Annotated in this window: 109 protein-coding genes and 1 pseudogene (2 of these 110 running past the window's edge); 56 read left to right on the forward strand and 54 right to left on the reverse strand. The window is 61.9% G+C overall.

All coding sequences use genetic code 11. The features are described from left to right. The 4 genes in view from FF80_RS00270 to FF80_RS00285 are tightly spaced (at most 55 nt apart) and all read left to right on the forward strand, a layout consistent with a single transcriptional unit that may run on beyond the window. A protein-coding gene (locus FF80_RS00270) for an XRE family transcriptional regulator (protein WP_052153011.1) crosses the window boundary here: on the forward strand, window positions 1–159 show its 3' portion. The gene continues 1461 nt to the left of window position 1, outside the view; only the last 159 of its 1620 coding nucleotides appear in the window; the start codon falls outside the window, past its left edge; it ends in the stop codon at window positions 157–159. A gap of 55 nt (window positions 160–214) precedes the next feature. Continuing rightward, entirely contained in the window at window positions 215–598 is a 384-nt protein-coding gene (locus FF80_RS00275) for a response regulator (protein ID WP_035096659.1), read from the forward strand. Next, complete coding sequence (locus FF80_RS00280; protein WP_035096660.1) at window positions 582–809, forward strand: hypothetical protein; 228 nt, start codon at window positions 582–584, stop codon at window positions 807–809. Before FF80_RS00275 ends, FF80_RS00280 begins: the two co-directional genes overlap by 17 nt. Beyond that, window positions 809–3505, forward strand: a complete 2697-nt coding sequence (locus FF80_RS00285) for a sensor histidine kinase (protein ID WP_035096661.1) — start codon at window positions 809–811, stop codon at window positions 3503–3505. The genes FF80_RS00280 and FF80_RS00285 overlap by 1 nt, the downstream gene beginning before the upstream one ends. A gap of 3 nt (window positions 3506–3508) precedes the next feature. Here the strand turns inward: FF80_RS00285 and FF80_RS00290 are convergent, their stop codons facing one another. After that, window positions 3509–4309, reverse strand: a complete 801-nt coding sequence (locus FF80_RS00290) for an ion channel (RefSeq protein ID WP_035096664.1) — start codon at window positions 4307–4309, stop codon at window positions 3509–3511. A gap of 99 nt (window positions 4310–4408) precedes the next feature. Here FF80_RS00290 and FF80_RS00295 point away from each other — a divergent pair, with 99 nt between their 5' ends. Next, the gene (locus FF80_RS00295) at window positions 4409–4909 is read left to right on the forward strand and encodes a DUF1993 domain-containing protein (protein WP_035096666.1); all 501 of its coding nucleotides are present in this window, start codon (window positions 4409–4411) and stop codon (window positions 4907–4909) included. Window positions 4910–4915: 6 nt separating this feature from the next. Here the strand turns inward: FF80_RS00295 and FF80_RS20745 are convergent, their stop codons facing one another. Further along, window positions 4916–5716: a FecR domain-containing protein gene (locus tag FF80_RS20745; RefSeq protein ID WP_052153012.1), complete on the reverse strand. Its 801-nt coding sequence runs from the start codon at window positions 5714–5716 to the stop codon at window positions 4916–4918. A gap of 176 nt (window positions 5717–5892) precedes the next feature. Between FF80_RS20745 and FF80_RS00305 the strand changes: the two genes are divergently transcribed. The 3 genes from FF80_RS00305 (at window position 5893) to FF80_RS00315 (ending at window position 8658) form a co-directional block, all read left to right on the forward strand. Beyond that, window positions 5893–6636, forward strand: a complete 744-nt coding sequence (locus FF80_RS00305) for a glycosyltransferase family 2 protein (protein WP_035096669.1) — start codon at window positions 5893–5895, stop codon at window positions 6634–6636. Window positions 6637–6742: 106 nt separating this feature from the next. Next, window positions 6743–8389, forward strand: a complete 1647-nt coding sequence (locus FF80_RS00310; RefSeq protein ID WP_035096671.1) for a flagellar hook-length control protein FliK — start codon at window positions 6743–6745, stop codon at window positions 8387–8389. Then, window positions 8386–8658 carry an EscU/YscU/HrcU family type III secretion system export apparatus switch protein gene (locus FF80_RS00315; protein WP_035096672.1) on the forward strand — a complete coding sequence of 91 codons (273 nt, stop codon included), beginning with the start codon at window positions 8386–8388 and terminating at the stop codon, window positions 8656–8658. Before FF80_RS00310 ends, FF80_RS00315 begins: the two co-directional genes overlap by 4 nt. Window positions 8659–8711: 53 nt before the next feature. On the opposite strand, the gene FF80_RS21530 is transcribed toward FF80_RS00315, so the two are convergent. Next, entirely contained in the window at window positions 8712–9113 is a 402-nt protein-coding gene (locus FF80_RS21530; RefSeq protein ID WP_152558211.1) for a hypothetical protein, read from the reverse strand. Window positions 9114–9315: 202 nt separating this feature from the next. Between FF80_RS21530 and FF80_RS00325 the strand changes: the two genes are divergently transcribed. Next, entirely contained in the window at window positions 9316–9867 is a 552-nt protein-coding gene (locus FF80_RS00325) for a DUF2076 family protein (RefSeq protein WP_244445666.1), read from the forward strand. A gap of 24 nt (window positions 9868–9891) precedes the next feature. Here FF80_RS00325 and FF80_RS00330 read toward each other — a convergent pair. Beyond that, window positions 9892–10350 (reverse strand): annotated as a pseudogene (locus FF80_RS00330) (cell wall hydrolase); the annotation flags it as partial. 101 nt (window positions 10351–10451) lie between these two features. Continuing rightward, entirely contained in the window at window positions 10452–10784 is a 333-nt protein-coding gene (locus FF80_RS00335; RefSeq protein ID WP_035096675.1) for a hypothetical protein, read from the reverse strand. Between the two features lie 156 nt (window positions 10785–10940). On the opposite strand from FF80_RS00335, the gene FF80_RS00340 reads away from it, so the two are divergent. After that, window positions 10941–11270, forward strand: coding sequence for a hypothetical protein (locus FF80_RS00340; RefSeq protein WP_035096679.1), 330 nt, complete (start codon window positions 10941–10943; stop codon window positions 11268–11270). Here FF80_RS00340 and FF80_RS00345 read toward each other — a convergent pair. Then, entirely contained in the window at window positions 11267–11866 is a 600-nt protein-coding gene (locus tag FF80_RS00345; RefSeq protein ID WP_035096680.1) for a 5'-methylthioadenosine/S-adenosylhomocysteine nucleosidase, read from the reverse strand. The genes FF80_RS00340 and FF80_RS00345 overlap by 4 nt on opposite strands. Before the next feature lie 128 nt (window positions 11867–11994). Between FF80_RS00345 and FF80_RS00350 the strand changes: the two genes are divergently transcribed. Further along, entirely contained in the window at window positions 11995–12267 is a 273-nt protein-coding gene (locus tag FF80_RS00350; RefSeq protein WP_152558212.1) for a hypothetical protein, read from the forward strand. A gap of 16 nt (window positions 12268–12283) precedes the next feature. Here FF80_RS00350 and FF80_RS00355 read toward each other — a convergent pair whose 3' ends face one another. The 6 genes from FF80_RS00355 to FF80_RS00380 are packed head-to-tail and all read right to left on the reverse strand — an operon-like array spanning window position 12284 to window position 17864. After that, window positions 12284–13096 (reverse strand): inositol monophosphatase family protein, encoded by an 813-nt coding sequence (locus FF80_RS00355; RefSeq protein ID WP_035097013.1) that lies wholly within the window; start codon window positions 13094–13096, stop codon window positions 12284–12286. A gap of 28 nt (window positions 13097–13124) precedes the next feature. Then, the gene (locus FF80_RS00360; RefSeq protein ID WP_035096682.1) at window positions 13125–13961 is read right to left on the reverse strand and encodes a glycerophosphodiester phosphodiesterase family protein; all 837 of its coding nucleotides are present in this window, start codon (window positions 13959–13961) and stop codon (window positions 13125–13127) included. A 1-nt stretch (window position 13962) separates the two neighbouring features. Continuing rightward, the gene (locus FF80_RS00365; protein WP_035096683.1) at window positions 13963–15000 is read right to left on the reverse strand and encodes an ABC transporter ATP-binding protein; all 1038 of its coding nucleotides are present in this window, start codon (window positions 14998–15000) and stop codon (window positions 13963–13965) included. 8 nt (window positions 15001–15008) lie between these two features. Next, window positions 15009–15833 carry an ABC transporter permease subunit gene (locus FF80_RS00370; protein WP_035096684.1) on the reverse strand — a complete coding sequence of 275 codons (825 nt, stop codon included), beginning with the start codon at window positions 15831–15833 and terminating at the stop codon, window positions 15009–15011. Between the two features lies 1 nt (window position 15834). Next, window positions 15835–16716, reverse strand: coding sequence for a sugar ABC transporter permease (locus FF80_RS00375; RefSeq protein ID WP_244445676.1), 882 nt, complete (start codon window positions 16714–16716; stop codon window positions 15835–15837). After that, window positions 16716–17864 (reverse strand): extracellular solute-binding protein, encoded by a 1149-nt coding sequence (locus tag FF80_RS00380; protein ID WP_035096686.1) that lies wholly within the window; start codon window positions 17862–17864, stop codon window positions 16716–16718. The genes FF80_RS00375 and FF80_RS00380 overlap by 1 nt, the downstream gene beginning before the upstream one ends. Window positions 17865–18420: 556 nt before the next feature. On the opposite strand from FF80_RS00380, the gene FF80_RS00385 reads away from it, so the two are divergent. The 13 genes from FF80_RS00385 (at window position 18421) to FF80_RS00445 (ending at window position 30831) form a co-directional block, all read left to right on the forward strand. Next, window positions 18421–18711, forward strand: a complete 291-nt coding sequence (locus tag FF80_RS00385) for a PilZ domain-containing protein (protein ID WP_052153013.1) — start codon at window positions 18421–18423, stop codon at window positions 18709–18711. A 179-nt stretch (window positions 18712–18890) separates the two neighbouring features. Then, window positions 18891–19661, forward strand: a complete 771-nt coding sequence (gene rpsB, locus FF80_RS00390) for a 30S ribosomal protein S2 (RefSeq protein WP_035096688.1) — start codon at window positions 18891–18893, stop codon at window positions 19659–19661. Window positions 19662–19731: 70 nt separating this feature from the next. Continuing rightward, complete coding sequence (gene tsf, locus FF80_RS00395) at window positions 19732–20658, forward strand: translation elongation factor Ts (protein WP_035096689.1); 927 nt, start codon at window positions 19732–19734, stop codon at window positions 20656–20658. A 199-nt stretch (window positions 20659–20857) separates the two neighbouring features. Next, window positions 20858–21577 carry a UMP kinase gene (pyrH, locus tag FF80_RS00400; RefSeq protein ID WP_035096691.1) on the forward strand — a complete coding sequence of 240 codons (720 nt, stop codon included), beginning with the start codon at window positions 20858–20860 and terminating at the stop codon, window positions 21575–21577. An 18-nt stretch (window positions 21578–21595) separates the two neighbouring features. Beyond that, window positions 21596–22156 (forward strand): ribosome recycling factor, encoded by a 561-nt coding sequence (gene frr, locus FF80_RS00405; RefSeq protein WP_035096693.1) that lies wholly within the window; start codon window positions 21596–21598, stop codon window positions 22154–22156. 31 nt (window positions 22157–22187) lie between these two features. Further along, complete coding sequence (locus tag FF80_RS00410) at window positions 22188–22949, forward strand: isoprenyl transferase (RefSeq protein ID WP_035096695.1); 762 nt, start codon at window positions 22188–22190, stop codon at window positions 22947–22949. Next, window positions 22946–23806: a phosphatidate cytidylyltransferase gene (locus FF80_RS00415; RefSeq protein ID WP_052153014.1), complete on the forward strand. Its 861-nt coding sequence runs from the start codon at window positions 22946–22948 to the stop codon at window positions 23804–23806. The genes FF80_RS00410 and FF80_RS00415 overlap by 4 nt, the downstream gene beginning before the upstream one ends. Before the next feature lie 40 nt (window positions 23807–23846). Beyond that, a complete protein-coding gene (gene rseP / locus FF80_RS00420) occupies window positions 23847–24983 on the forward strand; it encodes an RIP metalloprotease RseP (RefSeq protein WP_035096697.1) in 1137 nt (378 codons plus the stop codon). A gap of 184 nt (window positions 24984–25167) precedes the next feature. After that, window positions 25168–27294 carry an outer membrane protein assembly factor BamA gene (bamA, locus tag FF80_RS00425; protein WP_160172771.1) on the forward strand — a complete coding sequence of 709 codons (2127 nt, stop codon included), beginning with the start codon at window positions 25168–25170 and terminating at the stop codon, window positions 27292–27294. Window positions 27295–27366: 72 nt separating this feature from the next. Next, window positions 27367–28392, forward strand: a complete 1026-nt coding sequence (gene lpxD / locus FF80_RS00430) for a UDP-3-O-(3-hydroxymyristoyl)glucosamine N-acyltransferase (protein ID WP_035096698.1) — start codon at window positions 27367–27369, stop codon at window positions 28390–28392. Beyond that, window positions 28389–28865, forward strand: coding sequence for a 3-hydroxyacyl-ACP dehydratase FabZ (gene fabZ, locus FF80_RS00435; protein WP_035096700.1), 477 nt, complete (start codon window positions 28389–28391; stop codon window positions 28863–28865). Before lpxD ends, fabZ begins: the two co-directional genes overlap by 4 nt. Then, the gene (lpxA, locus tag FF80_RS00440; protein WP_035096701.1) at window positions 28862–29671 is read left to right on the forward strand and encodes an acyl-ACP--UDP-N-acetylglucosamine O-acyltransferase; all 810 of its coding nucleotides are present in this window, start codon (window positions 28862–28864) and stop codon (window positions 29669–29671) included. Before fabZ ends, lpxA begins: the two co-directional genes overlap by 4 nt. Window positions 29672–29691: 20 nt before the next feature. Continuing rightward, window positions 29692–30831: a hypothetical protein gene (locus FF80_RS00445; protein ID WP_035096702.1), complete on the forward strand. Its 1140-nt coding sequence runs from the start codon at window positions 29692–29694 to the stop codon at window positions 30829–30831. Between the two features lie 75 nt (window positions 30832–30906). Here the strand turns inward: FF80_RS00445 and gltA are convergent, their stop codons facing one another. Further along, complete coding sequence (gene gltA, locus FF80_RS00450; protein ID WP_035096704.1) at window positions 30907–32196, reverse strand: citrate synthase; 1290 nt, start codon at window positions 32194–32196, stop codon at window positions 30907–30909. Between the two features lie 148 nt (window positions 32197–32344). Next, the gene (gltX, locus tag FF80_RS00455; RefSeq protein WP_035096705.1) at window positions 32345–33763 is read right to left on the reverse strand and encodes a glutamate--tRNA ligase; all 1419 of its coding nucleotides are present in this window, start codon (window positions 33761–33763) and stop codon (window positions 32345–32347) included. A 268-nt stretch (window positions 33764–34031) separates the two neighbouring features. Here gltX and FF80_RS00460 point away from each other — a divergent pair, with 268 nt between their 5' ends. Then, complete coding sequence (locus FF80_RS00460) at window positions 34032–35990, forward strand: ComEC/Rec2 family competence protein (protein WP_035096707.1); 1959 nt, start codon at window positions 34032–34034, stop codon at window positions 35988–35990. Here the strand turns inward: FF80_RS00460 and FF80_RS00465 are convergent. From FF80_RS00465 to FF80_RS00480, 4 genes are read right to left on the reverse strand one after another with little or no spacing between them, the layout of a single operon-like run. Continuing rightward, window positions 35959–37917, reverse strand: a complete 1959-nt coding sequence (locus FF80_RS00465; RefSeq protein WP_035096710.1) for a beta-galactosidase — start codon at window positions 37915–37917, stop codon at window positions 35959–35961. The two genes, FF80_RS00460 and FF80_RS00465, sit on opposite strands and share 32 nt — an antisense overlap. 9 nt (window positions 37918–37926) lie before the next feature. Then, window positions 37927–38805, reverse strand: coding sequence for an SMP-30/gluconolactonase/LRE family protein (locus FF80_RS00470; RefSeq protein WP_035096711.1), 879 nt, complete (start codon window positions 38803–38805; stop codon window positions 37927–37929). After that, window positions 38802–39413 carry a 2-dehydro-3-deoxy-6-phosphogalactonate aldolase gene (locus FF80_RS00475; protein ID WP_035096712.1) on the reverse strand — a complete coding sequence of 204 codons (612 nt, stop codon included), beginning with the start codon at window positions 39411–39413 and terminating at the stop codon, window positions 38802–38804. The genes FF80_RS00470 and FF80_RS00475 overlap by 4 nt, the downstream gene beginning before the upstream one ends. A 13-nt stretch (window positions 39414–39426) precedes the next feature. Next, window positions 39427–40347, reverse strand: coding sequence for a 2-dehydro-3-deoxygalactonokinase (locus tag FF80_RS00480; RefSeq protein WP_035096715.1), 921 nt, complete (start codon window positions 40345–40347; stop codon window positions 39427–39429). 301 nt (window positions 40348–40648) lie between these two features. On the opposite strand from FF80_RS00480, the gene FF80_RS00485 reads away from it, so the two are divergent. Next, the gene (locus FF80_RS00485; protein ID WP_035096717.1) at window positions 40649–42445 is read left to right on the forward strand and encodes an IlvD/Edd family dehydratase; all 1797 of its coding nucleotides are present in this window, start codon (window positions 40649–40651) and stop codon (window positions 42443–42445) included. 199 nt (window positions 42446–42644) lie between these two features. On the opposite strand, the gene lexA is transcribed toward FF80_RS00485, so the two are convergent. From lexA to FF80_RS00525, 8 genes are all read right to left on the reverse strand, one after another. After that, window positions 42645–43358, reverse strand: a complete 714-nt coding sequence (gene lexA, locus FF80_RS00490) for a transcriptional repressor LexA (protein WP_035096718.1) — start codon at window positions 43356–43358, stop codon at window positions 42645–42647. A gap of 108 nt (window positions 43359–43466) precedes the next feature. Further along, window positions 43467–44669: a gephyrin-like molybdotransferase Glp gene (gene glp / locus FF80_RS00495; protein WP_035096719.1), complete on the reverse strand. Its 1203-nt coding sequence runs from the start codon at window positions 44667–44669 to the stop codon at window positions 43467–43469. Continuing rightward, window positions 44666–45148, reverse strand: a complete 483-nt coding sequence (gene moaC / locus FF80_RS00500) for a cyclic pyranopterin monophosphate synthase MoaC (RefSeq protein WP_035096720.1) — start codon at window positions 45146–45148, stop codon at window positions 44666–44668. The genes glp and moaC overlap by 4 nt, the downstream gene beginning before the upstream one ends. Next, a complete protein-coding gene (trpC, locus tag FF80_RS00505; RefSeq protein WP_035096721.1) occupies window positions 45148–45960 on the reverse strand; it encodes an indole-3-glycerol phosphate synthase TrpC in 813 nt (270 codons plus the stop codon). Before trpC ends, moaC begins: the two co-directional genes overlap by 1 nt. Further along, complete coding sequence (gene trpD, locus FF80_RS00510; protein ID WP_035096722.1) at window positions 45957–46979, reverse strand: anthranilate phosphoribosyltransferase; 1023 nt, start codon at window positions 46977–46979, stop codon at window positions 45957–45959. Before trpD ends, trpC begins: the two co-directional genes overlap by 4 nt. Then, entirely contained in the window at window positions 46976–47575 is a 600-nt protein-coding gene (locus FF80_RS00515; protein WP_035096723.1) for an aminodeoxychorismate/anthranilate synthase component II, read from the reverse strand. The genes trpD and FF80_RS00515 overlap by 4 nt, the downstream gene beginning before the upstream one ends. 153 nt (window positions 47576–47728) lie before the next feature. After that, window positions 47729–49237 (reverse strand): anthranilate synthase component I, encoded by a 1509-nt coding sequence (gene trpE, locus FF80_RS00520; RefSeq protein ID WP_035096724.1) that lies wholly within the window; start codon window positions 49235–49237, stop codon window positions 47729–47731. 31 nt (window positions 49238–49268) lie between these two features. After that, window positions 49269–51143, reverse strand: coding sequence for a peptidylprolyl isomerase (locus FF80_RS00525; protein WP_035096725.1), 1875 nt, complete (start codon window positions 51141–51143; stop codon window positions 49269–49271). Window positions 51144–51265: 122 nt separating this feature from the next. Between FF80_RS00525 and tpiA the strand changes: the two genes are divergently transcribed. From tpiA to FF80_RS00545, 4 genes are all read left to right on the forward strand, one after another. After that, window positions 51266–52021, forward strand: coding sequence for a triose-phosphate isomerase (gene tpiA, locus FF80_RS00530; protein WP_035096727.1), 756 nt, complete (start codon window positions 51266–51268; stop codon window positions 52019–52021). 110 nt (window positions 52022–52131) lie between these two features. Beyond that, entirely contained in the window at window positions 52132–52650 is a 519-nt protein-coding gene (gene secG, locus FF80_RS00535) for a preprotein translocase subunit SecG (protein ID WP_035096729.1), read from the forward strand. A gap of 111 nt (window positions 52651–52761) precedes the next feature. Next, window positions 52762–54390, forward strand: coding sequence for a CTP synthase (locus tag FF80_RS00540; protein ID WP_035096731.1), 1629 nt, complete (start codon window positions 52762–52764; stop codon window positions 54388–54390). An 8-nt stretch (window positions 54391–54398) separates the two neighbouring features. Then, complete coding sequence (locus FF80_RS00545) at window positions 54399–54581, forward strand: DUF4169 family protein (RefSeq protein ID WP_035096734.1); 183 nt, start codon at window positions 54399–54401, stop codon at window positions 54579–54581. A 4-nt stretch (window positions 54582–54585) separates the two neighbouring features. Here the strand turns inward: FF80_RS00545 and FF80_RS00550 are convergent, their stop codons facing one another. The 9 genes from FF80_RS00550 to FF80_RS20750 all read right to left on the reverse strand — a co-directional run bounded on the left by FF80_RS00550 (window position 54586) and on the right by FF80_RS20750 (window position 65066). Then, a complete protein-coding gene (locus FF80_RS00550; RefSeq protein WP_035096735.1) occupies window positions 54586–55590 on the reverse strand; it encodes a serine hydrolase in 1005 nt (334 codons plus the stop codon). 183 nt (window positions 55591–55773) lie between these two features. After that, window positions 55774–56565: a DUF1684 domain-containing protein gene (locus FF80_RS00555; protein ID WP_035096736.1), complete on the reverse strand. Its 792-nt coding sequence runs from the start codon at window positions 56563–56565 to the stop codon at window positions 55774–55776. An 11-nt stretch (window positions 56566–56576) separates the two neighbouring features. Beyond that, window positions 56577–57323: an ATP-binding cassette domain-containing protein gene (locus FF80_RS00560; RefSeq protein ID WP_035096737.1), complete on the reverse strand. Its 747-nt coding sequence runs from the start codon at window positions 57321–57323 to the stop codon at window positions 56577–56579. Beyond that, complete coding sequence (locus FF80_RS00565; RefSeq protein ID WP_035096739.1) at window positions 57320–58129, reverse strand: ABC transporter ATP-binding protein; 810 nt, start codon at window positions 58127–58129, stop codon at window positions 57320–57322. Before FF80_RS00565 ends, FF80_RS00560 begins: the two co-directional genes overlap by 4 nt. Next, entirely contained in the window at window positions 58126–58974 is an 849-nt protein-coding gene (locus FF80_RS00570; protein WP_035096740.1) for an ABC transporter permease, read from the reverse strand. The genes FF80_RS00565 and FF80_RS00570 overlap by 4 nt, the downstream gene beginning before the upstream one ends. After that, complete coding sequence (locus FF80_RS00575) at window positions 58971–60011, reverse strand: ABC transporter permease (RefSeq protein WP_081917110.1); 1041 nt, start codon at window positions 60009–60011, stop codon at window positions 58971–58973. The genes FF80_RS00570 and FF80_RS00575 overlap by 4 nt, the downstream gene beginning before the upstream one ends. A 148-nt stretch (window positions 60012–60159) precedes the next feature. Continuing rightward, complete coding sequence (locus tag FF80_RS00580; RefSeq protein WP_035096742.1) at window positions 60160–61653, reverse strand: ABC transporter substrate-binding protein; 1494 nt, start codon at window positions 61651–61653, stop codon at window positions 60160–60162. Window positions 61654–61863: 210 nt separating this feature from the next. Continuing rightward, window positions 61864–63216, reverse strand: coding sequence for a sigma-54 dependent transcriptional regulator (locus tag FF80_RS00585; RefSeq protein ID WP_035096744.1), 1353 nt, complete (start codon window positions 63214–63216; stop codon window positions 61864–61866). Beyond that, window positions 63213–65066: an ATP-binding protein gene (locus FF80_RS20750; protein WP_052153016.1), complete on the reverse strand. Its 1854-nt coding sequence runs from the start codon at window positions 65064–65066 to the stop codon at window positions 63213–63215. Before FF80_RS20750 ends, FF80_RS00585 begins: the two co-directional genes overlap by 4 nt. Window positions 65067–65274: 208 nt before the next feature. Between FF80_RS20750 and FF80_RS00595 the strand changes: the two genes are divergently transcribed. The 3 genes from FF80_RS00595 (at window position 65275) to FF80_RS00605 (ending at window position 68301) form a co-directional block, all read left to right on the forward strand. Then, window positions 65275–66255, forward strand: coding sequence for a tripartite tricarboxylate transporter substrate-binding protein (locus tag FF80_RS00595; protein WP_152558213.1), 981 nt, complete (start codon window positions 65275–65277; stop codon window positions 66253–66255). 68 nt (window positions 66256–66323) lie between these two features. Beyond that, a complete protein-coding gene (locus FF80_RS00600) occupies window positions 66324–66785 on the forward strand; it encodes a tripartite tricarboxylate transporter TctB family protein (RefSeq protein WP_035096748.1) in 462 nt (153 codons plus the stop codon). A gap of 10 nt (window positions 66786–66795) precedes the next feature. Continuing rightward, on the forward strand, window positions 66796–68301 hold the full coding sequence (locus tag FF80_RS00605; RefSeq protein ID WP_035096749.1) for a tripartite tricarboxylate transporter permease: 1506 nt from the start codon (window positions 66796–66798) through the stop codon (window positions 68299–68301). A 47-nt stretch (window positions 68302–68348) separates the two neighbouring features. Here FF80_RS00605 and zigA read toward each other — a convergent pair whose 3' ends face one another. Continuing rightward, window positions 68349–69539: a zinc metallochaperone GTPase ZigA gene (zigA, locus tag FF80_RS00610; protein ID WP_035096750.1), complete on the reverse strand. Its 1191-nt coding sequence runs from the start codon at window positions 69537–69539 to the stop codon at window positions 68349–68351. Window positions 69540–69578: 39 nt separating this feature from the next. Between zigA and FF80_RS21775 the strand changes: the two genes are divergently transcribed. The 5 genes from FF80_RS21775 (at window position 69579) to aqpZ (ending at window position 74474) form a co-directional block, all read left to right on the forward strand. Then, window positions 69579–69734 carry a hypothetical protein gene (locus FF80_RS21775; protein WP_160172772.1) on the forward strand — a complete coding sequence of 52 codons (156 nt, stop codon included), beginning with the start codon at window positions 69579–69581 and terminating at the stop codon, window positions 69732–69734. Window positions 69735–69860: 126 nt separating this feature from the next. Beyond that, the gene (locus tag FF80_RS00615) at window positions 69861–71156 is read left to right on the forward strand and encodes an MFS transporter (RefSeq protein ID WP_035097022.1); all 1296 of its coding nucleotides are present in this window, start codon (window positions 69861–69863) and stop codon (window positions 71154–71156) included. A 214-nt stretch (window positions 71157–71370) separates the two neighbouring features. Further along, entirely contained in the window at window positions 71371–72648 is a 1278-nt protein-coding gene (gene eno / locus FF80_RS00620) for a phosphopyruvate hydratase (protein WP_035096751.1), read from the forward strand. Between the two features lie 13 nt (window positions 72649–72661). After that, window positions 72662–73606 (forward strand): NAD(P)-dependent alcohol dehydrogenase, encoded by a 945-nt coding sequence (locus FF80_RS00625; protein ID WP_035096753.1) that lies wholly within the window; start codon window positions 72662–72664, stop codon window positions 73604–73606. A gap of 175 nt (window positions 73607–73781) precedes the next feature. Beyond that, the gene (gene aqpZ, locus FF80_RS00630; RefSeq protein ID WP_035096755.1) at window positions 73782–74474 is read left to right on the forward strand and encodes an aquaporin Z; all 693 of its coding nucleotides are present in this window, start codon (window positions 73782–73784) and stop codon (window positions 74472–74474) included. Window positions 74475–74608: 134 nt separating this feature from the next. Here the strand turns inward: aqpZ and FF80_RS00635 are convergent, their stop codons facing one another. Together FF80_RS00635 and FF80_RS00640 are read right to left on the reverse strand one after the other, a co-directional pair. After that, on the reverse strand, window positions 74609–76084 hold the full coding sequence (locus FF80_RS00635; RefSeq protein WP_035096757.1) for an AMP nucleosidase: 1476 nt from the start codon (window positions 76082–76084) through the stop codon (window positions 74609–74611). Window positions 76085–76418: 334 nt separating this feature from the next. Beyond that, entirely contained in the window at window positions 76419–76889 is a 471-nt protein-coding gene (locus FF80_RS00640; protein WP_152558214.1) for a hypothetical protein, read from the reverse strand. 186 nt (window positions 76890–77075) lie between these two features. Between FF80_RS00640 and FF80_RS00645 the strand changes: the two genes are divergently transcribed. Further along, window positions 77076–77978, forward strand: coding sequence for a bifunctional methylenetetrahydrofolate dehydrogenase/methenyltetrahydrofolate cyclohydrolase (locus FF80_RS00645; protein WP_035096759.1), 903 nt, complete (start codon window positions 77076–77078; stop codon window positions 77976–77978). Continuing rightward, window positions 77975–78526, forward strand: a complete 552-nt coding sequence (locus FF80_RS00650; RefSeq protein ID WP_035096761.1) for a DUF1643 domain-containing protein — start codon at window positions 77975–77977, stop codon at window positions 78524–78526. The genes FF80_RS00645 and FF80_RS00650 overlap by 4 nt, the downstream gene beginning before the upstream one ends. A 312-nt stretch (window positions 78527–78838) precedes the next feature. Here the strand turns inward: FF80_RS00650 and FF80_RS00655 are convergent, their stop codons facing one another. Beyond that, window positions 78839–79183, reverse strand: a complete 345-nt coding sequence (locus FF80_RS00655; protein ID WP_035096762.1) for a hypothetical protein — start codon at window positions 79181–79183, stop codon at window positions 78839–78841. A 4-nt stretch (window positions 79184–79187) separates the two neighbouring features. Beyond that, a complete protein-coding gene (gene metH / locus FF80_RS00660) occupies window positions 79188–82940 on the reverse strand; it encodes a methionine synthase (RefSeq protein ID WP_244445668.1) in 3753 nt (1250 codons plus the stop codon). Window positions 82941–83199: 259 nt separating this feature from the next. Here metH and FF80_RS20755 point away from each other — a divergent pair, with 259 nt between their 5' ends. From FF80_RS20755 to FF80_RS00695, 7 genes are all read left to right on the forward strand, one after another. Beyond that, window positions 83200–84225: a septal ring lytic transglycosylase RlpA family protein gene (locus FF80_RS20755; protein ID WP_052153018.1), complete on the forward strand. Its 1026-nt coding sequence runs from the start codon at window positions 83200–83202 to the stop codon at window positions 84223–84225. 71 nt (window positions 84226–84296) lie between these two features. Continuing rightward, window positions 84297–85442, forward strand: a complete 1146-nt coding sequence (locus tag FF80_RS00670) for a D-alanyl-D-alanine carboxypeptidase family protein (protein ID WP_244445669.1) — start codon at window positions 84297–84299, stop codon at window positions 85440–85442. A 21-nt stretch (window positions 85443–85463) separates the two neighbouring features. Next, window positions 85464–86150: a dTMP kinase gene (tmk, locus tag FF80_RS00675; RefSeq protein ID WP_035096767.1), complete on the forward strand. Its 687-nt coding sequence runs from the start codon at window positions 85464–85466 to the stop codon at window positions 86148–86150. Next, entirely contained in the window at window positions 86147–87175 is a 1029-nt protein-coding gene (locus tag FF80_RS00680; RefSeq protein WP_052153019.1) for an AAA family ATPase, read from the forward strand. Before tmk ends, FF80_RS00680 begins: the two co-directional genes overlap by 4 nt. Next, the gene (gene metG / locus FF80_RS00685; protein ID WP_035096768.1) at window positions 87172–88722 is read left to right on the forward strand and encodes a methionine--tRNA ligase; all 1551 of its coding nucleotides are present in this window, start codon (window positions 87172–87174) and stop codon (window positions 88720–88722) included. The genes FF80_RS00680 and metG overlap by 4 nt, the downstream gene beginning before the upstream one ends. A 2-nt stretch (window positions 88723–88724) precedes the next feature. Then, window positions 88725–89507 carry a TatD family hydrolase gene (locus FF80_RS00690; protein WP_035096769.1) on the forward strand — a complete coding sequence of 261 codons (783 nt, stop codon included), beginning with the start codon at window positions 88725–88727 and terminating at the stop codon, window positions 89505–89507. Beyond that, window positions 89508–90344, forward strand: coding sequence for an MBL fold metallo-hydrolase (locus FF80_RS00695; RefSeq protein WP_035096770.1), 837 nt, complete (start codon window positions 89508–89510; stop codon window positions 90342–90344). Window positions 90345–90462: 118 nt separating this feature from the next. On the opposite strand, the gene FF80_RS00700 is transcribed toward FF80_RS00695, so the two are convergent. After that, window positions 90463–91254, reverse strand: coding sequence for a creatininase family protein (locus FF80_RS00700; RefSeq protein WP_035096772.1), 792 nt, complete (start codon window positions 91252–91254; stop codon window positions 90463–90465). Between the two features lie 10 nt (window positions 91255–91264). Next, window positions 91265–91654, reverse strand: coding sequence for a Rid family hydrolase (locus FF80_RS00705; protein ID WP_035096774.1), 390 nt, complete (start codon window positions 91652–91654; stop codon window positions 91265–91267). 211 nt (window positions 91655–91865) lie between these two features. Between FF80_RS00705 and FF80_RS00710 the strand changes: the two genes are divergently transcribed. The 7 genes from FF80_RS00710 (at window position 91866) to mazG (ending at window position 98793) form a co-directional block, all read left to right on the forward strand. Continuing rightward, the gene (locus FF80_RS00710; protein WP_035097027.1) at window positions 91866–92876 is read left to right on the forward strand and encodes an ABC transporter substrate-binding protein; all 1011 of its coding nucleotides are present in this window, start codon (window positions 91866–91868) and stop codon (window positions 92874–92876) included. Window positions 92877–93009: 133 nt separating this feature from the next. Continuing rightward, window positions 93010–93774 (forward strand): ABC transporter ATP-binding protein, encoded by a 765-nt coding sequence (locus FF80_RS00715; protein WP_081917118.1) that lies wholly within the window; start codon window positions 93010–93012, stop codon window positions 93772–93774. Further along, the gene (locus FF80_RS00720; RefSeq protein ID WP_081917120.1) at window positions 93771–94634 is read left to right on the forward strand and encodes an ABC transporter permease; all 864 of its coding nucleotides are present in this window, start codon (window positions 93771–93773) and stop codon (window positions 94632–94634) included. Before FF80_RS00715 ends, FF80_RS00720 begins: the two co-directional genes overlap by 4 nt. A gap of 3 nt (window positions 94635–94637) precedes the next feature. Continuing rightward, window positions 94638–95957, forward strand: a complete 1320-nt coding sequence (locus FF80_RS00725; RefSeq protein WP_035096777.1) for a cytosine deaminase — start codon at window positions 94638–94640, stop codon at window positions 95955–95957. Then, on the forward strand, window positions 95954–97354 hold the full coding sequence (locus FF80_RS00730) for an FAD-binding oxidoreductase (protein ID WP_052153020.1): 1401 nt from the start codon (window positions 95954–95956) through the stop codon (window positions 97352–97354). The genes FF80_RS00725 and FF80_RS00730 overlap by 4 nt, the downstream gene beginning before the upstream one ends. Next, a complete protein-coding gene (locus FF80_RS00735; RefSeq protein ID WP_035096779.1) occupies window positions 97354–97950 on the forward strand; it encodes an NAD(P)H-dependent oxidoreductase in 597 nt (198 codons plus the stop codon). Before FF80_RS00730 ends, FF80_RS00735 begins: the two co-directional genes overlap by 1 nt. Before the next feature lie 33 nt (window positions 97951–97983). Next, window positions 97984–98793 carry a nucleoside triphosphate pyrophosphohydrolase gene (mazG, locus tag FF80_RS00740; RefSeq protein ID WP_035096781.1) on the forward strand — a complete coding sequence of 270 codons (810 nt, stop codon included), beginning with the start codon at window positions 97984–97986 and terminating at the stop codon, window positions 98791–98793. A gap of 3 nt (window positions 98794–98796) precedes the next feature. On the opposite strand, the gene hflX is transcribed toward mazG, so the two are convergent. The 7 genes from hflX to dusB all read right to left on the reverse strand — a co-directional run bounded on the left by hflX (window position 98797) and on the right by dusB (window position 108058). Further along, window positions 98797–100176, reverse strand: coding sequence for a GTPase HflX (gene hflX / locus FF80_RS00745; RefSeq protein ID WP_035096783.1), 1380 nt, complete (start codon window positions 100174–100176; stop codon window positions 98797–98799). Between the two features lie 9 nt (window positions 100177–100185). After that, window positions 100186–100434 carry an RNA chaperone Hfq gene (gene hfq / locus FF80_RS00750; protein ID WP_035096785.1) on the reverse strand — a complete coding sequence of 83 codons (249 nt, stop codon included), beginning with the start codon at window positions 100432–100434 and terminating at the stop codon, window positions 100186–100188. Between the two features lie 179 nt (window positions 100435–100613). After that, window positions 100614–101996 (reverse strand): sigma-54 dependent transcriptional regulator, encoded by a 1383-nt coding sequence (locus FF80_RS00755; protein WP_035096787.1) that lies wholly within the window; start codon window positions 101994–101996, stop codon window positions 100614–100616. Further along, window positions 101996–104329, reverse strand: coding sequence for a HAMP domain-containing histidine kinase (locus FF80_RS00760; RefSeq protein ID WP_052153021.1), 2334 nt, complete (start codon window positions 104327–104329; stop codon window positions 101996–101998). Before FF80_RS00760 ends, FF80_RS00755 begins: the two co-directional genes overlap by 1 nt. Before the next feature lie 152 nt (window positions 104330–104481). Next, window positions 104482–105927, reverse strand: coding sequence for a nitrogen regulation protein NR(I) (gene ntrC, locus FF80_RS00765; protein WP_035096789.1), 1446 nt, complete (start codon window positions 105925–105927; stop codon window positions 104482–104484). Beyond that, the gene (locus FF80_RS00770) at window positions 105924–107060 is read right to left on the reverse strand and encodes an ATP-binding protein (RefSeq protein WP_052153051.1); all 1137 of its coding nucleotides are present in this window, start codon (window positions 107058–107060) and stop codon (window positions 105924–105926) included. Before FF80_RS00770 ends, ntrC begins: the two co-directional genes overlap by 4 nt. Then, window positions 107057–108058, reverse strand: a complete 1002-nt coding sequence (gene dusB / locus FF80_RS00775) for a tRNA dihydrouridine synthase DusB (RefSeq protein ID WP_081917122.1) — start codon at window positions 108056–108058, stop codon at window positions 107057–107059. The genes FF80_RS00770 and dusB overlap by 4 nt, the downstream gene beginning before the upstream one ends. Before the next feature lie 179 nt (window positions 108059–108237). Between dusB and FF80_RS00780 the strand changes: the two genes are divergently transcribed. After that, window positions 108238–109428 (forward strand): bifunctional 2-C-methyl-D-erythritol 4-phosphate cytidylyltransferase/2-C-methyl-D-erythritol 2,4-cyclodiphosphate synthase, encoded by a 1191-nt coding sequence (locus tag FF80_RS00780; protein WP_035096791.1) that lies wholly within the window; start codon window positions 108238–108240, stop codon window positions 109426–109428. Next, entirely contained in the window at window positions 109428–109928 is a 501-nt protein-coding gene (locus FF80_RS00785; RefSeq protein ID WP_052153022.1) for a CinA family protein, read from the forward strand. The genes FF80_RS00780 and FF80_RS00785 overlap by 1 nt, the downstream gene beginning before the upstream one ends. On the opposite strand, the gene FF80_RS00790 is transcribed toward FF80_RS00785, so the two are convergent. The 5 genes from FF80_RS00790 to lpdA all read right to left on the reverse strand — a co-directional run. Next, window positions 109925–110368, reverse strand: a complete 444-nt coding sequence (locus FF80_RS00790) for a type II toxin-antitoxin system RatA family toxin (RefSeq protein WP_052153023.1) — start codon at window positions 110366–110368, stop codon at window positions 109925–109927. The genes FF80_RS00785 and FF80_RS00790 overlap by 4 nt on opposite strands. Beyond that, window positions 110368–111321: a lipoyl synthase gene (gene lipA / locus FF80_RS00795; RefSeq protein ID WP_035096793.1), complete on the reverse strand. Its 954-nt coding sequence runs from the start codon at window positions 111319–111321 to the stop codon at window positions 110368–110370. The genes FF80_RS00790 and lipA overlap by 1 nt, the downstream gene beginning before the upstream one ends. A gap of 235 nt (window positions 111322–111556) precedes the next feature. After that, a complete protein-coding gene (locus FF80_RS00800) occupies window positions 111557–111814 on the reverse strand; it encodes a GlsB/YeaQ/YmgE family stress response membrane protein (RefSeq protein WP_035096794.1) in 258 nt (85 codons plus the stop codon). Then, window positions 111811–112851, reverse strand: coding sequence for a Gfo/Idh/MocA family oxidoreductase (locus tag FF80_RS00805; RefSeq protein ID WP_035096795.1), 1041 nt, complete (start codon window positions 112849–112851; stop codon window positions 111811–111813). The genes FF80_RS00800 and FF80_RS00805 overlap by 4 nt, the downstream gene beginning before the upstream one ends. Before the next feature lie 90 nt (window positions 112852–112941). Next, window positions 112942–113307, reverse strand: the 3' portion of a protein-coding gene (gene lpdA, locus FF80_RS00810; RefSeq protein WP_035096796.1) for a dihydrolipoyl dehydrogenase. 1074 nt of this gene lie beyond the right edge of the window; only the last 366 of its 1440 coding nucleotides appear in the window; its start codon lies beyond the right edge, outside the window; its stop codon occupies window positions 112942–112944.

Genomic DNA, 113307 nt, shown 5'->3' on the forward strand with positions numbered 1-113307 from the left:
GACACATCCTCGGACGTGCCGGTAGGGCCAAGCTGCCGGCTGTGCACGCGGCGCGACTGCCCGAGCCGCCAGGAAGAGGCGCTTTCGCCCACTGGGACGAATGGAGAAATCCGCGCCCCGCTGTTGCCCGCTGGTTTTCAGCTTGGCGATTCCGCATGATTGCGCTTTAGTGTCGCGATCTGCGGAGGGGAGACTGCGGATATGAGGGGGAATTTTGGCGATCGACATACTTATTGCCGAGGACGAGCCGAGCATTCTTGAATCGCTCGATTTCATTCTTCGGCGAGCTGGCTGGACCATCAGCTCGGTCACTGACGGCGCAGCGGTGCTTGAAGGCGTACGCCGGCTGCAACCGCGTGTACTGGTGCTTGATGTGATGCTGCCCAAGCGCAGTGGCTTCGACGTACTCAAGACCATCCGCGCCAGCGCTGATACGCGGCTATTGCCAGTGCTGATCCTGACGGCCAAAGGCCAGCAGCAGGATAAGCGCATTGCCGAGGAGCTGGGGGCCAACGAATTCGTCACCAAGCCCTATGCCAATGCCGACGTTGTTGGGGCCGTGCGGCGCCTGCTGGGCGATCATGGCCGAGCGCCGTAAGCTCGAAGCCGCCATGCTGGCGCTGACGGTGTTCGGCACACTGCTGATCGTGCCGCCCTTGGCGTATATTTTCAGCCAGCCGATCAGCCATTTCGGCGTGCCGCAGGTCGTCATTTATCTCTTTGCCTGGTGGGCGTTGATCATTACCGCTACCGTACTACTGACCCATTGGATGCCGCGCGATAGCGCCGATAATGGGGAGAGCGAATAATGCTCTCGGCCGATTTCGTGATCGCCACGGCCGTCGCCTATGTGGGCCTGCTGTTCGTGCTGGCCTATTTTGGCGATCGGCGGGCGCGCGAGCGGAAGAAGTCATTCCTGCATTCCCCTGCGGTCTATACGCTCTCGATATCGGTCTATTGCACCAGCTGGACCTTCTATGGCGCGGTCGGCAATGCAGCGCGCAGCGGCCTCGAATTCCTGACCATTTATCTGGGTCCCACCATCGTCTTTGTCGGCTGGTATTTGGTGCTGCGGCGCCTCGTGCGTATCAGCCATCTCCAGCGCATCACCTCCGTCGCCGATCTGCTGTCCTCCCGTTTCGGCAAGTCGAGCCGTTTGGCCGTGCTGGTCACCTGCATCGCGGTGATCGGCATTGCCCCTTATATAGCGCTACAGCTCAAGGCGGTGACCTCATCGATCCAGGCCGTCGCCGGCGCCTCCGAGTTCGGGCAGGGGAGCCTTGCCGGCATTGATGATGTGGGCCTGGCGCTTGGTGTCGCAGCGGCCATGGCGCTGTTCACCATTCTGTTCGGCACGCGACATGTCGACGCCAAGGAGCAGCATCACGGGGTGGTGGCTGCCATCGCCTTCGAGGCGGTGGTGAAGCTGGCGGCGCTCGTGGCCGTCGGCGTGTTCGTGGTGTTCATCGGCGGCGGTTTCGAGGCGATTTTTCGCAATGCCGCGGCGCGTGGTTTCACCCTCGACGTCGAAAACACCTTCGATGACCGCTGGCTGACCACGCTGGGTCTCTCCATTGCGGCCATCGTCTGCCTGCCGCGCCAGTTCCAGGTGACGGTGGTCGAAAATTCCGACGAAGACCATCTCCGCGTCGCCGGTTGGGCCTTTCCCGCTTATATGATGCTGATGAGCATCTTCATCCTGCCCATAGCGCTTTATGGGCTGACAACGATGCCAGCCGGCGCCAATCCCGATATGTTCGCGCTGACCCTGCCCATGGCGGCCGGTCAGAGTGGGCTGGCGCTGTTCGCCTTCATTGGCGGCTTTTCGTCGGCCACCTCCATGATCATCCTGGAGTCCATCGCACTCTCGATCATGGTCTCCAACCACATCGTCATGCCCCTCGTGCTGCGGTTCACGCCCAGCGGGCGGGACGGGCAGGGGGTCAGCCACCTGCTGCTGGTGGCGCGGCGGTTTTCCATCGTACTCATCCTCTCGCTTGGGTTTTTCTATTTCTTCTTCACCCGCGATTCCAACGCGTTGGCCCCAATCGGCCTCATCTCCTTCACCGCCATTGCGCAATTTTTCCCCGCCGTTCTGGCCGCTCTGTTCTGGCGTGATGCCTCGCTCAAGGCGGCAACGGCCGCGATTGCGGCGGGCTTCGTCATCTGGGTGTGGAGCAGCTTCCTGCCCTCGTTCGAATCCGTCTCGCCACAAGTAGCCGAATTGTTACGCGATGGCCCTTGGGGCATTTCCTGGCTGCGGCCCGAGGCAATGTTCGGGTTGGACGGCCTAGACCCGCTCGCCCACGCGGCGTTCTGGAGCCTTTCGATCAACACGTTCACCCTGATTGTCGGGTCGTTGCTGACCAGCCAATCCACACTCGAACGCATCCAGGCCAATGTGTTTGTCGACGTGTTCCGCCGCGGCAATATCGCGCCACGCAATTTCATGCGCGGTGTGGCGACCGCCAACGACCTCTATTTCGTCGCCGAGCGTGTATTGGGTGAACGCCGTGCTGCGGCGCTATTCGAAACTGCGGCGCGCGAAAGCGGCGTGTCCCCCGCCATGCTCAATCCATCGCCCGAATTTATCGGGCGGCTCGAGCGCGAACTGGCCGGCTCGATTGGGGCGGCATCGGCCCATGTCATGCTGTCGAAGGTAGTTGCCGGCGCCGAGGTGTCGCTGGAAGAGGTCATGCAGATGGCCGACGAAACCCAGCAGGTCATCGAATATTCCCAGCAATTGGAGAAAACCTCGGCTGAGCTGCGTTCCACCGCCCAGCAGCTCGAAGATGCCAACGCCCAGCTCCGCGTACTCGATAGTCAGAAGGACGACTTTTTGAGCCAGGTGAGCCACGAAGTGCGCACGCCGATGACCTCGATCCGTTCGTTCTCGGAAATCCTGCTCGACCAGGGTGAACTGGACGAGCAGCAGCGGCACCGGTTCGTGTCGACGATCCACCAGGAAAGCCTGCGCTTGACCCGGCTGCTCGACGAAATCCTCGATCTGAATGCACTGGAACGCGGGGAGCGGACTTGGGAAAACGTGCCCACCGATGCCGAGGCCGCGTTGGAACGGGCGCTGTCGGTTTGCGACGCGCTCCTGCGCCAGCGCGGCATGCGCGTGGAGTTCGGCAGCCGGGCACGGGCTGGCATGGTGGATGGCGACGGCGACCGGCTATGCCAGGTGTTCATCAACATCATTTCCAACGCCGTGAAATATAACGATGCGGAAGAGCCGTTGTTACGGGTGAGTTCCTCCGTCCGCGCCGGTTTCTATGGGGTGGAAATCGCCGACAATGGCCCGGGTATTGGCAAGGCCGAGCGCAGTCTGATCTTTGAAAAATTCTCGCGCGGCCAGCACGGCTCGGCCGATCAGAGCGGGGCTGGGCTGGGGTTGGCCATCAGCCGGCAGATCGTGGCGCGCATGAATGGCTCGCTGGACCTGGTCGCCGGGCCGCTGCCCGGCGCCTGTTTCCGGGTGCGGCTGGCCGTTTTGCGCTAGAACCTAGTCGTGACCGTGATCGGGAATGTTGAGGACGTGACCGCAGGCCTTGCAATGCACGGCGTCCGGATCGTGCTTTTGCAACCCGCATTGCGGGCAGGGGAAATGCACCTTGTAGGGGCGGAAGATCGACTGGGCCAGCCGCACGAACAGCGATATGCCGATGATCATGATGATGATCGAGGCCAGTTTGCCCCATGTTCCGGGCAGGGTGATATCGCCAAATCCAGTCGTGGTGACGGTGGCCACGGTGAAATAGAGCGCGTCAACGTAGCCAGCGATGCCGGAATCCTCGTTGGCGAAGGCGGTGTAGACAAAACCGGTCACCACGAACAGGAAAACCAGCAGGTTGATCACCGCCTGCACGGTGGGCTGATAGGCATCCAGCCCGCGCTTGCGTAGTGGCCGCCAAAACGAACTGGACCGCGTCAGCGTCCATAGCCGCATGATCCGCAGAAAGCCCAGATTGACCAACCAGGTTGGCGCCAGCAGCGTCAGCAGGATGAAAATATCGATGATCACCGGAAACTGCCGCATCCAGCGCAGCACATCGGTTGAGGCCAGTGCACGGGCGATCAGGTCGGCGGCCAGCAGGGCCGCGATCGAATAGTCGATCCACAGGAACGAGGCATTGTCACGCAGCAGCGGGGTGAGAATGAAAAAGACGATGATGACCAGATCGACAATCAGCGCTGCTGCCTGGAAGCGTTGCGCGGTGGGCGATTGACCATGATAGAGCAGGCGCAGGGTTGACCGCAGCCGGGCAAAGCGGCTCTGTGGAGCCTCGTCGGTCGTCTTGCTCATGCTTCCTCAAACCACCACAAGGAGACGCTACTTGTCACGCCAAACCAGCTGGTGCACAAGTGTCTTCCCATTCGGGAACAGACAATCAGGATAAGTTCGATGACCATCTCGATGTACGGCATGACAGTGCCGTTCTTCCAGCGCATGCTGACCAATCTGCTGGCAATCATGGACAAGGCTGACGCCTATGCGGCCGAGCGCAATTTCGACACTGGCGTGCTCGTCGCCTCGCGCCTGGCCCCCGATATGCTGCCGTTCCGCAGCCAGTTGCAGATTGCCACCGACCACGCCAAGGGCTGTGTATCGCGCCTCTCCGGCCAGCCGGTTCCGTCTTGGGCCGATGATGAAATCACGTTCGACGAACTGCGCGCCCGCCTGCGCAAGACCCTCGACCTGCTCGCCACGATCAAGCCCGAAGACCTCGAAGGCTCCGACACGCGTCCGGTGACGCTCAAGCTCCGCGCCGGCGATGTCACCCTGTCCGGGGAGGATTATGTCGTGCAGCGGGCGCTGCCCAACTTCTTCTTCCACGTCACCACGGCCTACGCCATTCTCCGCCACAACGGCGTCCCCGTCGGCAAAAGCGATTATCTCGGCTGATCGCTATCAGGGAACGGTACGCGAATTCTGACCGCCCGGTGCCGTAGGGGTGCCGGGCGTGTTCGGCCTGTCATCGTCGGGCATGTCAGGCCAGCCGCCCAGGCTATTGATCGACTCGGCCCCGCTGGTGCCGAGTTCCTGGCACCGGCCAGCGCCGCTGACGCGGAAGTCGGGCAGTAATTGCCGCTGCAACCGCGAATAGCCGAACCCGGCGACCACCTGCGGCCGCCGGCTGTCCTGCATGGACAGTCGCGCAGCCCCGCTGGAATTTGCATAACCCACGGCGCAGCGTTCGGCCAATTGGGCACATTCACCCGCACCGCGGCACAGCTGCAGCGCACCCTCGTAGAGCATGGCGAGGGTCTGCTGCCTGGTAACGATCAAATCGAACGCGGTGCCGCGTACGGCGATGGCCGCGGCAGGTGTTTCGATCGAATAGGCCGATTTCGGGCTATTGCCCGAAATGAAGCGAAAACTGCCACCCAACGCATTGATCGCCAGCTTCCTGGCCGTATTTGGTCCTGAAAGCAGATAGGTCTCGATCAGTAGCGAACTGCCGGGACCAACGACCAGCCTGGTTGCATCGGCAAAAAAGATCTGCACCTGGCCAGAACCGCCGGTGACGATCAATTCCCCCACCGACACATCGCTACCGACTTCCAGAATCCGATCGTTTGAACTGACGCGGGCTACTGCGTCGGGCCTGACTCCCACCGCCGTGCCTTCGCCAGCCGCATTGGCCGCTGGAGCGACAATCAGGGCAAAGCCCAAAGCAAGGAAGGTTTGCAGTATTCGGCGGATGATCATTGCGCGATCTTTCGGACTATCCTGAGCCAGGTAAGTAAATCGGCGCCGCACACCGCCTCTTGATAGCAGACATTTCTTCGCCGGGAAATGTGCCAGACCTGCGCACTGGTACGGAAAACATTGCCGTGGCCCGCTGCAAACGCTATTGGCAGATTCCGCGACAACACGAGGCATCCATGAAACTGGCATTCGTCATCCCGGCGTATAATGAAGAAGCGCTGATCGGCAAATGCCTGCAATCCGTGGTCGATGAGGTGGCGCGCTCGGGCGCCGACGCCGACATCGTGGTCGTCGACAATGCCTCCACCGACCGCACTGGCGAGATCGCCCGCAGTTTTGCTGGCGTGCGCGTGGTCGATGAGCCCCAAAAGGGGCTGGTCAATGCCCGTGACGCCGGCTTTGCCGCTACCGAGGGATTTGATCTCATCGCCAATATCGACAGCGACACCGTGGTGCCCCCAGGCTGGCTCGATACGGTGATGTCGGAATTCGCCAGGGATCCCGAGCTGGTCTGCCTCAGCGGTCCCTATGTTTATTACGACATGAGCCGCTTCAATCGGTTTCTGGTGACCATGTTCTACGGCCTTACCTATCTGATCTATGTGTTCAACCGCTTCATCCTGCGGGTCGGCTCGGTGGTGCAGGGCGGCAATTTCGTGTTCAAGCGCGCGGCCTGGGAACAGGTCGGCGGCTATGACCGCTCGATCGAATTCTTCGGCGAAGATACCGACGTGGCCGTACGCCTCTCCAAGGTCGGCAGCGTCAAATGGACCTTTGCCCTCAAGATGAAAACTTCGGGCCGCCGTTTGGAACAGGAAGGCGTGTTCCGCACCGCGGGCACCTATACGCTCAACTTCTTCTGGGTGACCTTCCGCGGCAAGCCGGCGACCAAGAGCTATACCGATATCCGACCGAACTAGGCCGTCGGCTCTCGCTAATGCCTGCCGCCATTTTAATGCGGCTTTGCGATTTGCTCTGCTAGGCTAGCGCACTAGCCGCATGGGGCGGCGGAGGCGCGGGCGTTCCATGCCGATTTCCTCGCAATTTCCAACGCTGGTCGCCGCCGCGCGCAGCAATGCGCTTGAGGCTCTGGCCTTGCAGCCGGGGCAAGTCGTCGCGGCCAAGGTCTTGGGCCCCGCGCCCAATGGCGGCACGCAGGTGCAAATCGGCGACCAGACGCTCAACCTGGTGTTGCCGGTTCCCACCAAGACGGGCATGGTCCTGCATTTGGAAGTTCAGGGCAGCGGCAGCCAGTTGCGGCTTGCCCTGCAGCCACAAAACCTGCCTGTTCAGCCAGGCGCCGTGCCCGCTGCGCCGTTGCCGGTTCAGATCAGCATTTCGCTGCCGGCCATAGCCATGCCGGATACGCTTGTGCCGGCCACGGCATTGCCAACGACGCCTGCCGGATCAGTGCCAACAGGGCCAGTGGCTGCAGCCCCAATCCCCAACGCAGCCCTGTCGGGTTCAACGCCGCAAGCGGCGCCCGCACCGGCATCTGTGTTGCCGCAGGGCCCGGTCCCGCCCGCATCTGCCCCAATAGCGGCGCTCCAGCAGGCCTCAGTGGTGGCGCAACCCCAAGGCCAGGTCCAGCCGGCATCGGTGTTTCCGGCAAATGTAGCCACCAAGTTACCGGTCTCGCCCCCAACGCGGCAGCAGGCGCCGGCCGTCCCAGCGGCGCTCGCAGTCCCAGTCACTGCCAAGCCTACGCCGCAACTCACCGCCTTGCCGCTGGTGGCCAACACACCAATTCCCGCCGCCGGGCAACAGCAGGCTTCGACCACGCCGCAGGCAGCATTGGCGCAGATGGTGCAGACTTCCGCCCAACGGCAAGGCAGCGTGGCCGCGCTCACCGCGGCCGTGGCCGCAATCGCCGGAAAAGTTGCGCTGCCGGAGCCTGTTGCGCGGGCGGCGCAACAGGTATTGGCCGGGCGGCTGCCTCTGAATGGGCAGCTTGACGGCGCGGCTCTGCAAAAGGCTGTGCTCGGCTCCGGGATATTTCAGGAGACTGCACTGGCCGCTGGCCGAATGCCGGCCCAACCGGACATGAAATCGGCGCTGTTGACCTTGCGGCAAACGCTGACCAATTGGCTCGGGCAACAGGCAGGGCCGATCGCGGCCGCAACGATGGCGCCGCCGGTTCGCGGTGGTGTATTGCGCGCCCGCTCGGCGCACGAGTCCCCCGGCATCGACTCGGCTATAACGCCGGAAGACGCCGGCAAAATACTGCTGGAGCGCACCGATTCCGCTCTGTCCCGCATCCGCCTCCATCAGCATGCATCATTGCCTGATCCCGGTGGCAAACCGGGCGGGGACTGGAGCCTCGATCTGCCCGTGCTGATCGGCAATCACCAAACGCTCCTGCAAATGCAGATTCGTCGCGATGGAAAAAGTGGCGCCGAACAGGACGACGAGCGCGGCTGGCAGATGCGGTTCGCCCTCAATCTGCCGGCGCTTGGCGAATTGGGGGCGCAGGTTTCACTGCGGGGCCAAGCCACCGGCGTCATGCTCTGGGCAAGTGAGCCGGAAACCGCCGCCATGCTGGAAAGCGAATTGCCGGAACTGCGCGGCGCCCTTGCGGCCACCGGCCTGCAACTCGGCGCCATCGTGGTGCGCCGGGGCGAGCCCTCAGCCGCGCCCATGCCATCCGGTCACTTTCTGGATGCCCAGACATGAGCGAGGATATCAAGCCCCGCGCCCTGGCTGTCGCGCTGCAATATGAGAAGGGCACGAGCGATGCCCCGCGCGTCATCGCCAAGGGCAGGGGATTGGTTGCCGAGCGCATTATCGCGATGGCCGAAGAGCACGGCGTGGTGATCGAAGCCAATCCCATGCTCGCCGAAGCCCTGAGCGGGGTCGAACTCGACGAAACCATCCCGATCGAACTCTACGAATCGATTGCCGTGGTGATCGGCTATGTTTTGCGCCTCAGCACAAAGAAATAGCCCCGCAATCCAATGGATTGCGGGGCCGAAGGCTCAGATCGGAAACGGCGCTGTTACTGAACGCCGAGCATCTGCTTGGTGGCCTGCTCGGCCATGTCAGCGGCCTGCTTGATCTGCTCTTCGGACAGGCCCTGGGCCCTGCCGGCGTCTTCAGCAGCCTTACGGGCCGCGGCGATCGTTTCGGTCTTCTGTTCGTCAGTCATGCTGGCAGCCTGCGCCTGTACGGCCTGCATGGCCTGCTCAGGCGTCATCGTGGCTGCGCCGGCAGCGGGAGCGGCGGGCGCTGCTGCGGGAGTTGCGGCCGGTGCAGCAGCCGGCTCTGCCGGAGCCGGAGTGGCAGCAGGCGCCGTGGTCTCGGTCGTGGCGGCAGGCGCGGCAGGGGTCTGCGGATCGCTGCATGCGGCCAGCGCAAACATGGAAAGAGCGGCCATCGGCAGCAGGATTTTTGAATTCATCGACAATCTCCCATAAATTTTATAATGTTAGGTCTATAGATCACCGCTTCGTTACCGCACGAAGCTGGACGAAATTCGGTCAACTTTGCGGCATCTTCGCGGCAGCTTGAATTCTTTGCATAGATCGTAGTTTTCGCCCGGTTGCAACGCGGTGTGAGGTTTCCCATGTCCTTGTTACGACGAGATGTCAGGGAGCCCGACAATGCTGAATCCGCAGGAACGCGACGCCATAGACGACCTGTTCGACCGAATCGAAACCGCGGCCCGCAAAAGCCCGCCGCGTGAGGCCGAGGCGGAGGCCTTGATTCAGCAACGGCTGCGCGATTATCCGCCGTCCCCCTACTACATGGCGCAGACCATCCTGGTTCAGGAACAGGCCCTCCGCGCAGCGCGCGAGCGCATTGAGCAACTGGAAGCCCAACAGCAACCCAGCGGCGGATTTCTCGGCGGCCTGTTTGGCGGCGATGAACCGGCCCGGCCCACAAGGCGTACCCGCGGCCCCTGGGATCAGGGCGGCGACAGGGATGTTGGTCGCGGGCAGGGTGGTGGCTTTCTGGCCGGCGCAGCGCAGACAGCGCTAGGTGTCACGGGCGGGCTGCTGCTCGGCTCGGCGATTGCCGGCATGCTGGGTGGCCAGGCCAATGCATCCGAATATCAAGCGGATCAGCCTCTGGAACCGGCGCCGGAAGAAACCGACGCCGGTGATACCGATTTCGGCGGCGGCGACGACTTCGATTTGGGCGGCGATTTCTAAGCTAAGCCACGGCGCCAGCTAGTATTTCTCGTAGAACTCGTTGCCCCCCGCTTCGAGTACGTAATGCATATTGTTGTAGGGGAAGCGCAGGCCAGCCGTGTGGAAATGCTGCGCATTCTGCACGCCTGGGTGCCGCGCGCCGCGCAGCACCTGGTCGGCCACCTGTGAGGCCAGCACAGCGCCGCTGTCGGTCATCTTCTTGGTGAGTACGCCTTGGGCGAATTGGTTTTTCTGCCCCACCACGCCGCAGACCGATTTGGGATAACGAGCATCCTGCAGGCGGTTCATCACCACCGTGCCCACTGCCAACATGCCCTCCGAGCTTGAGCGGTTCGACTCGAAATACATTGCGCGCATCAGGCATTCCTTCTCGCTGAGCTGGGCCATGCCGAAATTGAGGCCGAGAAAGCTGCAGCCGCCCAGACTGGAGGCGACGACAGCCAAGGCGGCGACGCGCAAGAGCGCCTTCGACGAAAAGTGCATGGGTCATCTCCGGTCTGTTGCAACGGTGCAAGTTTGACCGAAAATGACTCTGTACGATTAAGGAAACGGTGACCAGCACGGTTAGCAAAACGCTAACGCAACTAATCGCGCCGGAGAATGAGCGCCGAGAGCAGGGCAATCGTGCCAAGGGCGATGATCAGCGGCACCGGGTGGTCCCGCGCTGCGCGGCTCGCAACGCCCGCCTGGCGGCTGACCTGCTTGGCAACGGCCGCGCCCTGGTGGCGCACTTCATTGGCCAATGCGACTGCATTATGCTGCACGTCATGCATCCGGTGCCCGCCATAATCGCCAATTGCGTCGGCTACGGTGGAGATTTCCTTGCGCAGGGCGGCGATCTGGTGGAGGAGGTTGTCGGAGATGTCGTCGCCAGCCTCTTCAATCTGTTTGATAGCCCGTCGTGCTGAAGTTGCCATAAAGACGCTCCATGGTTTCCGTTGTCCTCGGTCAACTCTGCCTTGCGCCATTGGTTCCGATGGCCGGGAAAATGGGCCGAATTGACGCGCGGGGCTTGGAACATTCAGATTGAGCCACCAATTATTGTTCAACGCCAAGCCCACAAGGGATAGCCCATGCGCAGCAAGAGCCACGCCCGTCTCAATCGCCAGTTCGATAAGATACAACGCCGTGCGCCCGGATTTGCCGCCGGTTGGCTGGAACGCGTCCGTCGCCCTGAAGCCCGCTGGATTCGTATCCCGCTGGGCTTCCTGCTGGTGCTGGGCGGCATATTCAGCTTCTTGCCCGTCCTGGGCCTCTGGATGCTGCCGCTAGGGCTGCTGCTGCTCGCGCTCGATCTCGTATTCCTGCAGGGCCCAGTCAACCACGCCATCGTCCGCGGCACCCGCAAATGGTCCACTTGGCGGCGCGCTCGGCGCGACAAGAAGAGCCAAGCCGGCAACTAGGCATTCTGGCTGTATGCTGCCTCTATCAGATCGACCGCGGCGGCCAGTTTCTCATCGATAATGTGCAGATAGCGCGTCCAGTCGGCCAGGTGGTTCAATTCTGCCACCCCGTCCGAAATACCCCGCAATGCCAGCAAAGGCACGCCAAAGCTCTGGCAGGCCCGTAGGATGGCATAGGTTTCCATGTCCACCATGTCGGCCTCGATAGCGTCATAGGCGGGGCCAGATACAACATTGGCGCCGGTCGAGAGACTCGCACCCTTCAGGCCCGCAACAAGCGGCAGCAAGGGCAAGACCGGTGGCAGATCGAGTAGCGGCGTCTGACCCTTAGCAAAACCCAGCGCCGAAGCATCCATGTCGCGATAGCTTACCGAATGGGCTTGGTACACTTCGCATTGCTCAAGCGTGCGCGAGCCCGCAGATCCCAGAGAAACGACCAAAGCAGGCAGGCTATCGGCGGCTTTTGCCTCCGCGAGCGCCCGTGTCACCGCGATTGCGGCTTCGACCGGACCAATCCCCGTCATCAACGGCGAGATGCGTTGGCGCAGGTGAGGACCGTATTCAGCGGGAGCCGCCATGACGTAAAGAATCGACATGGCGCCAAGTTAGCACGTGGACTGCACCATCAGAATTGGCGTTACCGCTTCGGTAACGCAGGCATGACAAAGTGATGACACTCGTGGCGGCGATCATGCCGTGCCTTGCTTGTATTGAGTTTATTGAAGTGCGTTTCGCAGTCGTCCAGAACAGCAGCGAACTTGTCTCCGTTCAAGATGTGGAGGCCGAAGCCAGGCGCCGCCTGCGCTACCTCAAGCTCGATCAGTGGCGCACGCGCGAATTCATTACGGGGCGGCCCATGCCCGAAGTCATCCAGCATCTGGCCCAGCAGATCGATCTGGCCTCACGCGCCATTTCGCGCATGTCGCCGATCCCGGCCGACTTTTACGACGACGTCTATTGGCCCCGCATGTGGGAAGTCGAATTCAGCCCGACATAGGCGGCCGCTATACTGGCTAGTCAGCCGGGTCCTTGCGCGGCGCGTCCTTGAGCTTGCCGATCAGATAGGCATGCGTCGCCTTGTTGGCGACGATGACGCAGCCGGTCTTTTCGTAGAATTCCGGCCCGCGCCCCCACCAATCGGTAACAATGCCGCCGGCTTCCTGCACCAGCAGCACGCCGACTGCCCAATCGACCAAGCCCGATTCCTCGTAATAGCCCGTCAGCCGGCCCAGCGCGACATAGGCGCAGGAATTGGCGGAGCTACCAACAATACGCACCGAGCCGATCGGATCGCGGATCTGTTCGAGCCGCTGATAGAAGCCGGGGAAGGTGAACATGCGCGACGTCGCAAGGCCCGTTCCAACATTCATCAGGCCGATATCGCTCTGCTCGCTGACCTTGAGCGGCTCGCCATTCATGAAGGCGCCCGCTCCCTTGATCGCGGTGAACATCTCATCGGACACCGGATTGTAGAGCGCGCCGCAGACCGTCTCATTGCCGCGCCGCAGGGCAATCGAGATGGTGTAATGCATGCCATTGATGAAATTGGTCGTGCCATCGATGGGGTCGACCAGCCAGCGATATTCGGGGTCCGTGCCTGTCACCGGGGCGAATTCCTCGCCGGTAAAGCTCCAGTTCGGGTAGCGCTCGAACAGGAATTTGCGGATGAGCTTTTCGGATTCCATGTCGGCTTCGGAGACAAAGTCCGCTGGTCCCTTGATGCCGATTTCGAGGTCGCGGAAGCGCTTGAAATAACCCAGCGTCAAGGCGCCTGCCTCGCGGGCAATGGCGACCATATCGGCGAGCACGGCATCGTAGGACTGCATATCTATCTCCAGGCCGCTGCGGGCCATATTATCCTGCAACAAGGGCCGCAAGGCCCTCGGGATCGTCCGTGGTGATCTGATCCACCTTCAGCGCGAGCAGCCGCTCGACCGCAACGCGGGAATCCGCATTTGCTGCCTTGATCGTATAGGCGTCGATACGGCGGCCACGCGCATGGAAGGCCGCGACAATGTCGAAGCCCAGATGGTCCGCTTCAAGCACGAGGGGGTAGGCGAGATAGATCATCTCGGCATTTGGCGAAGCGGCGATCGCATCCGCCACAAAGCCCACGAAATCGCGCGAAACGGCGAGGCGTTCCAGCGCGCCGTCATGGCAGGGATCATAGCCGATCCGCAGCCCATCCACCCCATCGCTCAGCAACTGCACCGAGGCAGCATCGCCGGATGACAGGATCATGTGCCGGGCGACGGGGGCGATGCTATCCTTGAAGGTCGTGATGGCGCGTTCGTCCAGCGCCAGCGCATCTTCCTTATAGTCCAGCTGCAGCAACGCATCGGAATGGGCGCCACTCTCGGCCAGCAGCGCCGCCAGATCTTCCAGCAACATCACGGGCTGATCGAGTGGCTGGCCGTCTTCGTCGCGCAGGAAGAGTGACCGCAGCTGCGCGGCGCTCAGTTCGGCCACCTTGCCAGTGCCGGTGGTTTCCCGCTCGACGCTCAGATCATGCAGCACGGCATAGCCGCGGTCGGCATGGATAACGAGATCGACCTCGACACTGGCGCCCAGCCGCATGCCTTCGAGAATGCGCTCACCGGTGAAGGCCGGATCGCCGGCCCGGCGGCGGCCGCGATGCCACTTGAGCCAGGTCTTGTGGCCGTTGCGAACGATAGTGATTGGGTCGGTCATATCAGCTTTTGTGGATGAGGGCATGGTCACGGTAAGCGGCGATGGCGCGGGGTGTCAGCGCGACCGATTGGCCGGTCTTGAACATGTCGGGATGAGCCACGGAAGCCTTGAGGCGCGTCGCATCCGGCAGTTCCAGATCGACCAGCCCATGGGTGCCATAATCTGTCACCCGATGCACCTTGGCCTGGCCGTTCTCGCTGACGGCCGCTAGGTCCAACGCTTCGGGACGAATCGCCAGGATCGCCGGGCCATCGGCCACCGGGAGCGGGAAACTGAAGCCGGCGCGATTGAACACGCCATTAGCAACGGTCCCTTCCAACAGGTTCATCGTGCCGATAAAGCCCGCCACAAACGGCGTCCGCGGTTCGCGATAGACCACGTCCGGTCGATCGGCCTGCTCGATCTTGCCGTCACGCATCACCACGACACGGTCGGCCATGGAGAGCGCTTCGTCCTGCCCATGCGTCACGAACAGCGTCGTGATCTTGAGGCGCTGCTGGATATCGCGCACTTCCTCGCGCAGCCGCTCGCGCAGATGCTGGTCAAGGCTGGCAAAGGGTTCATCGAGTAGCAGAATTTTGGGCTCAAGCACCAGTGAACGGGCCAGCGCCACGCGCTGCTGCTGGCCGCCGGAAAGCTGGGTTACATGGCGCGTACCGTAACCGCCAAGCCCGACCAGCTCCAACACGCCTTCCACCCGGCGCTTGATCTCATCGGCCGGCAGACGGCGTAGCTTGAGGCCGAAAGCGAGATTCTTGAACACATTCATATGGGTCCACAGCGCATGGCTCTGGAACACCATGCCGGTTGGGCGCTTTTCGGCGGGCAGGTGGGTAATGTCCTCGCCATCGATAGTGATCAGCCCGCTGCTGGGTTCCTCGAAGCCGCCCACCATGCGGAGCAGGGTCGATTTGCCCGAGCCGGACGGGCCGAGCAGGCAGACCAGTTCACCATCCGCTACCTCGAGCGAGAAGTTGTCGACCGCCACAGTGCCGCCGGGGAAGACTTTGGAAACATTGGAGATATTAAGAACGGACATGATCGATCCTAGCCGCCGAAGCCGCGGGCGAAGGCGCCGCCGCCGATGACCCGGCGGGCAAACATGAGGGCAATGAACGAGGGCACCCACAGAATAAGCGAGAGCACCGCGCCATACTGCACCACCATCTGGTTGTTGATGAACGAGATCATCAGCACCGGCATGGTGCGGATGCCGGGCGCCCCGATGAGCCAGGCGCCCTCGGTCTCGTAGAAGGTGCCGACAAAGCTCAGCAGCACGGCCGCGGCAATGGTCGGCCCAGCCTGGGGCAGGGTTATCGACCAGAATACCCTCAGCGGGCTGGCGCCCACATCGCGCGCGGCCTCCTCCATGCGCCGGTCGACGCCCTGGAAGGCCGCCACCGGGATCCAGATCATGAACAGCAGCGTACCCACCAATTGGATCAGCACTACGCCCCAGAAGGTGCCGATGAGGTTGAGCTGCAGGAAGATCGCCGCGATGGCGATCAGCAGGCCGAATTTGGGAAAGGCATGCCCGGCCAGGAATGAGAAGAACAGGATGCTCCGCCCCGGAAAGCTCAGTCGCGCAAAGGCATAGGCCGCCGGCAGGCAGATCGCGGCCGACAGCAGCGTCACCACCGTGGACAGTTGCAGGCTCAGCGTCAGCGCTGACCACACGTCGGACCGGTTGAGCGTCGCCCCCCAGAAGCGCAGGCCGAATTGCTGCGGGATCACATTGGGATAGCGCCACACTTCGGTGAATGCCCAGGTGGCGACCACCAGGAGCGGCAGGATGATGGCGGCCGACAACAGGATGGCAAAGGCAATGCCCAGCCAGTCGATGCGCAGACGCGGTTGGGCAAGTGTCGTCATGTCACTTCCCCTGGTTGTGCGCGACCGAGCGCACGTAGAATAGTCCGAACACGATGCAGAATCCGAATGTGATCACCGCTTGGGTGATGGCATTGAGCGGGTCGTTCACCTCGCGGAAGGTGCGTTGCATGAACGGTCCCATCATTTCCGGCGATGCCGGCCCCAACAGGTAAGGCAGGGTGAAGGCCGAGAAAATGCCCAGAACGGCAAAGGACAGTGCCACCAGCACCGAATTGGAGATGCGGGGCAGGATGATATGCCAGAGTACTTGCAGCTTGTTGGCGCCCACGTCGCGCGCCGCCTCGATCGCCTGATTGGCAACATTGCCCAAGCCCGACAGCAGGATCAGCACCGTCAGCGGAATATTGTCCCACACCAGCCCGATCACCGGGCCCCATGGCGTAAGATAAGGCGTGCGGATCTTGGGCAGGCCCACCGAATTGAGCAGGATGTCCACCATGCCATTGGGTCCCAGCACGCGGATAAACGCGTAGCTCAGGATGATCGAGGGCACGAACATCGGAAAGATTGCCATGGCCTGCACGTAATCGGGCAGGCGTCCCTTGCTGAATCGGAGATAGAGCGAGATGGGCAGGCAGATGAGCAGCAACAGGGCGGCGCAGGTGATCGTCGTCCACAGTGTCACGCTCAGATTATCGAGGCTGTAGCGGTCAGAAAAGAAGAAGACGTAGCTGGAAAGGTTGAAGCCCACCGTCCCGTTGGCGTCCGGGCGCCACACGGTGCGCAGGATAGCGCTGATGATGGGCCAGATGACGAGCCAGGCGACAAGAAAGACCGGAACAGCCACGAGCAGGAGGCCAATCGGCCTCCTGCGTGCAGTGGTATCGATCAGCGGACGTGGGGCCGCATCGGTTGCGTCAATCACGAGGCGCGATCGACGTTCGGAGCCACGTTGCGGTACCAGCCATCATTGATGGCGGCGTCCCACGCCCCACCCGGGAAGGTCGGGATGGTGAGCGGAACGATATCGGCAAAGCGCTCGCGCAGTTCCGCCGACACATAATCCCAGGACACGCCGGGGAAGCCGCCGAGCTCGGTCAGGATGGCGCCCTGTATTTCCTCGCTGAGGATGAAATCGGCCAGCTTGAGGGCGGCATCGCGGTTGGTGCCGTTCTCGATCACGATGGAGCGGGTGAAGCCGCCGGCCAGCGCCAGGTCGGTGAGCTGCACGAGGCCGGTTTCAGCCGGCAGCACGCCCTGGTCGATGGCCTGCAGCACCTGATCGGACCACACCGGAGCCATGGTCACCACGCCCTGTGCCAGGAGCTGGATGGACTGGGTATTGCCCGAGGAGTAGGCGCCGCCATCATAGAGCGACGGAGCGATGTCCGAGAGCAGTGCCCAGGCCTTGGTCAGGGCCTCGTTGCCGAACTCTTCGGTATAGTTGTCGACCGTGAACGCCGCCGGGTCGAGCCCATTGGCCTGGTGGATGGCGCGGCGCACGAAATTGCCACCCGAACCGCCCTTGTCGGGACGGTTATAGACGAACTGGCCGGGATTGGCCTTGATCCATGCGACGAGATCGTCCCAGGTCTTGGGCGCATCGGCCGCCGCCAGCTTGGCGCTATCATAGGCCAGCAGCACCTGCGAGCCGCGGTAGGGCAGGCTGTAATCGCTCTGGATGGCCAGCGGATTGACCTTTGAATAGTTCGAGAGCCCGGCTTCCTTGATATTGGTGTAGACGCCGGCCTCGATGGCACCCGACGGCAGCAGCGCATCGCCGGATTCGAAGAAATCGGCCTGCGGATCAGTATTGGTCTGCTTGGCCGCTATGGCGCGTTCGCCGATGGCAATGACGCCGGCGCCGTCACCGGCATCGACGAGATTGAGGGTGATCCCAGGATTGGCTGCCTCGAAGGCGGGCTTCACCGTATTGGTCCAGAAATCGAGAATATTGCTGTCCGAGCTGGTGTACCAGTCGATCGTGCCCTCGGCACCGAACGACATACGGGGCAGCATAAGGGCGCCGGCAGCAGTACCGGCAGCGAGCATGAAATCACGCCGTTTCATTTGTTGTCTCCCAAAGTCCGTTTTCGAACGGATGTTCCACTCGGCGGTTGTTCCGCCCGCAGATTTCATCGGTCTTGTGCCAATGCTGGAAGCAAGACTAACTATTCATTGCGAGCGTGTGCAAGTGGAAACCCGCTACCGGACACAGCGTCTCGGCGGTCGCGTTGTAATCATAAGTTTGCGACGGTCTTGTAACAGCCTTCTGCTAGGCGCCTTGCAATTCCGCCGCGGCGTGACGCGAGCCTTTGCACACGTGCGCGACTTTGCGGCAAAACGGGCGATGTTGAGACGCTTTATGCCTTGCATTCTTCGAACGCCTCATCCGTATCGCAGTCACAATGAAATGAATGTTCCGCTCTGTGAATAACTTCTGCGGCTCATGCCTCCTTGCTGCTTGCCGTAATAGGTGTGCCGGCCCATCCGGTCCCCATCACGCCAAATTTCGTCGCTCGGTCTCCTCACGGGCAGCCTTGCCGGATAGCTAAAAACGCGATGAAATGTGTAATTCGATGGTGACCCAACACCGTTAGAACACAGGTTCAACCGGGCAAAGGTCATGACACCCACTTCCAAGATCGAGCGTCGCAAGGTGCCGCGGCAAGCCGCCAAGGTGGAGACCACATTGGTGCACGAGGACGGCATTGTCCGCAAAACCGGCACTATCAGGAATATCTCGCCGGAGGGGGCCAAGCTGTCTTTCGCCTCGACCGAAGATATCCCGGATGCCGCCTATATCCTGATCCCCGATCGCCACCAGATCGAACCTTATCGCGTGGTCTGGCGCAGCGAAGACGAAGTGGGACTGGCCTTTACCGCCGTCGAGCCCGCCAAACCAAGCAAGCCCTGATCGCGGTAACGCTTGCCTTCTTGGGCCGCTTCACCTATATCGCCCCTGCGTTTGACTGCGTGTCAGCGCGATTTCACACACGAGACAGGCTTTTCGGGAAACCGAAGAACCATCCGGTGGCGGGAGACCGTCGCAAATGTTTCGTGGAGGCATCAACCGGTAAACAAGGAGCAGCCATCATGGCACTGCCCGATTTTTCTATGCGTCAACTGCTCGAAGCAGGCGTTCACTTCGGTCACCAGAAGCATCGCTGGAACCCGAAAATGGAGCGTTATATTTTCGGCGTTCGCAACGACATCCACATTCTCGACCTGAGCCAGACTGTGCCGGCCCTGAGCCGCGCACTGCAGCTGATCAGCGACACCGTCGCTGACGGTGGCCGCGTGCTGTTCGTTGGCACCAAGCGTCAGGCCGCCCCCCTGGTGGCCGATGCCGCCAAGCAGTCGGCTCAGTACTATGTCAACTCGCGCTGGCTCGGCGGCACGCTGACCAACTGGCAGACCATTTCGAACTCGATCTCGCGCCTGCGCGAACTCGAGTCGCTGAGCGAAGATGAACTCGCGCTCCGCACCAAGAAGGAACGCCTGATGATGAGCCGCGAGCAGGAACGCCTTGAGCGTGACCTGGGCGGTATCAAGGACATGGGCAACCTGCCGTCCTTGCTGTTCGTCATCGACACCAACAAGGAAGCCAACGCGATTAAGGAAGCCCGTCGTCTGGGTATCCCGGTCGTGGCTATCGTGGACACCAATTGCGATCCCGACACTGTCGATTACCCGATCCCGGGCAATGATGACGCGTCGCGCGCTCTCGAGCTCTATGTGTCGCTGGTCTCCAAGGCTGCGATTGACGGCATCGGCCGTTCGTCCTCGGCTCTCGGCGCGGATCTGGGTGCTTCCGAGCGCGCTCCGGCCGAAGACCTGCCGACCGACGAAGCAAGTGTCAACTAAGTCGGCTAAATCCGATTTCGTTTTGATCTGAAATATGCGGCCCCGCGAGGGGCCGCCAAGAGGTGTACCCATGGAAATCACAGCAGCACTGGTTAAGCAGCTCCGTGACGCGACCGGCGTCGGCATGATGGACTGCAAGAAGGCCCTGGCCGAGACCAATGGCGACATGGAAGCAGCAGTCGATTGGCTGCGCACGCGCGGCCTGGCCAAGGCTGCCAAGAAGGCTGACCGCGTTGCCGCCGAAGGCCTGGTTGGCGTTGCCACCAACGGCACCACCGCGGCTGCCGTCGAAGTCAATTCCGAGACCGACTTCGTGGCGCTCAACCAGCAGTTCCAGTCGATCGTGAGCAATGTTGCCAAGCTGGCACTCGACGCCGATGGCGACGTGGTCAAGCTCGGCGAAATGCCGTTCCCCGGTTCGGGCCACTCGGTTTCGGCCGAACTGACCGAAGCCATCGCCAAGATCGGCGAGAACATGAACCTGCGCCGCACGCAGACCGTTTCGGTCACCGATGGCGTGGTGGAAAGCTATGTGCATAACGCGGTCAAGCCGGGCCTCGGCAAGATCGCCATCCTGGTGGCTCTCGAGTCGACTGGTGACAAGGCTGCCCTGTCGAGCCTCGGCAAGCAGCTCGCCATGCACATTGCCGCTGCCCAGCCGCAGGCGATTGCCCCCGAAGAACTGGACCAGGACGTGGTCGCTCGCGAGCGCGCCATCATTCTTGAGCAGGTCAAGGAATCGGGCAAGTCCGCCGAGATCGCCGAAAAGATGGTCGAAGGCCGCATGCGCAAGTATTTCGAGGAAGTCACTCTGCTCTCGCAGGTGTTCGTCGTCGATGGCGAGACCAAGGTCGCGGACGTGCTCAAGAATGCCGAGAAAGAAGTCGGCGCTCCGATCAAGCTGACCAAGTTCGTGCGTTTCGCACTGGGCGAGGGCATCGAGAAGGTCGAGACCGACTTTGCTGCCGAAGTCGCCGCCACTGCCGGCGTCAAGTAAGCCAATTGCGGATGGGCCCTCGGGCCCGTCCGCTGCTCTCCGTCTGGCCATGATTTGGCCGGGGATTGAGCGCAGAAACCTCAACTAGCTACAATTTGCACAGGTTCGGTGCTTCCCCTTGGCAGCGCGATTGCCTAGTGTCGCGCGGGTGCCGCCGGATTCGGTGCCCCAAAACAATTTTTCTTGAAGGGGTTCGCCGATGGCGCCTGCCTATAAACGCATTCTGCTCAAGGTCTCGGGCGAAGCGCTGGCGGGGGACAATTCCTTCGGTATAGAACCACCCTTTTTGCAGGCCATCGCCAAGCAGATCGCCGATGTCGCCAATACGGGCGTCCAGATCGGTGTCGTGGTCGGCGGCGGCAATATTTTCCGCGGCATGGCCGGCGCTGCTGATGGCACCGATCGCGTTACAGCGGACCTGATGGGCATGCTGGGCACCATGATCAACGCGCTGGCGCTGTCTAACGCAATCTCCCGTCAAGGTGTTAAATCCAAGGCGTTCAGCGCCGTGACCATGCCCAATGTGGCCGATACTTTTACCGCTCGCGCCGCCAAATTGGCGCTGGAAGACGGTTTTGTGGTAGTGTTGGGTGGTGGCATCGGCAATCCGTTCTTTACGACCGATACGGCGTCCACGCTGCGCGCCATCGAGCTTGAATGCGATGTCGTGCTCAAGGGCACCAAGGTCGACGGGGTCTATTCAGCAGACCCGATGAAAAATCCCGATGCGCTTCGCTATGACACGGTCAGCTATGACGAAGTCATCGGGAAAAACCTCAAGGTCATGGATACTGCCGCATTCGCGCTTGCCCGCGACAATTCCATGCCGATAATCGTATACGCGCTCGACGATCCGGGTGGGCTGACCGGCGTGCTTGCCGGCAAGACCCGCAGCACCCTGGTCAGCGCGTCGAACTAGACGAGAAGGACTTTAGCCATGGCCGCCAGCTACGACCTGAGCGAACTCAAAAATCGCATGCAGAAATCCATCACTTCGCTGCGCGAGGAGTTGGCAGGACTGCGGACGGGCCGCGCCAGCGCGAGCCTGCTGGAACCCGTAACGGTGGAAGCCTATGGTTCGCGCATGCCGCTGAATCAGGTGGCTACTGTAACAGTGCCGGAGCCGCGCATGCTCAGCGTGCAGGTCTGGGATCGCTCAATGGCCAATGCCGTCGAAAAGGCGATCCGCGACAGTGGCCTGGGGCTCAACCCGATGGGGGAGGGGCAGATTATCCGCGTGCCGCTGCCCGAACTCAATGAAGAGCGCCGGCGCGACCTGACCAAGGTTGCCCACAATTATGCCGAGCAGGCCCGTGTGGCGGTGCGCCATATCCGCCGCGATGGTATGGATATTCTCAAAAAGGCCGAGAAAGACGGCGATATGAGCCAGGATGATGCCCGCGTACAGGCCGACCTGGTGCAGAAGGCGACCGATGCGGCCGTGGCCGAAATCGATAGTGTCGTCGCCGCCAAGGAACAGGAAATCATGCAGGTCTAAGCTGCCCACCCACTGCGCCAGGAGAGCGTGGATGTCCATCGACCCCGCCAGCATTGCCGAACTCGCTCCGCCTGCGTCGCTGCGCATTCCGGCGCATATTGGCGTGATCATGGACGGCAATGGCCGCTGGGCGAAAGCGCGCGGCAAGCGCCGCACCGAGGGACATATCGAGGGCGTCAAGGCGCTGCGAAACCTTGTCGAACTGTGCATCAACTACGGCGTGGCAAACCTCACCGTGTTCAGCTTTTCATCGGAAAACTGGACGCGGCCAAAGGATGAAATTGTCTTCATCTTCAATCTATTGCGCCGGTTTGTTGCGTCAGATTTGCAACGGCTGATCCGCAATAATGTGCAGGTGCGAATCATCGGTTCGCGCGACGGGCTCGAGCCTTCGCTCATTCGGCTGATCGATGATGTCGAGGCCAAGACGGCGGCCAATACCGGCCTCGTGCTGATCGTCGCCTTCAACTATGGCGGCAAGGCCGAAATCGTCGATGCGACCCGGAGAATCGCTGCTGAGGTGGCCGCCGGCCGGCTCGCTCCATCGGACATTACCGAGGCCACGATCGAGGCTGCGCTCTATACGACGGGTATTCCGCATCCTGACGTGATCGTCCGCACCAGCGGCGAGCAGCGTATTTCCAATTTCCTGCTCTGGCAGGCCGCATATTCGGAATTCGTCTTCGTGGATGAGTACTGGCCCGATTTCGATGAGGCCACATTCCTTCGCGTGCTGGAGATTTTCTCCCAGCGTGTCAGGCGGTTCGGCGGTATCGAGGCGGCATCACCTTGACCAATCCAGGCGATTTCTCGTCAGAACCGTCTGCCAATCGCCGCCGCTTGTGGTCCGATCTCGGGCCGCGTCTCGCATCCGCCGCCGTCCTGATCGCCTTGACGGCCACGGCTCTCTATCTGGGCGGCTACGTGTTTTCAGCCGTGGTTGGCGGGGTATTTGGCGGCGTCTATCGCGAATGGGAAACCATGGTATCGCGGGCGCCATTGACGCCCGGCGGCATGGCGCTGATCGGACTTGTAGTGCTGTCCGGCGTGATTTTCCCGCTGTTCGGGCCACTTGGCAGCATGGCAGTCATCGCCGTGGCCTGCGTGATCGCGCTGGCAATGCGCGGCGAGGGGATCTGGTGGCGCGTGCTGGGATTGGTGATTTTCGGTGCCATCATCATCGCCGCGCTGATGATGCGGGGCACGACGATCCACGGCGTCTGGGCCGGCCTTTATCTCGGCACGGTGGTTTGGATGACTGATTCTGCAGCCTTTTTTACTGGAAGGCAGATCGGCGGGGAAAAGCTGGCGCCCGATATTTCGCCCTCCAAAACCTGGTCGGGCGCGCTTGGCGGGCTGGCGCTGGGTACCGGGGCAGGGCTGCTGCTGTGGGTCGTGTTCACGGATTCACCCTGGTGGATCGGCCTCACGCTCTCGGCCTCGATCAGCGTTTTGGGGCAGTTGGGTGATCTGGGCGAGAGCGCAATCAAACGTCATTTCCGCATCAAGGATAGCGGCGATATTATTCCGGGTCATGGCGGCCTGATGGACCGGCTCGATAGCCTCACATTTGGCGTCTTGCTGGTTTTGATCGTGGGCGGCCTGCATGGCGGCTTTGACGCCGTGGCCCAGGGCCTGCTCTACTGGTGATGACCCGGCCGCTGTTTTGGCCGGATCGATAAGGAACGATATGTTCGACTTCGCCTTCTGGTTGCTTTCCTACGTCATTCCGTTCCTGGCGGTACTCACTGTCATCGTGTTCGTGCACGAGATGGGGCATTATCTGGTGGCGCGCTGGAATGGCGTGGCGATCCAGACCTTTTCCATCGGGTTCGGCCGGGAATTGATCGGCTGGGACGACAAGTACGGCACGCGCTGGCGGATTTCTGCAATTCCGCTCGGCGGTTATGTACGGTTCGTTGGGGACATGAACGCGGCCAGCGTGCCGGATGCCGAGGCGCTGGCCAACTTTGATCCCGCACTCGCGCCGCAGCTTTTCGCCAACAAGAATGTCTGGCAGCGCATCGCAGTGGTCGCTGCGGGCCCCATCGCCAACGTCATCCTCACCTTTGTCATCCTCTATGCCCTGCTGCTCGGCTATGGCCGCTACACCATCCCCCCGGTGATCGGGGAGGTAGTGGCGGCCTCCGTTGCCGAGGCGGCTGGCCTCGAGGCCGGGGATACCGTGGTGTCCGTCGATGGCTATGTCGTGCGCGGCTTCGACGATTTCCAGCGCTTCATCGCCACGGCGCCACAGCGGCCGGTCAGCATCGTCATCGAGCGTGGCGGCACGGACCAGACCATCGAGCTCACACCCGAGGCCGTCGAGGTGCAGGATCGGTTCGGCAATAACCAGCGGATTGGCCGCATCGGGGTGAGTCGGAACGTCGATCAGGCCGATGTAAGCCTCTATCGCCCCGGTCCAATCGAGGCGATTGGCATGACGGTGGAGGAAATCCGCTTCATCGTGCAGCGCACCGGCGCCTTCCTAGGCGATTTTTTCGTAGGACGGGGCGATGTCGAACAATTGGGCGGACCGGTCAAGGTCGCCAAGGTTTCCGGGGAAGTGGCGACGCTGGGCATCATCGCGCTGGTCAATCTGACAGCCTTGTTGTCGCTTAATATCGGAATCTTCAACCTTTTACCCGTACCTATGCTCGACGGCGGGCACTTATTGTACTATCTCGTCGAAGCCGTGCGAGGGCGTCCGCTCAGCATGAAAGTTCAGGAAATAGGGTTCCGTTTCGGGTTTGCCCTGGTCTTGGCTCTCATGGTGTTCACGCTCTTTAACGACACCCTGTTTGCCTATCTGAGAACTCTGGGTTAGCCTCTGGTTAACCTTGGTTCGCAAGGTGTTGCAGGAATACAAGGGCACCAATCATTTGCTAACCGCGTCGGGGCTTCCGCCTTGCCGTTGGTTAAAAAGACGGTAAAACGGTGCAATGGAGTTTGCTTGGGGGAGCGCTGTGCATGGCGAGCCCTTGGGCCTGGTCGCAGAAGGCAATAAAAATATGATCCACCCCACCAAGCTGATGCGCGGCGCTTTCTTGGCGCTGGCAATCCTGGGCGCTGCCCCCCTGGCAGGTTCCGGTGTTCCGCTTCTTGGCGTTGTCTCTGCTCACGCCCAGCAACAACAGCTTGTTGGTTCGGTCTTGTTCGAGGGAAACCGTCGTTTCTCCGACAAGCAGCTGCTCACCATGGTGGACATGTCCACGTCGGGCATCTTCTCCCAGCAGCGCCTCGCAGCCGATACTGAAAGCATCCGCCAGGCCTATGATCGCGATGGCTTCCGCGGCGTGTCTGTCACGGCTCGCACCGAAGTTATTCCGGATGGCCGTGTTCGCGTGACCTTCGTGGTCAACGAAGGCGATCGCGCCGGCATCGCGGCAATTAATTTCACCGGGAACAATGCGTTCAATTCCGGTAATCTCAAGGGCGCTATGCTCACCAAGGAAACCGGCTTCCTGAGCTGGCTTTTCAAGGATGACAGCTATGACGAGCAAAAGCTCGCTGTCGACCGCGAGCGCATCCGCCTCTATTACGCCAATCGCGGCTATCCTGACACGCAGGTGACTTCGGTCGGCGAGTTCGATGCCTCGCGCAATGCCTACTTCATCAACTTCACCATCAATGAAGGCCAGAAGTACACCTTTGGCAATGTCGGTATCGAGACCAGCATTGATGGCCTCAACACCAATGCACTGACCGGTTCGGTCGATACCCGTGAGGGTGGTGGCTACTCGGTGAGCGACCTGCAGAAGACCATCGAGGACATGTCCTATGAGGCCACGTCGCAGGGCTATGCCTTTGCTGACGTCCGTGCCCGTCTTGACCGCGATGTCACCAATAGCCGCTTCAACGTCACCTATCTGGTGGACGAGGGTGCCCGCATCTATGTCGAGCGCATCAACATCACCGGCAATACCAAGACCCGCGACTTCGTGATCCGTCGCGAACTGGAATTCGGTGAAGGCGACCCCTTCAACCGTTCCATGGTGATCCGTGGCCGCAAGAACATCGAAGCGCTCGGCTTCTTCTCCGCCGTGCAGCTGTCGACCGCGCCTGGCTCTGCCGCCGACAAGGTCGTGCTGAACATTGCCGTGACCGAACAGTCGACGGGCGAATATGGCGCGACGGCCGGTTACTCGACCTCGGAAGGCATTCTGGGCGAAATCTCGCTGACCGAACGCAACTTCCTGGGCCGTGGCCAATATCTGCGTGCCGCAATCGGTGCGTCGGAATCGGGTCGTACCTTCGACTTCTCGTTCACCGAGCCCCGCTTCATGGGCCTCAAGGTTGCGGCAGGCGTCGATGCCTATCACCGCATCACCGATGAGTCGTCGCGCAACTATTATGGTGTCCAGGCAACTGGTGGTCAGTTGCGTGCCAGCATGCCGATCATGGGCGACCTGTCGGCTACGGTATTCGCTGGTGCCGAGCGCAAGCTCATTACCGACACCGATGGCACCTATACGTCGCTGCTGCTCAATGATGGCGATGAGTTCTACAAGGCATTCGTTGGCTACACGCTGACCTGGAATAGCCTTGACGACACCAAGAAGCCGACGACCGGTCTCTATGCGACCTTTACCCAGCAATATATCGGCTGGGACCATAACCTGCTCAAGAGCGAAGCTCGTGCCCGCTATTTCATTCCTCTGCTTGACGATAGCGGCATCGTTGCCAGCGTCAGGGGCCAGGCCGGCGTGATCAATGACTTCAGCGGCGATGGCGTCAATGTCGTGGAAGCCTTCTTGCCGGGTTCGCAGTTGATCCGTGGCTTTGAAAGCCGTGGCCTGGGTCCGCGTATCGTGGGTGACCAATATCTGGGCGCGACCATGTATGCTGGCCTCTCTGCGGAAATCCAGTTCCCGATCCCGGTTCTGCCGGAGACCTATGGCCTGTCGGGTGCAATCTGGGCTGACGCTGCCTGGATCGATGACGGCACTCTGCCGAACACGAATGGCAATGCGGTTGATCCTGACAGCATTGACTCGCCATGGCGGACTTCGATCGGCGCCTCGCTGATCTGGGACTCGCCGTTCGGCCCGCTGCGTGGCGACTTCGCCCACGTGCTGAACAAGTCGACCGACGACCGCACCCAGTTGTTCCAGCTGACCCTGCAGACTCTGCTGTAGGCTAAAGTGCAGTGACTCAGTTATTGAGCCGCGGGGCGGTAGCGCCGCGGCTCAATTGTTTTAAGTGATATCATGGTCGATACCCGATTTCATCGTTTCGCCGGAACGGCCACGCTTGGCGCGATCCTGACTGCGCTGGGCCGCAGTGAATTGCTGCCCTCCCAGCAGGCCGACCCGACAATATCGGGTGTTGCCGAGCTGGATCTTGCTGCTCCCGGCGATCTCGCGCTGGCCGCCCACGCCAGCTACACCGAGGCCCTCCGCAAAACGTCGGCGGGCGCTGTCATCGTATTGCCGGCACTGCGCGATGCCGTTCCAGCTGGCAGCGTGGCGGTTGTCACCGATAAGCCGCATCACCTGTTCGCCGATATTCTCGATCAGCTCTACCCATCCAACACCCGCTCCATCATTGCGGCCGGCCGGGACGATCTTGGCGCACCGGTCTTTGAGCGCGATGTGACGCTGGGCACCAACGTGGTGATTGGCGCCGGTGTCGAAATCGGCCGCGGCACGATCATCGGTGCCAACACAGTTATCGGCGCTGGGGTGACCATCGGGCGCAATTGCATCATCGCGGCCAATTGCACCATCGATTGCGCCCATATCGGCAATGACGTCGTCATCCAGTCCGGTGTGCGCATCGGCACCGAAGGGTTTGGCTGGCTGGACTTCGGCATCAGCAACCGCAAGCTGCCGCAGCTGGGCCGCGTCCTGGTTCAGGATCGCGTCGAAGTGGGCGCCAATTCCACCATTGATCGGGGCGCGCTGGGCGACACCATGGTCGGTGAAGGCACCAAGATCGATAATCTGGTCCAGATCGGTCATAACTGCAGGATTGGCCGCAATTGCATCATTGCGGCGATGAGCGGCCTAGCCGGATCTACCATTATCGGCGATGGCGTCCTGATGGCCGGCGGCGCAGGTACCTCCGGCCATCTGACGATTGGGTCAGGCTCGGTAATCCATGGCCGGGCAGCCGTCACCAAGGATTGGCCCGCAGGGTCCAAACTTGCCGGAGCTCCGGCGCAGGATATAAGAGATTTCTGGCGCGAGATCGCCACAATGCGCAAACTGACAAAAGGGGACAAGCGGGGATGACCGACAGCGCGATAGAGGGTACTGAACTGGCGGCGATGGATATCGCCGAAATCCTCAGGAGCCTGCCTCACCGCTACCCGTTCCTGATGATCGACAAGATTGTCAAGATCGATGGCGATGAGACAGCCGTGGGCATCAAGAACGTGACCTTCAATGAGCCCATCTTTCAGGGTCATTTTCCCGAGAATCCGATTTTTCCCGGTGTGCTGATTATCGAGGGCATGGCGCAGACGGCCGGCGCGATTGTGATCAAGCACGATTCCGGTGGCGGCAAGAAAAACATCGTCCTGATGCTGGGCGTCGACAAGGCCAAATTCCGCAAGCCGGCCGGTCCCGGCGACGTCATCGAATTCCATATCGCCAAGATCCAGCGGCGGCGTAATGTCGGGCGCTACCAAGCCAAGGCCATCGTCGAAGGCACCGTTATCGCGGAGGCGGAGATCACAGCCATGATCATCGAGGCGACATCGTGAGCGATGCCGCAATTCACCCGACGGCAATCGTCGGGCAGCACGCGCGCATCGGCAAAGGCGTCAAGATCGGCCCCTATTGCATTGTGGGGGACAAGGTCATTCTGCACGACGATGTGGAACTGGTGTCCCACGTCGTCATCGACGGCAATACCGAGGTCGGTGCGGGGACGCGGATATTTCCGTTTGCCTCGGTCGGACTTGAGCCGCAGGACCGCAAGTATCACGGCGAGAATTCTCGCCTGGTGATCGGGGAGCGTTGCGTCATCCGGGAATCGGCAACCCTTAATCCAGGCACTGACGGGGGCGGCATGCTGACCAAGATCGGCAATGATTGCCTGATCATGGCCAGTGCCCATGTCGCGCATGATGCCATCATCGGCAACAATGTCATCATGGCCAATTACGTCGGCATTGCCGGGCATTGCCAGGTCGGTGACAATGTCATCTTCGGCGGCAATTGTGTCGTGCACCAGTTCACCCGCGTTGGCGCGCACGCCTTTATCGGCGCCCATTCCATGGTCGATGGCGACGTGATCCCCTATGGCATGGCGGTGGGCAATCGCGCCGTGCTGACCGGGCTCAATCTCGTCGGGCTCAAGCGGCGCAAGTTCGATCGTGAAGCGATCCACAAGCTGCGAGCGGCCTATCGCATGATTTTCGCCAGCGAAGGCACATTGCGCGAGCGCGTTGAGGATGCGGCCGAACTGTTCAAGGGCAATGCCTTGGTACAGGACGTCGTGGCGTTCATCGCCGCAGCGTCGGATCGCCCGATCCTGTTGCCGCGCAACGGCCCCACGCTCGATTAGCGCCAGCAGCGGAGCGCCGCATGACATTGCCCATGGCCAGGCCGCTCAAGCTGTTCGTGCTGGCCGGCGAACCGTCCGGCGACAGGATTGCCGCCGACCTGGTCCGCCGCCTGCGCGAGCGAGTGGCGCTGGAGCTTCGTGGCGTCGGCGGCGATGAGCTGATCGGGCAGGGGCTGCGCTCGCTGTTTCCGATGAGCAACCTGTCGGTCATGGGCGTCACCGATGTGCTGCTGCGCCTGCCGCTGCTATTGTGGCGGATCGAGCAGACAGCGCGAATGATCCGGTCGAGCCAGCCCGACATCGTCGTGCTATTCGACGCTCAGGATTTCTCCGCCCTGCTGGCGCGGCGGTTGCGCGCCATGGGGCATAGTGGGCCGATCCTGCTTTATGTAGCGCCCTCGGTTTGGGCACGCTCGCCCGGGCGGGCGGCCAAGCTCACGCCGCTATTCAATGAAGTGCTGGCCGTGTTGCCCTTCGAGCCAGAGGTAATGGCCCGGCTGGGTGGACCACCAACGGCCTATGTCGGCCATCCGGCCTTGCGCGAGCGGCTGCAGCAGCGCGACGCCGTGGAATCGGGCCCACTGATCTTGTTGCCAGGTAGCCGGGATGGCGAATTGCGACGGCATTTGCCGCTATTCCGACAGGTTGCCGCGAAGGTGGCAGATCATCCGGCGGTGACCCGCTTCGTTATACCGACCCTGCCGGTCCTGGCGGAACGCTTGCGCCGAGAGGTCGCGGATTGGCCGGTGCCGGTCACGGTGATTGCCGAGCGCTCCGAGCGAGCGGCGCTGTACCAGCAGGCGGTGCTAGCATTGGCCGTGTCCGGCACGGCAACGCTGGAATTGGCGCTGGCGGGCGTGCCGATGGTCATCAGCTACGTCATGGATGGGCACCAGGCCCGGGTCTACGAGAAAATCGGCAGGCCCATGGTCGGCCTGCCCAATATCGTGCTCAAGCGAGCGGCGGCGCCAGAACTGGTTTTGTCGCAACCGGATGCCACGGTGTTGCGCGGGGCGGTACGCAAACTGCTCGACGACAAGGCCGCCCGCCAGGCCCAGATTGCCGCGTTTGGCGAACTGTCTGACCTGATGGAGCATGGCGAGCCCGAATCCCCGCGACAGGACCCGGCAGATCGGGTCCTTGCCTGGTGGCGGGTTTAGCACTCAACTCCACTGATGAAAACGGCCCCATCCTTGACCAAGGATGGGGCCGCCGGCTTGTAGGGAGCTGATGCCTCAGCGCGTCGCGATGGGCTCGAACTCGCGCGCTGGCGAGCCGTTATAGAGCTGGCGTGGGCGGCCGATTTTCTTCTGCGGGTCGCCGATCATTTCCTTCCACTGCGAAATCCAGCCGACAGTGCGCGCGACGGCGAACAGCACGGTGAACATCGAGGTGGGGAAGCCGATGGCATCCAGGATCACGCCCGAATAGAAATCGACGTTCGGGTAGAGCTTGCGGTCGATGAAGTAGGGGTCCTCAAGCGCGATTTTTTCGAGTTCCTGGGCAACCTGCAGCGTCGGGTTATTGTGCACGCCCAGAATGTCGAGCACTTCCTTGGCCGTGGCCTGCATCACCGTAGCGCGCGGATCGAAGTTCTTATACACGCGGTGGCCAAAACCCATCAGGCGGAACGGGTCGTTCTTGTCCTTGGCGCGGGCGATGAATTCGGGGATCCGATCGACGGTGCCGATTTCGCGCAGCATGTTGAGTGCGGCTTCATTGGCGCCACCATGCGCCGGGCCCCACAGGCAGGCAACGCCGGCCGCGATACAGGCGAAGGGGTTGGCGTCGGACGAGCCGGAGAGGCGCACCGTCGAGGTCGAGGCGTTCTGCTCGTGATCGGCATGGAGCGTGAAGATCAGGTCCATGGCGCGGGCAATGCGGGGATCGACCTTGTATTCCTCGGCCGGCACGGCAAAGCACATATGCAGGAAATTGGCCGCGTAATCGAGATCGTTGCGCGGATAGACGAAGGGCTGACCAACCGAATATTTGTAGGCCATGGCAGCGATCGTAGGCATCTTGGCGATCATGCGGATCGAGGCGATCTCGCGCTGACGCGGATCGTTGATGTCGGTGGAGTCGTGGTAGAAAGCGGCCATGGCGCCGACCACGCCGGTCATGACAGCCATCGGGTGAGCGTCACGGCGGAAGCCACGGAAGAAATAGTGCATCTGTTCATGCACCATGGTGTGGCGGGTCACCAGCTCGTCAAATTCGGCCATCTGGGCCTTGCTGGGCAGCTCCCCATAGAGCAGCAGGTAGCAGACTTCGAGGTAATTGCTCTCGGCGGCAAGCTGGTCGATCGGATAGCCGCGATAGAGCAATTCGCCCTTGTCGCCATCGATATAGGTGATCGCGCTGTCACAAGCCGCGGTCGAAGTGAAGCCGGGATCGTAGGTGAACAGCCCGGTCTTGGCGTACAAAGATCGGATGTCGATCACTTCAGGCCCGACAGATCCGGCCAGTACCGGAAATTCGTAGGTCTGGTCCCCGATGACGAGTTTGGCGACTTTATCGGTCATTCAGCTCTCCTCGTTGGCCGCGCGCCCGAAGGGAAGGAATTTCGGTTGGGCTGGGCCGGCAAATCTGCGTAGCAGCATGCGGGAGAGGTATCAGTTTTCGCCCCCGCGATGCAATCGATAGGTAAGCAGCGCTTACCCTCCTCGCGCTCTAGTGAGCGGCGGTCTGGTCGGCCAGGCGGGCCATGCTTTCCTCGCGCCCGATCAACACCATGACCTCGAAAATGCCCGGCGACACGGTACGGCCGGTGAGGGCGGCGCGCAGCGGCTGGGCGAGCTTGCCCAGCTTGAGGCCCTTGGTTTCCGCCAGCGCACGCATGGCCGCGTCAATGGCCGGAACGCTCCACTCGTTGAGGCCGCGCAGGGTTTCCTCCATATCGGCCAGAACGCCACGGGCATCGGGGGTCAACAGAGCCGATGCTGCTGCGTCGATAGCAAGCGGACGTGACGCATAGATGAACTGGGCAAGATCGATCAGCTCGAGAATGGTCTTGGCGCGGGGCTGCAGCTCGGGCAGGGCGGCCAGCGCCGTTGCCCTGTTGGCGACGAGGCCTTCGAGATCGGCCAGTCGGCCAACTTCCTCGGCGGTCGCGATCATGATGTCGTAGAGGTAATCCGGCTTGGCCTCGCGAATATAGTGGCCGTTAATGCTCTCGAGCTTGACGAAGTCGAAACGGGCCGCGCCCTTGTTCAGGCCCTCGAGGCTGAACCATTCCACCATCTGCTCGGTGGAGAAAATCTCGTCGTCGTCGTGGCTCCAGCCCAGCCGGGCGAGATAATTACGCAGCGCTTCGGGCAGATAGCCCATCTGGCGATAGGCCTCGACGCCTAAAGCGCCGTGGCGCTTGGAGAGCTTGGCGCCATCAGGACCATGGATCAGTGGGATGTGCGACATCTCCGGCACTGTCCAGCCCATGGCATTGTAGATGACGATCTGGCGGGCGGCATTGGTTAGGTGGTCGTCGCCACGGATGATGTGAGTGACGCCCATATCGTGATCGTCCACCACCACGGCGTGCATATAGGTCGGCGTGCCGTCGGAGCGCAGGATGATGAAATCGTCCAGGTTCTCGGTCTTGAACACGACCTTGCCCTGGACGTGATCGTCGACGGCGATCTCGCCGGTGAGCGGGGCCTTGATGCGGATGACGGGTTCGACGCCGGACGGCGCCTCCTTGGGATCGCGGTCGCGCCAATAGCCATTGTAGCGCGGCGGCTTGCCGGCAGCGCGCGCTTCTTCGCGCATCTGGTCGAGCTCGGCGGGCGAGCAATAGCAATAATAAGCATGGCCCATTTTCACCAGCTCATGCGCCACTTCGGCGTGGCGGGCAGCCCGGCCAAACTGGCTGATTGGCTCGCCTTCCCAGGTGAGCCCAAGCCAGGTCAGGCCATCGATCAACGCCACGACGGCGGCTTCGGTGGAACGTTCGCGGTCGGTGTCTTCGATGCGCAGGAGCATCTTGCCGCCGGTCTTGCGGGCATAGGCCCAATTGAACAGCGCCGTGCGGGCACCGCCAATATGTAGATAGCCGGTGGGCGAAGGAGCGAAGCGGGTGACAACCTGAGACATGGCGACCGGAAAGTTTGGACGAATTTGCGAGCCGTGTGTACCATAGAGGGGCACGAGCGCAAGGGCGGGGGCTAGGCGGGTGCTGGGGGCAGAAACACTTGAGCCGAGAACCGCGCCGGAGCGGGCTCGCATACGGCCGAATCCAGTTCCAGCAAAACGACAGGTATGGCCGCTAACTAAAGACAGAAGCGGCGTTTTTGCCTCTCTTCACCATGGGCTATCTACTGCCGTCGTAACGCGGCGGCTATTTGTACTGCTGCCCTTCGCCATGGTTTTCGGACTAGCGGCTTATGCGCAACTGCCGTTTGAACCGCTGCCGCAGGCTCTGATTGGCGTCGCTTTGGTTCTTGTCGCCGCACTGGCCATGGCCTGGCGGTTCCGGGCCTTGCCCGTGGTCGCATTGCTCGGCGCGTTCTGGGCCGGGCTCTGCCTGCTGCCGATTCACAGCGCATTGTTCGGCACCCAGATGCTGGCATTTCCGGCCTATGGTGAGTTTGAGGCGCGGGTCGATGAGATCATCTCGGCCAATGCGGAGGAGCGCCGGATTGTCGTGTCCGGGCTGGTGCCGATGGGGACGACGCAGCCGGTGGCAATCGCCAAAGCGCGGTTGCTTGTGCCCGCCGCGCCTGCACTGGAACTCGGCGACATCATATCGGGCCGGTTCCGGCTAGCGCCCGTGCCGGGGCCGGTTTTGCCGGGCGGCTATGATGGGCAGTTCCACTCGTATTTTTCCGGCATCGGCGCCTATGGCTCAGTAATCGGTGATTTTGCGCTGGTAACGCGGGCCAGCGGGTTTGATGTGAACCGGATGATCGAGAGCCTGCGCTTCAGCATCGGGGGGCGGATCGATGCGGTACTCGACGGCGACACCGCAGCGATAGGCCGGGCCATGGTGATGGGCGATCAGAGTGCGCTGAGCGACCAAACCCGGGATATCCTGGCTGAGTCGGGGCTGGCGCATATCTATTCGATTTCGGGGCTGCATCTGTCGATCGTGGCGGGCGGGGTGTTCTGGCTGTTGCGGTTGGGGCTAGCCTCGGTGCCGGCTTTAGGCACGCGGCTGCCGGTCAAGAAACTGGCTGCCATTGGCGGCTTGGTGGCGGCGGCGGGTTATCTGATGCTGGCGGGCGGACCGGCCAATGTGCCGGCTCTGCGCTCGACCATCATGCTGGCGCTGATCTTTGGCGCGGTGCTGGCCGGGCGGCGGGCGCTGACCATGCGCAATGTGGCGTTTGCGGCGCTGGCGATCATCCTGATCGATCCGGCCAGCGTGTTCCGGCCCAGTTTTCAGCTGTCTTTCGCCGCCGTGGTCGGACTGATCGGATATTTCGAGCTACCCCGCCGGCCGGTAAAGGGGCAGAGCGGCTGGCTGCTGCGCATGGGCAGCACGGTCTGGGTGACGGCGATGACCAGCTTCATTGCCGGCCTGGCGACGCTGCTATTCTCGGCCTACCACTTCCAGCAGACGGCGCCGCTGGGGGTGGTCGGCAATGTGCTGGTGCTGCCGGTGGTGAGCCTTGTCATCATGCCATTTGCCGTGATCTCGGTCTTGCTGATGCCCTTCGGCATCGAGGGCGCGGCGGTATCCGTCATGGGGTGGGGAATTGACCGCATGGTCGATGGGGGCGTGCTGGTAGCCGGATGGAGCGAGGGGCTGACCGGTAACCCCCTGCTTACGCCTGTCGCCCTCCTGATTGGAATTGCCGCGCTGGCCTGGTTTGCCTTTGTCGGCAATTGGTGGCGGATGCTGGGGCCGGTGGTCGCGCTGCCGCTGATCTTGCTGCTGGGCCTCGATCAGCGTCCCGATATTCTGGTGGCAGACACGACGCAGGCCATTGCGTTACGCGGTGCGGAGGGCGTGGGACTGGTGACCGGCCGCGCAGGCAGCTTTGCCGTGGACGTCTGGAGCCAGCACTATCGGGAAGAGATCGCGCAGGAACTGCCGGAAGCACGGTGCGACAGCATTGCTTGCGTGGCGACAATGCCGGAATTCTCAATCGCCGTGATCAAGAGTGCTGCAGCTTTTGCCGAGGATTGCTCGCTGCATGATCTGGTGATCAGCCGCATCAGGGTGCCGGCGACCTGTACCGCGGCGCAATATATCGATGCGGCGTCGCTGCGGACGGGCGGAGTGCATTGGCTGCGCTGGGATGAAACGGCGGGGCGGTTCGATATCCGCACCGCCGTTCCCAATATCACGAGACCTTGGCGAGTCGCGCCACGGTGACACCTGCGGCCGGCATTTCAGCAACGCCAAGCACGTAGCCGGATTCGTCAGCAGCTGGATTTAGGGTAGCGGCGCCGGAGCCGTAGTTCACATAGATGCGGAAGCCGTCGCGGACGCGGGAGCGAACGCCGGCAGGCAGCAGCAGCGTGGGCAGATCGGCTTCGTCAATCAGATAGTCGATGATGCGTTGGGTAAGCGCCTTGGTACCGCTGGCCGCCAGATAATGCAGCTTGCCCTGGGCGATCAGTACCGGCCAGCCATCGGCATCCTCGATTTCCACTTCCGCGCGCGTCTCGATGCGTTCGCGCCAATGTCGCACAGCACCGCCGCCGCCGCGCACTTCCACATCAAGGGTCGGATCGAGGCTGTCGATGCGCAGCACCTTGGCGTCGAGCAGATTGCTCGGCAGGTCGGGCGCCAGAGCGGGTGGGATGGCGAAGTTCTGTGTCTTGGAGCCGGAGCGCGGTCCAAGCAGCAGGTGACCGTCGAAGTCGGCAATGGCTTCGCGCAGGGCGTCATTCCAGGCAAAGAGCGCGGGAATGGCGACGATGTCATAGCCGGCAAAGCTCTTGGTGCTGGGCGGCAGGATATCGATATCGACGCCATGCTTGCGGAAGGCGGCATAAACGGCGCGGACATGGGCGCCGTGGGAAAAGCCCTTGGCCTGGGGCTGGATCTGCCAGGCCCATTCGCTCTGATAGTCGAAAACGATGGCGACGCGGCCTTTGGCGGCCGTTCCGGCAATGCCGGTCTGGCGTAGTTCCTGGGCGACCTGGCTGGCTTCATGATAGGCGGGCGCCGGTTCGCTATCGGGCCGCAACAGGCCGGCATGCATCTGCTCCTGCGCAAACGGGGCCTGCCTCCAGCGGAAATAGGAGACAACTTCAGCGCCATGTGCAAAGGCTTCCCAGGCCCAGAGGCGGGCCATGCCGGGGAGCGGATCGGGATTGAAATTGGCCCAGTTCACCGGACCGGGCTGCTGTTCCATGATCCACATGCGGCCATGGCCGACGGCACGATAGAGATCGTGGTGGAAAGCCTGATAATCGGGTTCGCCCTGGCGCATGTAATGGCGCTTGACGTCCTCCGGCTCGTCGCTCTGGGCAAGGTGGCCGAGCGGATAGGCATCCCAGCTGGCGACGTCGAGCGTTTCGGCCACGTCGTAATGGTCGAATTCGGTGTAGCGGCCCATGAAATTGTGGATGACCGGCAAGTCGGGGCGCTTGGCCTTGAGGATATCGTACTGCACCTTGTTGAAGGCAGCGACCTGGTCAGAGGCGTAGCGGCGGAAATCGAGATCGTGGGCGGGCGCGGCTTCGGCGACCAACAGGTTGGGGAGTTCGATCTGGTCGAAGCGATTATATTCCATGGACCAGAAGACATTGCCCCAGGCTTCGTTCAACGCCTCGATCGCGCCGTAGCGGGCCTCGAGCCAGATGCGGAAACCGGCGAGGGCGGCGGGCGAATAGGAATAGGTCGTGCCATGGCAGCCATATTCGTTGTCGGTCTGCCAGCCGCCAAGCGCCGGGTGATTGCCGACGGCATCGGCGAGAAGCTGGGTGATGCGGGCGGCTTCCTCGCGGTAGCCGAGATGCGAGAAATCGTAATGGCGGCGTGAGCCGAAACCCTTTTTGCGGCCATTGGCATCGACGGCGAGCATGTCGGGATGCTTATCGACCATCCAGCGCGGGGGCGTGGCGGTGGGCGTGCCGAAGACAACCTTGAGGCCGTGGCGTCCGAGCACGTCCATGGCCCGGATGATCCAATCAAAGCGCAGATCGCCCGAGGCCGGCTCGAGCCTCGACCAGGCGAATTCGCCGATGCGGACGAATTTGATGCCGACCTCGGCCATGCGGGCGGCGTCGCGGTCCCACCAGTCTTCGGGCCAGTGTTCAGGGTAATAGCAAACGCCTAGGGCAGGGGTCATTTTCTGGCTCTAAAGGGCAATTGGAGTTTCAGGAAGGCCGGCGACATCGACGGCAATGGCAAACAGGCCGCCGGCAACTTTCTCGGCGGCAAGCTGTTCGGCGCTGAGATTCTTGTTGGCCGTGGTGATGAACAGCGTTTTCAGATCGGGGCCGCCGAAAGCAGGGCAGGTGACCTGGCTGACGGGGACCTCGATGACCCGGTCCACCGAGCCGTCGGGCGCGTGGCGGACGACGCAGGAGCCACCCCAGCGGGCGTTCCACAGATAGCCCTCGCTATCGACCACCGCACCATCAGGATAGCCGCGATGATCCGAGACGTCGGCAAACAGGGTCCATTCGCCAGTCGGCAAGCCGGTCGCCGGATCGGTGGGGCATTGCATGATCTTTTTGGTCGGCGTGTCGGACCAATAGGCGATACTGCCGTCAGGTGAAAAGCAGGTGGCATTGGGAATCTTGATCCCGGATTTGAGCGTTGTCAGGGCGCCATTGCGATAGTGATAGACCGCGCCGATCGGGGATTCCGCTTCGCCCTTGGCCATCGTACCGATCCAGAACGCTCCGGAGGGATGTACGCGGCTGTCATTGGTGCGGGTCAGCGCGTTATCGGCCTCGATCTCGTTGATGCGGTTCATGCCGCCGGTGGCCAGATCGAACTGTTTGAGGCCGGTTTCGGTGGCCAGCACCAGCGTGTGGTCATCGACAATGGCCGCGGCAGCCACGATCTCGTTGAACAGCCAACTGTCGGCGATTTCACCTGCGGAGGTAACGGCAAACAATGTCTGCTCGTTGATGTCGAAGAAGAAGAGCTGTTGGCGACCGGGATGCCAGATGGGGCCTTCGCCCAGAGCGCATTGGCTGTCGAGCAGGAGTTTAGCCGTCTGCGTCATTGGGCCAGGCCCTTGTCATAGGCGGCGACGGCGATGGCGGCGCGTTCGGCGACCTGCGCCACGTCCATGCCGGGCTTGTAGATATAGGTGCCCAGGCCAAAGCCGGTGCAGCCGGCAGCGAAGAACTCGCTGAAATTGTCGGGATTGGCTCCACCAACCGCATAGACCGGCATTTCCGGCGGCAGTACAGCCTTGATCGCCTTGATGCCCTTGGCGCCCAGCACTTCGGCAGGAAAGAATTTGAGCCCGGTGGCGCCCGCCTTGATGGCGCGGAAGGCTTCGGTGGGGGTGAACACGCCGGGATAGGAGAGCATCTGGATGCGGACCGTCTCTTCGATCACAGCCTTATTGGTGTTGGGCGAAACGATGAACGTGCCTCCCGCATCGGCCACGGCCCAGACCTGCTTCTTGGTGAGCACGGTGCCCGCGCCAATGGCCGCCTTGTCGCCCAGGGCGTTGGAGGCCAGCGCAATGCTGGTCAGCGCATCGGGGGAATTGAGCGGCACCTCGATCATGGTGATCCCGGCGGCGACCAGCGCCTCGCAGACGGCAACGGTTTCGGGCGGTGTGATGCCGCGCAGGATGGCGATGATGTGACGGTGATTCATGGGATAACTCCGGTCAGGCGATGGTACTGCGGGCCGCCTTGAGGCCTGCCAGTACCACATCTGTAGCGTCGATTGGGATGCCGGTGGCGCCGGTTTTGGCCAGCACATCGGCATAAAGCGCGCAAAGTGCGGCCGAGCCGATCAATGGCACAGGTTCGGCACCGATCAGATGACGATTGCTGCCGACCTCTGTGCCGATCAATAGGCCGGACAGGAAGCCGGCACACCAATCGGGCGCGCGACCGGAGAGAAGCGAGCCGGCGCGCACCTGAAACAATTGGCCGAGCAATTCCTGCGGGCGCTCAAGGCCTGCCTCCGCGCCCGCGGCAAAGCCTGCAGCGCGGCCGGGGCCATCGAGACTGCCATTGAGGGAATGGCGCAGCACCGAATGGGTACTGAGGATTTCGAACAATTCGCCGGTCATGGCGGTGGCGAAACGATCAATGCGAGTGCCGTTGAGCTGGGCCCATTTGGAATGCGTGCCGGGCATGCAGACAACGCCGGTATAGCCGGGCCGCAACGAGGCCAGGCCCAGCAACTGGGTTTCTTCACCCCGCATCACATTGTCGGCGCCGTTCTTCTGGCAGACGCCGGGCAGAATCGAGACCGCGAAGCGGCCATTGGGCATGGCGGGCTGCACGGCGCCGGCCAGCAAATGGCGCAGATCGGTGGGGGCCTCGAGATAGGGCGCTTCGAGCCATCCCTGGCGAGCGCCAGCCATGCCGCAGACCAGCACATCAATAGCGCCGCCGCGTGTGCTGGCGACCCCATCAAGCAACTCGCTCAGCGCGGCGGGGTAGTCCTCGCGCGTCAGCTTGCCCATGCCCTTGGGGGAATTACGCGAAAATGTCACCGCGCCATCGGTGGCAATGCCCCAGGCGCGCAAGTTCGAGGTGCCCCAATCGACGGCGACCCAATCCACGATGTCAGTCAAAGTCACTCCCCCTGGGCCGCTTGCCTTATCCCGGCGGGGCGACCCTAATCGTAGAGCGCCGGTGGAGCCAGCAAGAATCTGCGGCTTCTGGCGCGACAGAACAAGGGCCCAAGTCCCATGTCTTCGTCTCCTCATTTGGTAAGCGAGCAGACGCGTTTTGGAACATTGCACAGCGCTTTTTTGCGCGCCTCTAAAAAGTATGATTTTTTGGCAGAATTCCATTCACTCTCGGCACGGGCATGCTAGAAAGCTGCAATCGTTGAGGCACGATCCGCCAGCGCGGACAGTGAGGTATGAGGAAATGACTGCCAGCAAGCCCCAGAAGCTGCGTTCGCGCGCTTGGTTCGATAATCCCGACAATCCAGACATGACCGCGCTTTATCTCGAGCGTTACATGAACTTTGGCGTGTCGCGCGAAGAGCTGCAATCGGACAAGCCGATCATCGGTATCGCGCAGACGGGTTCCGATCTTTCGCCGTGCAACCGCCACCACATCGTGCTGGCCGAGCGCGTACGCGAAGGCATCCGCGAAGCGGGCGGCATTGCCATCGAATTCCCCGTGCATCCGATCCAGGAAACCGGCAAGCGCCCCACCGCCGGGCTCGACCGGAATCTCGCCTATCTGGGCCTGGTCGAAGTGCTTTACGGCTATCCGCTGGACGGCGTGGTGCTGACCATTGGGTGCGACAAGACCACCCCGGCCATGCTGATGGGCGCCGCCACGGTCAATATTCCGGCGATTGCGCTGTCGGTCGGGCCGATGCTCAATGGCTGGCACAAGGGCGAGCGCACCGGCTCGGGCACCATTGTGTGGAAGGCGCGCCAGATGATGGCGGCCGGCGAGATCGACTATGCCCAGTTCATCGAGCTGGTGGCGTCTTCGGCGCCCTCGACCGGCTTCTGCAACACCATGGGCACCGCGAGCACGATGAACTCGCTGGCGGAATCGCTGGGCATGCAACTGCCCGGTTCGGCGGCCATTCCTGCGCCGTATCGCGATCGCCAGGAAATGGCTTACCGCACCGGCAAGCGCATCGTGGACATGGTGCACGAGGATCTCAAACCCTCTGATATCCTGACCAAGGATAACTTCATCAATACCATCGTGGTCAATTCGGCCATCGGCGGTTCGACCAATGCCCCGATCCATATCCAGGCCATCGCCAAACATATCGGCGTCGAGCTGGAACTGCAGGATTTCCAGACCTATGGCCACAAGGTGCCGCTGCTGGTCAACATGCAGCCGGCCGGCGAATATCTGGGCGAGGACTTCTACCATGCCGGCGGCGTGCCGGCAGTGGTCCACGAGCTGATGGGCCAGGGCCTGATCCGCGAGAATGCCCCGACCGTCAATGGCAAGACCATCGGCGAGAACTGCCGCAACAGCACGATCCAGGACGACAAGGTTATCCGGCCCTTCGACAATCCGCTCAAGGCCGAAGCCGGGTTCCTGGTGCTGCGTGGCAATCTGTTCGACAATGCCATCATGAAGACCAGCGTGATTTCTTCCGAATTCCGCGATCGTTATCTCAACAATCCCGCCAGTCCCGGTGCGTTCGAGGGCAAGGCTGTGGTGTTCGATGGGCCGGAGGATTACCACCACCGGATCGACGATCCATCGCTTGAGATTGACGAAAACACTCTGCTGTTCATGCGTGGCGCGGGCCCGATCGGCTATCCGGGCGCGGCGGAAGTCGTCAACATGCGGCCGCCGGATTACCTGATCAAGAAGGGCATTCACGCGCTGGCCTGTATCGGCGATGGCCGCCAGTCGGGCACCTCGGGTTCGCCCTCGATCCTCAATGCCTCGCCCGAAGCGGCTGCTGGTGGCAATCTTGCCATCCTGCGCACCGGCGACCGGGTGCGTATCGACCTCAATACGGGCACAGCCAATATCCTGATTTCCGACGAGGAAATCGCGACGCGCCGCGCGGATCTGGAATCGATGGGTGGGTACAAATATCCCAAGCATCAGACGCCTTGGCAGGAAATCCAGCGCGGCATCGTCGGCCAGCTCGGCGATGGCGCTATCCTGAAGCCTGCCGAGAAGTACCAGCGCATCGCCCAGACCAATGGGGTTCCGCGGGATAACCACTAGAAGGCTGGGGCGCAGGCCCTTCATCCGCCCTTCGGGCACTCAGCCATTCGAGCATAGCTCTCATGGCCTTCTCTCCTAAAATCGCTCCACCGGAGCGATTTTGCCTTCGGCCGGCTCGAAGTCCCACGAGGGGAGAAGGGAGGCTCGGTGGACCGCGACAAATCAAAAGGGCCGCTCAATAGAGCGGCCCTTTTTTCGTTCAGTACTTCCGCAACAGGCCGACAAGGCGCCCCTGAACCTTGACGCGGTCAGGTGGAAAAATCCGGGTTTCGTAGGCTGGATTTGCGGCTTCGAGGGCGACGGTGTTGCCCTTGCGGCGCAGGCGCTTGAGGGTGGCTTCCTCGTCATCGACAAGGGCGACGATAATTTCGCCCGTGCTGGCCGATTCCTGTTTCTTGATCAGGACCGTGTCGCCATCGAAAATGCCGGCCTCGATCATCGAATCGCCGCGCACTTCAAGCGCGTAATGCTCGCCGGCACCCAGCATTTCTGGGGGCACCATGATGGTATGGGAGTGGGTCTGGATCGCTTCGATCGGCGTACCGGCCGCGATACGGCCCATGACGGGAATCGAAATCGGGCGGGCGTAATCCTCACCAACCGACTTGCGGGCCGGCGGATTGGACACCTTGCCCAGCGTGCCCTCGATGACGGAAGGCTCGAAACGCGCCTTGCGGCCGCCAAGCGAGGGGTTCATCGAATCGGGGAGCTTGACCACTTCGAGCGCCCGGGCCCGATTGGGCAGGCGGCGGATAAAGCCGCGCTCTTCCAGCGCGGTAATCAGGCGGTGAATGCCGGATTTGGACGCCAGGTCGAGAGCGTCCTTCATTTCATCGAATGATGGGGGAATGCCGCTTTCCTTCATCCGTTCGTGGATGAACATCAGCAGCTCGTGTTGTTTGCGCGTCAGCATTAACGGCCCTCCACAGGGATTCGGAACATAGGCAGAACGACTATACGTGTTCCAGTTATGTTCCGCAATATCTCTAGCGCGCCCATCGCGATTTTCTTGGCTCGACAGTCAAAAACCGTCGATCTGGATGGATTCGACAATCGAGCCGGCTTGGGCGCCGGGGTCGAATTCTGGCTGGATGATCAGCATATCAGCGTTTGACAGGGACGAGGTATGGCCGCTGTCGGTCTGGGAGATCGGCATCAACTCGGGCCCCGTAGGCGTGTGTACCAGCTGAGCACGCATGAAATGCCGGCGGGCGGAGTTGGGCGGCGTGGGGCCGGCCAAAGGCAGGCGCCAGCTGGGCTGTTCGGCATAGCCGAGCCATTGGCGCAAAGCCGGCTTGATGAAGACCGTGGCGGTGACCATCGCCGAAACTGGATTGCCGGGCAGTCCGAAAATCAGCGTCTTGCCATGGGTGCCGAACATCAGCGGTTTGCCGGGGCGCATGTTGATGCGCCAGAAATCGAGCGTCACGCCGAGTTCGAGCAGGATTTCCTGAACGATGTCGTGATCGCCCACGCTGGCGCCACCGGTAGTGATCAGGACATCGGGTTGGGCGGCGAAGATTGATTCTAGCCTGGTGCGCAGGGCGGCGCGGTCGTCGCGGGCAATGCCGTGGTCGGTCACCTCAGCGGCATAAGGCGCAAGCATGGGTGCCAGGCCGAAACTGTTGGAGGCGACGATCTGGTCGGGCGCGAGGGGCGAGCCGGGGAGTACCAGTTCATCGCCGGTGGAAAGGAGGGCGATGCGGGGGCGCGCGGCGACATGGAGCGTGGGGGCATTGGCTGCAGCGGCCACGGCGAGCTGCATTGGGCCCATACGGGCGCCGGCCTCGATCAGGGCTCCGCCGGTGGCAAAGTCGTTGCCAATGGCGCGGATGCTCCGGCCGGGTTTGGGCTGTTCGGTAAAGCTCACCAGATTGCCGTTTACCGTGGCCTCTTCCTGCATGATGACGGCGTCGGCGCCGGGCGGAACCGGAGCGCCGGTGAAGATGCGGACGCATTGGCCTGCAGCCACGGCGCCTTGGAATCCGGAACCGGCTTGCGACATACCAATCAATGTCAGGCGATGGCCCGGAACGATATCGGCGGCGCGGACGGCGTAGCCATCCATGGCGCTGGCGTTAAAGGGCGGCTGGTCATGGGTGGCAAAGAGCGTTTGCGCCAGCACGCGGCCATTCGCATCGGCCAGGGCGACGCTTTCGGGGCGGACGGCAGGTACGCGCGCGAGGATGGCGGCGATGGCGTCTTCGACGGGGAGGAGGCTCATGGTGTGCGCGTAAAATCGCCGGATTTGCCGCCGGACTTTTCGAGGACACAAATGTCGGTCACCACAATGGCGCGGTCGATTGCCTTGGCCATATCATAGAGCGTCAGCGCAGCGGTGGAGGCGGCGACGAGGGCTTCCATTTCGACGCCAGTCTGACCGGTGGTTTCGGCGGTGGCTTCGATCCGGATCGTGGTGTCACTCTCAGCTGAGATCTCGACACTGACCTTGGTGAGCGGGATCGGGTGACAGAGCGGGATCAATTCGGAGGTCTTTTTGGCAGCCATGATGCCGGCAATGCGGGCGACGGCGAGGGCGTCGCCTTTTTTGAGGCTCCCGCCCAGAATCGCGGTGACGGTGGCCGGTTGGGCAATCACACGCGCCTGTGCAACGGCGCGACGTTTGGTGGAGGCCTTGTCGCCGATATCGACGATATGGGCTTCGCCGCGTTCGTTGAGATGGGTGAGGCCGGCCTCAGCCATTAGCGGACAGCCTCGGGCGCGCCCATCAGCAGGGTGCGCGTGGCCGCGGCCACATCGTCCTGGCGCATCAGGCTTTCGCCGACGAGGAAGGTGCCGATGCCGGCTTCTTGTTCGAGCTTAACCACATGGTCGTGGCTCATAATGCCGCTTTCGCTGACCAGGAGAACGTTTTTTGGCACGCCGATTGCAAGATTGATCGAAGTATCGAGCGTCGTTTCAAAAGTGCGCAGATTGCGGTTGTTGATGCCGATGAATTCGGCGCCCAAAGCTAGAGCGCGGTCGAGCTCGAGCTGGTCGTGGACTTCCACCAATGCATCCATGCCCCATTCGGCGGCGGCGTCGAGCAGGTAGCGGGCCACGTCGTCGCCAATGGCGGCGAGGATGACGAGGATGCAATCGGCGCCCCAGGCCCGGGCTTCGGCGACTTGGTAGGTCTCGAACAGGAAATCCTTGCGCAGCACTGGCAGGCGGGTGGCGGCGCGAGCCTCGATCAGATAGCTGGGCGAGCCTTGGAAGGAGGGGCGGTCGGTGAGTACGGAGAGGCAGGCGGCGCCTGCGCTTTCATAGGCACGGGCGATTTCGGCGGGGTTGAAATCGGGGCGGATCAGGCCCTTGGAGGGGCTGGCCTTCTTCACCTCGGCAATCAGGGCATATTGGCCCTGGCTGCGCTTGGTTTTGATGGCGCTGATGAAGCCGCGGGGCGCGGGCTGGTCATGGGCTTGCGCCACGACTTCGGCCCAGGGGCGCATGGCTTTGGCCGCGGCGATTTCTTCGCGCTTATAGGCTTCGATCTGCTGGAGAATGTCGCTCATTGGTCTCGTCCGTTCGATACCGCCACGAGGCGGGCGAGGGTTTGCTTGGCTTTGCCTGAATCGATGGCGTCGCGCGCGAGGGCGATGCCGGTGTCTATCGTATCGACCCGGTCCGCTATCAGGAGCGCCGCTGCACTATTGAGCAGGACAATATCACGGTAGGCGCCCGCGGCGCCATCGAGTAAGGCAGTCATAGCGCGCGCATTGTCAGCCGGATCGCCGCCGCGCAGGTCGTCGAGCGTGGCGCGCGGAAGGCCATATTGCTCCGGCGTGATCTCGAATGTGGTGAGGCTCCCGCCTTCGATCTGGGCAACATGCGTCGGGCCGGTCGTGGTGATTTCGTCCAGGCCATCGCTGCCATGCACGACCCAGGCCTTGATGGCGCGGTTGGCAAGAAGTGCGGCCGCGACGGGCTCCACCCATTGCTCGTCATAGACCCCCAGCAGGTAGCGCCGCACCCCAGCCGGGTTCGATTGGGGACCCAGCAGGTTGAACAGCGTACGCGTGCCGATCTCGGTGCGCGAGGGACCGACATGCTTCATCGCCGGATGGTGCATCGGCGCGAACATGAAGCCGATGCCGGCCTTGTCGATCGCGGTGCCGATTTCAGCCGGGCTGAGGTCGAGCTTGACGCCGAGCGCTTCCAGCACCTGCGATGCGCCGGATTTGGACGATAACGCGCGGTTGCCATGCTTGGCCACTGGAACGCCCGATGCGGCCACAACGATGGCACTGGCCGTAGAAATATTGAGCGTGCCGGCGCCGTCGCCGCCGGTGCCAACGATGTCGATGGCGTGTTCGGGCGCGGAGACCGGGACCATCTGCTCGCGCAGAATCGAGACCGCTGCAGCGATCTCGACCACGGTTTCTCCCTTGACGCGCATGCCCATCAGGAAGGCGCCGATCTGGCTGGCTGTGGCTTCGCCGGCCATGACGATACGCATGACGCCGCGCATCTCCTCGCCGGTCAGGTCGCGCCGATCAGCAATCTTGGCGAGGGCCTGCTTGATATTCATCATGCAGCCCTCTGGCCGTTGAAATCGCGGGCGATGTTGAGGAAATTCTGCAGCAAAGCGTGTCCGTTCTCCGAGGCGATGCTTTCGGGGTGGAATTGCACACCATGGACCGGGAGAGTCTTGTGCTGCATGCCCATGATCAGCCCGTCATCGGTGGTGGCGGTGATTTGCAGGGTTTGCGGCAGGGTTTCGGGCTTGACGGTTAGCGAGTGATAACGCGTGGCCTCGAAGTCGTTATTCAGACCCCGAAACAGCCCCTTGCCGGCGTGGTGAATCTTGCTGGTCTTGCCGTGCACCAGATGCGGCGCGCGGATCACGTCGCCGCCCATGGCCTGGCCGATGGCCTGATGCCCCAGACACACGCCCAGGATCGGGATCTGGCTTTTGAAGCGGTCGATTACGGCCAGGCAAATGCCGGCTTCGTTGGGTGTGCAGGGTCCGGGGGACAGCACGATCGCCTCGGGCGCCATGGCAGCGATCTCGTCGAGCGTGATCTTGTTGTTGCGGTAGACGGTGACGTCGGCACCCAACTCGCCCAGGAAGTGGACGAGATTGTAGGTGAAGCTGTCGTAGTTATCGATGACGAGAGTGCGGGTCATTTCGCTTGGTCCTGTGTGGGTTTGTTTCCATCACCGGGTCATTCCCGCGAAAGCGGGAACCCCTGTTTCAGAACCAGACCCGCCATCGCAAAACGGAGATCCTCGCCTTCGCGGGGATGACACCGTGGGTGTACAAGTATGTAGTTAGACCCGTCATTGCCCGATCCTCGCCTCGCCGGCATAGCGTAACGCTTCCTCGGCGGCGCTGAAAAGGGCGCGGGCCTTGTTTTCGCATTCGAGCTGTTCGAGTTCGGGCTTGCTGTCGGCCACGATGCCGGCGCCGGCCTGGGCATAGAGCTTGCCATCCTTGACGATGGCGGTGCGGAGTACGATGCAGGTATCCATGGTGCCATCGGCGCTGAAATAGCCGACGCAACCGCCATAGATGCCGCGGCGGGACTTTTCCAGCTCGTCGATGATTTCCATGGCGCGCACTTTGGGAGCGCCCGAGACGGTGCCGGCCGGGAAACCGGCCGAGAGGGCATCGACGAAATCGTATTTGGGATCGAGCACGCCAACCACGTTGGAAACGATGTGCATGACGTGGGAATAGAATTCGAGGAAGAACTTGTCGGTGACCTTGACGGTGCCGATCTTGGCGACACGGCCCACATCATTACGGCCCAGGTCGAGCAGCATCAGATGCTCGGCCAGCTCTTTCGGGTCGGCAAGCAGTTCCGCTGCCAGTTCCTGATCGCGCGTCGGGGTGGCGCCGCGCTTGCGGGTACCTGCAATGGGGCGGATGGTGACCTCGCCATCCTGCACGCGCACCAGCACTTCCGGGCTCGAACCGGCAATGGCAAAGCCGCCGAAATCGAGGAAATACATATAGGGGCTGGGATTGGTGCGGCGCAGCGCGCGGTAGAGCGCGGTAGCGGGCAGGGTGAATTCGGCCTCGAAACGCTGGCTCAGCACGACCTGGAAGATATCGCCGGCTGTGATGTAGTCCTTGGCCTTGGCCACCATCGCGAAATACTCTTCGCGGCTGGTATTACTGGTGACGGCAATGCTCTCGAGGTCGGGCAGGGCGGCTGTGGTGGGCAAAGCGCGACCCAGGCGGGCAATGGCCTCTTCGATGCGCGCCTCGGCTGCCTCATGAGCCTGGCGGGCCGTGACACCATCCCGCACGAAGATCGGGGCAGTCAAGTAAAGCTCGTCCTTGAGCGTATCGAAGATGGCCAACAGCGAGGGGCGCATCAAGGTCGCTTCGGGAAGTTCCAGATGGTCCGGATTGCTGTTGGGGAGCACCTCCATGTAGCGGACCATCTCATAGCCCAAAAAGCCATAGATGCCGGCCGATTGCGGGGGCAGGCCGGCGGGAACATCGATCTTGCTGTCGGCTACCAGGGTACGCAGCGCATCGAGCGGCGCTTCGCTCAGCGGCTCGTAATGGTCCGGATCGAGCTGGGCCATACGATTGATGGAGGCCTGGCCGTTCTCGACCTTGAGAATGACATCCGGCAGCAGGCCGATAATGGAATAGCGGCCGCGAATGGCCCCGTCCTGCACTGATTCGAACAGGAAAGTGTTGGTGCGGTCCTGCGCCAGCTTGAGATAGGTGCCGATCGGCGTTTCGAGGTCGGCCACGATGCGACGCCAGACGATCTGCGATTTCCCGGCTTCGTATTGCTCGGCAAAGCGCTGGTAGGAATCGTCGCCCATCGTCAGGTGTTCCAGTTGGGTTGGGCCGGCGCTATTGCGCGCCGGTGAGGAGAGAAAGCGATTGCTGCAGGGCCTGCTCATTGATGCGCAGGCCGGCTTCGTCGCGCACCGCGGTTACGAAATCGCCATAGATGCCGATCCGCACTTCGTTTTCGAGGCTCGCATTGGCCTGTTCGGCCAGGCCGCCTTCGGCCGGCGTCACAGCGGTGACCTGGAACACGATATGCTCACCGCTATTGCTGACTGCAGCACCATGGTGGGTCTCGCCGCCTGCAAAGGCGGCCGAGGCAACGGTCTGGTCGATCGTCTGGTCTTCTGAACCGAAGCGGGTAAACTGGGTACTCAGTTGCGGGAATACCCCAAGTGAAGCGGCCACATCGGCAATCGCTTCGCCGGCGTCGAGGCGCTTCACGGCAGCATCCTGAGCTTCTGCAATGGCGGCATTGCTGCGCTCGGTCGTAATCGCGGCCGTTACCTGCTCGCGCACTTCGTCGAGCGTCTGGTCACGGGACGGTTCGATCTTGACCAGGTCGAACCACAGATTGGCACTCCCGGCCAGCTGAATAGCCGGAGTCAGTTTGCCTTCCTCGGCCTTGAATATCGCCTGGGCGACACGCGGACGATCGGTATCGTTGAGGTCCGGAACGACCGAAAGCTCGCCGCCCCCGGCGGTCACATCGGCCTCATAGAGGTCGAGATTGAAACGGGCGGCAATGTCGGTCAGCGGCTGGAAGGCGGCGCGCAATTCTTCGATCTGGTCGAGAACGTCGGCCACTTCATTGCGCGCTTCGCTCAGGGCCAGGTTCTGCGCAATCTGATCGCGGGCCTCGGCCAGCGTAGGCTCGCGAGCGGGCTGAATGGCCGAGACGTGGATGGCGCGTTTGCCACCAATGCCATCGATGATGGCAAACCCACCCTGCGGCAACCCAAAAGCGGCGCTGGCAAGGGCAGCGTCGGTGACGTTGGACTGGGCCAGCGTGCCCAGATCGGTCGGCGTCAGGCCGGCATCGGTCACCAAAGTCTCGAAGGGCGTTCCCGCAACCTGGCCGGCTTCGAAGGCCGTGACCTGCTCGGGATTGAGTACGACCTGCTGGATGGTGCGGGCTTCGGGCGTGTTGAGGCTGGCCTTGGTGCGCTCATATTCGGCGGCGATGGCCTCGTCGGAAATGGTCTTGGTCTTGGCCAAGCTCGCCGGCGACAGCTCGAGCATCTGCACGGTGCGGGTTTCCACGGTGCGGTATTCGGCCTGGTGCTCGGTGAGATAGGCAGCCAGCTCTTCTTCGGTCGGCGCAGCAGGGGTTTCGATATTGGTGTTGCCAATGACGAAATAGTCCATGGTGCGCTGGTCGGCAGCGTAGCGATTGACCAGATTGGAGGCCGTCGCGGAGAGTTTGGTGTCGCCGAACAGCGACAGCACCAATTGCTGGCGCTCGGCGGCCTTGGCCTGGTCGGCAAAGTACTCAGCCTCGGTCATCCCGCTCATCTGCAGCACCTGCGAGAAGGCAGCGGGATCGAATGTGCCGAGCGTACCGGCAAAAGACGGATCCTCGCGCAGCATTTCGCTGAGTTTCTGCTCGGAAACGCCGAGCCCGAAATTATTCGCCATCTGGCTGAGGGCAGCGTCCTGCGCCAGGCTCTGCAACACCATGGAGGGAATGCCCAGGCTCACCGCTTCCTGCTGCGTGGGGACAGACCCCAGCCGCTGGGCTACCTGGTTCATCTGATCCTGATAGGCACGCAGGAATTCCCGCGAGTTGATTTCCTCGTTGCCGACACGTGCTACGGTATTGGTGCCAAGGTCGGTGATGACATTGTTGATGCCGAACCCGGCAACGCCCACCAAAAGAAAAGCACCCATGACCTTACCTGGCCAGGATTTTGCAAAACCGCGCAAACTATCGAGCATGTCAGACGTTCCATAACGCGTATCTAGGCTTTACCGCAGCAGCGGGTGGGCACTAGTAATCCAATTTGACGTTCGGGGTTAGGGCAAAGCCCGCTCTGGTGCAAGAGGCAGGAGTATTAAGAGTGACAACGACATTGACGCCGCTGATCGCGGGCAATTGGAAAATGAACGGCATTCGCGCGTCGCTGGACGAACTCCAGAGCCTGGCGGATATGCTGACAACCGGTGAGGCGCCCCGCGCCGTCGTGGTCATCTGTCCTCCTGCAACAATTCTGGCAGCCGTCGCGCGGCAGGGCGCCAGCAGCGGCATTCTGGCCGGTGGCCAGGATTGCCATGCCGCTGCCTCCGGCGCCCATACCGGGGATATTGCGGCCGGAATGCTGGCCGATGCGGGCGCGCAATATGTCATCGTTGGCCATTCCGAGCGCCGCGCCGCCTATGCCGAAACCGACGCCACTGTTCGCGCCAAGGCTGAAGCGGCGATCGGCGCCGGGCTCAAGCCGATCATCTGCGTGGGCGAAACCGAGGCTGAGCGCGACAGCGGTGAGGCCGAAACCGTCGTCGCCACCCAGCTTGCCGGATCGATTCCCGATCATGCCGGTCAACACGAGGTGATCGTCGCCTATGAGCCGGTCTGGGCGATCGGCACCGGCCGCACACCGACCAGCGAAGAAATCGCACAGATGCATAATCGCATCCGCACCATTCTGGCCGACCGGTTCGGGGACAAGGGCGTCGCCATCCGCATTCTCTATGGCGGCTCGCTCAAGCCGCAGAATGCGCGGGAAATCCTGGCCATCGAAAACGTCAATGGCGGGCTTGTCGGGGGCGCCAGCCTCTTGGCAAAGGACTTCTACACCATTATCTCCGCCGTATAACAAGCGCGAGACGGCAGAGGCCGGCTGGAAATTCCGCCCGGCCTCTGGCAATTGCGGCACGAGGCGTGTAAGACGCGCCATCTTTTGACACGACCTGAAACTGAGACACGATGGCGAACGTCCTGATTGTTGCCTATTTGCTGATCGTCCTGGCGCTGATCGCGGTGATCCTGCTGCAGCGCTCTGAGGGCGGTGCGCTGGGCATTGGCGGTGGCAGCGGCGGCTTTATGACCGCCCGCGGCTCGGCCAACCTTTTGACCCGGACCACGGCGATTCTGGCGACACTGTTTTTTGCCACCGCGATCGGGCTGACCGTTCTCAGCGAATTGGATCGCGGCACGTCGGGCATTCTCGAACGCGCAGTGCAAGGTACCGATCAGGCCGCGCCGACCAGCGTGCTTGATGCACTCAATTCGCTTCAGGGCGGCACCACCTCCGATCTGCCGGTTCCGGCAACCGACCCGGCGGCCCCCGCTGGCTCCGACCCGGTGACCGAGGATATCGGCACTATGGCCCCCGCCACTGACACCACTGCGACGACTGCCCCGGCCGCCAATAGCGACCTGCCGGTGCCGCAGGCTCCGGCGGAGACGTCGACGCAAACACCGGCCGCTCCGGCGACCAACTAACCGCCGCAAGGCGCAACGGCAGAGGGGGATGGAAACATCCCCTTCTTCTTTTTGTGTAGAGCCGCACACAGGCTCTACGAATCGACGACGATGTGATTAAGGTGAACGCCCATGGCTCGGTACGTATTCATCACCGGAGGCGTGGTCTCCTCATTGGGTAAAGGTCTTGCATCGGCGGCGCTTGGCGCAGTCCTGCAAGCGCGCGGCTACAAGGTGCGGTTGCGCAAACTTGACCCCTACCTCAATGTGGATCCCGGCACGATGTCGCCCACCCAGCACGGTGAGGTGTTCGTCACCGACGACGGCGCCGAGACGGATCTCGATCTGGGCCATTATGAGCGCTTCACCGGCCGGGCGGCCAACAAGCGCGACAACATTACCACCGGCCGCATCTATTCCGATATCCTGGCCAAGGAGCGCAAGGGCGAGTATCTCGGCGCGACTGTTCAGGTCATCCCGCACGTCACCGACGCGATCAAGAATTTCGTCATCGAAGGCAATGACGAGTTCGATTTCGTGCTGGTCGAAGTCGGTGGCACGGTCGGCGATATCGAGGGCCTGCCGTTCTTCGAGGCGATCCGCCAGCTCGGCAACGATCTGCCGCGCGGCCATGCCTGCTATCTGCACCTGACGCTGATGCCCTATATTCCCTCGGCCGGTGAGCTCAAGACCAAGCCGACCCAGCATTCGGTGCGCGAACTGCGCTCCATCGGCATTGCGCCGGATGTGCTGCTGGTGCGCTGTGATCGCCCGATCCCCGAGGGCGAGAAGAAGAAGCTCAGCCTGTTCTGTAACGTGCGTGAAAGCGCCGTCATTCAGGGGCTCGACGTCGCTTCCATCTATGATGTGCCGCTGGCCTATCACAAGGAAGGGCTGGATCGCGAAATTCTGGCTGCCTTCGGTATCACCGATGCGCCGGCACCGGACCTCAAGGCCTGGGAAGATGTTTCTGCCCGCCTCCACAATCCGGAAGGCGAGGTCAATATCGCCATTGTGGGCAAATATACCGGCCTCAAGGATGCCTATAAGTCGCTGAGCGAAGCGCTGGCCCATGGCGGCATTGCCAACAAGGTCAAGGTCAACCTGCAATGGATCGATAGCGAGGTCTTCGAGCGCGACGATCCGGCGCCATATCTCGAGCATGTGCACGGCATTCTGGTGCCCGGCGGATTCGGCGAGCGCGGTTCGGCCGGCAAGATCGAGGCGGCGCGCTTCGCCCGCGTCAAGGATGTGCCCTATTTCGGCATTTGTTTTGGCATGCAGATGGCTTGCGTCGAAGCGGCCCGCAACACCGCCGGCATCAAGAATGCCTCATCCACCGAGTTCGGCCCGACCAAGGAGCCAATTGTGGGCATGATGACCGAGTGGGTGAAGGGCAATGACACCGAAAAGCGCGGTTCCGAGGGCGATCTGGGCGGCACGATGCGGCTCGGCGCCTATCCGGCGCAATTGACGCGCGGCAGCCGTGTAGCCGATATTTACGGCTCGACCCGCATTTCGGAGCGCCATCGCCACCGCTACGAAGTCAACATGGACTATCGCAAGCTGCTCGAAAAGAATGGCCTGCTGTTCTCAGGCGTCTCGCCCGATGGCAAACTGCCCGAGATTGTCGAACGCACGGACCATCCATGGTTCATCGGCGTGCAGTTCCATCCGGAGCTGAAATCCAAGCCGTTCGAGCCACATCCGCTGTTTGCCAGCTTCATTGCGGCGGCGATGGATCAGAGCCGGCTGGTTTAGAGCAGGCCATGGCCGAGATCGTCTCGCTATCCAAAGCCCGCAAGGCCAAGGCCCGCGTCGCCAAGGATACGCGGGCGGCGGAGAATCGCGTCAAGTTCGGACGCACCAAGGCCGAGAAGACCTTGGCCGAGGCCGAGAAGGCGCTGGTGGATAAGCGGACCGATGCCCACAAGCGGGGCGAGGACGAATAAGCCCCTATTTCGCGTCGCGGATCGCGGCGATGATTTCGGCCAGCAGGTCATGCAGATCGTCGCGGTGGCCGGTATTTGCCGCGCCCGTGGTTTCGTCCGATGTCATCACGACGGTCAGATCCAGCGCCGGCACGATATAGAGCATCTGGCCGCCGAAACCCCAGGCAAAGCGGGTGTCTTCACCACCGATATTACGCAAGAACCAGCCATAGCCGTAGCTGTCGCCGGTCCGGATGGATCGCGTATGCGGGGACCAGGATTGCTCGATCCAGGCTTGCGAGATGACGCGCGTACCATCGGGGGCGAGACCGCCGCTGCGATAGAGCTCGCCAAAGGCCAGCAGGGAGCGCGGGGGCATGGCCATCTGGTTGCCGCCCAGATAAATGCCTTGCGGATCGCGATCCCAACTGGCGATGGCGAAGCCGGGGACGACGCCAAGCCATTCGCGGGCATTTGCCAGAGTAGAGCGGCCGGTTTGCTGGGTGAGGATGGCTGACAGCAAATGGCTGGAGCCGGTCGAATAAAGCATGCCGGCGCCCGGATCATCGACAAAGGGGCGGGAAAGGGCGGCGCGGACCCAATTATCGCTGGCGACCCAGCGGCCATAATTCACCCCGGAGGTAGGTTCGAGCCCCGCCCGCATGGTGAGCAGGTCGCCGATGGTGATGTCCTCAATGCGGGCATCGGCATTGGAGGGCAGATCATCGCGCAGGATTGGCGCAATCTTCTGGTCGGCGCCGTCCAGAATGCCCTTCTCGATGGCGATGCCAACCAGGGCCGAAATGATTGTTTTTGATGCCGATTTTATGTTCGTCGGCGCGTCCAGCCCGTGGCCGTTATAGCCCCGCTCGGCAATGATCTCGCCGTTTTGCGCGACGATTACCGTCTCCAGCGGCTCAAGCCGCTCGGCGTCCTCAAGGACTTCAGCCAGCAGAGGCGTCGAATCCTGCGCGAAAACAGGTGAGACGAGGAGCATCGAGATGGCGAGGGCCAGGCTGAGGAATATCATCGGCAATCCTTCCGAGATGGGGCGACGAAATCCTGTTTCGAGGACGTGAAAAATCTACCGACCAGCAGGTGCATGATTGTGGCGCCGATATCACGATACTGTTCGCATCCGACGGATGGTTGCGGGCAGGTGATCCCACCCTCAATCCCTCCTCTCAAGGACGACGTCGTGGCCGGCTGCGCGCTAGTGGCTGTCCCTCAACCGCTTTTCGCCCGCCTCAATGCGGAACGGCAGCACGTTTTCGGGGGGCGGCAGCGGGCAGACGGCGTGTTCGGTGAAGGCGCAGGGCGGATTGATGGCCTTGTTGAAGTCGAGCACGATGGTTTTGTCGGTGACCTCCTCGCCATAAAGGAATCGAGAGGCGGGATAGGTGGAATCCTTGGAGGTCGGGTCGCGCAGCACGAATTGGGGCGATTGCGGCGTACCATGGGTGGCGATCAGCTCGTAGGTCTTGCCGTCATGGGTGAAGACGGCCTTGTGGGTGGCTTCGATATCGGTGGGGATGGATTTGGTGGTGTCCACCGTCATGCCCTTGGGGGTGGCGAAGGGGACCCAATCGGCCACGATGCGCCATTCGGGCCGGGCCGGGAAATAATCGATGCCAGGGAAGCGGGCAGGCGCGGGCGAGGCGGTGTCACGCACCCGCAGGGCATTTTCGCCATTGAGCGTGGTGATTTCGAGCAGTAGCGAGCCGGCGGTGAAGCGTGGCGGATGGTGCTTGTCGAGCTTGATGGCCTGGAGGGCACCGCCATCGGCGGGGGTATAGGTGACCTTGCCGCCGGCGTCCTGAGTGATCGCGCCGACACGGGCAGGACCGGCCGAGAGGACGATGTCATTATCCTCTGCACTGCCGACGGTGACCGTGCCTTCGGCCAGCCAGAAGCGGCCGATAATGTTGAGCCAGCCATCGGGCGCGGTGAGATTGGCGAGGCGCTTGGCCTTCCAGGCGTCGAGGGCGGCGAGATAATCGGACATGGCAAATTCCTTCAGGCGGGCATGCGCGGCACGCTACTAAGCAGCCGCTGGGTATATGGGTGTTGCGGATTGGCAAGAATAGAGGCGGTGGCGCCGGCTTCAACGATCCGGCCTTTTTCGAGAATGACGATCTTTTGGCAGAGGGCGGCGACGACGCCCAGATCGTGCGAGACAAAGACCAGGGTCATCTGCTCGCTCAGGCTTTTGAGCAGGTCGACGATACGGATGCGGGTGGAGAGATCAAGCGCGCTGACGGCTTCGTCGGCCAGGAGCAGGCTGGGGCCGGCGACGATGGCGCGGGCGATGGCGATACGCTGGCGCTGGCCGCCGGAGAATTCGTGCGGGTAACGGCCCAGGATATTGCGTTCGAGGCCGACTGAGGCCAGGGCGTCGGACACCATCTGGCGGTGGTCGCCGGGAATGCGCAGGGCGCGCAGGGGCTCGGAGACGATGGAAAGCACGGCCTGGCGTGGGTCGAGTGACGAATAGGGGTCCTGGAAAACCACCTGTACCTGGCGGCGATAGTCGCGCATGAAGCGGGCGCTGCGCGGATCGAGCGGGGTGCCGTTGAAGGTGATGCTGCCGCTGGAGGGGCGGGTGAGGCCGAGCAATAGGCGCAGGAGGGTGGTTTTGCCGGAACCGGATTCACCGACCAGGCCAATGCTGTCGCCGGGCTCGATGGTGAGGGAAACGCCGTCGAGTACGCGTTTGCTGGCATTGTAGCTGAAGGTGACGTCTTGGACGCTGAGGAGGCTCATGGTTGCTCTCCCAAAGCGGCGTCGAAGGCGTGGGCGGCGGCGACGAGGGTGGCGGTGTAGTCGTGTTGCGGGCGGGCAAAGATTTCGGCCACGGGGCCAGTTTCCACGATGACGCCGCGACGCAGCACGGCGACACGATCGACAATGCTGGCGACGACGGGGAGATCGTGGCTGATGAAGAGCAGGGCCATATTGCGCTGGCGGACGAGGTTATCGAGCAGGCGCAGGATTTCGGCCTGGGTGGTGACATCGAGCGCGGTGGTAGGCTCGTCGGCAATCAACAGATCGGGGCGGCAGGCCAGGGCCATGGCGATGGCCACGCGCTGGCGCTGGCCGCCGGAGATTTCGTGCGGATAGGCGTGAGCAATGCGTTGCGGATCGGGCAGGGCGACGTCGGCCATGAGGTCGAAGATGGCTTTGTCGAGCGCGGCGCCGGAGAGCGGATTGCCGTCGCGGGCGGCGCGGCGTTGCAGGGGCCCCGCGATCTGGCGGCCGATGCGCATGAGTGGATCGAGCGCGGTCAGCGGCTCCTGGAACACCACGGCGACCGCGGTGCCGCGCAGGCGATTGAGCTGGTGGTCGGGCGTGCCGATGATCTGCTGGCCGGCGAGGGTGACCGAGCCGGTGGCCTTGATGCTGGGGGGCAAAAGGCCCGTGGCGGCCATGGCGGTGAGGGATTTGCCGGAGCCGGATTCGCCAATCAGGCCCAGCCGCTCGCCTGGGGCGATGCGCAGGTTGAGGCTTTCGACCAGCGTGGTGGTGCCAGTTTTGATTGTCAGGCCGGCAATGTCGAGCAGGGCACTCATCGCGCGCGCCTTGTGGGATCAATGCTGTCGCGCAGGCCATCGGCGAGCAGATTGATGCCGATCACCAGCGAGACGAGCGCAATGCCGGGAGCGATGGCGCCGATGGGGGCGGTGTAGACCGTGCCCTGAGCCTCCTGCAGCAGGCGGCCCCAGGAGGCGTTGGGCGGCGGGGCGCCGAGGCCGAGATAGGACAAGGATGCTTCAGCAATGACGGCGAGACCGAATTGCAGGGCGAAATTGACCGACAGGGTCGGCCAGATATTGGGCAGGACATGGCCGAAGACGATAGCTGGCCATGACGAACCAGAGGTGCGGGCGGCGGTGATGAAATCCATCAGCAGCACGCGCTTGACCAGAATGCGGGTCAGCCGGGCGACGATGGCTGAGAGCGCAATACCGATGGCAATGATCGCGGAGGCCAGGTTCGCCGTGTCGCTGGCGGCGACCACCAGCATGGCGATCAGCAGGGTGGGGAAGGCGATGAGGATGTCGAGGGTGGCCGCGAGCGCGTCATCGAGCAATTTGCTGGCGAAGGCGGCCAGGATTCCCAGGGTGACGCCGAGAGCCGCGCCGATGGCGACGGCGCCGGTGCCCACGATGAGGGCTATGCGCGAGCCGACCATGATCTGGGTGAGGAAATCGCGGCCGAGCCGGTCGGTGCCCGCCCAGTGTAGCCATGATGGGGCTTCAAGGCGTCCACCGCTCATGCCGGTGGGGTCGTAGGGTGTCCAGACCAGGGTGAGCAGGCCGATGGCAATGTGAAGGCCCACGAGGGCCAGGCCTGCCCAGAGGGTGACGGAGCCATGGCTGCGGCGCTTGGGGCTGATGACGTCGAGCGTGGTCATGGCGTGCCGGCCCCACGGTCGCGCAGGCGCGGGTCGATGAAGCGCTGCAGCAGGTCGGCGGCAAAGCCAATCAGCAGGACGAGGAGGGTGGAGACGAAGAGTACGCCCTGCACGTTTGGATAATCGCGTTGCTGGATGGCGAGCAGCAGCATGGAGCCGAGGCCCGGGAGGCTGAAGACGCGTTCGATGACGACGGCGCCGAGGAAGGTGCTGGCCAATTCAATGCCCAGAATGGAGATGACCGGGACGGCGCCGTTGCGCAGGCCGTGGCGGATCAGGGCCTGCGGGAAAGATGAGCCGAGGGCGCGGGCGGTGCGCAAATAGTCGCTGCCGAGCACGTCGAGCGTGGCGGCGCGGACATAGCGCAGCACCGAGGCGGCCATGACGAGGGCAATGGTGAGGACCGGCAGGATCATGGCCACGGCGGCTTCGCCGAAATTGGTCCAGCCGCGCAGGGGGAAGCCACCCGAGGGCAGCAGGCGCAGATTGATGGCGAAAAGCGTCACCAAGAGGATTCCGACCCAGAAGACGGGAATGGCGATGCCGAGTTGGGACACAACGGAAATCAGCCCGCCATACCAGCGGTCGGAGCGGACTGCGGCGATGATGCCGAGGGGAATAGCGAGGGCTAAAGCGAGCAGGAAGCCGAGAAAGGTCAGCGGCAGCGTGACCGACATGCGGTTGCCGATTTCCCCGGCGACGGAGGCGCGGCTGACAAAGGATGTGCCGAGGTCAAAGCGGGCCAGATTGCCGATGAAGGAGACGAATTGGGTGTAAAGCGGCTGGTCGGACCCGACCTGGCTGCGGGCCGCCGCGATCTGCGCTTCAGTAGCGCCGACGCCGAGCAAGGCATTGGCCGGATCGCCCGGCAACAGGCGCAACAAGACGAACAGCACGATAGCCGCGATCAGCAGGGACGCGATGAGAATGACCAGACGGCGCAGTGTATAAGCGAGAATGGGGAGCCTCCGAGTCAGTTGGGGCAGGGTAACGGTTTTGGAGGAGGCGGGCCACACGAGTTCGTGGTGTTTACGCATACCCGCTGCCAAGCCGGATGCCGTGAAGCCGCTACCCCACCGCATCTCCCTCGAGCTCGCCCCGAGGGTCCTTCGCCGCTTGTGCCGGGTTGGGAATGGCCCTCGGGTCAAGCCCGAGGGAGTACAGTAGTTTTTCGTATTCAGGCGCTTAGTTCGCCTTTTTGATCTCATAGGCGAAGAACTGCGAGTTCAGCCCGTTGACCGGATAGCCACTGACATTGGCCGCCGAAACCACGATCTGGGGGTACAGATAAAGCCAGTTACTGGCAGCATCCTCGGCAATGATCTTGTTGGCCTCGGTGAGCTTTTCCGTCTGCTCGTCGATGGAGCCGGCGGCTTCGGAATCGGCGATCAGCTTGACCACTTCGGGATTGTTGTAGCCCCAGTAGAAGTCGGGATTGCCGTAGAAGACGATGTCGCGGTGGTTGACGTGCTCCTGCAGCGTCGCCTCGAAATTGTGCTCCTGGTAGATCTTTGTGTACCATTCATTGGCGGTGATGATGTTGATGTTCACCGTTACGCCGACCTTGGCCAGTTCGGTCTGCAGGAACTGGGCGACCAGCGGGTGCGGGTCGTAATCTGGGGTGTCGAGGGTGAAGGTGAAGCCATCGGGATAGCCGGCTTCGGCCAGAAAAGCCTTGGCGCTATCGGGATCATAGGCATCGACGCCGGTAAGATCGACATACCAGGGATCGGTCGGGGGCACGAAGGAGCCGATCAGCGTGCCGTAATCACCCCAGATGGAGTTGAGCAACCTGGCCTTGTCGACAGCGCGCGCCAGGGCCTTGCGCACCTGGACATTGTCGAAGGGCGCCACGCGATCGTTATAGGCGAGCAATTCCTTGGTGGTGGAAGCGCCCTCGGTGACGGTGAAAGATGGATTGCCCGCGAACTGCGCCAGCGAATCCGGGCTCTGCACCGAGGTGATGACGTCGACCGCATTGGTCAGTAGCGCATTGTTCAGCGCGGTGGCGTCGGTGAAATAGGTGTAGATCACTTCGCCATTGCTGGGAGCCGTGCCCCAATAGCCATCGAAACGGGCCAGCGCCAGGGCCGAGCCGCGGCGCCATTCTTCCAGCGTATAGGGGCCGGTGCCGTCTTCGGTGGCGGTGATGTCGGTGGCCGCGTCGTTGACGATCCAGACATAGCTCAGATTATAGGGCAGCGAGATCGAGCGGGCCGAAAGGGTAATGACCACGGTCTTATCGTCGGGCGTTTCAATGCCGGTAATGGTCGAAAGACTGCGCTTGCGCGAACTCTTGGAGGTCTCGGCGGTAACGCGCTCGATGGAATATTTCACATCGGCAGCGGTGAGCGGGTCGCCCGAATGGAAGGTTACGCCATCCTTGAGCGTGAACGTATAGGTGAGGCCATCCTCGCTGACGGTATAATCGGCGACCAAAGCCGGCTCGACGCTACCGGCATCGGTCAGCTGGAACAGGGCTTCATAGACATTGCCGTTGAAGGCCTCGTTGATGCCCTGACCGGCGCCAGCCGTATTGTCGAGATTCTGCGGTTCATAGAGCGAGCCGATGCGGATGGTGGCATTGGGATCGAAATCCTGGGCGAAAGCCGCCGGGGCAAAGGCGACGCTGGCGAGCAGGGAAGCGGTCAGCAGAATGCGGCGCGAAATGAGGGACATGGCTGGAAAGCTCCTTATGTATCGGCCTGCCCTTGGGGTCAGCGCCATCTGGTAAAAGACATATCGCTTGGGGCCAGAAAACTCTATGAGATCAGTAGTCTATCCATGCTTGCTGTGCATTTGGATCGAAATGCCTTTCGGACGAAGGCGGCATTTCGGGAAAGCTATTCCAACACCGCGCCATTGGCGATGTAAACCGCTTCACTTGTTCTAGCGTCGCACCCCCAGCCGCGTCATCTTTTCGCTCAGCGTACGGCGGGGAACGCCCAGCGCGTCGGCCGTGTCGGCGATGGAATTGTCGTGCTTGCGCAGCTCGGCCTCGATGATGCTGCGCTCATATTGTGCCAGCCGGTCGGCGAGGTTGAGGCTCTCGTCCGATGTGCCGGGTTTGATGCCAATGGCGCTCTGGATGGAATAATTGGCGCTGGAGAGGCCCAGGGCGAATTTGTCAGCCACGGTTTTCAGTTCGCGGACATTGCCGGGCCAGGCATAGCGGGACAGGGCCTCGATATCGGCGGGGTGAAGCGGCTGGGAGGGGCGGTTGAAGCGCTTCTGCGCCAGTTCGAGAAAATAGTGGAACAGCAGCAAGGCATCTTCGCCGCGCTGGCGCAGCGGGGGCACGGCAATTGTCGCCGTGTTGAGCCGATAATGCAGGTCGGCGCGGAAGCGGCCGGCTTCGGCCTCGTCCAACAGATCGACCTTGGTGGCGGCGATGATGCGCAGATCGAGCGGGATCTGGCGGTTGGAGCCGACGCGTTCCACACTGCGTTCCTGAATGACGCGCAGCACCTTGGCCTGGGCGAGCAGGGGCATGGATTCGATTTCGTCGAGCAGCAGCGTGCCGCCATTGGCGAATTCAAACTTGCCGATGCGTGGGCCGGCGCTGCCGGTAAAGGCGCCGGCTTCGTGCCCGAACAATTCGCTTTCGATCAACTCCGCCGGGATGGCGGCGCAATTGACGGCGACGAACGGCGCGGCCGAGCGGGGAGAGAAATCGTGCAGCGCTCGGGCGACGACTTCCTTGCCGGTGCCGGTTTCGCCCAGGATGATCACGTCGGTATCGATGGCGGCGACATCGAGAATGAGCTGGCGCAGATCCTCCATCACGGGGGATGAACCGATGAGGCGATTGGACAGTTCGGCGGCACCGCCATCCAGCCGGCGGCGTAGATTGACCAGTTCGCGGCGCACGCGGGCCTGTTCGGCGGCGCGCTCGATCACGTTGACCAATTGTTCGGGTTCATAGGGTTTTTGCAGGAAATCATAGGCGCCGTCGCGGATCGCCTTGACAGCCATGGGCACATCGCCGTGAGCGGTGATCAGGATGACCGAGGTGGTGGGGTCCTTGTCGCGGATCTGGGCGAGCAGGTCGAGGCCCGAGACCGAGGGCATGCGCACGTCGGATATGACCACTTCGGGCTGGGCGTCGCCCAGGCGCGTCATGGCTTCGCGGGCGCTGCCTACGGTGGTGACGGCGAAGCCCGACAGATTGAGCCATTGGTCGAGCGCGTTGCGGACAATGCCCTCGTCCTCGACGATCATCACCGATGTTTTGCTGGTCATGCGAAATCTCTGCTTTGGGGCGTGGCGATTTGGGCAAGGGGCAGGGTGATGGTGAATGTCGCGCCTTCACCAGGGCGGCTTGCGACCTCGATACGACCGCCCATTTCGCGGATAAGGCCATAGGAGATGGAAAGCCCCAGGCCGAGGCCCCGCCCGGGTTCCTTGGTCGTGACGAAGGGGTCGAACAGCGTGTCGATGACGGCCGGATCGATGCCGCTGCCATTGTCCGCCACGGTAATGACGGCGTGCTGCCCGGTATCGCAGGCCGTGATCTTGATCGTGGCGTCTTCCAGCCCCGCCATGGCGTCGGCGGCATTGGAGATGAGATTGACCAGCACCTGCTCGATATGGATCGGGTTGCCGGTGACGATGAGGGCGTGCTGGGGCGCCTCAAGGGTAATGGCAAGGCTTGGGTCGTCGCGGAAATGGCTGGCGAGCTCAATGGCATTGTGGGCAATGTGGACGATATCGCTCTGGATCGAGATTTCAGTTTCCTTGCGGGCAAAGGTCTTCAGGTGCCCGGTCAGCGCCACCAATCGCCCAATGACGCCTTCCATGCTGCCAAACAGATCCGCAAGCTCTGGCACCTTGCCGCGCGCCAGCAGTTTGGCGCTGGCGGTTTGCGTGCGCAGCGCCGCAATGGGCTGGCTGACTTCGTGGGCAACGCCGGCCAGCGCCTGGCCGAGCGTGGCCAGCTTGGCGGCTTGCACCAGCCCTTGCTGGGCTGCCTGGCGGGCTTTTTCGGCTTCCTGGCGCTCGACGATCTCGCCGGCAAGCCTGCTATTGGCTTCCTGTAATTCGCTGGTGCGGAGCAGCACGCGTTGCTCGAGCTGGTCGTGGTCTTCAAGGCGGGCACGGATCAGGCGCTGGCGCTGCATGAACAGCATGGCGGCCAGCAGGATGGCGCTGACGGCGACGCCGACAAAGAACGTGGCGGTCCAGGCCCAGTTGGAAATCGGACCCAGCGGAACGAAGGAGAGCAGGCTCCAGCCATGTAGCGGCATGCGCAGGCGATCGACCATGAACTCGCCATTGATCTCGCTGTCGCCGCTGCGCAGCACGGCCAGTTCCGCGCCACGCCATGGCTCTATGGATTGCACGATCCCCTCGCCATTGATGGCGACGCCGAGATAGCGCTGGTCGCGGGCCAGGGTTTCAAGACCGCTCGGGTGGGTGTCGACCAGTGTGCGATAACGCCAATCGGGGCGGGTAGAGAGAATGCCGACATCATTGCTGTCGAAAATGCCGATCAACTCGCCCGAGCGCCACCACACGGCTTCGATCTCGCCCAAATTGATCTTGACCACTGCGACGCCCAGCGGGCCATCGGGACCATCGATCCGGTTGGCGATGAAATAGCCCGGAACGCCCGTGGTGATGCCGACGGCGTAGTATTTGGCGGCGCCGTCGAACATGGCCTCCTGGAAATAGGGGCGTTCGGCATAGTGGCGGCCCACCATGGATTGGTGGGTCCACCAATTGCTGGCGGCAATGGCGCGGCCGGTGACGTCGACGATAAACAGCTCTTCAGCGGCGGCGGTGCCGCCCATATTGGACAGGAAGCCATTGGCGCGGGCGCGTAGTGCATCGTCGCCCGGATTGGCGAGCACGTCGCGGATTTCGGAGGCCTGGGCCAATGTCGTGGGTAGATAATGATAGCGCTCGATATTGGCCTCGAGCATCCGATCGAAAATCTGCAGGCGCCGTTCACTGATATCATGGGCCGCGGCGATGCCGCTTTGTAGCGCGATCTCATAGGCGAGCAGGCATGAGGTCAGAACGATGACGGCACAGCCGACCGCGATCAGCAGGCGCTGATAGGGCGACAAGGGCGTCGTGCGGCCAGCCATGGTAATATCCTCCAATAGCGGTCCTATGCCATTGGCGGATTTTTGCCAAGTCTGCATCCAGAGTTGGCAATAAATTGCCGGAAATACCTCATGCTGCTGTCTAGTTGCATTGGTGATATGCTTAAAACGCAGGGGTTTGGGCGATCTGGCACGGAAGCTGCTTAGGGCCTGATGCGCGAGGAGCGCTGATCTTTCGGGAGGAATCAAAATGAACAAGACAATGCTGTCTCTTGCCGCCGGCCTGATGCTGGCGGGCGCGAGCATGACGGGCACCGCCATGGCGCAGGATTACCCCACCAAGCCGGTCACCGTCGTGGTGCCGTTCTCGGCTGGCGGGCCGACGGATACCGTCGCCCGGCTCGTTGCCGAAGTGATGAGCGATGATCTGGGCCAGCAGGTCGTGATCCAGAATGTGGGCGGCGCCGGTGGCACGCTCGGTGCCGGCCAGGTGGCAGTTGCCCCCAATGACGGCTATACGCTGCTGCTGCATCATATCGGCATGTCCACCGCGCCGACGCTGTATCGCAGCCTGCCGTATGATCCGGCCACCGATTTTGCGCCGATCGGGCTGATTACGTCCGTGCCGATGACGTTGGTGGCTCGCAAGGATTTTGAGCCCAGCACGCTGCCCGAACTGGTCGCCTACATCAAGGCCAATGGCGAGAACGTCACCTATGCCCATGCCGGTATCGGTTCGGCCAGCCAGCTTTGCGGCATGCTGCTGATGAATGCGCTCGACACGCAGATGACCACGGTGCCCTATCAGGGTTCCGGCCCGGCAATGACCGACATTATCGGCGGGCAGATCGACATGATCTGCGACCAGACGACCAATACCACGAGCCAGATCCAGGCTGGTGAAGTGAAAGCCTATGGCGTGACCACCCTGACCCGACTGGGGAATCTGCCCGATCTGCCAACCACCAAGGAAGGCGGACTCGATCTTGAAATCGGCGTTTGGCATGGCCTTTATGCCCCTGCCGGCACCGATGCGGCAATCATTTCGCGGCTCGAAGCTGCACTGCAGAAAGCCTTGACCGACGAGACCGTGGTGAGCCGCTTCGCCGAATTGGGCACCCTGCCGGTCACGGCCGAGGAAGCAACCCCGGCCGCATTGACCCAGACCCTGGCCAGCCAGACCGAACTGTGGCGCGCGGTTATCGAAGCTGCGGGCGTTTACGCCGACTAAGCCGAATGCGCGCTTCCGCGTCCTTCGGGGCGCGGAAGCGAACAAAGGAACCAGGGGAGAAGGCAGCAGTGGTTTCCAATTTTTCGACCAAGGATCTTGTATCGGGCGGCATCTTCGTCGCGGCGGGGGCCTATTTTGCCATCGAGGCACTCAATTACGAGACGGGCACGGCGTTTCGCATGGGCCCCGGCTTCATGCCGCTGCTGCTGGGCAGTGTCCTGGTGGTGCTGGGGCTCGGCATTGCCGCCAGCGGCTGGAAGAAGCCCGATGCGGAAAAGCCACTCTCGCCGCCCTGGCGGGCCATGGCACTGATTATCGGCGTGATCGTGTTTTTCGGGCTGACCATTCGTGGGCTGGGCTTTGTGCCGGTGGTGCTGATCGGCTCCTTCGCGGCGGCCATGGCCAGCCGGCTCAATTCACCGCTGTTCTCCATCATCCTGGCCGTGGCGCTGACGGTGATGTGCACGCTGATTTTCGTTGTCGGCCTCGGCATGAGCGTGCCGATGTTCGGCCCCTGGCTCGGCCAGTAGGAGCGCAATCATGGACATTATTGCTTCGCTTGGCCTGGGCTTTTCCGTCGCCCTCGACCCCATCAACATCTTCTACTGCTTCATCGGCGTGCTGCTGGGAACACTGGTGGGCGTCTTGCCCGGCATCGGGCCGACGGCCACCATCGCCATGTTGCTGCCCATCACCTTCTCGCTGTCGCCCGCGACGGCGTTGATCATGCTCGCCGGCATCTATTACGGCGCCCAATATGGTGGCTCGACCACCGCTATCCTGATCAACCTGCCAGGTGAAAGCTCCTCGGCCGTCACGGCAATCGACGGCTACCAGATGGCCAGGAAGGGCCGGGCAGGGCCGGCATTGGCGACTGCGGCGCTGGGCTCGTTCTTTGCCGGCACGGTCGGCACATTGCTGCTGGCCTTCTTCGCCCCGCCCCTTGCGCGAGCGGCGCTCAATTTCGGGGCGCCGGAATATTTCGCCCTGATCGTCTTGGGCCTGCTGGTCTCCATCGCACTGGCGCATGGCTCCATTCTCAAGGCACTGGCCATGATCGTGCTGGGGCTGCTGCTGGGCATGGTGGGGCAGGATATCTATACCGGCCAGCCCCGCTTCACCCTGGGCATTCGCGAACTCTATTCGGGCCTCAATTTCGTGTCGCTGGCCGTGGGTGTGTTCGGCGTCGCCGAAATCCTGCGCAATCTCGAAAACGAGAAGGGCCGCGACGTGATGGTCAAGACCGTCAAGAATTTGTGGCTCAGCAAGGATGACTTCAAGCGCATCGCTGCCCCGGTCGTGCGCGGCACGGCGCTCGGCTCGGTGCTCGGCATCCTGCCGGGCGGCGGGCATATCCTGGCCTCCTTCGCCTCATACTCGGCCGAAAAACGCCTGTCCAAGACGCCCGGGGAATTCGGCCACGGCGCCATCGAAGGTGTCGCGGGTCCGGAATCCGCCAATAATGCCGCCGCCCAGACCTCGTTCATCCCGCTGATGACGCTGGGCATTCCGGCGCACCCGGTGATGGCGCTGATGGTGGGGGCGTTTATCCTCCAGGGCATCACGCCAGGCCCCAATGTCATCAACGACCAGCCGGCTCTGTTCTGGGGCATCATCGCCTCGATGTGGATCGGCAATGTGCTGCTGGTGCTGCTCAACCTGCCGCTGATCGGACTGTGGGTGAAAATGCTCTCCATCCCTTATCGCGCCCTGTTCCCGGCCATCGTGCTGTTCGCCTGTATCGGGTGTTTCTCGATCAACCAGAACATTTACGACGTGTTCGCCATCGGCTTTTTCGGGGTGGTCGGCTATGTGCTGATCCGCTTCGGCTGCGAGCCGGCGCCACTGCTGCTCGGCTTCGTGCTGGGGCCGCTGCTGGAAGAGCATTTGCGAAGAGCTATGATCATCTCCCGGGGCGATCCTATGGTGTTCATCGAACGCCCGATTTCGGCGACCTTGCTGGCGTTGGCGCTGCTGGCGGTGATCATCGCGGTGCTGCCCTCGATCCGGCGCAAGCGCAAGGAAGTATTCGTCGAAGAGGACTGAGGCTTGGCTATCAGCCCGCCCAACCAGGTTCGGCGGGCTGATTTTTTCTAAGACCAAGCAGGGAACGGATCGCGCAGATCCCGCCATGCGCTGGGGGTGAACCCTTTGGCGGGGATCAGGCAAGCGTCCAGATCGCGCCGGATGGCGGCCTCATCCATGTCGCCGGCGCCGATAAAGACGATCTCCTGCCGCCGGTCGCCCCATTCTGCATCGAGATAGGGCGCCATGGACGCGCGCCAATCGGCATCGTCCGGCCAACGGGTCTTAGGCACCGCGGCCCACCACATGCCGCGGCGGCTGGTGCGCACCAGCGCGCCGGCCTGGCTGAGTTCCCCCACCAGATCAGGCCTTGTAGCCAGCCAGAAAAAGCCCTTGGAGCGAATGACACCGGCCCAGCTCTTGGTGATGAAGCTGTTCAGCAGCATGGGATTGAACGGGCGGCGGGCGCGATAGACGAATGAGCGAATGCCATATTCAAGCGTTTCTGGAATATGTTCCGTGAAGCCATTGAGTTCCTTGAACCAAAGCGGGTTCTGCTCGGCAGCTTCAAGGCTGAACAGCCCGGTATCGAGCACCTGATCCAGCGGCACATCGGAAAAGTCGGTTTCGATCACCCGGGCCACCGGGTTGAGTGCCTTGATGATGGTTCGCGCCGCAGCCAGATCGGCGGCGCTGGCAGTCGAAACCTTGTTGAGTACGATGACATCGGCAAACTCGATCTGGTCGACCAGCAGGTCGACCAACGCGCGCTCATCCTCCGGCCCCATGGTTTCGCCGCGGTCACGCAGGAAATCGACCGAGCCGTAATCCTTGAGCAGGTTGGCACAATCCACCACGGTCACCATGGTATCGAGCCGGGTGATATCGGCGAGGCTGACGCCGTTTTCGTCGCGGAAATCGAAGGTAGCGGCGACGGGCAGCGGCTCGGAAATGCCGGTGGATTCAATTAGCAGGTAATCAAAGCGCCCGGCATTGGCCAGCTTCGCCACTTCCTTGAGCAGGTCGCCGCGCAGTGTGCAGCAGATGCAGCCATTGCTCATTTCCACCATTTGCTCATCGGTGCGCGACAGATTGGCGCCACCCTCGCGCACCAGCGTGGCGTCGATATTGACCTCGCTCATGTCGTTGACGATGACCGCGACACGGCGGCCCTCGCGATTGTTGAGGATGTGATTGAGAAGTGTCGTTTTGCCGGCGCCGAGAAAGCCGGACAGGACCGTTACGGGAAGGCGGTTCATGGGGGTCACCTGGATGGAACGGCCACGGGATGGCCGGATATGGGCGATGTCGATAATATGTTATTACATTACGCGCAACTTAGATGTAATATTATTACAGTGACAAGCCCGCGCGGCACGCTTTTTGTGGATTATGAAACCCGCCGCCCCGCTGAGAACTGCGACCAAGCAGCGGCAAATTTGGTCTTGATGTGAACCGTACCCTGCGGTACACCCCGCCAGTCCGGTTCTCTGCCGGACTGGCAATGATCGTTCGGGCGCCCGCGAGATTTGCCGGCCGCCAAGGTCGGCCCTGCATTTGAAGCGCGCCGGGATATCGCCATGACTATCGCCACGGATGCCGTCAGCGGCATCGCCGTGCCACCGCCCAATTCCGCCCGCCGCATTCTCGCCGCGAGCATGATCGGCACAACCATCGAATTTTTTGACTTCTATATCTACGCCACCGCTGCGGTGATCGTATTCCCGCATCTGTTTTTCCCGGCGGGCGACGATACTTCGGCGCTGCTGTCTTCGCTCGCCACCTTTGCCATTGCCTTTTTCGCGCGCCCGGTCGGCGCCGCGTTCTTCGGCCATTTTGGCGACAAGATCGGCCGCAAGGCCACCCTGGTGGCGGCTTTGCTGACCATGGGCATCTCCACCGTGCTGATCGGCGTGCTGCCCACCTATGGGCAGATCGGCGTGATGGCGCCGCTGCTGCTGGCCTTGTGCCGGCTGGGGCAGGGGCTTGGCCTGGGCGGGGAATGGGGCGGCGCTGTGCTGCTGGCCACCGAGAACGCGCCTGAGGGCAAGAAGGCCTGGTACGGCATGTTCCCGCAATTGGGCGCGCCGGTCGGCTTCTTCTTTGCCACCACGATTTTCCTCGTACTCGCCCATTTCATGGGTGAGGAGGCTTTCATGAGCTGGGGCTGGCGTGTGCCGTTCCTCGCCAGCGCCTTGCTGGTGATCTTCGGCCTGTTCATCCGCCTCAAGATTACCGAGACGCCCGAATTCGCCAAGGCGATCGAAAAGGCCGAGCGCGTCGAAGTGCCATTCCTCGATGTGTTCAAGCACCACAAGATGAGCCTGCTGCTCGGCACCATGGCGGCGCTCGCCACCTTCGTACTGTTCTACCTGATGACGGTGTTCTCGCTGAGCTGGGGCACCTCGGCGCTCGACTACAGTCGCGAGGAATTCCTCATCCTGCAGATGGTGGGCGTGGTGTTCTTCGGCCTGTTCATCCCGATTTCGGCTGTGCTGGCCGATCGCTTCGGCATGCGCCGCGTCATGGTCGGCGTGTCGATCTCGATCGCGATTTTCGGCCTGCTGATCGCGCCGCTCTTCGGTTCGGGCAATGTGATCGGCGTGCTGGGCTTCCTCTGCATTGGCTTGGCCCTGATGGGCCTGACCTATGGTCCGCTCGGCACGGCCCTTGCCGCGCCGTTTCCTACGGCAGTGCGCTACACCGGCGCCTCGCTGACCTTCAACCTGGGCGGCATTTTCGGCGCTTCCCTTGCGCCCTATGCTGCAACCTACCTGGCCACCAATTTCGGCCTGCATGCGGTGGGCTATTACATGATCATCGCCGCTGTCATCACCCTGCTGGCATTCGGCTTCATCCGGCAGACGCCGGACTGATACTGAGGCGAGGCTGGCCCCCAGCCTCGCCACCCACCGCATCTCCCTCGGGCTCGACCCGAGGGCCACTCCCAACGCGGCACAAGCGGCGAACGAGTCCGTGCCCGAATACGCCCCGCCCGACGATATTTTGCGCGCGCCCCCTTTCCCTTGTCACACTCTGCGTCTAGGAAAGCGGCCATATCGAGCAAACCCCAACGGGAGAGGGCTTTCCATGTCGTCAATCATCCACGTCCAAGGCCGCCAGATCTATGACAGCCGCGGTAATCCGACCATCGAAGTCGATGTGGTGCTGGACGATGGCAGCTTCGGCCGCGCCGCGGTCCCCTCGGGCGCATCGACCGGCGCACATGAAGCCGTCGAGCTGCGTGATGGCGGCAAGAAATACAACGGCAAGGGCGTGCTGCAAGCCGTAGAGAACGTCAACAGCGCCATCTTCGACGAAATCCAGGGCATGGATGCGCTGGACCAACTGGCTGTCGATCAGGCCATGATCGAGCTGGATGGCACCCCGAACAAGTCGCGCCTCGGCGCCAATGCCATTCTGGGCGTCTCGCTGGCCGTGGCCAAGGCCGCCGCTGAATCGAGCGAGTTGCCCTTCTACCGCTATATCGGCGGGCCGAACGCCCATGTCCTGCCGGTACCGATGATGAACATCATCAATGGCGGCGAGCATGCCGATAATCCGATCGACATGCAGGAATTCATGATCCTGCCGGCCGGCGCGGAAAACCTGGCCGATGCCGTCCGTATTGGCTCGGAAATTTTCCACACCCTCAAGAAGGGTCTTTCGGCAGAAGGCCACAACACGGCCGTCGGCGACGAAGGCGGCTTTGCGCCAAACCTGAAATCGGCCGATGACGCGCTGGGCTTCATCATGCGCTCGATCGAAAAGGCCGGCTATCGTCCGGGCGAGGACATTTTCCTTGGCCTCGATTGCGCTGCCACCGAATATTACAAGGGCGGCAAGTACGAGATGGCCGGCGAAGGCAAGTCGCTCTCCTCCGAAGAGAATGTGCGCTTCCTCGAAGACCTGGCTGCCCGCTATCCCATCATCACCATCGAAGATGGCATGGCTGAAGACGATTGGGATGGCTGGAAAGCCCTGACCGACGCCATCGGCAAGAAGGTACAGCTGGTGGGCGACGATCTGTTCGTCACCAATACCGAGCGCCTCGTCTCGGGCATCAAGATGGGCGTCGCCAATTCCATCCTGGTCAAGGTCAACCAGATCGGCTCGCTCTCCGAAACGCTGAACGCTGTCGATACCGCGCATCGCGCCGGCTACACCTCGGTCATGTCGCACCGTTCGGGCGAAACCGAAGATTCCACCATTGCCGATCTGGCGGTGGCACTGAACTGCGGGCAAATCAAGACCGGCTCACTCAGCCGTTCGGATCGCCTGGCCAAGTACAACCAGCTCATCCGCATCGAAGAGCAGCTTGGCACCTCCGCCAAGTATGCCGGCTTCTCGGTCGTCAAAGGCCGCTAAGAAGGGCAGGGGCATGCGGGCGCTGGTCATAGAACAGTACGGCCCGCCTGAAAACGTCTTGCGGCTGGAGCAGATGCCCCAGCCGCAACCAAAGCCGGGCGAAGTCCTGGTTCGCGTGCACGCCACCTCGGTCAATTCCTGGGATTGGGACTCGGTCACCGGCACGCCCATGGGCCGCGTCACTGGCCCCTTCAAGCCACCCTTCAATATCCTTGGCGCCGACATTGCCGGCACAGTCGAAGCCCTGGGGCAGGGCGTCACGACTTTCAAGCCGGGCGACAATGTCTTCGGCGACCTCTCCGGCGGCAAATGGGGCGGCTTTGCAGATTACGTCTGCGCTCCTGCCGGCGTCCTCGCGCTCATCCCGCCCGGCCTATCCTTCATCGCCGCCGCCGCTATCCCTCAGGCCGGTGGCCTCGTCCTCCAGGCACTGCGCAAGTTCCCGCAATTGGGACCCGGCCACACAGTCCTCTTCAGCGGCGCCGGCGGCGGCGTTGGCACCTTCGGAATCCAGCTTGCTAAGGCTGCCGGTGCGACGGTCACGGCCGTTGATCGCAAGGAAAAGCGTGAGGCTCTGCTGGCCCTCGGCGCAGACAGTTTCATCGACTACCAATCGGAAGATTTCGCCAACGCTTCTGAGCGTTACGACCTCATCATCGACGTCGTCGCCAACCGCCCTGCCAAGCACTATAAGCGCTCCCTCAAGCGCGGCGGTCGCCTCGTGGTCATCGGGGGGACCTTTTCGAGCCTCATCCGCATTCTCGCGGCGTCGCCTTTCAGCCGCGGTAAAACCCTCAGCATTCTACCGTATAAAGTCTCGCCGGAAGACAGCCTGATGCTCGCAGCTAAGGTTCGCCCCGTCATCGACAGTACCTTTGCTCTGGAGGACGGCGCCAAGGCCCTCCGTCGCCTCGGCGGCGGACACCATATAGGCAAGGTAATCGTGACGATGGTGTAGCGTCAGCCTATTCAAGGTGCGTCTGCCGTAGAACCGCTCATTGCTTCAACCTACACCCAGAACAACGCCTGTAGGCGCCGCCGCGAGTACATCGCACGGGGCCTTCTTTTTGCGCGTTTTCCGGTAACGTTTTGGAGAGTATGATCTTTATAGCGAATCATGAGGAGGGCTCAAATTGATTCAACGTTTGTCTGCTGAAGCATTTGGTACATTCTGGCTGGTATTTGGTGGCTGCGGCGCAGCTGTTCTTGCGGCAGGTGTGCCCGACGTGGGTATTGGCTACCTTGGCGTAGCATTGGCATTTGGTTTGACTGTATTGACCATGGCCTATGCGGTTGGCGGTATTTCCGGCGGACACTTCAATCCTGCCGTTTCGCTCGGTTTGGCGATTGCCGGCAAGTTTGAATACAAGGATCTGGTGCCCTATTGGGTCGCTCAACTGGTCGGCGGCATCCTTGGCGCCGCTGTGCTTTATGTCATCGCCTCCGGCACGACAGGCTTTACCGCTGGCGGCTTTGCCTCCAACGGCTATGACGCGCTCTCGCCTGGCGGCTATAGCCTGGTCGCCGCCCTGGTGGCCGAAATCGTGCTCACCGCCTTTTTCCTGATCGTGATCCTGGGCTCCACGTCCAAACTGGCCCCGGCCGGCTTCGCGCCGATCGCCATTGGCCTGGGCTTGACGCTGATCCACCTGATCTCGATCCCGGTGACCAATACCTCGGTCAACCCGGCCCGTTCCATCGCCGCTGCTATCTTCGCGCAGAACGGCGCTTTGGGGCAGGTCTGGCTGTTTATCGTCGCCCCGCTGATCGGCGCGGCGCTAGGCGCCATCATCTGGAAGGCCCTGCTGAGCCGCAGCGACGCTTAGTAGGACACACGGTCACAAACGAAAAAGCCCGGCAGCGATGCCGGGCTTTTGTTTCCACGATATCATTCTACCCACCGGGTCATTCCGGCGCAGGCCGGAATGACACCGGGTGGTGACGAGATGGAGCGCGCGCCCTACTGAAACGCCGTCTCCGCAAAACTGCGCAATTTCCGCGAATGCAGCCGCTCCGCCGGCTGATCCCGCAATATCTCCATCGCCCGCAGGCCGATCTGCAAATGCCGGTTCACCTGCGTGCGGTAGAAATCCGAGGCCATGCCGGGCAGTTTCAGCTCCCCATGCAGCGGCTTATCCGACACACACAACAAAGTCCCATAGGGCACACGGAAGCGGAAACCGTTGGCGGCAATGGTGGCGCTTTCCATATCCAGCGCCACCGCACGCGATTGGCTGAGCTGCCGGGTGATTTCCACCTGGTCGCGTAATTCCCAATTGCGGTTGTCGAAGGTCGCCACGGTCCCCGTGCGCATGATGCGCTTGGTCTCGAGCCCCTCGGTCTGGGTAATCTCTTCCACCGCCTGCTCAAGCGCCACCTGCACTTCGGCCAGCGCCGGAATGGGAACGGAAACCGGCAGGTCGGCATCCAGCACATGATCCTCGCGCACATAGGCATGCGCCAGCACATAATCGCCCAGCTCCTGCGAGTTGCGCAGCCCCGCGCAATGGCCCAGCATGATCCAGGCATGCGGGCGCAGCACGGCGATATGATCAGTAATGGTCTTGGCATTGGATGGGCCGACGCCGATATTGACCATGGTAATGCCCCGGCCGCGCGCCGCCGTCAGGTGATAGGCCGGCATTTGCGGGCTACGAACCGGGGCGGTGCCATTGATGCCGCCGCCGCGCAGCGCATTGTCGGTTATCACATTGCCCGGCTCGATGAAGCTCTCATAATGGGCATGGCCGCTCCGCATATGCTCCTTGGCCACGCGGCAGAATTCGTCGATGTAGAACTGGTAATTGGTGAAGATCACGAAGTTCTGGAAATGCGCTGCGTCCGTACCGGTATAATGGCTGAGCCGGAACAGCGAATAATCCACACGCGGCGCCGTGAAGGCCGAGAGCGGGTAGGGGCCACCCTTGGGCGGCACGAAAGTGCCATTGGCGATTTCATCGTCAGTATTGGTCAGGTCCGGCGCATCGAACAGGTCGCGCAGCGGAATATTGAGCGCGTTAAGCGCATCCCCATCGATCCGCTCATTGGCGGCCACGGCAAAATGCAGCGGGATCGGCGTGTCGGATTCCCCGATATCGATCGTGCCGCCGTGATTCTTGAGGATGACGGTGAACTGCTCCTGGAAATAGGTGCGGAACAGGTCCGGCGCGGTCACCGTCGTGCGATAAATGCCAGGCGTATGCAGATAGCCATAGGGCAGGGTACTCTCGCCCTTGCCGAAGCTGGTGGAACGCACCTCCACCTGTGGATAGCACGCCCGCACGCGGCCCTCGGGCACCACGCCCTTGGCCAGCGCGCTCAAATGCTCACGAATGAATCTGGTGTTGCGGTGATAGATGCCCGCCATATGCGCCCAGGCTTTTTCCGGGTCGGTAAAGGACTGCTTTTCAAGGCGGGGCGGGCTGATTGTGGTCATTTCAGTCTCGTGGTTTGCCGGCCCGGAATGGGCCGCGCCGTCTGGCGGAATCGCTGCAATGCCTAGCCTTCTGGCATGACAGCTTCGCGGCCACCCGGCAACCGGCGGCCCGTTTCAGAAATATTCTCACACTTGAGTGAAGGGGTCTTTTCTTGCCGCATTTGGCCCCCATCTTTCACGCAGTTCATCGGCACGGCAAACGACCCATGCAAAACCGGTGAGCCAGGAATGTTGCGCAGGCCGCTTGTCCCCCAAGCCCTCAACAGCGCGGCAGGCTGACGTTCCATGGGCTGCGATGACAGAGATGTCGTCGCAGCCCTGATTTTTTCGTGCGTCAGCTATAGCGCCGCGCGGTGAAGGTCACCGGCCGGTATTGCGGCACGCTGGGGTGATAAGTGCAGCGGAGCGAGCCGATATTGGGAATGCCCGGCACGATAACGAAGCCGATGATCCCGCCCAGCAGGCCCGCGCTGCGGCAGGTCATGCGATCGGCGCTCCAGGCCACGCCATTGCCGCATGAGGTGCGCCGCAATTGCACATTGATATCGCGTCCCGACACCCGCCAGTCGAGCCGCCCATTGCAGGTCACGCCGCCGCCGGTGATTTGATAGACGCCGCGCTGCTGCAGGCAGAATGTCAGCCGGTATGGGCCATAAAGCCGGGTATTGACGCGGTAACAACCGCCAAAGGCTGCCCCACCCGGATGGTCGGGCACGATGACGCGCGGTTCGGCCTGGGCAAAGGCGCCGCTCGGCGCAAACATAGTCAGACAAAGCAAAACGGCTACGACAATACGTTTCAACATGGTCTCTTCCCCTCTTGAGGCGCACGCCGAAATGGCGTCGAGTCTCGCGCCTTCCGGCAGCATGGCTACGCCCAGCGCTCCCCGTCAAGCTCGGGAGGCTGCGGGGGATGGACGAAGCGGGCGGCATTTCCTATTGCAGTGAACCAAACGTGCAGGCCCAGCCGACCATTTCACGAGGAGCGACCCATGACCGCCAGGATCATCGACGGAAAAAGCTATGCGGAAGGCCTGCGCACCCGCATTGCCGGTCACGTTGCGCGCCTCAAGGCCGAACACGGCATCACCCCGGGCCTGGCCGTCGTCATCGTCGGCCATGATCCCGGCAGCCAGGTCTATGTGGCTCAGAAGGCCAAGCAGACCGTCGAAATGGGCATGCATTCGGAAAAATACGAGCTGCCTGAAACCGCCAGCGAAGCCGAGGTGCTGGCACTGGTGCGCAAGCTCAATGCCGATCCGGCCATCCACGGCATCCTGGTCCAGTTGCCGGTGCCCGACCAGATCGATCCCAAGAAGATCATCGAAACCATCGATCCGGCCAAGGATGTCGATTGTTTCACCCCGGCCAGCGTCGGCAAGCTGGCCATCGGCCTGCCCGGACCGGTCTCCTGCACGCCGCTCGGCTGCCTGATGCTGCTGCGCGATACGCTGGGCGACCTGTCGGGCCTCCACGCGGTGGTGGTCGGACGTTCCAACCTGGTCGGCAAGCCGGTGGCGCAATTGCTGCTGCGCGAGAACTGCACCGTCACCATGGGCCATTCCCGCACCCGCGACCTGCCAGGGATCGTGCGCCAGGCCGATATCGTCATCGCCGCCGTCGGCCGTCCAGAAATGATCAAGGGCGACTGGATCAAGCCGGGCGCCACCGTCATCGATGTCGGCATCAACCGCATTCCCGCGCCGGAACGCGGCGAAGGCAAGACGCGCCTATTGGGCGACGTTGCCTATGCCGAAGCCGCCGCTGTGGCCGGCGCCATCACGCCCGTCCCGGGGGGCGTCGGCCCGATGACCATTGCCTGCCTCCTCGCCAACACCATCACCACGGCCTCGCTGATCAATGGGCTGGTGCCCCCAAGCGATCTGACCGCATGAACGACGGAGCCGCTCACGATCCTGGCGGCAAGGTGCGCCTGCCGCTGATGGCGGGCGTCAAGGGCGACGCCACCTTCAGCGCCGATGGCCGCTATCGCCAGCTGATGCGCCGCTGGACCGGGGAGACCTTCCCCGAGCGCTATATCCTGTTCATCGGCATGAACCCCAGCACAGCCGACGCCACGGTGAACGATCCCACCTGCGCCCGCGAATGGACCTTCGCCCAGCGCGAGGGTTATTCGGCCATGGTGAAAGCCAATGTGGGTGATTACCGCGCGACCGATCCCAAAATGCTGCTGGCCCCAGGCGTGATTGCTGTGTCGGACGCGAACCTACCGGCCATCCGGGCGGCCGCCGCAGGGGCGGATTTTGTAGTGCTATGCCACGGCAAGCTCAACAAGGCACTCGCGCCCGCCGGCAAGGCAATCGTCGAGGCACTCAAGGCCGATGGCGTGGAACTCTGGTGCTTCGGCACTAATGCCGACGGCAGCCCCAAACACCCGTTGTATTTGCGGCTGGACACGCCGCTGGTGCGGTTCGAGGGGTAGGACTGGCGCGTAAACCCCGACCCAGTGGTTCGGGCGTTATGTGTCCACCATCACCTGCTCTCCCTCGCTCGACCCGAGGGCCTTTCGCCGCTTGTGCCGTGTTGGAAGTGGCCCTCGGGTCAAGCCCGAGGGCGACGCGGCGGGGGTGGGATGGGATTGTAACTATCCCCAATACCAATTCCCCCACCGGGTCATTCCGGCGCAGGCCGGAATCCATGCTGTGAGCTCTCCACAAACACCATGCTCGGATAGCCTTCAGCATGGATCTCGGCCCGCGCCGGGATGCTTCGTGGGGACTGCAGCTTCGGAGGGCTACCCCACCAGATAAAACAACCGCGCCACTGTATGGTCCCGCATCGCCTGCGCCGGCAGCTTCCCCGTCAGCGCGGCCACGACTTGCCCCGGATCCGGCACCGCACTCGCATCCACCACCACATTCTTGAACGCCGGGCGCAGCCCCTGCTTGGCCCCTTCGAGCAGATCGAACAGCATGGCGCGCACATCATTGCGCCCGGCGCAGGCGATGCAATTGTCGCCATCGGGATGGCCGTGCCCGCTATTGGCGGGCAGGCGCAACAAAGCGGTGTCCGGGCCCAGCGCCAGCAGGCGTGTAGGCTCGGTTACCAGGGTCACCGGGATCGGTTCAACGCGGCCCATAGCATCACTCCGCCGCCACGATAGTGGGGCCTGGAATGTAGTTGAGGATCGGCCCGAGCCAGCGCTCCACCTCTTCCACGGCCATGCCCTTGCGCTGTGCATAATCCAGCACCTGGTCGCGCTCCACCTTGGCCACGCCGAAATAATAGGATTCCGGATGGCTGAAATAGAGGCCGGAGACCGACGAGCCAGGCCACATGGCGTAGCTTTCCGTCAGCGTCACGCCGGCATTCTTTTCGGCGTCGAGCAGCCGGAAAAGCGTGGTCTTTTCCGTGTGGTCGGGCTGGGCCGGATAGCCCGGGGCAGGGCGGATGCCCTGGTAGGGCTCGTCGGCCAGTTCCTCGGGCGTGAAGGTTTCGCTGGCGCCATAGAACCAGAATTCGCGCCGCACCCGCTCATGCATGGCCTCGGCAAAGGCTTCGGCAAAGCGATCGGCCAGCGCCTTGACCAGAATGGACGAATAATCGTCATTCTGCTGCTCGAAGCGCTCGGCAATGGCCACTTCCTCAAGTCCCGCCGTGACGACGAAGGCCCCCAGATAATCCGGAGTTCCGGCGGGCGCCACAAAATCGCTCAGGGCCATGTTGGGCTTGCCGTCGCGCTTGCTCAGCTGCTGGCGCAAGGTGAACAGCGTGGCCAATTCCTCCGCGCGGCCCTCATCCTGATACAGGCGGATATCGTCGCCCACCGCATTGGCCGGCCAGAAGCCGACCACCGCGCGGGGATGGAACCATTGCTCGTCAATGATCTGCTTGAGCATTTTCTGCGCATCGGCAAACAATTGCCGCGCGGCCTCGCCCTGCTTTTCATCCTGGAGGATAGCCGGGTAACGGCCCTTGAGCTCCCAGGTCTGGAAGAAGGGCGTCCAGTCGATATATTTCGCCAGCGTTTCGAGGTCATAATCCTCGAACACGCGGGTACCCAGGAAGCTGGGTTGGGGTGGGGTATAGTTCGACCAGTCCGGCTTGAAGGCATTGGCGCGGGCCTTGGCGAGCGGCAGGCGCTGCTTTTCTTCCTCGGCCCGCAAATGGGCATTGGCCGCCTTGGCGTATTCGGCGCGCACCTGCTCGATGAAGGTCACCTTGGTGTCCTTCGACAGCAAATTGCCCACCACGCCCACGGCCCGGCTGGCGTCGTTGACATAAACGGCCTGGCCGCGCTCGTAGCGCGGGTGAATCTTGACCGCGGTATGTACGCGGCTGGTTGTCGCCCCGCCGATCAGCAGGGGAATGTCAAAGCCTTCGCGCTCCATTTCGGCCGCCACATGCACCATCTCGTCCAGCGAGGGCGTGATGAGGCCGGAGAGCCCGATAATATCGACATTCTCGTCGCGCGCCGTCTGCAAGATCTTGGCCGTGGGCACCATGACGCCGAGGTCGATGATTTCGTAATTGTTGCAGCTCAGCACGACGCCCACGATGTTCTTGCCGATATCGTGCACGTCGCCCTTCACCGTCGCCATCAGCACCTTGCCGGCGCTCTGGCGGCCGGTGGCATTGCCATCGGCATTCTTCTCGGCTTCCATATAGGGCAGCAGCAGCGCCACGGCCTGCTTCATCACGCGGGCGGACTTCACCACCTGCGGCAGGAACATCTTGCCCGAGCCGAACAGGTCGCCAACAATGCTCATCCCGGCCATCAGCGGGCCTTCGATGACATGCAGCGGCCGCGGCAGCTTTTGGCGGGCTTCCTCGGTATCGGCATCGATATATTCGGTAATGCCATTGACCAGCGCATGCGCAATACGATCCTCGACGGACTTCTCGCGCCAGCTCAGATCCTTGGCGGCAACTTCCTTGCCGGCAGCGCCACGATAGCGCTCGGCCAGTGCCAGCAGGCGATCGGTAGCGTCCTCGCGCCGGTTGAGGATCACGTCCTCGCAGGCGTCGCGCAGCTCCCTGTCGATACTCTCATAAACCGCCAGCTGCCCGGCATTGACGATGCCCATGTCCATGCCGTTCTGGATGGCATAGTACAAAAATACCGCATGCATGGCTTCGCGCACCGGCTCATTGCCGCGGAACGAGAAGCTCAGGTTGCTGATACCGCCCGAAATATGCACGTGGGGCAGGGTGTCGGTGATGATCTTGGTCGCCTCGAGGAACGCGACGCCATAGCCATTGTGCTCCTCGATGCCGGTGGCAACCGCGAACACATTGGGGTCGAACACGATATCTTCCGGCGGGAAGCCGACTTCCTCGGTCAGCAGCTTATAGGCGCGCGTGCAGATTTCGACCTTGCGTTCCAGCGTGTCGGCCTGGCCCTGTTCGTCAAATGCCATCACCACCACGGCAGCGCCATAGGCACGCACCAGCCGGGCGTGATGCAGGAACGCCTCTTCGCCTTCCTTCATCGAGATGGAATTGACCAGCGCCTTGCCCTGCACGCATTTGAGACCCGCTTCGATCACCTCCCATTTGGAAGAATCGATCATCAGCGGCACTTTGGCGATATCGGGTTCCGCCGCTAGCAGGTTGAGGTAGTCGATCATCACCTGCTTACTGTCGATCAGGCCCTCATCCATGTTGATGTCGATGACCTGGGCGCCATTGGCGACCTGATCGCGCGCTACTTCGAGCGCAGCCGTATAGTCGCCGGCGGTAATCAGCTTGCGGAAGCGGGCCGAGCCCGTGACATTAGTGCGTTCGCCCACATTGACGAAGGGAATGTCGCTGGTCAGCGTGAAGGGCTCAAGGCCCGACAGCCGCAGCAGCTTGTCTGCCTCCGGTACGACGCGGGGCTTGTGCTTGCCCACGGCCTCAGCGATGGCACGGATATGGTCGGGCGTCGAGCCGCAGCAGCCGCCGACAATGTTGACATAGCCCGAGGCCGCGAAGCCTTCGATCTGTTCGGCCATGAATTCGGGCGTCTCGTCATACTGACCGAACGCATTGGGCAGGCCGGCATTGGGATAGGCGCAGATGAATGTATCTGCCACATCGGACAATTCGCCCAGATGCGCACGCATGGCATTGGCGCCCAGCGCGCAATTGAGGCCAATAGTCAGCGGATTAGCGTGACGCACCGAATACCAGAAGGCGGTTGGCGTCTGCCCGGACAGCGTGCGGCCGGACAGGTCGGTGATGGTGCCCGAAATCATGATCGGCACATCGATGCCGCGTTCGCGGAACAGCTTTTGCGCGGCAAAGATGCCGGCCTTGGTGTTCAGCGTATCGGTGATGGTCTCGAACAGCAGCAGGTCCGCGCCGGCATCCACCAGCCCGGTAATGGCTTCGCCATAGGCCACGACCAGCTCGTCAAAGGTAATAGCGCGATGGCCGGGGCTGTTGACGTCCGTGGACATGGACGAGGTCTTGTTGGTCGGCCCAAGCGCACCCGCCACGAACCGCCGCTTTCCGTCCTCGGCTTCAGCCCGCAAGGCAGCGCGGCGCGCCACGAGCACACCCTGATAATTGATGTCATAGACCGCGCTTTCGCAGGCATAGTCCGCCTGCGCCACCGAGGTCGCCGAAAACGTGTTGGTCTCGGCAATATCCGCCCCAGCCATGAAATACTGGTAATGGATATCCTCGATCATCTGCGGTTCGGTTATAACCAGTAGGTCGTTATTGCCTTGCAGCGGCAAGGTCCAATCCTTGAACCGCTCACCGCGGAAATTTTCCTCGGTGAGTTTGAGGCGCTGAATCATGGTGCCCATGGCGCCGTCCAGAATCAGGATGCGCTTGCGCGCCGCCTCGGCCAGCGCGGTGCGGACCTCGTTCCAGTCGGGAATATGGGCGTTCTCATGCTGGCTCATCGCCATAACCTCGGTTCGGTCGATTTTTCCGGTGACATAAAGATATCTTTATATCTCTTGAGATGCAAGGACAGGAGTGCTGCCACACTTTGCACCCAAGCACCGCCAATTTACCTCAAATGCTACGCTCAACGCTAACAGTCCGTTCCCTTTAACCTGGCTGAAACCAGAAAAGGGTTCTTTGCGCATTACAGCACGAGATCGCGTTATGATCTGTGCGTATTAGTGTGACCAGCGTAAGAGTTTGCGTACCGTGACGATGCCCCCCTGGCGCCAAGCCATCCGCCTCGTGGCCCTCGGCGCCCTGATCGCCCCCACGCTTGCCGCCTGCTACACGGGCGGCCTCGGCGCCACCGTCAAGCGCAGCGCCTTCACCTCCAAGGAATATGGTGTCGGCGTTTCTCCCCGCGTCACCAACAATCCCAATCCGCCCAAAGGGGGAGGGCGCTACCAGGTCGGCAAGCCCTATACCGTGCGCGGAAAAACCTATGTGCCGCAAGAAGATCCGAACTATCGGGCCGTCGGCAACGCCTCCTGGTATGGCTCCGATTTTCACGGCCGCCGCACCGCCAATGGCGAGATATTCTCGGCCAACGCCATCACCGGCGCCCACCCCACACTACCGCTGCCATCCTATGTCCGGGTGACCAATCAGGAAAACGGCCGCTCCATCGTCGTCCGCGTCAACGACCGCGGCCCCTATCTCCCCGGCCGTATCATGGACCTGTCGCACCGCGCCGCCGAGATGCTCGGCTACGTCAATAACGGCTCGGCGCAAGTCCAGGTCGAATATGTCGGCAAGGCCCCCCTTGAGGGCGACGACACCCGCGCCTTGCTGGCTAGCTACGACGGCCCGCCCGTCAGTGGCGGTACCAGATATGCCGATAATACCAATAGCTTAGCAGACATGGCGGGTAATTTCTTCGGCAATCTATTCTCCTATTCTGACACCACCCCGCAGGCCCAGGACGCCAACATCGGCACCGCCTTCGCCGCCGTCAACGCCATGGCGGCCAAGTCGCCCGATCTGCAAGATTGGGCTAAGTCCGTCGACGCCGACTCGCGCGTAATCAGGCTTGGGCTTGGCGTATTCTCGGATGAAGCCAATGCCATTGCTTTGTCTGAACAATTTGCCGTTATCGGTTCCGTCCAGGAAGAGCCAGTTTCTGTCAATGGCAAGCCAGCAACGCGGCTAACGCTGACTTATCTCAAGCCCGGCGTCGGTCGCGAAGATGCTATCGCCCTGGCACGAAAACTTGGCCTCAACGACATAAATCTCTATTAGTCTATAGAGCCGGCGCGGCTATCCTTGGGGTCGGCCGGGCTACGGCCCGCAACCAATTGGAAGCCTGGTTCGTGAAACCGATAGCGCAAATTCTTATCCTCCTGCTGGCGCTGACTGCGCCGGCTTTCGCGCAAGCCAATTTCGACACCAAAGCCAGGTTTGCCATCCTGATGGATGAGGAATCCGGCACCGTCATTTTCCAGAAAGACGCCGACCTGCCAATGGAGCCGGCCAGCATGGCCAAGCTCATGACCATCGCCGTCGTCTTCAACGAGGTGCGGGCCGGTCGCGTCAGGATGAGTGACGAATTCTTCGTCTCCGAAAACGCCTGGCGCACGGGCGGTGCGGCCTCCGGAGGATCGACCATGTTCGCGGAGCTGAACTCCAAGATCAGCGTCGAAAATCTCATTCGTTCGGTAATCGTCCAATCCGGCAATGATGCGTCCATCGTTCTGGCCGAGGGCATCGCTGGCTCAGAAACCAGCTTTGCTGCGATGATGAACGAGCTGGCGGAAGATATCGGACTCGAGAATTCGGTTTTCACCAATTCAACCGGTTTGCCGGACCCCGGCATGCATGTAACGGCGCGGGACCTAGCCGATTTGGCGCGCTACCTGATCCATCATTTCCCCGAATATTACCATTATTTCTCCGAACCTGAGATGGAGTGGAACGGCATCAAGCAGGCCAACCGCAATTCATTGGTCGAGTTGGGGATCGGCGTCGATGGCCTCAAGACCGGCCACACCGAAGCGGCCGGCTATGGCTCGGTGATCTCCACCGATCATGGCGGGCGGCGGCTGATTGCTGTGGTGCATGGCCTCAAATCCATGGCCGAACGCGCCGAAGAAGGGCGCAAGCTGATCACCTGGGGCGCACGGGCTTTTGAGCGTGTTGCAGCCTATGCCGATGGCGCTGTGGTGGCCTATGCCAATGTCTACGGCGGTACCAGCGGCAGTGTCGGCTTGGTTGGAGATGGCGAAATTGCGCTCTACCTGCCGCGCGGGTCGCGTAAATGCCTTGGCGCATCGGTGGTCTATACGGGGCCGTTAATGCCGCCGGTCAATGCGGGCGACAAGGTTGCAGAATTGCGCGTGTTCTGCGACGAACAACTGGTGCAGACCGCGCCGCTTTTCGCTGCCGAAACGGTAGAGCAGGGCGGCATCGTGCGCCGCGCGACCGATGCGCTCAAGCAGCTGGCCTTGGGTTGGCTCTAAGACTGGGATAAAGACTGGCTGATGCTGGAAGCGCCAAAAACCAACCGTGCCCGCTTCATCACCTTCGAAGGTGGCGAAGGCGTCGGCAAATCGACGCAGGTCAAGCGCCTGCTGGCTAATCTGCACCGCCTGTCGATCGAAGCCATGCGCACCCGCGAGCCGGGCGGCACACCACGTGCAGAAGCGATCCGCTCATTCATCCTGCAAGGACGCTCGGAGAGCTGGGGCCCCGGCGCCGAGGCCGTGTTGTTTGCCGCGGCACGACTCGACCACGTCACGCAACTGATCGAACCCAACCTGCAGGCCGGTACCTGGGTGATCTGCGACCGCTTCCACGATTCGACCCGCGCCTATCAGGGGCTGACCGGCGGGGTCGATGACAAACTTATCCGCGGGCTCGAAACGTTGGCGCTTGATGGGCATACCCCGGATCTGACGATCATACTGGATATGGACCCCGAAGCCGCATTCAAGCGCGTGGCCTTGCGCGCTATCGAAGACGGTCTGGCCCAGACGGGCGACCGTTTCGAGAAGGAGGACCTGGATTGGCACAAGCGGCTGCGCGACGGGTTCCTTGAAATTGCTCGCAACAATCCGGACCGCTGTATCGTGATCACTGCGGAACAGAGCGCCGATGCCTTGGAAACGGCCATCTGGGACGCGGTTTGCCAACGCTTTCCCGAACTGCTGCGTGGTTCGCAGGCATGAGCGACCCCGACGCCATCGAAGACGTACCGCTGCCTGAGCGGCGCCAGCGGGCGCGCGGGCATGACGCGGCACGCAATGCCATTTTCGCCAATATCGCCGAACGCCGCTTGCCGGGCGCTATCCTGCTGCATGGCCCGCAGGGCATCGGCAAAGCCACCTTCGCCTTTGAAATCGCCGCTGCAATTCTGGTGGCGACGGGCGATGAGGGGGCGGAGCGCGTCGAGGAGCAGGTGGCGGCAATGTCGCACCCCAACCTCTTCCTGCTGCGCCGCCGCCCCAAGGACGGCAAGGGTTATTACACAGTTATCCGCGTCGAGGACGTCCGCGAGGTGCGCGATTCTCTCCATCATACGCGGGGCAGGGCGGGACACCGGATCGCCATCATCGACAGTATCGACGATTGCAACCCATCTGCCGCCAATGCCCTGCTGAAAACGCTGGAGGAGCCGCCCGCGGACACGACATTTCTGCTGGTGTCGCACCGCCCGGGACAGCTCCTGCCCACGATCAAATCGCGCTGCCACAATCTGGCGCTTCGGCCGATTTCCGATGCTGACGTCGCTGCGGTGTTGATGGAGCAGGGCGATGCCTTGGGCGAGGCCGAGTTGCAGCGGGCCGTTGCGCTTGCTGGCGGACGGCCGCGCAGGGCGTTTGAAACGCTGGCGCTAGAGGAAGGCTCGGCTCTGGGCGCGCTTCAGGCCTGGCTGGCCGATCCGCTGCGTCATCCGGCCGGTGTGAGCCTGCAATTGGCGGATGCCCTGGGCGCCGATGCGCAAAGCACCGAATTGTCGTTTGCCCGCGAAATGCTGGACGACTGGATGGCCGACGAAGCCCGCAATGCGGCCATGCAGACAGGCGCCCGCAAGCGCCTTGCCTCCGCCAACGAGCTATGGGACAAGGCACACGCCCTGCTCGCCGAGGCCGACAGCATCAATCTGGACATGAAACAGACGCTGGCCGCCATTTTCGATGCGATCAGAAAGCATGTTTCACTGACTGTTCCCGTTTCCGCCGAGCCACGATGACCGCAAAGCCCTTCTACGTCACCACAGCGATCTCCTATCCCAATGGAGCGCCCCATATCGGGCACGCCTATGAGATGATCGCGACCGACGCCATCGCCCGCTGGAAGCGGCTGGAAGGCCGCGAAGTCTATTTCCTGACCGGCACTGACGAGCATGGCATCAAGATGGTGCAGACTGCCGCAGCGCAGGGCGTCACCCCGCGCGAGTTGGCCGATCGCAATTCCGGCGAATTCCGCCGGCTGGCCGAGCTGTTGGACATCTCTAACGACGATTTTATCCGCACCACCGAGCCGCGTCACCACGAAGCCAGCCAGGCGATCTGGTCCAAAATGGCCGCGAGCAATAATGGCGACATTTTCCAGTCGACCTATAAGGGCTGGTATTCGGTGCGCGACGAAGCCTATTTCGACGAGGACGAGCTGACGGAAAAGGATGGCAAGCGTTTTGCCCCATCCGGCGCCGAGGTGAACTGGGTCGAAGAGCCGACCTATTTCTTCCGCCTGTCGGCCTATCAGCAGAAGCTGCTTGATCTCTACGAGAGCAATCCGGATTTCATCGCGCCCAGGGAGCGGCGCAATGAGATCATTTCCTTCGTCAAAAGCGGCCTGAAGGACCTGTCGATTTCCCGCACCACGTTCGATTGGGGCGTTCCCGTGCCGGGCGCACCTGGGCATGTGATGTATGTGTGGGTCGACGCGCTGACCAATTATATCAGCGGCCTGGGTTTCCCCGATGAGCAGAGCACACTCTTCAAGAAGTTTTGGCCGGCCGATCTGCATGTGGTCGGCAAGGATATTATCCGTTTCCACACCGTCTATTGGCCCGCTTTCCTGATGAGCGCGGGTATCGATGTGCAGCATCGCGTGTTTGCGCATGGTTTCCTGACCGTGGACGGCCAGAAGATGAGCAAGTCGCTCGGCAATGTGGTCGATCCGTTTGAACTTGCTGAGGAATTCGGCGTCGATCAGCTGCGCTATTTCCTGCTCCGCGAAGTGTCTTTCGGGCAGGATGGCGATTATAGCCGCGATAAATTGGTCAACCGCGTCAATGCCGATCTTGCCAATAATCTGGGCAATCTGGCGCAGCGTTCGCTGTCAATGATCAACAAGAACTGCGATGGCCTGGTACCGGAATATGCCGGGGCGACGCCGGACGACGAGGCCCTTGTCGCCGAGGTCGATCTGGCACTGGCCGAGGCACAGCGGGCCATGGATGGCCAACTGGTGCATGAGGCGGCCGGCGCGATCATCGCGGCGCTGAGTGCGGCGAATAACTATTTCGCGGCCCAGGAGCCGTGGGCGCTCAAGAAGACCGACGCGGTGCGTATGGGCTCGGTGCTCTATCGGACGGCGGATGTGGTTCGCCGGCTGACCATTCCGCTGCTCGCTTTCGTGCCGAAATCGGCCAATGCGATCCTCGATCAACTGGCTGTCCCGGCTGAGGAACGCACTCTGGTGGCCGCGCAGCTTGCCAATGGGCTGCAGGCCGGCGCGGCTTTGCCGGTACCCCAAGGCGTTTTCGCGCGACTCGAGCGCAAGGCATCCTGACGATGTTGATCGACAGTCATTGCCATCTCGACTTCGAGGCCTTGGCCGGTGATATCGACGGGGTGATGGCGCGCGCGGCGGCGGCGGGCGTCGATGGCATGGTGACGATATCCACACGTGTGGATAACTTTTCCACATACGCGGCCATCGCGGAACGTTTCCCGAACGTCTGGTGCTCGGTCGGCACGCATCCGCATAATGCGGATCAGGAATTGCATATTCAAACCGAGGATCTGATCCGGCTTTCGGCCCATCCGCGCTGCGTTGCGATCGGTGAAGCCGGGCTCGACTACTTCTATGACAATGCGCCATGCGAGGCACAGGCAACCGGCCTGCGCCGTCACATCGCAGCGGCACGATCCACAGGTCTTCCACTGGTTATCCACAGCCGCTCGGCTGATGACGATATGGCGGCAATTCTCGAAGAAGAAAGCGGGCAGGGGGCCTTCCCTTTTGTTCTGCATTGCTTCACGGCGGGAACGAATTTGGCGAACAGGGCACTGGCGCTGGGCGGCTATATTTCGTTTTCGGGCATTCTCACCTTCCGAAATGCCGAGGAAATTCGCGAAGTAGCCAAGATCGTCCCGGCGGATCGCTATCTGGTGGAGACTGATGCGCCGTATCTGGCGCCGATTCCACATCGCGGCCAGCCCAATGAGCCGTCATTCGTGCGGCATACGGCGGAGAAACTGGCGGAAGTCCGCGGCATTGATCTGGCGACGCTGGGCCAGCAAACCACAGCGAACTTTGCGCGGCTCTTCGCTAAAACCGGTTTGAGCGTCTAGATGCCGGCTGCACAACGGGTCATCGCCACGATCCTTGGTTGCGGCTCATCGGGCGGCGTGCCGCGCATTGGCAATGTCTGGGGCGATTGCGACCCGGCCGAGCCGCGCAACCGCCGGCGGCGCTGCTCCTTGCTCATCGAGGGTTGGAGCGAGAACAGCAGTGAGCCCACTCGGGTGCTGATCGACACCGGCTGCGATTTGCGCGAGCAGTTGCTCGACGCCCAGGTCGATCGTGTCGATGCGGTGTTCTATACCCATGAGCATGCCGACCACACCCATGGCATCGATGATCTGCGGGTATTGGCGCTGCACAATCGTCGCCTGGTCGACGTATACTTCACCCACGTCACCGGCGAACGCCTCCGCGAAGCGTTCGGCTACTGCTTCACAGCGCCGTCCGGCAGTTCCTATCCGCCAATCCTCAGCGCTCACACGATCGCGCCAAATGCGGAATGCGTGGTCGAAGGGCCGGGCGGCTCTATCACCGTCCAGGCCTTCGAGCAGACCCATGGCGACATCATCTCGCTGGGTTTTCGTATTGGCGACTTTGCCTATTGCTGCGATCTGTCGGGATTTCCGCCGCAATCACACGACGCGATATCCGGCCTGTCGATCTGGGTCATCGATGCGTTGCGCCCAACGCCGCATCCCAGCCATCTGAGCTTGCCCGAGACCCTGGAACTGATCGCCCAATTCGCGCCCGGCCAAGCCATATTGACCAATATGCATATCGATCTCGACTACCGGGCAACTGACGCCTCGACGCCAGGAAACGTCACGCCGGCATTCGATGGCATGCAGATCGACTTGCTGTCTGGACGCATCCTCAATCTGTAGGTTTGGCCGCGATGACCGCAAAACCTGGACTTCCGGACACAAATTAGTTCCATAATATATATTATGCGAATGACAGATGTGCGGCAAAGGCCCACTGACGAGGAGGCCCACCGCCTGCCTAGCGACTGCCTGGTAATGGCATGCGTTCGATTTCGGCCAGAACTTCGAGCATGCCGTCGACGTTGTGCTCGGCGATCTCCCGGCCCTTCTCCGCCGTTGCTATGGACGCATCACCGACCGCGCCGCCCGGATTGATGTCGGACGCGATCCACGCATAGGTGTGGCCGAATGCGCCTGTGGGCCGCAGATATTTGTATTCAGCCTCGTCGCGTGCGGCGATGGAGACGAAGTTCTCGGCGCGGCTCATATCGACCAGATCGGGCCGGAAATGCAGGATGAGCGAAGTTTCGGCGTCACCGCCATGAATGCCGTGGCGGCGCTCGACGTCGCCCAGCAGGTCGGGCGGTGTGAAGCGCCAGCCACTTTTGACGGCCAACATGCCGGCCTGGACCCGCAATTCACGCGCCACGATGCCCATGATCTCTTCATTGCCGCCGTGCGAATTGACGAAAATGATCTTGCGGACCCCTGCCCGCGCCACTTCCAGCCCAATCTGCGTCCAGCCGTCGATCAGATTGGTTGCCTTGTGGCTGAGCGTGCCCTTGGCCCAGATATGTTCGTTGGACTTGCCAATGGCCTGAACCGGCAGGATGCGGATGTCCAGTTCAGCCGGCGCGCGCGCCGCCAACAGTTCCATCATCGACTGGTTGATGATCGTGTCCGTGCCCACCGGCAGATGGGGCCCGTGTTGCTCGATGGCGGCGATGGGCAGCACGGCAATGGTCTTGGCCGGATCGACAGTGTTGAAATCGGACGCCGAAAAGTCGGTCCACCAGATCTTGCGCGTCATAGAAAAGTCCTCACGCTGGGCCAGCGGCAATGGCTTCGATTTCGACGACGAATTCGGGCCGGGCAAAGCCGGAAACGATCATCAGGGTCGAGGCGGGATAAGGCTCGGCAAACAGCACGTTGCGTACGCCCATATAGTCCGGCAGATGCTCCCTGCCCGTCACATAGGCGTTGATGCGGATGATATTGGCCAGACTCATGCCGGTCTCGCCCAGAATGGCGGCGATGTTGTCGAAACAGATGCGCGCCTGGCCCGCACAGTCGGGCGGAACCGTCTTGTCGGCGGCAATGCCCAATTGGCCGGAGCAGAACACCAACTGCTGCCCGGGCGGCACGACAATGCCGTGGCTATAGGGCGCGAAAGGCGGATGAATCTGGTGGGGAGAGAGGGGCGTCGCCATGGTCGAAAACTTCCTTGAGGTGGCGATGCTAGCCTCCGGTAAATCGCTTGCCTAGTCCAAACTGCACAAATTTGCATGCATGGCAGGCATTTTGTTGGGCTGCTCATTTTTTGGCTTCACAACGGGCGCAGACCGGGCCAACAATTGCGCAAGCGACGCGGTCGCACAGAAATTGGTCGTGGCTGCTCATAGCCATGCCGGGGAGCGCAAAATGCACGATATTATCAAACTCGTCTCATCGTCGGTCCTGATTTTTGGAGCCCTGGCTGGCGCCGCCGCGGCCCAGGACAAGGTCACGTTCGGCACCAACTGGCTCGCCCAGGCCGAGCATGGCGGCTATTATCAGGCCGTCGCGGATGGCACTTACGCCAAGTACGGTCTAGACGTGACCATTCGCCAGGGCGGCCCGCAAGCGCCCAATGGTCAGCTTTTGGTTGCCGGTCAGCTGGATTTCTACATGGGCGGCATGGGGACAATCGACTCGGTGTCGCGCGGCATTCCCGTCGTCACGGTTGCGGCGATCTTCCAGAAAGACCCGCAGATTCTGCTGGCTCATCCCGATGCGCCCTTCACCGATCTGGCCAGCCTGTCAGGCGCCAGCAAGATGATCCTGGGTAAGGACAGCCTGTTCAGCGGCTTCTGGCCTTGGATGAAGTCGACAATGGACGGCTTCTCCGACGACAAGTACGAGCCATACACCTTCAATCCGGCGCCGTTCATTGCCGATCCGCTGGCTGTGCAACAGGGCTATCTGACCTCCGAGCCGTACGAGATCGAACGCCAGACCGGCTGGGCGCCCAAGATCTACCTGCTCGCCGATTTCGGTTACGACCCCTACTCCACCGCGATTGAAACGCGGCAGGAGATCGTCGACAGCAATCCCGACCTGGTGCAGCGCTTCGTCGATGCCTCGATTATCGGCTGGTACAATTACCTTTATGGTGACAATACCGCCGCTAATGATCTGATCAAGAAGGACAATCCGGAGATGACTGACGGTCAGATCGCCTTCTCGATCGCCAAGTTGAAAGAATATGGCGTGGTCGTTTCCGGCGAAGCCGAGACCCAGGGCATTGGCTGCATGACGGAGGAGCGCTGGCAGGCTTTTTATGACATGATGGTCAAGGCCGGCGTTTATGAAGCCGGTATCAATATCTCCAAGTCGTTCTCGACCGCTTTCGTCTGCAAGGGCGTGGGTCTGGAACTGGCCAAGGCCGAATAGCACCGCGCGATCAATCGGCGCGGGCAATCCCGCCCGCGCTGTTTTGACCCTAGTCCGGGTTCCGATATTGACCGATACATCAGCCGTCGCCGCTCGTCCTCCCGAGGTCGAATCTCCCCGCGCCATCGTCTCGATGCGCAACGTCACCAAAGTGTTCTCCAACGGCACGCTGGCCCTCAGGGACATGTCTCTGGATGTGAAGGGCGGCGAGTTCATCTCGCTGCTTGGCCCCTCCGGTTGTGGCAAGTCGACGGCCCTGCGCATCATCGCGGGACTGGGTGCGCCAAGTTCGGGCAGCATCGATTGGCCGTCGTCCAAGATCAACACCAAGGGCCTGCCCGAAGGCGATGTGGGGTTTGTCTTTCAGGACCCTACCCTGATGCCCTGGGCCAATGTGTTCGACAATGTGCACCTGCCGCTCAAGCTCAGGGGCGTCTCCAAAGCGGATGCGCGTGAGCGGATTATGGAAGGGCTGGCCAGCGTCGGTCTGGCTGATTTCGCCAAGTCCTATCCCCGCGAACTGTCCGGCGGTATGCGCATGCGTGTCTCAATTGCCCGCGCCATCGTCACGCGGCCCAAGCTGCTGTTGATGGATGAGCCCTTTGCCGCGCTCGATGAAATCACCCGCCAGAAGCTCAATGACGACGTGCTGCGGCTATGGCAGCAATTCGGTATGACGGTGATTTTCGTCACGCACTCGGTCTACGAGTCCGCCTATCTGTCTAGCCGTATCGTGGTGATGCGGGCGCGGCCGGGCCAAGTGTTCACTGACATGCAGATTGCCCAGCCTGCCATTCGTGATCACGATTATCGCAATTCCGAGGGCTACCGGCAGACCTGCCAGACCGTTTCGGATGCGCTGCAACGCGCCATCCACGCCGCGGAGATCGCATCATGAACCAGATCAAGACCATAGCCGTGGCTGAGGCTGGCACCGATGCTGCCGTGGCCGCCCTGCTCCCGCGCTCCAGCACGAATGAGAAAGTACTGCGCGTCGTCATCCCCGTTCTGGCCCTGTCACTGGCGATCCTGGCCTGGCATTTGGTGGTCACGATCAACGGGATTCCCAAATATCTGCTGCCGGGGCCGGTCGATGTGGTCATCGCGCTCTTCACCGATTCCGCCACACTCTGGCCTGCCCTGCTTGTCACCCTCAAGATCACCTTCATGGCCTTGGCTCTCGCGCTGATTGGCGGCGTGGGGTTGGCGATCTTGCTAGTGCAGTCGCGCATTCTGGAACTGGCGCTGTTTCCCTTCGCGGTGATCCTGCAGGTAACGCCGATGATCGCCATCGCGCCGCTATTACTGATCTATGCGCCTGATACCCAGACCGCCCTGCTCATCTGCGCCTTTATCGTGGCCTTCTTCCCAATTCTCTCCAACATGGCGCAGGGCCTCAAAAGTGTCGACCATAACCTATTGAATCTATTTGAACTTTACGGCGCATCGTCATGGCAGACGCTGCTCTATCTCAAGATTCCGACCTCCATGCCCTATTTCATGGCCGGGCTGCGGATCGGTGGCGGCCTGTCGCTGATCGCTGCAGTCGTCGCCGAGTTCGCTGCTGGATCTGCTGGCCAGGGTGCGGGGCTGGCGTTCCGGCTGCTGGAAAGCCAATACCGGCTCAATCTGCCCCGCCTCTTCGTTGCCCTGTTGATGCTCTGCGGCACTGGCATCGCCATTTTTGGGCTGACTTCATTCATCTCCTGGCTGACGCTGCATCGCTGGCACGAGAGCGCCATCAAGCGGGAGAATTAAGGTTTGACGATCACTATTCCTTCGACCGGCCGTTATGTGCTGACCAATGCAAACGTGCCGGCAGCCGTGATGGGCGAGCCCGCTTCCGGTGCGCTGGTGCTTGTCGATATCGAGATTGCCGACGGCAAGGTCGTCAGCATTGCGGCCGCTGGCGACGTGTCAGTGGGGCCGGACCGTATCGATCTCGACCATGGCATTGCGCTCCCGGCTTTTGTCGATCTGCATACCCATCTCGACAAGGGCCACATCTGGCCGCGCAAGGAAAACCCGGACGGCACCTGGCTTGGCGCCCTGGTGGCCGTCGGCGAGGATCGCAATGCCAATTGGGCGGCGGCCGATGTCGAGCGGCGCATGGATTTCGCCCTGCGCTGCGCCTGGGCCCACGGAACGGCCGCTGTACGGACCCATATCGACAGTGCCCCGCCGCAACACGAGATTTCCTGGAGCATTTTGGAGACGGTACGGGAGCGCTGGGCTAGCCGGATCGAGCTGCAGGCCGTGTCGCTGATTGGCCCGGACGATATCCTCGACCGGAACAATCTGCGCGCCGTCGCCACGCGCACCAAGGCGGCCAACGGATTGCTGGGTGGCTCCACGGGTGTTCACCCCGACAACCCAGCCATCATGCGCGCGCTGCTTGAAATGGCTGGCGACTTCGGCCTTGATGTGGACCTGCATATCGATGAAACCGGCGATCCTGCCGCCGACGCCTTGCAAAGCCTGGCCGACGCGGTGATCGAGACCAGCTTTGCCGGCAAGGTGACGGCGGGGCATTGCTGCGCCATTGCCATTCAGCCCGAAGCGACGGCCATGGCAACCATCGAGCGCGTCGCGCAGGCGGGCATTGCCGTCGTCTCGCTGCCGATCTGCAACATGTATCTGCAGGATCGCCGCAATGTCGGCGGCGTGCGCACCCCGCGTTGGCGTGGCGTTACCCTGCTCAATGAACTCAAAGCCGCCGGGGTGCCAGTTGCTATCGCATCGGATAACACCCGCGACCCGTTCTATGCCTATGGCGATCTCGATGGCTTTGAAGTGCTGCGCGAAGGTGCGCGGATTTTGCATTTCGACCATCCGCAGGCCGATGCCTTTACCTGGGTGCGCTCGGTCAGCGCCGAGCCGGCGGCCATTGGTGGCTTCACCTATTCCGGCACGATCGGCGCGGGGCTTCCTGCCGAGCTGGTGCTCTTCCGCGCCCGCACCTGGACCGAGCTGATGTCCCGGCCGCAAACCGATCGCGTCGTGCTGCGCAGCGGCTCGGCCATCGACACCACCCTGCCCGATTATCGTGAACTCGACGACCTGATGGGACGACAAGCATGAGCATTTCAGATTTCCGCGCTGACCTTGGCGATATCCCTGTCGAAGATCATCCTCGCATCGTCCAGCAACGCAGCCGCGATCACTATTGGTATTCCCCGATACTGAAGGCCAAGCTCGATCATGTGACAGCGGAAATCGTGGTGTCGCCGCGCTCCAATGCGGAGGTGAAAACCGTCCTCGCTGCCGCGTTCCGTCATGGCATCGCCATCACCCCGCGCGGCGCCGGCACGGGCAATTACGGCCAGGCCATGCCGTTGTCGGGCGGCGCCATGCTCAATCTGATGAATATGGACAAGGTTCTGGAGATCAAGCCGGACCGTGTCCGCGCCCAGGCCGGCGCCGTGCTTGAGCAGATGGATCACCAGACCCGCGAAGCCGTAAACGGCGAGTTACGCTTTCACCCCTCGACCTACCGCATGGCCAGCATTGGCGGCTTTATCGCCGGCGGCTCGGGTGGCGTCGGTTCTGTGCGCTGGGGCGGCTTGCGCAATATAGGCAGCATTCTGGGGGTGAAGGTCATCACTTGCGAGGAGAACCCGCGCGAGCTGGATCTCGTGGGTGAAGACATCCTCAAGGTCGCCCATGCCTATGGCACCAATGGCATTATCGTCGAGGCGGAAATGCCCCTGACCCAAGCGCATGACTGGGTCGACATGATTGTCGGCTTCGATGATTTCATCGAGGCATGCCGCTTTGGTGGCGCGGTCGCGCTGCAGGATGGGCTGCTGGTCAAGGAAGTGGCCCCCTGCGCAGCCCCGATCCCGCAGGACTATTTCAACCGCCACAAGCCCTATATCCGCGATGGCCAGTCCGTCGTGCTGCTGATGGTGGCACCCGTGGCAGTGGATGCAATGACGCTGTTCGTGGCCCACCATAAGGGCGAGATGCTCTATCGCTCCGACGAGGCCAGCGCCGAAGAACTCAAGCGCCTGCCTCCGGTCTACGAGCTGGCGTGGAACCACACGACGCTGCGCGCGCTCAAGGTCGATCCGACCATCACCTATCTGCAGACCCGCTACCCCACCGTCGCCCATGTCGAAAAAATCATTTCGATCCTGGGCGATGAATTGCCCATGCATATAGAGGTCGGCCGGCAGGATGGCGTGGTCATGTATGGCGGGCTGCCGCTGGTGCGTTACACAACCGAAGAACGGCTCGAGCAGATCATCCGCATCCACGAGGAAAATGGCTGCCACGTGTTCAATCCGCATCGCTATACGCTTGAGGAAGGCGGCATGAAGCGGACCGATCAGAAGCAGCTCGATTTCAAGCGCGAGGCTGACCCGAAGGGCATGCTCAACCCCGGCAAGATGATCGCCTGGGACGATCCGGATTTCGATTTCAATGCCGGCCGCGTCTGGCTGTTCGACGGCCTCAATCCGGTGAATGCTGCCTGATGCGCGTCCATGTCATCCATGCCCATCCGGTAGAAACCAGCTTCAACCGGGCCCTGTTCGACGCCGTGGTGGACGAGCTGACCGCCAATGGCCATGAGGTCGATGCCCTCAATCTCTATGACGAACAGTTCGACGCTGTGCTGAGCCGGGAAGAGCGCCTCAACTATCACGAAGTGCCCGGTAATCTGACCCCGGCGGTCAAACCCTACGTCGATCGCCTGCGCGCAGCGGAAGCCATTGTCTTCGTGCATCCTGTATGGAACTACGGCTATCCGGCTATTCTAAAGGGATATTTCGACCGCATCTTCCTGCCGGGCGTGTCCTTTGTGATGGAGGGTGGCGGTGATCGGGGGCGGCTGGTTCCAAACCTGACGAACATCAAGAAGGCCGCCTTCATCACCACCTATGGCGGCAATCGCTGGCGCACCATGCTCATGGGCGATCCGCCGCGCCGCATCGCCCGCCGCTGGGGTTGGGCCACGTTCCGGGGGCGGTTGCCACCGAAATACCTGGCACTTTACGACATGAACAATTGCACGCCGGAGCAGCTCACCGGGTTTATTCAGACGGTTCGCAGCGAGATCGGCAAGTTCTAGACTGGCACACCGATTCCCAGCCACGAGCCCGCCATGCAGCCCTCCCGCGATATCTCCCGCCTCATCGAGATCATGGCGGCCCTGCGCAATCCGGTGGGTGGTTGCCCCTGGGATCTGGAGCAGGATTTCTCGTCCATTCGCCACTATACTATCGAAGAAGCCTATGAGGTCGCCGACGCGATTGAACGGCAGAACTTTTCCGATCTGCGGGAAGAGCTGGGCGATCTGCTGCTGCAGCCGATCTATCACGCGCAGATGGCCAGCGAGGCCGGCCATTTCGACATTGGCGACGTGATCTACGGCATCACCGAAAAGCTCATTCGCCGGCATCCGCATGTGTTCGGTGATCTCGACGCCGATGATTCCGACGCCGCCAAGGGCCGTTGGGAGGCAATCAAGGCGCAGGAGCGTGCCGCGAAGGCGGAACGGAAGGGCGAGACTACGCCTTCCGTGCTCGATGATGTGCCCACGCCCCTGCCCGCCTTGGCGCGTTCCGAAAAACTCACCAAACGTGCGGCCAAGGTGGGGTTCGACTGGCCGGACTATGCCTCCGTGCGAGCCAAGGTTGCCGAGGAGCTGGACGAGGTCGATGAGGCGGTCGCCGCGAAAGACCCGACGGCAGCGCATGAAGAAATCGGCGATCTGTTGTTTGCAATCGTCAACCTGGCCCGCCACGCCGGGGTCGATGCTGAAGCGGCTTTGCGCGATGCCAATCTCAAATTCACGCGGCGCTTCCACTATATGGAGGCCAGGTGCCGCGAGGACGGCATCGAACCCGGCAAAGCCGGGCTCGAACGTCTGGTTGGCTATTGGAATGAGATCCGCAAGGCCGACAAGGCCTGACGCTTAAGCGTCGGACCCCTCGATCCGGCCGTTAAAGCGTTCAAGGAACGCCGCTTTGTGGCGGGGTTCCACGCGCACCACGAAGCCGGAGCCTTTTTCGGTTGCCTCATCGCGCGAGATAATCTCGGCATGTGAGTGCAACCAGCCGATATCGCCGCCCGCGCTGTGCGGCACATGGACGTGATAGGTGCGGCTCTTTTCGGCCAACGCGGCCTCGATGGCCAGCTTGAGCGTATCCAGCCCCTGCCCCGTTTTGGCCGAAACCGGCACCACGGCCGCAACGCGACCGGCCGGGCTGATGGCGGTCAAGGCCTCCTCGGTCGAGCCGTCGACGGTCCCGAGCAGGTCGATCTTGTTCCAGACCTCGATGACGGGTGTGGTTTCCGCCGACACGCCCAGATCGCCCAAAACCTTAAGCACATCGAGCGCCTGCGCCAGATGGTCGGGGTTGGCCACGTCGCGGGCATGCAGGATCACATCGGCATCGACGACTTCTTCGAGCGTTGCCCGGAAGGCGGCGACCAGATCAGTCGGTAGGTCAGCAACAAAGCCCACAGTGTCACTGAGCATCACTGCCCTTCCATGCGGCAGTTCGAGCTTGCGGACCGTGGTGTCGAGCGTGGCGAAGAGCAGGTCCTCGGCAAACACCCCTGCCCCGGTCAGCGTGTTGAACAGGCTCGACTTTCCGGCATTGGTATAGCCGACCAGTGCGACAATCGGGAACGGCGTGTCGTCACGCTGGCGGCGCTGCTGGGCGCGGGTCTTCTTGACCTTTTCCAGCCGGTCTTCGAGCAGCACGATCCGGTCGGTCAACTGGCGCCGATCGCTTTCGATCTGCGTTTCGCCCGGGCCGCCCATAAAGCCCATGCCGCCACTGCCGCGCTGGCGCTCAAGGTGGGTCCAGGAGCGCACGAGGCGGCTCTTCTGGTAATTGAGGTGGGCAAGTTCCACCTGCAACACGCCTTCGCGTGTCGCAGCGCGCTCGCCAAAAATTTCAAGGATTAGCCCGGTCCGGTCCAGCACCTTGGTGCCGGTTTCCTTTTCGAGATTACGCTGCTGGATCGGCGTCAATGCGGCATCGACCAATAGCAGATCGATCTCGTCTTCTTTGACGCGGGCCGCCAGCGTTTCGACATGGCCGCCGCCGATAAAAGTCGCCGGCTTGACCTCGCGTACCTTAACGATTTCGGAGAAGGCAATCTCCAGCCGGATTGCGCCAGCCAGGCCTTCGAACTCGGCCTTGCGGGCTTCTATACTGTGCTGGGAGATGGCCCCGCGAACATCGGGGCAAATCAGTCCGGCCCGTGTCGGCTGGGCGCGTTGGTCGATAAACGCCTGCGGGCCGCCCTTTTGGACGGCCTCGTCGTCGTGAAAATCGTTCATATAAGCTCGTTAGTCGTCGTGGTTCTGTTCTGGATCGAACAGCTGGATCGGCGCGCCCGGCATGATTGTCGAGATGGCGTGCTTATAGACCAGTTGAGACTGGGCGTCACGGCGCAGCAACAGGCAGAAATTATCGAACCAGGTGATGACACCCTGTAGTTTGACGCCGTTCACGAGGAAAATCGTGACAGGCACTTTCTGCTTGCGGACGTGGTTGAGGAAAGAGTCCTGGAGATTTTGTTGTTTTTCGCTAGCCATTTAGGTCTCTTTTCGCGGCATTTGTTGTCGCTGTTATAATTGCGCTGGCTGGTCCAGGCTGGGCGCGAAAGCCGATGCTCCGCCCCCATCGCAAAAGTGTATTCACTACACGTTAAACACTATGGCACAGAAGCCCAAGGCTGCCTACCCGCGCCTCGTGCATGGCGTCCGCCCAATTTTCAGAGCCCCAGCGACTTGATTTTGCGGTGCAAGGCGCTGCGCTCCATGCCGACAAATTCGGCCGTTTTGGAGATATTCCCGCCGAAACGCTCGATCTGCGCCAATAGATATTGCCGCTCGAAGACTTCACGCGCATCGCGCAGCGGCAGACTCATTAGGTGGGCCGAAGCATCGGTGTCACCCACCGTTGGCAGCACCTCGCCGATGTCGGATGGCAGCATGGCGGCGGTGATCACGCCATCATCGGGCTGCTGGTCCTTCATCAGAATCAGCAGGCGCTCGATCGAATTGCGCAATTGCCGCGCATTGCCCGGCCATTCCTGCGCCTGCAATACTGCAATGGCGTCATCGCCCACGCTCAGGCGCTGCAGATTATGCATGCGGCAGACCTGCTCAATGAACACGCTGACCAGCGGCGGCACGTCCTCGCGGCGCTCCTTGAGCGGGGTCAGCGGCAGCGGCACGATGGAGAGGCGATGGAACAGGTCCGAGCGGAACTCGCCGCCCTCGATCTGCGCTGCAACGTTCTGCGAGCTGGACGAAATGATCCGCACGTCGATCGGCACGGCCTGCGTGCCGCCAACGCGATTGAAGCGGTTTTCGACCAGGGTGCGCAACAGCGCAGCCTGGGTCTGGGCCGGCAAAGTGGTCACTTCCGACAGATAGAGCGTGCCGCCATGCGCGCGTTCCAGCGCACCGACTTCTACCTTGAGAATGCCGGTCTTTTCGCGGGCCTCACGGCCAAACAGCACCACGGGCACTTCCTCGGGGGCATAGAGCGACGCATTGATTTCAACGAACGGCGCGTCGGCGCGCGGGCTGCGCTGATGGATGAGGCGGGCAACCAGGCCTTTACCGGCGCCGGATGGGCCCGAGACAAAGATGCGTGAATTGGTCGGCGCCGATTTTTCGATGATGCCGCGCACCTGCTGCAAGGCCGGCGAGGTGCCTACCATGTCGATGCTTTTGCTGGCCGAACGCTCCTTGAGCTCGGCAACCTCATTGCGCAGGCGGGTGGCTTCCATGGCGCGTTGGGTGATGTGGAGCAACCGGTCAATCTTGAACGGCTTTTCGATATAGTCATAAGCGCCGCGCCGAATGGCTGAGACAGCGGTTTCGACATTGCCATGCCCCGAGATCATCACCACCGGCATATCCGGGTGCTGGCCTTGGAAGACATCGAGCAATTGCAGGCCATCGAGCCGCGAACCCTGCATCCAGATATCGAGGAAGACCAGGCTCGGGCGGCGGCGGGCGATTTCATTGAGCCCACTATCGGCATCATGGGCCTGACGGGTTTCGAAACCCTCGTCCTCCAGAATGCCGGCGATCAGGTCGCGGATGTCGTCTTCATCGTCGATAATGAGAATGTCGAGTGCCATTACTTGTGAACCGCCGCTGAAATGAACGGCTCCTCCTGTTGCGAGGGGACGGTTGATGCCGCATCGGCACCGCCCTCCTCGGACGTCTTGATTGGTGATTGCAGGGGCAATGTGAAGGTCACGCAGGCCCCGACCCGGCCAGTCGCATCGGGCTCGGCATCGACCAGTTCTACTATGCCGCCATGTTGTTCGATGATTTTCGCGACGATAGCGAGACCCAGGCCCGTGCCCTTTTCGCGCGTCGTCATATAGGGTTCCAGCAGCCGCTGCCGGTTTTCGCTGGGCCAGCCCTTGCCATTGTCGGACACGTTGATCCTGGCATGGTTGCCTTCCAGCTGTCCCTGCACGGTGATGGTGGGCACCCAGTCGGGTGAAGTACTCACGGATTCAAAGGCTTCTACCGCATTTTTGATTAGGTTAGTCAGGCTTTGCGAAATCAGGCGGCTATCGAACCAGGCATGGATAGGTGTATCCGGCAGCTCGGTATGGATGACCATTTCAGGCAAGCGGACGCTTTCGAGGAACACCGCTTGGCGGATCGTATCAGACAGATCGGCCATTTCCGGCGCGGCTTCCGGCATGCGGGCGAAGGCGGAGAACTCATCGACCATGCGTCCGATATCGCCCACCTGACGCACGATGGTGTTGATGCATTTGTCGAAGACCTCGCGGTCATCCTCGAGCTTGGAGCCGTAGCGGCGGCGCAGGCGCTCTGCCGAGAGCTGGATCGGGGTCAGCGGGTTCTTGATTTCATGGGCGATGCGCCGGGCGACGTCGGCCCAGGCGCTGGTGCGCTGGGCGGATTCCAGATCGGTAATGTCGTCGAAAGTCAGCACATAGCCCTTGGATTCGGCGATCGAGCCCTCACGGGTCAGTTGCACCTGATAGGTCCGCCTATCGGTCTCGTTGCCGAGCTGGATCTGATCGCGCACCTGGCCGCGGCGAGCGGAGCGGGCGCGTTCAAGGATCGGCGCGAGTTGCGGCATGGCCACTTCAATCCGCTCGCCCATCAGGCCGATTTCGTCGCGGCCCAGCATTTCGCAGGCGCGCGCATTGACCAGCGTGACGGCCCCGAAGGGGTCCAGTCCGATGATGCCGGCCGACACGCCTTCCACAACTGCCTCGGTGAACTGGCGGCGTTTTTCGTTCATCTCGCTGGCCGCCACCAGGTCTTCGTGCTGTGATTTTAGCTGCAGCGTCATCTGGTTGAAGCCATTAGACAAATCGCGCAGATCGCCCCTACCCTCCTGCACCGGAACCTGCACATCCAGATCGCCGCGACTGACGCGGCTGGAGGCGATCATGAGGTTTCGGATCGGGTCGACAAAGCGGTTGGCGAGCGCGATGCCGATCCACAGCGCCGCGAGCAACAACACCACGGCCAAGCCGACATACATGATGGTGAAGGTGATCTGGAACACCAGCCGGTTGGACGCATATTGCCGGTATTCGGTGATGTTCTCGTCGGTCAGTCGCATATATTCAAGCACTTCGGCATCGACCGGGCGGGCGACGAACAGGTAGGTGTCGTCATAGCCGCGCAGCTTTACGATCGAACCGACAAGGTTGGTGCTGCCCGGCGCGATTTGGCTCGGCACGCCTTCGACGACCCCCTGGGTAATGCCGTCCGGCAGCTTGGGATAAGCCCCCTGCACATTGATCTGGGCCCGCATCAGTGTATCGCCATCGCCGTGAATGAGCGACGTGAAGGGTAGCGAACGGGTAACCGCAAGCGCGGTTAGGATGCGTTCGAACCGCTCGCGATCTTCCTCGAATGTGCCTCGCGCCTGTTCGAGTTCGGTAGCCACCCAGATAATGTCGTCGCGCAAAACCTGAGCATGTTCAAGCATATAGGAGCGGGCGACAAGGCGCGAGCTTTCCACCATGGCCCTGGTGCGCTCGGAGAACCATTGGTCCAACCCCTGATTGAGCGCGATGGTGGCCACGACGGCAACAATGGCGGCAGGAACGGCCGCGACGATGGCGAACATTGTGACCATGCGGACCTGCATGCTCGAGCCGGGCTGCCGCTGCGAGCGGGCCTGGATGAGCAGCACCGCCTCGGTGACAACCAGGGCGATCATCAGCAAAACCAGAATGCCGGTGACAATCCAGATAACGGTCCAGACAGTGGCTGAAGGCTCAATATTGGTCGCGCCAGACAGGATCAGGAACGAGATCGAGGACATCAGGACGGACGCGAAAACCACCACAAAACCCAGTACCCGCAAAGGCCTATTGGTGTGTGCAGCAAAAAACGGTACGCGGGAGGAATGCGCCGCCTCGCTCCGTGCTGGCGCAGCCTGGTTATCGATGATCGCCGTTTCTGTCATACAATGCCGCTTGGCACTCCATCTCCGCCGCAGGAAGGCAGAGCCTGACCCAATTCACGCGACCCTTCAAGATAATTGTTGCCAAAATGTGACAGTGCGATCATGCGCCGCAATTTTGTCATGCAGGCGAACGGTTTGTGTGAGCAGCCGCGTCAATTGCGGCGGCTATGCTTGACGATCTCGATGCTGTGGGTGCGAATTTTCTTGCGCAGCGTGTTGCGATTGAGGCCGAGCAGATCGGCCGCCTTGATCTGGTTGCCACCGCAAGCATTGAGCGCCATGGCGATCAATGGCGCTTCCACCCGGTCAATCACGCGCTGATAAAGACCCGCTGGCGGCAAATTCGGTTCGTATTCGCGCAACAACTGGCCCACATGGGTTTCCACCGCCATCGACACATCGACCGGACCGGCCATGCCGTTGGTCTGCGGGCGTTCGGCGATATTGAGCTCGTTCTGCACGATCTCGGCCGAGATGCTTTCGTCGGCATAGAGTGCAGACAGGCGCCGGACGAGGTTTTCCAGCTCGCGGACATTGCCTGGCCAGGAATAGTTCTGCATCAGGCGGATCGCTTCCGGGGCGATGGATTTCACCGCCTCGCCTTCGCGCTGGGCGGCGTTGAGGAAGTGAGTGGTCAGATCCCCAATATCGTCGATGCGCTCGCGCAATGGTGGCAGGCGGATCGGCACGACATTGAGACGGTAATAAAGATCCTCGCGAAACAGGCCCTGCCGGATCATCTGGCTGAGATCGCGGTGCGTGGCGGCGACGATGCGGACATTGGTCTTGATCGAGGATCGGCCCCCGACCATGGTATATTCGCCTTCCTGCAGCACGCGCAGCAGGCGGGTCTGGGCATCCATCGGCATGTCGCCGATTTCGTCGAGGAACAGCGTGCCGCCCTCGGCCTGCTCGAAACGGCCGGAGGAGCGGGTATTGGCGCCGGTAAAAGCCCCCTTCTCATGGCCGAACAGTTCGGCTTCGATCAGGTCGCGCGGAATGGCGGCCATGTTGATGGCAACGAACGGCCCGTTGCGGCGTTTGCCGAAATCATGCAGCGCGCGAGCCACCAATTCCTTGCCGGTGCCGCTCTCGCCGGTGATCATCACCGTGAGGTCGGTCTGCATCAGGCGCGCCAGGGCACGATAGATGTCCTGCATGGCGGTCGAGCGGCCGACCAGCGGCATGGTCTCGCCCGGCTCTTCGGCCTTGCGCTCGGCGGTAGTCGGCTTTTTGGCATCGGCCAGGGCGCGCGCCACCACCGAGAGCACTTCGGTGATGTCGAAGGGCTTGGGCAGGTACTCATAGGCGCCCACTTCTGATGCGCGAATGGCCGTCATAAAGGTGTTCTGCGCCGACATCACGATCATCGGCAGATCGGGCCGCAGCTTCTTGATCTTGGGCATGACCTCGAAGGCATTGCCATCGGGCATGGCCACGTCGGTGATCAGGATGTCCCCTTCCCCGCGGCTGACCCAATTCCACATGGTGGAGATATTGCCGGTGGGGCGGACTTCATAACCCGCGCGGGTCAGTGCCTGGTTGAGTACCATGCGGATGGCTGCGTCGTCATCGGCTAGCAGGACAACGTGACTCATTTTGCCGATACCTCTTCGGAAGGCGCGTTGAAGGCCCCACTGGCGACGGGGAGGAGAATGCGGAAGCGGGTGCGACCGGGCCGGCTATCGCAATCGATCACTCCGCCGTGATCGCCTACAATCTTGGCCACCAGAGCCAGGCCGAGGCCCGATCCATTGAGCTTGGTGGTGACGAAAGGATCGAACAGGAAGGGCAGGATATCGGGCGGCACGCCGGGGCCGTTGTCCTCGATGACGATTTCGAGCGGCAGCGAGATGCGCTCGGACACCCCGGTGACGCTGATGCGAATGCCGGGACGGAAGGCCGTGGTGATGCGGATTTCCGGTTTCTGTGTCCGTTCAAGGGCTTCCGAGGCGTTCTTGACCAGGTTGAGGAAGACCTGAATGAGCTGGTCGCGATTGCCGTAGACCGGCGGCAGCGACGGATCATATTCCTCCGAAAAGGCAATGCCGCGGGCGACGCCATTGCGCGCCAGCAGTTTTACCCGGTCGAGAACAACGTGGATGTTGATCGGCTCGCGCTCCATCGGCCGTTCGTCGCCGAACACTTCGACACGGTCGATCAATCCGACAATGCGGTCGGTCTCTTCGCGGATCAGGCGGGCCAGCGGGACCTCGTCGCTCGCCACGCTCTGCTCAAGCAATTGGGCTGCGCCGCGAATGCCCGAGAGCGGGTTCTTGATCTCGTGGGCCAGCATGGAGGCAAGACCGGTGACCGAACGCGCCGCGCCGCGCGACACCATCTGGCGATCGATCTTGTCGGCCATGGTCCGCTCCTGGATCAGGAGAGCCACGCGGCCGTCACTGTCGGAAAGCGGGCTGGCGAACACGTCGGCGATGCGTTCGTCGCCAAAGCGAGACGAGCCCACGCGAACGCGATATTCGGTCATCGGCCCGCGGCGCAGGATGACGGTTTCGACCAGGCTGATAATCGGCGAGCCAAAGGCAATGAGGTCGTCCAGCCGCTGACGCGTCAAAACGCTCAGCGAAGCACCGAAAAAGGCCTCGGCGGCATAATTGACGAAGATGATCTGACGGTTTTCGTCGCAAACGATGATGGGCTGCGGCAGCGCCTGCAAAACCGCTGTCGAGGGTACACTGGCCAACTTGGCCGCTGTAGTAGACGCGCTCATGCCGCCGCCTTCCATTCGCCCGAGAAAATCTCGCCGATCATCTCGAGCACATGAGACGGCGTTTCATTGTTAAGAAAGGCGGTACGGGCCGGCTTGTCGAGCACGATCCCTGCCGCTTCCAGATACCAATCGAGATGCTTGCGCGCGGCGCGCAGACCGATAGCGGTGCCATATTCGACCAGGATGCCCTCGTAATGCTCGGCAACCAGTTCGGTAAGCGCCTCGCCCTGCGGTGCGGGCTGCGCCTCCCGCCCGGCCAGCGCATCACCAATCTGGCCAACGGTCCATGGGCGGCCCTGCGCCCCGCGGCCGAGCATGACCGCGGCAGCGCCAGATTGCTGCAGAGCCTCGCGGGCGCTGGCAAAGTCCACGATGTCGCCATTGACCACCACAGGCACGTCCACGGCCTCGACAACCGCCCGCACCAGTTCCCAGCGGGCATTGCCCTTGTAGAATTGCTGGCGGGTGCGGCCGTGCACAGTGATCATCCGCGCGCCCGCATCAACGGCCCGGCGGGCAATTTCGGGGGCATTGAGGCTCTCATCGTCCCACCCCAGGCGCATCTTGACCGTAACCGGCAGGGGCGTGGCGGAGACCACGGCGTCGATCAGCGTCATAGCGTGATCAGGCACCCGCATCAGAGCCGATCCGGCATAGCCATTGGTGACGCGCTTGGCCGGGCAGCCGAAATTGATGTCGATGATATCGGCGCCCGCATCCTGGGCGATCTTGGCACCACGAGACATCCATTCGGCCTCGCAGCCAGCCAACTGCACCATATGAGGCAGCGTGCCGGGTCGGCCGAGCTTGCGCACCATCTCTTCATTGCCCACGCCAAGCGCATTGCTGGCGATCATCTCGGATACGACCATGCCAGCGCCGAACCGCTCTGCGAGGACACGAAACGGGCGATCGGTGATTCCCGCCATGGGAGCAAGGAAAGCATGACTGCGAACCCGATGGCTCCCAATGCTCAACTCGCAGGCAATTTCAGACAAGGACTGCCCCAGAAATGGTCATTTTTGAAATTCTGCCCGCACAATAATCAAAAGCGCCGCTAGCGCAACACCTTATGTACCGTTGCGAGGTGTGCGGCAGCCCTGCACTTGCCGCATGACACCGGCGCGGCTAGACCAGATTCCTGTGACGGTTTTCCGGGTTGAGTGTCTGTTCCGATATGCGTCAAAAATCCATCGCCGTCATCATTGTCGCCGCAGGCCAGGGTGAGCGCGCGAGCGCCGGTGGAGCGCCGGATCCCAAGCAATACCGCAATGTCGCAGGCATTCCGGTGCTGCAGCGGACCATCCGGGCATTTCTCGACCATCCTTCCATCGGTCAGGTTCTCCCCGTTATCCACGCTAGCCATAACGAGCGCTATGCCGCTCTTGGTCTGGACGACAACCGTCTATTAGGGCCGGTGATTGGCGGCAGCACGCGGCAGGCCTCGGTGCTGGAAGGCCTCAAGGCCCTGGCGCCATTGCGGCCTGATCTGGTGCTGATTCAGGATGCAGCGCGCCCCTTTGCCACGCTTGACCTGATTGGCGACGTCATCGCCGTGCTAGACCTCTATGATGGCGCCCTGCCCGCCTTGGGCGTCACCGACACCATAAAGCGCTCGCTGGATGGTCGATTGGTGGTCGCCACCGAGGATCGCAACCAGCTCCATGCCGCACAGACGCCGCAGGGCTTCCGCTTCGGGCAGATTTTCTCGGCACATATGCGCGCCTCCACCATCCGCCGCCAATTCACCGACGATGCAGAAATCGCCGAATGGGCGGGCCTCAAGGTCGCCATGGTGATGGGCGACCCCGACAACATCAAGATTACGCATCCCCAGGATTTCGAGCGGGCCGAGCGGATCGTTTCAGGAGATTTCGCTATGGAAACCCGCGTCGGCACCGGCTTTGACGTCCATCCATTTGAGCCCGGTGACGCTGTCTGGCTCGGCGGGGTGCGCATTCCCTACAAGGCCAAGCTCAAAGGTCATTCCGACGCCGACGTGGCGCTGCATGCGCTGACCGACGCCATTCTGGGCGCCATCGGCGAAGGCGATATCGGCGTGCACTTCCCGCCGGCCGACATGCAGTGGAAAGGGGCGGCCTCCACCATCTTTCTCAAGCATGCTGGCGATCTCGTGACAGGCGCGGGCGGGCGCATCGTCAATCTTGACGTGACAATTGTTTGCGAAGGACCCAGGATCGCGCAACATGTGCCGGCAATGCAGGCGGTAATTGCCGAAGCACTGGGAATTGCGACCAACAGGATCGCGATCAAAGCGACAACGAGTGAAAAGCTCGGCTTTACCGGGCGGGAGGAAGGTATCGTGGCCATGGCGAGTGCGAGTGTAGAAGTGCCGAGGGGGGATTGATGGCAGCCAAGGAAGCGCGCGATCCCGGCAAGGAAGTCATCGATTTCCTCACCCAGGCCGGCAAGACCATCGTTACCGCAGAAAGTTGCACAGGCGGCATGATCGCCGCCGCGCTGACCGACATTCCCGGCTCATCCGCCGCCTTTTATGGCGGCTACATCACCTACGCCAATTCGGCCAAGTCGCGCATGATCCAGGTCCCGGCCCGGCTCATCCATGATTACGGCGCAGTGTCCAACCAGGTGGCCCGGGCCATGGCGGACGGGGCCCGCAATACGGCGCGGGTCGATTTCGCGGTAGCGGTAACCGGCATCGCCGGCCCCGACGGTGGCACCGACAAAAAGCCGGTGGGGCTGGTTTACGTCGCGGTGTCGTCGGAATTGGCCACCGTGGTGATCGAACACCGCTTCGGCGATATCGGCCGCGATGCGGTGCGCCGGGCAACCGTCGAAGCGGCGTTCGAGCTGATCTTGCAGGTACTCAACAGCGACGACGACTAGGCGCCGTACCGGCTATCCGCCTCATCTGCGAAGGCCCGCATGATTTCGTCCTGCTTGGCGGCGAAAGCCGGCTCGGCCACGGCTGCGATCAGCGGGTTGGAAATCTTGAAGTCGATTTCAAAGCGCACGCGCGTGCCCATGCCCTCCTGCTCGAAGCTCCATACACTATCGAGATAGGCAAAGGGGCCATCCACCGCCTTGGCGCGGATCGTGAGCGCTTCGGGATCGACAGTTACCCGGCTGGTATAGGCCTGGGTGATGGGGCCGAAGAACAGCGTCATCTTGGCCAGCCTTATATCGGCCGCGCCGGCAGCGGGGTCCTTGCGGACTTCCATCGCCTTGCAATTGGGGATGAAGCGCGGATAGTCCGACAGGTCGGCGACGATGTCGAACATGCGCTTGGGCAGATGCGGCACATGCCGTTCGAAAAAGCGTTTCATCAGTGGCCGAGCTTTGCCATCCGGGCTGCCTTGAGCTTGGCGAAATCTTCGCCAGCGTGGTGGGACGAGCGGGTCAAGGGGCTGGACGACACCAGGGAGAAGCCCTTGGCGGTCGCGACGGTGGCGTAGGACTTGAATTCGTCGGGCGTCACGAACCGCTGCAGTGGATAATGCTTCTTGGTCGGCTGCAGATACTGCCCGATGGTCAGGAAATCCACATCGGCGGAACGCAGGTCATCCATCAACTGGAGCACTTCGTTCCGCTCCTCACCCAGGCCGACCATGATGCCGGACTTGGTGAACATGGTTGGGTCGAGTTCCTTGACCTTTTGCAGCAGGCGGATCGAGTGGAAATACCGCGCGCCGGGGCGGACCTTGAGATATTTCGACGGCACGGTTTCAAGGTTATGGTTGAACACATCCGGCTTGGCGGCCACGACGATTTCGAGGGCCCCTTCCTTGCGCAGGAAATCAGGCGTCAGGATTTCGATCGTGGTGCGCGGATTGTGGGCGCGGATGGCCAGGATCACGTCGGCGAAATGCTGCGCGCCGCCATCGGCCAGGTCGTCGCGGTCCACCGAGGTGATAACGACATGCTCGAGGCCGAGCTTCTGCACCGCCAGGGCGACCTTTTCCGGTTCACTGGCATCAAGCGGGCCGGGCATGCCGGTGCGCACATTGCAGAACGCGCAGGCGCGGGTGCAGATCTCGCCCATGATCATCATGGTCGCGTGTTTCTTGGACCAGCACTCCCCGATATTGGGGCAGCCGGCTTCTTCGCATACGGTCACCAGCCCATGCTCGCGCACGATCTGCTGGGTTTCCTTGTAGACCGGGGACCCCGGCGCTTTCACACGGATCCAGTCCGGCTTGCGCAGCACGATGCTGTCGGGCCGGTTGGCCTTTTCCGGGTGGCGCGGTTTGAGCGCCGAATTATCAATGAGCGTAACCAATTTTGGTCCTGACTGGGCAGAGCGTGCCCGTTATATCGCTCCCAAAGGCTGCCGGTTCAACCCGGTCTTTATGATGGGCCACCCATGAGCAGCCCGATGATGATTGCCGCGACGCCGCCGCATAGCGCCGCCACCACGATCGTGGTCCCTGGGCTCCGGCCAATTTTCGTGACACTAACCAGAACGCCTAGAAGCACTCCGACAATCACGATGACCACATAGAGCGCCATCGCGCCTAGTTCGCCACAACCCGCGCTACAATGATGACGACGATGGCGCCAATCGTTGCAGTAATGATCTGGCTCACCAGCACATTGCCGATGGGCAGTGAAATATTGGCCACCGACAGCAGCCAGCCCCCGACAAAGGCGCCGATGACACCCACGATCAGGTTGCGCAACAGCCCGCCGCCGCCGAGCAGCAGCCCGGCGAGCCAGCCGGCGACCAGTCCGATGGCCAGAAAGATCAGAAGTTCCTGCATTCCGACGCTCATTGCATGATCTCCGCTATTTCGACCCACTCGCCGCCGCGGGCGGCTGATGTGATTGTGGCTTGCACCAAGGCAAGCGAATGCAGATTGTCCTCGCCCGAACTGAACCGGGCGGGAACGGCGCCGGACTCGATCACCTTGGCAATGGCCGCCAGGGTGCCGGTACGGTCGGTGAATTCCACCGGCGCCAGCGAGACGGGAACGGCTTCCTTGTCGCGTTCGCGCAGGCTCAGCCGGTCGGGGCCAGCCTTGCCCATGAAATGATCGCGCGAACTCCAGATGATCTCGCCTTCCGAGCAATCCATGGTCCATTCGCCCGCCCACGGTGTCACTGGGCCGCTGCTCATCCAGCTGCCGCGATAGGAGACGATGGTGCCCTTCTCGAATTCCAGCGTCGCCACCCCGATCGGGTGGTGACCGAAGGGGCTCGCCGCCGGGTTCCAGGTGCGGCACGAGACCCGCTTGGGTTCGTCGCTCAGCACCATGCGCATCAGGTCGAAATGGTGGATCGACATGTCCGCCAGCAACGGATCGGGCATGTCCCAATAGCGGTAGCCCTGGCTGGGCGCATGGCGACGGAAATCAATGGAAACAAGGTTCACCGGCCCGAACTTTTGCGCGCCGATCAACTCGGCAGCCGCAATGGGCGCCGGCTGGAAGCGGTAATTCTGGCTGACCATCAGCACCCGGCCGTTGGCCTTGGCGAGGTCCACCAGTTCCTTGGCCTGGGCAATGGTAGAGGCAAACGGCTTTTCGACCAGGACATTGAAGCCCAGCTCCAGGCACCGTTTGACCACCGGATAATGCGCTTCGGTGCGCAGCGTGCAGATGGCGAGATCAGCCTCGACGCCCTTGGCCGCATCGTCCAGGCTCAGGAAACAGCGCTTCTCATCAATGCCGAGTTCGGTCTGTACGCGCTTGACCGCGTCCGGGTTGGAATCGACGTAGCCCACCATGTGAATGCTGGGAACTTTGGGGATAACTTCCTTGGTCCAGCTAAATCCCCAGTGTCCGAGGCCGACTTGGATGGCTTTGACCATGTGGATAACTCCTTCGATTCCGTTGCTGTTGAACCCCACCCTGCACGCGTAGCAGGGCGAGGTCGTGGCAACGGCGTAAGCGGTGGCGCGCTAAATATTCAGCGCGCGGCCATAGGCATCCAGAACGCTCTCCTTCATCGTCTCGCTCAGCGTCGGGTGGGGGAAGATAGTGTGGATCAGCTCTTCCTCGGTCGTCTCCAGGTTCATCGCAATGACGAAGCCCTGGATCAACTCGGTAACTTCGGCACCGATCATATGAGCGCCCAGCAACTCCCCGGTCTTGGCGTCAAAAATGGTTTTGACCAGCCCATCGGGCTCGCCCAAGGCAATCGCCTTGCCATTGCCGACAAACGGGAAACGCCCAACCTTGATCTCGCGGCCCAGTTCCTTCGCCTTGGCCTCGGTCAGCCCAACACTTGCCACCTGCGGTTCGCAATAGGTGCAGCCCGGCACTTT

The sequence above is a fragment of the Devosia sp. LC5 genome (assembly GCF_000735585.1).
GTDB lineage: Bacteria > Pseudomonadota > Alphaproteobacteria > Rhizobiales > Devosiaceae > Devosia.

Excerpts from the sequence above, each read along its gene's own strand:
- FF80_RS00280 (WP_035096660.1), top strand. The coding sequence starts at position 582 with ATGGCCGAGCGCCGTAAGCTCGAAGCCGCCATGCTGGCGCTGACGGTG.
- FF80_RS00285 (WP_035096661.1), top strand. The coding sequence starts at position 809 with ATGCTCTCGGCCGATTTCGTGATCGCCACGGCCGTCGCCTATGTGGGC.
- FF80_RS00290 (WP_035096664.1), bottom strand. The coding sequence starts at position 4,309 with ATGAGCAAGACGACCGACGAGGCTCCACAGAGCCGCTTTGCCCGGCTG.
- FF80_RS00295 (WP_035096666.1), top strand. The coding sequence starts at position 4,409 with ATGACCATCTCGATGTACGGCATGACAGTGCCGTTCTTCCAGCGCATG.
- FF80_RS20745 (WP_052153012.1), bottom strand. The coding sequence starts at position 5,716 with ATGATCATCCGCCGAATACTGCAAACCTTCCTTGCTTTGGGCTTTGCC.
- FF80_RS00305 (WP_035096669.1), top strand. The coding sequence starts at position 5,893 with ATGAAACTGGCATTCGTCATCCCGGCGTATAATGAAGAAGCGCTGATC.
- FF80_RS00310 (WP_035096671.1), top strand. The coding sequence starts at position 6,743 with ATGCCGATTTCCTCGCAATTTCCAACGCTGGTCGCCGCCGCGCGCAGC.
- FF80_RS00315 (WP_035096672.1), top strand. The coding sequence starts at position 8,386 with ATGAGCGAGGATATCAAGCCCCGCGCCCTGGCTGTCGCGCTGCAATAT.
- FF80_RS21530 (WP_152558211.1), bottom strand. The coding sequence starts at position 9,113 with ATGAATTCAAAAATCCTGCTGCCGATGGCCGCTCTTTCCATGTTTGCG.
- FF80_RS00325 (WP_244445666.1), top strand. The coding sequence starts at position 9,316 with ATGCTGAATCCGCAGGAACGCGACGCCATAGACGACCTGTTCGACCGA.
- FF80_RS00335 (WP_035096675.1), bottom strand. The coding sequence starts at position 10,784 with ATGGCAACTTCAGCACGACGGGCTATCAAACAGATTGAAGAGGCTGGC.
- FF80_RS00340 (WP_035096679.1), top strand. The coding sequence starts at position 10,941 with ATGCGCAGCAAGAGCCACGCCCGTCTCAATCGCCAGTTCGATAAGATA.
- FF80_RS00345 (WP_035096680.1), bottom strand. The coding sequence starts at position 11,866 with ATGTCGATTCTTTACGTCATGGCGGCTCCCGCTGAATACGGTCCTCAC.
- FF80_RS00355 (WP_035097013.1), bottom strand. The coding sequence starts at position 13,096 with ATGCAGTCCTACGATGCCGTGCTCGCCGATATGGTCGCCATTGCCCGC.
- FF80_RS00360 (WP_035096682.1), bottom strand. The coding sequence starts at position 13,961 with ATGACCGACCCAATCACTATCGTTCGCAACGGCCACAAGACCTGGCTC.
- FF80_RS00365 (WP_035096683.1), bottom strand. The coding sequence starts at position 15,000 with ATGTCCGTTCTTAATATCTCCAATGTTTCCAAAGTCTTCCCCGGCGGC.
- FF80_RS00370 (WP_035096684.1), bottom strand. The coding sequence starts at position 15,833 with ATGACGACACTTGCCCAACCGCGTCTGCGCATCGACTGGCTGGGCATT.
- FF80_RS00380 (WP_035096686.1), bottom strand. The coding sequence starts at position 17,864 with ATGAAACGGCGTGATTTCATGCTCGCTGCCGGTACTGCTGCCGGCGCC.
- FF80_RS00385 (WP_052153013.1), top strand. The coding sequence starts at position 18,421 with ATGACACCCACTTCCAAGATCGAGCGTCGCAAGGTGCCGCGGCAAGCC.
- rpsB (WP_035096688.1), top strand. The coding sequence starts at position 18,891 with ATGGCACTGCCCGATTTTTCTATGCGTCAACTGCTCGAAGCAGGCGTT.
- tsf (WP_035096689.1), top strand. The coding sequence starts at position 19,732 with ATGGAAATCACAGCAGCACTGGTTAAGCAGCTCCGTGACGCGACCGGC.
- pyrH (WP_035096691.1), top strand. The coding sequence starts at position 20,858 with ATGGCGCCTGCCTATAAACGCATTCTGCTCAAGGTCTCGGGCGAAGCG.
- frr (WP_035096693.1), top strand. The coding sequence starts at position 21,596 with ATGGCCGCCAGCTACGACCTGAGCGAACTCAAAAATCGCATGCAGAAA.
- FF80_RS00410 (WP_035096695.1), top strand. The coding sequence starts at position 22,188 with ATGTCCATCGACCCCGCCAGCATTGCCGAACTCGCTCCGCCTGCGTCG.
- rseP (WP_035096697.1), top strand. The coding sequence starts at position 23,847 with ATGTTCGACTTCGCCTTCTGGTTGCTTTCCTACGTCATTCCGTTCCTG.
- bamA (WP_160172771.1), top strand. The coding sequence starts at position 25,168 with ATGATCCACCCCACCAAGCTGATGCGCGGCGCTTTCTTGGCGCTGGCA.
- lpxD (WP_035096698.1), top strand. The coding sequence starts at position 27,367 with ATGGTCGATACCCGATTTCATCGTTTCGCCGGAACGGCCACGCTTGGC.
- fabZ (WP_035096700.1), top strand. The coding sequence starts at position 28,389 with ATGACCGACAGCGCGATAGAGGGTACTGAACTGGCGGCGATGGATATC.
- FF80_RS00445 (WP_035096702.1), top strand. The coding sequence starts at position 29,692 with ATGACATTGCCCATGGCCAGGCCGCTCAAGCTGTTCGTGCTGGCCGGC.
- gltA (WP_035096704.1), bottom strand. The coding sequence starts at position 32,196 with ATGACCGATAAAGTCGCCAAACTCGTCATCGGGGACCAGACCTACGAA.
- gltX (WP_035096705.1), bottom strand. The coding sequence starts at position 33,763 with ATGTCTCAGGTTGTCACCCGCTTCGCTCCTTCGCCCACCGGCTATCTA.
- FF80_RS00460 (WP_035096707.1), top strand. The coding sequence starts at position 34,032 with ATGGTTTTCGGACTAGCGGCTTATGCGCAACTGCCGTTTGAACCGCTG.
- FF80_RS00465 (WP_035096710.1), bottom strand. The coding sequence starts at position 37,917 with ATGACCCCTGCCCTAGGCGTTTGCTATTACCCTGAACACTGGCCCGAA.
- FF80_RS00470 (WP_035096711.1), bottom strand. The coding sequence starts at position 38,805 with ATGACGCAGACGGCTAAACTCCTGCTCGACAGCCAATGCGCTCTGGGC.
- FF80_RS00475 (WP_035096712.1), bottom strand. The coding sequence starts at position 39,413 with ATGAATCACCGTCACATCATCGCCATCCTGCGCGGCATCACACCGCCC.
- FF80_RS00485 (WP_035096717.1), top strand. The coding sequence starts at position 40,649 with ATGACTGCCAGCAAGCCCCAGAAGCTGCGTTCGCGCGCTTGGTTCGAT.
- lexA (WP_035096718.1), bottom strand. The coding sequence starts at position 43,358 with ATGCTGACGCGCAAACAACACGAGCTGCTGATGTTCATCCACGAACGG.
- glp (WP_035096719.1), bottom strand. The coding sequence starts at position 44,669 with ATGAGCCTCCTCCCCGTCGAAGACGCCATCGCCGCCATCCTCGCGCGC.
- moaC (WP_035096720.1), bottom strand. The coding sequence starts at position 45,148 with ATGGCTGAGGCCGGCCTCACCCATCTCAACGAACGCGGCGAAGCCCAT.
- trpC (WP_035096721.1), bottom strand. The coding sequence starts at position 45,960 with ATGAGCGACATTCTCCAGCAGATCGAAGCCTATAAGCGCGAAGAAATC.
- trpD (WP_035096722.1), bottom strand. The coding sequence starts at position 46,979 with ATGATGAATATCAAGCAGGCCCTCGCCAAGATTGCTGATCGGCGCGAC.
- FF80_RS00515 (WP_035096723.1), bottom strand. The coding sequence starts at position 47,575 with ATGACCCGCACTCTCGTCATCGATAACTACGACAGCTTCACCTACAAT.
- trpE (WP_035096724.1), bottom strand. The coding sequence starts at position 49,237 with ATGGGCGACGATTCCTACCAGCGCTTTGCCGAGCAATACGAAGCCGGG.
- FF80_RS00525 (WP_035096725.1), bottom strand. The coding sequence starts at position 51,143 with ATGCTCGATAGTTTGCGCGGTTTTGCAAAATCCTGGCCAGGTAAGGTC.
- secG (WP_035096729.1), top strand. The coding sequence starts at position 52,132 with ATGGCGAACGTCCTGATTGTTGCCTATTTGCTGATCGTCCTGGCGCTG.
- FF80_RS00540 (WP_035096731.1), top strand. The coding sequence starts at position 52,762 with ATGGCTCGGTACGTATTCATCACCGGAGGCGTGGTCTCCTCATTGGGT.
- FF80_RS00545 (WP_035096734.1), top strand. The coding sequence starts at position 54,399 with ATGGCCGAGATCGTCTCGCTATCCAAAGCCCGCAAGGCCAAGGCCCGC.
- FF80_RS00550 (WP_035096735.1), bottom strand. The coding sequence starts at position 55,590 with ATGATATTCCTCAGCCTGGCCCTCGCCATCTCGATGCTCCTCGTCTCA.
- FF80_RS00555 (WP_035096736.1), bottom strand. The coding sequence starts at position 56,565 with ATGTCCGATTATCTCGCCGCCCTCGACGCCTGGAAGGCCAAGCGCCTC.
- FF80_RS00560 (WP_035096737.1), bottom strand. The coding sequence starts at position 57,323 with ATGAGCCTCCTCAGCGTCCAAGACGTCACCTTCAGCTACAATGCCAGC.
- FF80_RS00565 (WP_035096739.1), bottom strand. The coding sequence starts at position 58,129 with ATGAGTGCCCTGCTCGACATTGCCGGCCTGACAATCAAAACTGGCACC.
- FF80_RS00570 (WP_035096740.1), bottom strand. The coding sequence starts at position 58,974 with ATGACCACGCTCGACGTCATCAGCCCCAAGCGCCGCAGCCATGGCTCC.
- FF80_RS00575 (WP_081917110.1), bottom strand. The coding sequence starts at position 60,011 with ATGCGTAAACACCACGAACTCGTGTGGCCCGCCTCCTCCAAAACCGTT.
- FF80_RS00580 (WP_035096742.1), bottom strand. The coding sequence starts at position 61,653 with ATGTCCCTCATTTCGCGCCGCATTCTGCTGACCGCTTCCCTGCTCGCC.
- FF80_RS00585 (WP_035096744.1), bottom strand. The coding sequence starts at position 63,216 with ATGACCAGCAAAACATCGGTGATGATCGTCGAGGACGAGGGCATTGTC.
- FF80_RS20750 (WP_052153016.1), bottom strand. The coding sequence starts at position 65,066 with ATGGCTGGCCGCACGACGCCCTTGTCGCCCTATCAGCGCCTGCTGATC.
- FF80_RS00595 (WP_152558213.1), top strand. The coding sequence starts at position 65,275 with ATGAACAAGACAATGCTGTCTCTTGCCGCCGGCCTGATGCTGGCGGGC.
- FF80_RS00605 (WP_035096749.1), top strand. The coding sequence starts at position 66,796 with ATGGACATTATTGCTTCGCTTGGCCTGGGCTTTTCCGTCGCCCTCGAC.
- zigA (WP_035096750.1), bottom strand. The coding sequence starts at position 69,539 with ATGAACCGCCTTCCCGTAACGGTCCTGTCCGGCTTTCTCGGCGCCGGC.
- FF80_RS21775 (WP_160172772.1), top strand. The coding sequence starts at position 69,579 with ATGGGCGATGTCGATAATATGTTATTACATTACGCGCAACTTAGATGT.
- FF80_RS00615 (WP_035097022.1), top strand. The coding sequence starts at position 69,861 with ATGACTATCGCCACGGATGCCGTCAGCGGCATCGCCGTGCCACCGCCC.
- eno (WP_035096751.1), top strand. The coding sequence starts at position 71,371 with ATGTCGTCAATCATCCACGTCCAAGGCCGCCAGATCTATGACAGCCGC.
- FF80_RS00625 (WP_035096753.1), top strand. The coding sequence starts at position 72,662 with ATGCGGGCGCTGGTCATAGAACAGTACGGCCCGCCTGAAAACGTCTTG.
- FF80_RS00635 (WP_035096757.1), bottom strand. The coding sequence starts at position 76,084 with ATGACCACAATCAGCCCGCCCCGCCTTGAAAAGCAGTCCTTTACCGAC.
- FF80_RS00640 (WP_152558214.1), bottom strand. The coding sequence starts at position 76,889 with ATGTTGAAACGTATTGTCGTAGCCGTTTTGCTTTGTCTGACTATGTTT.
- FF80_RS00645 (WP_035096759.1), top strand. The coding sequence starts at position 77,076 with ATGACCGCCAGGATCATCGACGGAAAAAGCTATGCGGAAGGCCTGCGC.
- FF80_RS00650 (WP_035096761.1), top strand. The coding sequence starts at position 77,975 with ATGAACGACGGAGCCGCTCACGATCCTGGCGGCAAGGTGCGCCTGCCG.
- FF80_RS00655 (WP_035096762.1), bottom strand. The coding sequence starts at position 79,183 with ATGGGCCGCGTTGAACCGATCCCGGTGACCCTGGTAACCGAGCCTACA.
- metH (WP_244445668.1), bottom strand. The coding sequence starts at position 82,940 with ATGAGCCAGCATGAGAACGCCCATATTCCCGACTGGAACGAGGTCCGC.
- FF80_RS20755 (WP_052153018.1), top strand. The coding sequence starts at position 83,200 with ATGCCCCCCTGGCGCCAAGCCATCCGCCTCGTGGCCCTCGGCGCCCTG.
- tmk (WP_035096767.1), top strand. The coding sequence starts at position 85,464 with ATGCTGGAAGCGCCAAAAACCAACCGTGCCCGCTTCATCACCTTCGAA.
- FF80_RS00680 (WP_052153019.1), top strand. The coding sequence starts at position 86,147 with ATGAGCGACCCCGACGCCATCGAAGACGTACCGCTGCCTGAGCGGCGC.
- metG (WP_035096768.1), top strand. The coding sequence starts at position 87,172 with ATGACCGCAAAGCCCTTCTACGTCACCACAGCGATCTCCTATCCCAAT.
- FF80_RS00690 (WP_035096769.1), top strand. The coding sequence starts at position 88,725 with ATGTTGATCGACAGTCATTGCCATCTCGACTTCGAGGCCTTGGCCGGT.
- FF80_RS00695 (WP_035096770.1), top strand. The coding sequence starts at position 89,508 with ATGCCGGCTGCACAACGGGTCATCGCCACGATCCTTGGTTGCGGCTCA.
- FF80_RS00700 (WP_035096772.1), bottom strand. The coding sequence starts at position 91,254 with ATGACGCGCAAGATCTGGTGGACCGACTTTTCGGCGTCCGATTTCAAC.
- FF80_RS00705 (WP_035096774.1), bottom strand. The coding sequence starts at position 91,654 with ATGGCGACGCCCCTCTCTCCCCACCAGATTCATCCGCCTTTCGCGCCC.
- FF80_RS00710 (WP_035097027.1), top strand. The coding sequence starts at position 91,866 with ATGCACGATATTATCAAACTCGTCTCATCGTCGGTCCTGATTTTTGGA.
- FF80_RS00715 (WP_081917118.1), top strand. The coding sequence starts at position 93,010 with ATGCGCAACGTCACCAAAGTGTTCTCCAACGGCACGCTGGCCCTCAGG.
- FF80_RS00720 (WP_081917120.1), top strand. The coding sequence starts at position 93,771 with ATGAACCAGATCAAGACCATAGCCGTGGCTGAGGCTGGCACCGATGCT.
- FF80_RS00730 (WP_052153020.1), top strand. The coding sequence starts at position 95,954 with ATGAGCATTTCAGATTTCCGCGCTGACCTTGGCGATATCCCTGTCGAA.
- FF80_RS00735 (WP_035096779.1), top strand. The coding sequence starts at position 97,354 with ATGCGCGTCCATGTCATCCATGCCCATCCGGTAGAAACCAGCTTCAAC.
- mazG (WP_035096781.1), top strand. The coding sequence starts at position 97,984 with ATGCAGCCCTCCCGCGATATCTCCCGCCTCATCGAGATCATGGCGGCC.
- hflX (WP_035096783.1), bottom strand. The coding sequence starts at position 100,176 with ATGAACGATTTTCACGACGACGAGGCCGTCCAAAAGGGCGGCCCGCAG.
- hfq (WP_035096785.1), bottom strand. The coding sequence starts at position 100,434 with ATGGCTAGCGAAAAACAACAAAATCTCCAGGACTCTTTCCTCAACCAC.
- FF80_RS00755 (WP_035096787.1), bottom strand. The coding sequence starts at position 101,996 with ATGGCACTCGACATTCTCATTATCGACGATGAAGACGACATCCGCGAC.
- FF80_RS00760 (WP_052153021.1), bottom strand. The coding sequence starts at position 104,329 with ATGACAGAAACGGCGATCATCGATAACCAGGCTGCGCCAGCACGGAGC.
- ntrC (WP_035096789.1), bottom strand. The coding sequence starts at position 105,927 with ATGAGTCACGTTGTCCTGCTAGCCGATGACGACGCAGCCATCCGCATG.
- FF80_RS00770 (WP_052153051.1), bottom strand. The coding sequence starts at position 107,060 with ATGAGCGCGTCTACTACAGCGGCCAAGTTGGCCAGTGTACCCTCGACA.
- FF80_RS00780 (WP_035096791.1), top strand. The coding sequence starts at position 108,238 with ATGCGTCAAAAATCCATCGCCGTCATCATTGTCGCCGCAGGCCAGGGT.
- FF80_RS00785 (WP_052153022.1), top strand. The coding sequence starts at position 109,428 with ATGGCAGCCAAGGAAGCGCGCGATCCCGGCAAGGAAGTCATCGATTTC.
- FF80_RS00790 (WP_052153023.1), bottom strand. The coding sequence starts at position 110,368 with ATGAAACGCTTTTTCGAACGGCATGTGCCGCATCTGCCCAAGCGCATG.
- FF80_RS00800 (WP_035096794.1), bottom strand. The coding sequence starts at position 111,814 with ATGAGCGTCGGAATGCAGGAACTTCTGATCTTTCTGGCCATCGGACTG.
- FF80_RS00805 (WP_035096795.1), bottom strand. The coding sequence starts at position 112,851 with ATGGTCAAAGCCATCCAAGTCGGCCTCGGACACTGGGGATTTAGCTGG.